Here is a 112660-nt window from a genome sequence, read left to right on the forward strand (position 1 = left end):
TGATCACCTGACCGAACTGCATCCGCTGATCTGGGCCCATGCGGCACAAGGGTTCAATAACTCGGTCCGCATCAACTCGCCCGAACGGTTTGCAGCCCGCGGGCACCGCGATGCGTTGCGGGCAATCGGTGACCTGTTTCGTGAGGAACTGCGCAGTGGCATGGATGTGACCTTTACTCCGACAGGGTTGCACCTGTCCGGACACTGATTCCCCCTTGCCCCTTTGGCGCGCCGGGCCTAATACGCAGGCTTAGACTTCTGCGGAAATGAGGCGCGCCATGCTCGACCTGACATACGAAATGCCTAAGCCCAAAACCATTGCCGGGGCCAAGCACGATTGGGAACTGGTAATCGGGATGGAGGTGCATGCGCAGGTCTCGTCCAATGCCAAGCTGTTCTCTGGCGCGTCGACCCAATTCGGGGCCGAGCCGAACTCGAACGTGGCCTTTGTGGACGCGGCAATGCCGGGAATGCTGCCGGTGATCAACGAATATTGCGTCGAACAGACCGTGCGCACCGGGTTGGGCCTGAAAGCCGATATCAACCTGAAATCGGCTTTTGACCGCAAGAATTATTTCTACCCCGACCTTCCGCAGGGTTATCAGATTTCCCAGCTTTATCAGCCTATTGTCGGCGAAGGTGAAGTTTTGGTCGAGATGGGCGACGGCACCGCGCGCATGGTGCGGATCGAACGCATCCATATGGAACAGGACGCGGGCAAATCAATCCACGACATGGACCCGCATATGTCCTTCGTCGACCTGAACCGAACCGGTGTTTGCCTGATGGAGATCGTCAGCCGCCCCGACATTCGCGGCCCGGAAGAGGCCGCCGCCTATATCGCCAAGTTGCGTCAGATCCTGCGCTATCTGGGCACCTGTGACGGCAACATGCAGAACGGCAATTTGCGGGCAGACGTGAACGTCTCGATCTGTTTGCCGGGGGCCTATGAAAAGTATCAGGAAACACAGGATTTCTCGCATCTGGGCACCCGTTGTGAGATCAAGAACATGAACTCGATGCGCTTCATCCAGCAAGCCATTGAGGTCGAAGCCCGCCGCCAGATCGCGATCGTCGAAGGTGGTGGCAAGGTCGATCAGGAAACCCGCCTGTATGACCCGGACAAGGGCGAGACGCGTTCGATGCGGTCCAAGGAAGAAGCGCATGACTATCGCTACTTCCCTGACCCTGACCTGCTGCCGCTAGAGATCGAGCAGGCCTGGGTTGACGACATCGCCGCCAACCTGCCCGAGCTGCCTGACGATAAAAAAGCGCGTTTTATCAGCACGTTCGGACTGACGGACTATGACGCATCGGTGCTGACTGCTGATGTTGAATCGGCTGCCTATTTCGAAGAGGTCGCGCAGGGTCGCAATGGCAAACTGGCTGCAAACTGGGTCATTAACGAACTGTTTGGCCGCCTGAAAAAGGAAGATCACGAGATCACCGACTCGCCGGTTTCACCTGCACAGCTTGGCGGCATCATCGACCTGATTTCCTCGGACGCGATCTCGGGCAAGATCGCCAAGGACCTGTTCGAAATCGTCTATACCGAAGGCGGAGATCCGGCGCAGATCGTCGAAGACCGCGGCATGAAGCAGGTGACGGACACGGGCGCGATCGAGGCCGCTTTGGACGAGATCATAGCCGCCAATCCGGCACAGGTCGAGAAGGCCAAGGTAAACCCGAAACTGGCCGGCTGGTTCGTTGGTCAGGTGATGAAGGCGACTGGTGGCAAGGCCAATCCCAAGGCCGTCAACGAGCTGATTGCCAAGAAACTGGGATCGTAGATCTTTCGGTTTTACTGATTTCGGCGGCGGGACTTTAGCCTTTGCGCAAAGTCCCGCCGCTTGTCATTTGTGGCACCAGGCCCGCACCAGCAGATGTGCCGGAATTCGCCCGCCGCGCTATGATGACTTTCCCATTGTGATCAACCTGCTAGATTACCCGGAACTTACAGGTAGGAATTCCGATGCCCCGCTACGAATACAAAGTTGTCCCTTCCCCCCAAAAGTCTGCCAAGACCAAGGGTGAAAAGTCAGCCGAGGGACGTTTCGCTGCTTCTATTGAACAAGTGCTAAACCAGATGGGGCAGGATGGCTGGGAATATCAACGCGCCGAGTTGTTGCCCAGCGAGGAACGCTCCGGCCTGACCGGCAGCACCGTGAACTGGCGCAATGTGCTGATATTCCGCCGTGAAATTGATGTGCCTGTTGCCCCGACACCTGGCCCGACCGAAACGAAGGATGGCGTTGCTCTTGCTCAACCTGTTCCTGGTCCCGATACCGTTCAGGCCCCGGCCCCCATTGCGGAACAGGCCAAAGAGCCGCCTTTGTCGCTGAAAGGTGCTGAAACAGAAAAACCGGAAGACGAAACTGCAGAGACTGAAGGTCAAAAAACCTGATTGCCCTAACCGGGTCTGTCAAAAACAGCTGTCAGGAGTAGCGTTTTGAATCTCAGCTCGTGACGTCGCGAATTAGCGTGTCCCATTGGGCAAAGACCTGATCCGGGGACAAATCGGCCTTTAGCGTAGGTGACACCTTGGACATCTGCGCCCTGAGGTCGGGTTCATGGATCAGCTTCAGCACTGCCTGTTCCAAACCACTGACATCGTTGACGGGAACCAGATATCCGTTCCGTCCGTTTTGAATAAACTCTGACGGACCGTAATCGCAATCGAAAGACACGACCGGTATCCCGCTGACCGCCGCCTCAGCGACGACATTGTGAAACCCTTCGAACCGCGAGGTCGCTACCAGAATGTCTGCGCGCTGCGCCCATTCCCCGACCTCGATCGTATTGCCGGGCAGCCGAGCAACCGACTGTAGCCCCAGATCATCGCGCAGTTTCTGCAGATTTTCCCGCTCGCTGCCCTCACCATAGATAATCAGCCTGGTATCTGGAGCTTGGGAATGAATGCGCTGCATCGCCTGCAGCAGCATGTCGAACCCTTTTTGCCGAACGAGGCGGCCAACCGCGACCAGTTGCACACCCCGCCTCGTGCCAGAGGTTTCAACTCGCTCAAAGGGGAGGATCGGGTTCGGAATAACCATCCCCTTCTTGCGCAAAGTGAAGGGAAGATCCGCCAATCCGCGATGTGTCAGCCCGACAACCTTTGCTGCCTTTATCCCCGCAATCCCCTGAAGCGGTGCCCAAAGGGGATGTGCGTCCTGTCGCAGCGGATTGTTGCGTTCAGAAATGATAACGGGAATCCCAGTTCCAACGCTTGCCAGAAGAGTCTGAACATTCACCTTGGTCAGGAATGAGATTACAACGTCCGGTCGAAATTTCTTTATGACAGAGCGGATATGCGTAATACGTGACGCCTGTCCCGTCGCCTTTTCTGCAACGCTGAGTTCAACATCGAGATGCATCGGGAAATAGGGACCATCGGTCGGCATCTGAAAACCGGTAACGTGAACAGCACAACCGCGCCGGGCAAAATGCCCTGAAACCATGGCGATTACTTTCTCTGCCCCCCCAGGCCCAAATCCAGCCTGCACAAAAAGAACTCTCAAAACCAAATACCTGAAAAACATCCCGTCAATGGAGGGTAGATTAGGGCCCGCGTTCGAGCAACTGTTATGCATGGAATGTTTTCACATTCAGGCTGAATTTCCTGATTTGTTGCAATCAGTGCAAGAAACCGGTCGAAATCACCAAAACACCGAAAAATTACCGGCCGGCTTTCACCTATCCAACCCGCGACCCTGTGCCAATCTCTGAACGATCACGGCAAAACCCGCGAATTGTCTTCGCTGCAGGGGTGCGACCGTTCCGGGCCGCGTTACAAAAGCCTGCCTAAACACCGATATCCAATGCCAAAGCATGGATCCGCGGCACGATATCTCCAAGCGCCCTGTGAACTGCGCGGTGGCGGGCAACGCGAGATTGCCCCTCGAATGCAGCCGCGCGGATTCGGATGTTGAAATGGCTTTCACCACCTTCTTGGAATCCGGCATGCCCGCGGTGGCTTTCGCTGTCGTCAACGATTTCAAGCTCATGTGGATCAAACGCCGATTGCAGGCGGCTTCGCATTTCTTCGGTCACGGTCATTTTTACGCTCAGCGGCAAAAATATTACCGCCCCCCTCTTCTACTTTCGGCTGCTTAGACTAAACTGCTGCCTCCGAGTCGAGAAGATGCGTTCTTAAGGATCATAGCATGACGAAATCAGACCCATTTGGATTCGATATGTCCGTCTCCAGCGCGAAGAAAAAAAACCCGCGTGGACGGCGTGGTATGTCTGGCGCGTCTGAAACTTCGGTGCGAATCTGTGACCATGAGGGCTGTGAAGAGCCTGGTAAATTTCGGGCCCCGAAAGCACCGGATGTTTTGGATGATTTCTTCTGGTTCTGCCAGCAGCATGTGCGCGAGTATAACCAGAAATGGAATTTCTTCGACGGCACGACCGAGGCCGAAATGAATGCTCAACAGTCTAAGGACAAAGTCTGGGAGCGTGAAACCAAACCCATGGGCGATCCCGAGGCACGTGCCTGGGCCCGTTTGGGAATCGAAGACCCGCACCAGGTGCTGGGCGCGAACAGTACCCAGAACAAAGGGCGCACTACAGGCGGAGGCGGCCGCCGCCTGCCCCCGACCGAACGTCGCGCTATCGAGATTCTGGAAGCCAATGACAGCTGGTCCAAGGCCGAAATCCGAAAGACCTATAAAAAGCTGATCAAGGTGTTGCACCCCGATATGAACGGCGGCGACCGCTCGCAGGAAGAGCAGCTGCAAGAAGTTGTCTGGGCCTGGGACCAGATCAAAGACAGCCGGAACTTTAAATAGGCGTTTTAATTGCTGGCCATACCCTGCAGCGCCAGCACTTCGGGGCGCTTCAAGCAACGTAACCGCGTTCGAGGAACCGACGCCTCAGCACACAGTTCAGGGAATAGCGCGCGCAATTCGTCGACGTCTTCGCGGTGAAAGGATTGCAGCGCCCTGTCGCCCAGAAACAGGCTTTCGCTGCGCACGCCATTGGATGTCAAAATCTCGTGCCGTTCGCAGGCAATGTGAAAATATTCTACCGGCTTATCGGGCGACACTTGATAGACCGTATCGCCATTGACCAAATGGATGGCAGCCGAAAAAACCTTTGCTTCGCCAAACAATAACTCGGCCCGCCAGCCTTCCAGCACGATCCGATGCTGAGGCGACACGTACAAATCCTGATCCGGCATCCCTTTGCCCAGAGCATTTCTCCGGATGCAGACAGGTCTGAACTTTGGCCTGCTGTGCAAAGCCATAGTGCTAAGAGCCCTTTTGCCGGTCCAGACAATAGGCAGTGCCCCGCCATTCGAGACGAGCACCCTGTCGCCAACAACCAATTTCTCGACCGGGACCGGTCCGTTGTCGGTATCAATCAAAGTCCCGGAAACAAAACAGGGCGGGTCTGTTGGATCAAGATCCGAGGTCGTGATCTTCCAGTTCCCCAATGTCATCGGGCCCGTCGGGTTCGCCGTGTCCCAGGCATAAACCTGGCCGCCCACCCGAATGAACTCGCCAGATTCCCCTGTGCCACGGTAATTGCCTTGGCCAAGATATGTGTAGGTCTGGAACGTTGCCCCACCATCGAACGAGATCGTAGAGCCGGAGATAATGGCAGGAACGGTCGTGTCCTGAACGATCAGGTCTCCGCGGCCAGTGCTGTTGACAGTATGGAGAAGGGCATCAAAAGCCATTGGTCAGGCCCAGGATGCTGACGACCGAATGCGCCAACAAATGACCATGGAAAGTACAGAACTAAAAGCAGCCTTAACCAAGCTTCTCATAAACTACCTCACTCGGAACCCATCAAAACTCACCAATATGTTCAGTCTAAAACACAGTTACCCCCAAACTAAGTGATATTTTCATATTTGAATGCATATTGTTGCCTGCTGGCCAACAATATCGCCTGATGTAAAAGTGCAATTTCACCAAGACCATCTCCTTATGTGTAATCCGATTGGGCACTGTGCCTTTATCTGAAACGAACGGAGGCGGTATGCCGAGCGCGTCAATACGAATGAAACTGCGCCTCAGTCTTTTAGCCTCGCCGCTTCCCCTTGCCCTTACCCGCAATATGTTGCACCACACACGGGTTCAGAAGCCCGCGCGGGGGCCGCGGTATCAGGATAAGGACGACAGGCATGGATTGGCCGATTGACGCAAACGCAAAACCAACAGAAGAGATTTCGGTCCGAGATGTGTTCGGCATCGATTCTGACATGCAGGTCAAACGCTTTTACGAACAGACAGAACGGGTTCCCGAGATCGACCCGACATATAAGTTCGACCCAGATACGACGCTGGCAATCCTCGCAGGGTTTACCCATAACCGCCGCGTGATGATTCAGGGTTATCACGGCACCGGTAAATCGACCCATATCGAACAGGTTGCCGCACGCCTGAATTGGCCGGCTGTGCGTGTGAACCTCGACAGCCATATCAGCCGGATCGACCTGATCGGCAAGGACGCGATCAAACTGCGCGACGGCAAGCAGGTTACGGATTTCCACGAAGGAATTCTGCCCTGGGCTCTGCGTAACCCTGTTGCGATCGTCTTTGACGAATACGACGCCGGGCGCGCAGACGTGATGTTTGTGATCCAGCGCGTTCTGGAAACCAATGGCAGCCTGACCCTGCTGGACCAGAACGAGATTCTGACCCCGCACAAGTATTTCCGCCTGTTTGCCACCGCCAATACTGTTGGCCTGGGTGACACAACCGGCCTGTATCACGGCACACAACAGATCAACCAAGCCCAGATGGACCGTTGGTCTCTGGTCGCGACGCTGAACTACCTTAGCCATGACGCAGAAACGATGATCGTTCTGTCCAAAGCGCCGCACTACAACACGGCCGAGGGCCGCAAGATCGTCGCTCAGATGGTCACCGTTGCCGATCTGACTCGGACCGCGTTCATGAACGGTGATCTTTCGACCGTGATGAGCCCCCGAACGGTAATCAACTGGGCCCAAAACGCCGAGATTTTCCGCAATGTCGGCTATGCTTTCCGCCTATCCTTTCTGAACAAATGCGACGAGCTGGAGCGCCAGACAGTGGCCGAGTTCTATCAGCGGTGTTTTGACGAGGAACTCCCGGAAAGCGCTGCAAGCACCAGCTTGGGATAACAAAATATACGGAATTTCCGGGGGCTTGTGCGTGGCATAGGCTTTCGGAAGCTCTGGCAGGGCCACATCATCAAAAGCTACGAAAGCTAGCCTTTATGCATTATTGGCCAAATGTGCCTGTGCAACTTCTCGAGCCGCATCTGGAGCCAACAATCCGTCGTCGTCAAGTTTCCAGATTCCAATGTGATTGTCACAGAATTCGCGAAGATGACCGCGTTTACTGACGTCTTCCGCCAATTTGGTTAAACTATCCGCCGCCTCTGTGAAGTTATGCATGGCATAATCATCAAAGTCCTGGGTTTTCCACGGCCGATCATCGCCGAAATGAAACGTCAGACTGACATTCTTGAGCATCAGCATTCGTTTCGAGTGCGCAGCGAGGTTGAATAGCATTGGCTGTATGACCCCAGACATCCCGAGGCAGGAATCTGTGCGGACAAATTGATCGAAAACTTCTTTGGAAAAAACAAAGCAGTCGAAACCCGGATGCTGCATACCAACCTCGCCCATAGACAGGGGGTCATGGGAAAACCCATGCGCATCGCCAAATGTCCGGCGATTGATCGTGATGGCATCGAAACCACCCGCAATAAGTTGACGTACCGCGCCATAAAAATAGGGCTGAAGACAAATATCTGCATTAGTGTAGATTACAAAATCTCCGGGTTTAGCAACGGATGCACCCTTTTCCAGAATATCAAACAAAAGTGGCAAAGGCCGAGGAATTCGAAACGTTCCGACATCCAGAACCGTGCGTTCCAGTTTTGTCGCAACTTGCAGGCCGTAATGGGCCTGAATCAGATCTTCGTCCCCATGCACCGGAACCTGCACCAAAGTTGTTTCACCTTCACCAGCCAACGGATCTGATTTGGCAATCACCATGCTATCCAACGTAGCGCGCTGGACATCATTCATCGCTCCGTCGACAGAAAAGAAATTGACGATATGCACTAGGTTGATTGGGTCAGGATCTTTGTATTTGGGATCGAAAACGTGAACTATCTCACTCAGCGGCGTTGAGGGTGACTGACAGAAAACATTCTCGGCTAGCCAGCCGGAGGGCTGTAATTCTACGGTCTGTCTTTTGATCCCGAACAATTTTCGAAATTGTCTTCTGAGTCCCATAAAACCGTCCCAAACAAATAACTATATCACGCGTTCGTGTACCGTTCGTTTTGCATTGTACTGACGGAAAAGTCACCCCCAGTTAGAATCACAGGCCACGCAGAAGCCGGGCGTTGCCCCTTTTCTACAGGTCCGGCGTTTATGCAATTCGGGCGTGCCGCTGATTACCCGGAAAACAAGGCCGACCCTATGGTCAAGACCTATGTTTGGCTCTAGGTTGCCCGAGTAGAACAAGACCGGACCTGCCACCGATGAGCAAACCCAAAGACAACCCCGCTGATCCGTTCAAGAAAGCTCTGGCCGAAGCCACCAAAGTGATGGCCGACGATCCGGAACTTACGGTGAGTTATACGGTCGACCCGTCGGGCCTGTCGGGTGAGTCGATGCGGTTGCCTCAGGTCTCGCGGCGCATGACGCGGGAAGAGGTTCTGTTGGCGCGCGGGACCGCGGATGCTTTGGCTTTGCAGCGACGCTATCACGATGATGCTACTCATAATCGCTATGCGCCTCCGGGTGACATGGCCCGCGATCTGTACGAGGCGATGGAGGTGGCCCGGTGCGAAGCGATGGGTGCGCGGGACATGCCAGGCACTGCGTCTAACATCGACGTCAAGATCGGGCACGAAGCGATCCGGCGTGGGTATGATCAGTGCAAACAGCCAGCTGACGCGCCTCTTTCGGTGGCCGCCGGCTATCTGATCCGGCATCTGGCCACTGGTCGCGACCTGCCGCCTGCGGCTGACAATGTCATGAACCTGTGGCGCGGGTTTATCGAAGATCAGGCAGGGGGCGTACTGGAGAACCTTGACGAGGTGCTTTCGGACCAGGCCGAATTCGCCAAGTTTGCACGCCAGATGATCAAGGATCTGGGCTATGGCGATCAGCTGGGCGATGACCCGGATGATCTGGACGAAGATCAGGAAGATCAGGCCGAAGACGACGCCGAAGAACAGCCCGACCCCGACAGCACTGGTCAGGATGATCAGGACGAACAGGACGCGGATGCGACCCCTGAGCAGTCACAGGAAGAACAGCAGGATCAGTCTCAGGCCCAAGTCTCCATGGATGAGATGGCCGAGGATGAAATGGGAGAAGAGGCCGAGATGCCCGAGGGCGAGGCCCCGCTGGAGCCGCCTGCCCCTCCGCCTGCATCCGATGCTGATCCCGACTATAAGGTCTACCTGAGCACCCATGACGAAGAGATCGCCGCCGAGGATCTGGCGGAGCCCGCTGAGCTGGAACGCCTTCGGGCCTATCTGGATCAACAGCTAGAACCGCTGAAAGGTGCCGTCAGCCGTTTGGCCAACAAATTGCAGCGCCGGTTGCAGGCGCAACAGAACCGCAGCTGGGAGTTCGACCGCGAAGAAGGCATTCTGGACGCGGGCCGTCTGGCGCGTGTTGTTGCAAGCCCAACCACACCGCTGAGCTTTAAGGTCGAGAAGGACACTGAGTTCCGCGATACGGTGGTGACGCTGCTGTTGGATAATTCGGGCTCGATGCGCGGGCGACCTATTTCGATCGCGGCGATCTGCGCGGATGTTCTGGCACGCACGCTGGAACGCTGCAACGTCAAGGTCGAGATTCTGGGCTTTACCACGCGAGCGTGGAAAGGCGGGCTGGCGCGCGAAGCCTGGCTGAACGATGGCCGCCCACAGCAGCCCGGTCGTCTGAACGATCTACGCCATATCATCTACAAAGGCGCGGATGCCCCGTGGCGACGCGCCCGGCCCAATCTGGGGCTGATGATGAAAGAAGGTCTGCTGAAGGAAAATATCGACGGCGAGGCGCTGGAATGGGCGCATCGCCGGATGACGGCACGGCGCGAGCAGCGCAAGATTTTGATGGTAATCTCGGACGGGGCGCCGGTCGATGATTCAACGCTCAGCGTGAACCCAGCAAACTATCTGGAAAAGCACCTGCGCGATGTGATCGGAATGGTCGAAAAGCGCAAGATGGTGGAATTGCTTGCCATCGGCATCGGCCATGACGTGACCCGGTATTACGACCGCGCCGTGACCATCACGGATGTCGAGCAACTGGCCGGAGCCATGACTGAGCAACTGGCCGCTCTGTTTGACAGTGATCCGCGCGCACGAGCACGGGTGATGGGAATGAAGAGAGTAGGCTGAATCGCCTTTTCCATAACATGGCGTCGCGCGCTCCAAACTGATAGAGGTATGACATGTTTCAGTCCTTCGCCGTGACCGCACGGCCGGAACAGGGCCCGCCCCGGCTGGCCGATCTGCGGACCGAATTGGCACGCGACGGGTTGGACGGTTTCTTGGTCCCGCGCGCGGATGTGCATCAAGGCGAGTATGTGGCCCCGCGCGACGAACGGCTTGCCTGGCTGACCGGGTTCACAGGTTCGGCCGGGTTTTGCGTGGTTTTGGCAGATAAGGCCGGCGTCTTCATTGACGGACGCTATCGCACGCAGGTCAAAGCGCAGGTCGCCGCCGATTACACACCTGTTCCATGGCCCGAGGTCAGCCTTGCCGCGTGGCTAAAGGAACAACTCCCGCAGGGTGGTCGGGTTGGCTTTGATCCGTGGCTGCATTCGGCGGGTCAGATCGCGAAAACGCAGACCGACCTTGAAGGCCGAGATATTACACTGGAGCGCAGCGAGAATCTGGTGGACCGGGTTTGGCGGGATCAACCCGATCCACCACTGAACCCGGTAAAGCTGCACCCGATCGAATTCGCGGGCGAAAGCGCAGACAGCAAAATCGCGCGTCTGGCGCAGTCCCTGCAGGACGCGGGCTGTGGCGCAGCGGTGATTACCCTGCCCGACTCGATCATGTGGTTGTTGAATATTCGGGGCTCCGATATCGGGTACAACCCGGTGGCGCATGGGTTTGCTATACTGCATGCGGATGGCCGCGTGGATCTGTTCATGGCGCACCAAAAGCTGAACGTGGCGATGGCCGATTCAGTCACAGTTCATGCGCCGGACACGTTTTTGACGGCTGTCGCAGCGCTTGACGGTAAGGTTCAGGTTGATCTTGGTACGCTGCCACAGGCAGTGGCCGATGTGCTAGAGGGGCAGATGGTCGATGGCGGCGACCCTTGTGCGCGGCCCAAAGCCTGCAAGAACCCTGCCGAAATCGCAGGCAGTGCCGAGGCACATCTGCGCGATGCTGTCGCTGTGGTCGAAACGCTATGCTGGCTGGATGCGCAAGCCGCTGGCAATGTTACGGAAACGCAGGTGGTCACTCGGCTTGAGGAGAACCGGCGCAAGGATAATGCCCTGCAGGATATCTCGTTCGATACGATTGCAGGGACAGGACCCAATGGCGCGATCATGCATTACCGGGTGACCGAGGAAACCGACAGCCTGCTGCAAGACGGTCATATCTTGGTGCTGGACAGCGGCGGACAATATTTGGATGGCACGACTGATATTACCCGGACCATTGCTATCGGCAATGTGGGTGAAGAAGAAAAAGCCTGCTTTACTCGCGTGCTGAAAGGCATGATCGCCATGTCTATGCTGCGCTGGCCTGCCGGGTTGGCTGGACGTGATATCGAATCCGTGGCGCGTATGCCCCTATGGGCAGCGGGTCAGGACTTTAATCACGGTGTCGGGCACGGCGTCGGTGCCTATCTGAGTGTGCATGAGGGCCCTCAGCGTCTGTCCAAAGCCAGCCATGAGCCCTTGCTGCCGGGCATGATCTTGTCGAATGAGCCGGGTTATTACCGCGAAGGTGCCTTTGGAATCCGGATTGAAAACCTTTTGGTGGTGCAATCTGCCCCTACCCTGCCCAGTGGTGACGCGGAACGTCCCATGTTGGAATGGCGCACATTGACCTATGTCCCTATCGACCGACGCTTGGTTCTGACCGATATGCTGACGGCAGTCGAACGCGACTGGCTGAACGCATATCACCGCGAAGTTGCCGAAAAAGTTCGACCAAGGCTGGGAGATGACGCCCAACTGTGGTTGGATGCCGCAACCGCACCGATCTGACACCGCATCGTTACATATACCGGGCAGTGGACAAGCGGAAAACCGGACCAGAGGAAAGAGCAAAGATGACCGAGATCACCATTCGCAAGACACCAGGCAAATGGAGCGTCCGTTCAGGAGGCGCCATTCTGGGTGAAACCACAAATGCTCTGGAATTGCTCGAGGGCGATCTTGATCCGGTCATCTATTTCCCTCGTACCGATATCGCGATGGCATTTCTGGATGTTACCGACAAGGTCACGCAGTGCAAACACAAGGGCCAAGCCACGCATTTTTCGATCGTCAACAAATCCTCGGTCACTGAAAACGCTGCTTGGAGCTATGAAGACCCGATCCATTCTGCCTTAGACATCAAAGGCCATGTCGCCTTCTACCCGCTTGATTCCGTGAAGGTCGAACAAATCTGACGTATGTCCCAGATGCGCAATACCTCGACTCAATCTAGTTGTTGCACAATATGAAAGGCCAGATCGCTTTGGCCTTCACGTCAAAATCTGGCTCGAAGTAAGTGAACGATCCTTTACGCTGGATACCACGAAAGTATCAAACGAGCCCGACCTGCACCTTGGGATTTCTCGCTGCGCCTACACTAATAACTGCTTTTTCCGGTATTCATGGCGCAGTTTCTTGGCAAAACCCACGCCCAAAATGGTCTGTTTTTCTGGCACCAAATAGATTTGTTTTTGGTCGATCTAATGCCGCAAACAAGGTGAGTTTAGAGAGTTAAACTGAAGCCTGCTCAAGATCTAAAACTCATCAAATTCCGGAACATTTCCAAGCCTAATGATGAAGCTTGGCGCCCCGACCTCGCCACTGTTCGGGTCCTCACTGACCATGTAGGCATCAGCGCCAGCGCAATCGTCGGATAGCGCTTCCCTTTCTGCTCTGTTTTGTGCTTCCGCCGCCGTGGAGTATTCAAATTGCTTGCCAATTTTCAAGTTTCCTTGCCCTCCGCGACCGGGCTTATTTTCCACATATGTCTGGCAGATATAGTGAATTTTTTCTGAGCTCTCATCTGAGATTGTCATGGCAGTATCCGTAAAATGAGTATGGGTGCGAGTGATGCATGGGAAAAACAATGCTCGCTAGCCGCTTTGTTCGTGTTTCGATCATTCAAGTCGGGCAAAAAGAAGGGGCGACAATCCTGTCACCGCTTTTTGACGGGCTTCGGCGGACAGGCTTCAGATAATGTATTCGCATCCCTTTCGAGCCGAGTTTTGCGGAGCCGGGCATTCTTGATCTGTCTTTGCTCTGCTTCTTCATTGACCATTTCTCTAACGATCCGCGTTGTTTTGTCCATCGGTGTTTCCGCCCTGGGAACGTGTGCATTGAAGACAGTTTTTTTTGTCAGCTTTGCCAATGGTTATTCTCCTAACCGTTTTCAACGGTGCATTTATCAGTTGAGTGTTCAAATCGATGCCAGGTGATTGCCTGATCCTTGAGAGACATGCGCGTGTCGTGAATGACTGCCACGGAGCAGCTTTGTCTTAACGTCAGGAGCGGACATAGCATTCATCAATGCACTATAGTTCATTTGGAACTTCATTTCCGATCCTACGCTTTGCGTCGAATGGTAAGTGCCAACGACAAGATGATCGCTTGTTGCACCAATAAGCCTATATCCAGGGGGCATCGAAAGCCCCAAAATGTTCGTATCTTGCTGACCAACGGCCAGAATTATTTGTGTGCTCTGTCCGCTTTTCGGGACGAGGTGAAGTCTTTTGAATACCGGATCGCAGATACTCTGAGGGTGAGATGCAGGTTTGGACCCTGTTTCAATTACCTCAGCGACAAGCGTGAAGGCATCCGTATACATCCCGCCTATTTGATCTCCGGAAACTGGATCAACGCCCAGAAGTATTGCTTCCCCCAGCCTTAGATCATTGATGCGACAAGCTGGGTGTCCGCCGAGGGCCCAAGGAAGGTTGGCCGAGTTTCCGCCAGATACCGTGTGAAGGAAGGGACCACACTGCCCCTCTGTTTCATTCGCCAGGTCAGATAGGGCCTCCATATCTGCAGCATTCGGGGCAATTCCCCCCAGACATGCAAAGTTCGCTCCGATGCCTTTCAGCGTAACACCGGGCATGTCCACCACTTGCTGTGCAACTGAGCCGAGGTCTTTTGGCACGATCCCTTCGCGCAGATCGCCCATCTCAACCATCAGGATAATGCCGTGAATGCAGTCTTTCCGGATCGCGGCGGCGGCCAGAGCGGTAATCACGAGGATTTCTGTATTGTAGCTCGCCTCACAGTATTGGATGACCTGATCGACCTGACTCAGCATTGGTGTACGGATCAATGTGATCGGGCATGTCATGCCCGCGTTGCGTAACCTTCGCACGTTACTAAGCCGCGCTTCCGCAAGCCCCACAGCGCCGCCGTCGAGCATAGCCTGAGCGATGGCTGGATGCCCGCACACCGCCTTGGTCACACCGGTGACACCGATGCCGCGTGTCTTGAGGCGCTCGACAACAGTCTTCGCATTGTGACGTATCTTGCTCAGATGCACCTCAATGCGAGGGGTACTCATATCGCAGCCACGGGTGTGGAGTGATGTAACCCAGGGTAAGCGGCAACAACCATTGCAAGCAAATGCGAAGCCGGCCGGCTGAGTACATCCGTTACCGGCAGCCCGAGTATTTGTGACTGTGCGGCGATCGTGTCGGTTACTTCGGCCCCGGACATCCCCTCATGATTGAGCGTGACACCAATGACCTTTGTGTCAGCAAATGCTTCGATAAGGGCAATCTCACTTTCAGGCTTGGGCATCGGCATATTGGGAAAGTCACAGCGATGCGCGCGCTTTGGAGCGTGCTGGAGGATTACGGCGTCCGGCTGGCTGCCCCGCAGGATAAAGGCGGATGTGCAGAATGCCGGATGGCTCAACGCTCCTTGACCTTCGATCAATATGACATCGGGTCGTTCAGCCTCGGAAGCGTCAACGATCGCGCCTTCAAGTTCGCCGCAACAGAACTGCGGTGGTACGGCATCCATTGCCACCCCATATTTTGCACCCTGCATCAAACCTGTCTGGCCGGTACCAACAAGGACAGTCTTGATGCCTCTTGCGTTCAAAGCACGGGCTAAAACAGTCGCTGTTGTCCGCTTTCCGATGGCGCAGTCGGTTCCAAGAACCGCTATGCGCAGTGCTTTCACACCTGCAATACTTCCATCGAACAGGCGCATATCCTTGCTGGGTTTAGGTTTGCGAATATCTCGGATGGTGACTTTGCGTTCGGCCGCAAAAGAGGCGATTTCTGGATCATCGCCCAGATACTCATGCAATCCACTGACGATGTTCATACCAAGTGATATCGCGTCGAGAACAACGTCACGATCTGTCGATGAGAGCCTGCCCGTAGATGGTGCCATCCCGTAAATGAGGGTATCTGGGATTACGGCTTCATGGACAACAGCAGCGTCCAGACTTCTGAAGACCGGAATGTGGTTTACAGTATCGTCAAGAACCAACCCGCTGTCTTTGCCGTCGTGATCGCTATCTATGACAGACAGGATCCTGTAGGCCTGTGAATGACGAACAAGGCCATTTGCAGTTTTGCCATCCGCCTTGGCAAAGTTACCTTGGCAATAGACAATCGCAGTTGGCGGCAAGATGATCTGAGTGGCAGAAGTTGATCTTATGGGTTCGTCGCTGGTCAATGGCGGCGCCTGCGCCCCGCTAACAGGACGACGGATCGTGTTTGCCACGTTAAAGTCGGTTTTCATGATGTTTCCTTTGTGTGGTCGACACCCAAGGCAACACGGTCGTCACCATCGGATACCAAAGTCGAAATAGTCGCGCCGCGCGCTCAGTTATCGAGAACGCACAGGCCTTTAGATGACTTGAAATTCTTGTTGCAGTTCCAACGGTTTCCGGACCTGTCAAGATGGGCATTCGCAGGAAGCTCTATTGTTTCGCAATTCACACCTGAGGTCGCGTATCCCCGCTCGCACTTCCATCCCGTGCCGTACGTTGCATCGTCCAAGTAGGCATGTTCAGGGACCACGACGGCCGCGCACGTGCCATCCTGTACAAAATATCCACGTTCACATGTCCAGGGTTGACCGTATCCTGATGAATTCAAATACGCGTTGGCCGGGACCACAATGGCAACGCAACGGTCGTCCAATGCTTCGAACCCACGTTTGCATTCCCACGCGGGTCCATAGGTCGTATCAGCCAGATAAGCGTTTGCGGGTACGACAATTTCTTGGCACGTATCGTCGATTTTGAGAAAACCGCGAGAGCAATGCCAACGTTCACCTGATGAATCAAGGAATCCGCCATCGGGTACAATCACCGCAACACAGGTCGCTTCATCGTTCTCGCGAAAACCATGAAGACATTCCCAACCCAAACCATAGGTACGGTTGGTCGGATAGGCATTTTCTGGCACTACGACAGCTGCGCAGACGTCGCCACTCAACCTATACCCGGCGTTGCATTTCCAACCGTCACCGTAACTCGTTGCGGTGGCATTTTCTGGCACCGATTGCGATGTAGATTGAGCGAATGCAGGCATCGAAATTAAAAGCAAAGCACCGAGTGTAAACCCAATCAGCGCCGCACTCATCTGAATGCCTAGTGACAGATTTGCGCGCCAAGTCGTCCGAAAGAGTTGCGGCATTGCCTTTGCCTTATGATCCATCCAGCTCAAGCCCCGCGATACAGGCATCTGCGAGGTCGCGGCTTGGCGAATCTGACCCCGGCAGTGTTGCCCAACCTGTATCCATCATGGCCTTGCGGCGGTTGAAGCCCGAAGCCTCTTGCAGTGTTTCGATTATTTCTTCGCGCTTGGGGTCAGCGGTTGACCTGTTCAGGCAGACCGGCACCATCGCAAGCGTTACTTCTTCGCTAGCATGGTCTTTCGCCAACTCTTGAGCGCTGCCGCTGGTTGTCCATCCGCCCCAGGTAAAGCCAAGGATTGAGACCGCAACCGCACCACACAAAGCACCGTAGATGCCTGGTTTCGTCCATTCTGGAAATGTCATTTTAGATCCTCTGGCGGAGAAAGCGCCGCCTCGCTGTTTTATGTCTTTCTGCGCAATCTTGATCTTGCGCCCAGGCCATTCCCAGGACGCGATGGTCGATAGGCGCAGTTCTTGCCTATCGGAAGCTCATTTGATCAACGGTTGCGTTGTGGTTTATTGGCAAGCCATCGGTGCGTCTGATCACCACAAACGGATCAACTAACGTCACAAGCGATGTGGTCGTGCGCGATAACATCGGCAACTTTCCCAAACATCATATCCAAGTAGAGGACGTGACAGCTGAATTTTCATGATGGAAGAACTTAGTTCACTCTAGCAGGCGATACGCCTGGGCTGCAGAAAACCAGAACTTTAGTGGTCTCTATATAACCACTTGGAGACGCAATTACAACGCTCGTGGCCTTACCGCTGTTCCCAAGGCCCCGATACCGATCAAAAAAATGGTTTCAACCTGGCATTTGCTTTGTGTATCGGCAAATCCGTGACCACTTATGTAGCCTTTTTAGTATGTCACTCTGAAACTGGCATTCGCTGCATCAAGGAAAACATGTGGTGAGGGCAGATAATGCTTGGACGTTTTGCCGAAAAGTATGGGTTTGTCTCTGATCTCACATGCTGTTTTGAGTGTGCCTCGCCAAATATTTATGAGCAATATTTTGGATGATGACAGGTTGGACTGACGCGCAGGGAAAAATCGGAATTTGGCGAGAAAACGGGCGTGGGTAACGCCTGAGACGCGCCGTCAAACGGATCGACTGGGCGCCTCACCGACCTAGCCACGACCGATTTCGTCAAGCAATTCGGCTGTCGTCACCTGACGGCAGTAGCCTTTGATCGTTTGCAGGGAATTGTCGTGACGCTCTTGCGTGTAGGTCATGCAGGCATCCGTCACTTGGGTGACCAGATAGCCCAGATCACAGGCATCGCGAATTGCGCTTTCGACGCATTGGTCGGTCACGATCCCTGCCAGCACCAATTGCTTTATGCCGAGATTGCGCAGCACGTAATCTATGTGGGTCGAGACAAAGACTGAGGACGAAGATTTTGGAAACACGATCTCATCATCGGCTGGTGCCAGTTCGTCGATCACCTTGCCGTCCCAGGATCCTTTGGGCACGTTGAAGCCCGTGATTTTGTAATCCAGAGATCTGTCGCGCCCGTCTTTGGTCAGACTTTCAATCGTTGTGTAAAGAACCTCGATTCCCGCCGCGCGAAATCCCTTTTGCAAGGCTTGCATATTAGGTACGATACGGGATTTCAGCTGCTCAAAAAACCAGCCAAACTTTGCGTCAAACTCGGCATTTGTCAGCCCTTCGAATTCGGCACCATCCCTGTGGGCTGCAAAGTTCTGCACGTCAATAAACAGCAATCCCGATTGGTCATGTTCTAGTGGAAGATCGCGGGTCAATTCCATGTCTGTCTCTGCTTTCAAATGTATGCCCAAGAGGTCTAATTTTATGAATGAGGGGGATCATGACGTCCATACTAAAAGAAAATAAAATTCCAAAGTCAATTCAATTTAGATTGACAGAAAATATTTTTCCACCACCATATAGCGCATGTTGATCAGAGACCGCATCGAAAACGCAGCCGATATGCTAACCAGCGGAGAGCGCAAACTTGCTGCAGCTATCCTGTCGGATTACCCATTTGCTGGCCTTTCCTCGATCCAGGAGCTGGCAAAACACGCCGAGGTGTCACCGCCTTCAATCTCACGGTTTGTTACCAAGATTGGACTTGATGGATATCAGGATTTCCAACGTGATCTTATCGCGGAATTGAAAGAAGGGCACCGCTCGCCGGTTCAACTCCACCAGGCGGAACGGCCCGTTCATGGGGGATATCTGAAGGACTTTATTTCCAAATCGGCCAGCCAGATGGCCATGGCGGCTGATGCGATCACCGAAGATCAGTTTAACCAGATCTGCGCCCTTCTGACCGACCCGAAACGCAGCGTTTACGTGCTGGGTGGCCGGATCAGCGATACGATCGCCAAGCATCTTTCGTTCCACCTGCGTCAGATCCGCAAGGATGTGTTTCATCTGCCTGATACGCCTGAAGGCTGGCCAGAATATCTGTTGCGGATGCGGCCCGGGGATATCCTTTATGCTGTTGATTTTCGCCGCTACCAACCGGCGCTGGAGCAGCTGTCGCTTGTTGCCTCACGCGATCGGAATGCCCGTGTGATCCTGATGACGGACAAATGGATTTCACCGATTGCCAAACACGCCCATGAGGTCATGCCGGTGCCAATTGATAGCGGCACCTTGTGGGATACTTACTCGGCGGCACTCTCGGTGACCGAGGCCATCGTGACGCGGATTGCCGAGGACAACTGGGAACAGACCCGAGACCGCATCAAGGCCTGGGATGCTTTGCGCTTTACTCAAGAGGAAAATGAAAAATGACCCTGCCGCTAATTTTTGCTGCCATATCCGATGTTGCCGGAAAGGTGCGCGGCAAAGCCTTTCCCGCTGATCAGTTGGAAAAACGGCTGGTGCGGGGGGTCGGCTGGACCCCTACCAATGTGCAGATCACCTGTTTCGACATAATCGCTGACAGCCCGTTCGGCGCACTAGGTGATTTGCTTTTGATTCCCGATGCAAACGCAGAGGCCCGGGCGACATTTGGAGATGTGACCGAGCATTTCCTGATGGGCGATGTCGTCACGCTTGACGGGGATCCTTGGGCCTTTTGTACGCGCGCTATCCTCAAATCCGCGCTGAAGCGCCTGCATGATGTGGCGGGCGTTCATCTGATCTCGGCGTTCGAGCACGAGTTTCAACTGAAAAGCCCACCGGCGGTGGAAAACCAGGGATACGGACGCGAAGGGTTCGAGATTCAGCGGAAGCTTTGCGAAGTGCTGATGGCGACACTCGCCGAAAACGGGCTCGAGCCAGACAGTATCATGAAGGAATTCGGCCCCAATCAATACGAGGTCGTTATCGGCCCTGCCAAAGGTGTGCGCTCGGCAGATGCGGCAGTAATCCTGCGCGAGCTTACTCGCTCGGCAGCGCGTCACCTGGGTGAGGCTGCAACCTTTACGCCAATCCGCGATGTGGCGAGCGTCGGCAATGGCGTTCATATCCACATGAGCTTTGTCGACGATGCCGGTGAGCCGGTCACATTTGATGCAAGCGGCCCCTGCGGGATGTCCAGACTTACTGATGGGTTCGCTGCTGGCGTGCTAAAATACCTACCTAACATTTTAGCGCTGACAGCACCGTCTGTCGTGTCATACGAACGCCTTACTCCGCACCGGTGGTCGGCTGCGTATAACAATCTCGGGTTCCGAGACCGCGAGGCCTCGTTAAGGGTCTGCCCTGTGACGGCAAAGGACCCCGCTTCAATCGCCAGACAATTCAACATTGAATACCGCGCGGCGGATGCAGCGGCGTCGCCTTACCTGGCTTTGGCCGCTGTTGTACATGCTGGTGTTCAGGGGATCGAAGATGGGCTGAAAGCGCCTGCGCCGACCGAGGAAGACCTGTCACTTCTGTCAGCGGACGATCTCACGGCGCGTGGTTTTGTGCGCCTGCCCGAAACGCTTGAGGCCGCCCTTGAGGCGTTTCAGGCGGATACGACAGTCACCGGTTGGTTCGGACCAGATTTCGCGAGCGTCTACGCCGCCCATAAGGCTGCAGAAATCGACGCGGTAAAAGACCTGGACACAGCACAGAAATGCGCCGCGTATGAAGGAACATACTGATGAGTGCGCCCTCTGACAGAGCATTAGTTCCATTTGTCAGCGTCGAAAACATGCGGGACCTGGTCCACAAGCATGGCCTACGGGACTGCCTTGCGGAATTGGCCAATATGATCGAAGCCGATTTCAAACGCTGGCCGGTATTTGACAAAACACCGCGCGTTGCGTCCCATTCTAAGGTCGGTGTGATTGAACTGATGCCAACCTCTGATGGTGTGGATCACACCTTCAAATCCGTGAACGGGCACCCATCGAACACCAAGGTCGGCCTGCAAACCCTAACCGCCGTTGGTGTGCTGGACTCTGTTAATACCGGCTATCGACGACTCATTTCTGAAATGACCCTTCTGACGGCGCTTCGCACGGTGGCAACATCGGCGATGGTGACGCGTATACTGGCCCCCAAATCAGCTAAAACCGCTGCGAGTATCGGCAACGGGATATTCTGATGCGCAATGACATTTCTGTAGAGTACGCAAAACAGGCGCGCATCGAGGGCGATATCCAGCAACTCGACCCGGATCACGCGGTCAACGAACTGTGGCAGGTTCTAACCGGTTCTAATAAGGGACGAACCTCCGAAGATCAGATTACGGTTTTTGATGGTGTTGGCTTTGTGGTCGAGGATTTCTCAGCCACACGCTGGCTGCATCAAAAAGCGACTGACGGCGCCCCAAGCGAAATGCTGGATCTGATTGCCGACCCGCACGATCCCAAGGATCTGCTCGGTATGATAAGACGATACACACACCGTGCGGTCCAAGCTGCATGAATTTGTGTACTCATACCTTATTGGGGCCGAACGATCCTGCGCCGATTGACGTCGTTAATGCGGATAGCACGTCGGAGATCGTGCTGCTGTGTGAGCATGCAGGCAATGCGGTCCCCGAGATGCTTGGAGATTTGGGCGTCCACCGCGACGTCATTGAAAGCCACCGCGGCTGGGACATTGGTGCTCAGAATGTAGCGCGCCAGTTGGCTGAACAGTTGAACGCGCCTCTCGTCGTCCAAAATTACTCACGGCTGGTATTTGACTGTAACCGTCCCCCTGACAGCCCCTTGGCGGTCCCTGCGATCAGCGACCAGGTTGAGGTGCCGGGGAACAGCGCGATCACCGAATTGAGCCGGGCCATGCGTGTCGATGAAATCTTCCGACCTATGGATGCAGAGTTGAATCGGCTCTTTGCCAACCGTCCGCGTCGTGCCGCGTTTTCGATCCATTCCTTTACACCGCATCTCGATGGCAAGGACCGGCCTTGGCAGGCAGGCTTTTTAAGCCGCGGTACAGGCGGTGCTGCCAAAGCATTGATGGCACATATCGCGCAGCACCGCCCTGACATGACCTTTGCGTTGAACAAGCCCTATCAGATCGAAACTGAGGGCGATTGGTTTATTCCAGCGCATGCAGAACCCCGTGAGCTTGTGCATTGCCTGATTGAAATTCGAAACGATCAAATCCGCGAACAATCGCAAGTCGGGCTGTGGGCGGATCTGCTGGCAGACGCAATCCTTACAGCAGTAGGGGACATTCCCTCATGAGCATCGCCCCCCTTCATACACATCCCGGACGCTTGCGGGCGTCCAACTTGCTCCGGACGGCGGCGGCGGTTGCTGTGCTGCTGGCTGTGGTGCTTGGGCTGACGTTGATTTTTGGACGCACTGGCGAGCGGATTGCTGTACAGATGTGTGTCAATGTGGTCGCCGTAGTGGCCCTTGCGATTTATTGCGGCAACACGGGCATTGTGTCTTTCGGGCATGGCGCGTTTTTGGCGCTAGGCGCTTATCTGTCAGGCATTCTCACCATGCCTGCTGCTCTTCAACGTTCTGCCCTACCGGATCTACCGTCATTTCTGGCAGGCCATGAAGTAACGATCTGGGTGTCGCTGCCGGTGGTCGCCCTTGCGGGACTTGCCTTTGCAGCTTTAACCGGAAGCGCCATCGCTCGGCTTCTGGGTGCGTCTGCCACGATTGCCACGCTTGGCCTGCTGATCATCGCCCATGGCGTGGCCATCGCCGCACGCGAAATCACACGCGGCAGCCAGACGTTTTACGGTGTGCCAAGGGTGACAGATCTGGTTCTGGCCCTCGGCGCGGCCACGGTCGCAATCCTGCTGGCCCGTTGGTATCGCGAAAGCCGTTTGGGCCTGTTTTCCCGCGCGGCCCGTGACGATGAGGATGCCGCAACAGCACTTGGCATCAATGCCCGACGCACAAGATTCATCGCTTGGTGTGCCTCTGGTACCATGGCGACAGTCGCAGGTGCACTTTACGGGCATATGCTAGGGGCATTTTCACCCGCATCCTTCTACCTTGGGCTCGTCTTTGCGCAGGTGGTCATGATGATTGTCGGCGGAATGTCATCGGTTGGCGGCGCAGTGGTCGGGGTGATCGCGGTGACGCTGCTGCAGGACACTGTGCGCCAGTTCGAAGGCGGCTCAACTGTGCTTGGCGTCACCTTGCCCGAGGTCTTTGGCCTGACGACGATTGTCCTGGGGCTTGCCATCCTGCTGGTGATCTGGGCGCGACCTCAGGGTCTGGTCGGAGGCTTTGAACTTGGCCCTGGCTCCGATGCAAATCTGCTCGGGCGCCTGAAGTCCCGAGTAACTCCTGCGCGCACGCCCGAGCCCGTCGTCCCAGCCACGCTGAAAGCATCAAACCTGTCAAAAAGTTTCGCAGGCGTCAAAGCCGTAAGAGACGTCAGTTTCGAAGCTCCGACTGGGCGCATCACTGGCCTGATTGGCCCCAACGGTGCTGGCAAGTCCACGCTTGTTAACTTGCTGACACGCGCCTATCAGGCGGACACCGGTTCTGCGCATATGGGCGAGGTTGATCTGACCCGTGTCTCGCATCACAAAGTGCCAGGCTTTGGTGTCTCGCGTAGCTTCCAGAACTTGCGCCTGTTCAGCGGTCTGACAGCCTATGAAAATGTTCTTGTTGCCGCTTTGGCCGCAGGTCACGACCGCAAGACTGCCGCGGCTATCACCCTGCGTGAACTAGATGCCTTTGATCTTGAGGAAGTCGCCGGGTATCGCGCCGACAGCCTGCCATATGGTGCCCGCAAGCGCCTGGAAATCGCCCGCGCTTTGGCACAAGACCCGAAGATTCTTTTACTGGATGAACCGGCCGCTGGCATGAATCCCGGCGAAACAGATGACCTGGCTGATCGGCTGATTAAGGTCGGCAAAACACGCGGCCTCGGTGTCCTTCTGATCGATCATGACCTGAGGTTCGTGAACCGCCTGTCGGACTGGATCGTGGTGATGCACCAAGGTGGCGTCATCGCGCAAGGCACGCCTGAAGACGTGCGCGCAAATCCCAAAGTCATCGAGGCTTACATCGGCAAAGGGCGCACAGCCCAAAAAGCAGAAATTAGCGAAACCAACCGAAGTCAACCAACAGAGGTAGCAATAAAATGATACGTAATGCCCTTCTTCTTTCAACAGCAGTTATCACCGGCCTGGCTGGAACAGCGATGGCTGAGAGTTATAAAATCGGCGTAATGTCCGCGCAATCGGGCTATCTGGCCCCCTATGACGGACCCGCCTATGCCGGGTTCCAGTTCTGCATTGACGAAATGAACGCCAAGGGGGGCCTGAACGGCACAACACCGGTTGAGTTGATTGTGCGCGACACCCGGTCTGACATCGCCGAAGGCGTTAAAGTTGTACAGGAAATGATCGATGACGGCGCGCAGTTCATCGTGGCGTCAGCCGATGCCGATCCGACAATCGCCGCGGCCCAGATCACAGCGGCTGACAGCATCCCAACAATGACCTTTGCCGGAACAGCCCCGGTTCTGACGCAAGTCGGTGAACATGTCTTTGGCAGTTACCCTGCGGACAACCAGCAGGCGGCCGTACTAGCAGGCCACGCACGCGAGCAAGGGTTCGAACGTGTCTGGCTCGTGAAATCCCCAGACAGTGCCTACACATTGGGTGGGCCCGAGTACTTTGGCGAGGCCTTCACATCGCTTGGTGGTGCCGTTGTCGGGGAAAGCAACTATTCGCTGAACCAGCCCGACTTTTCTGCCATCGTGACGACCATCAAGAATGCGGATACCACCCCGGATGTGATCGTCACATGGGCTTGGGAGCCTGATTTCCCGGCCTTCATCCGTGCGCTGCGCGGTGCCGGGGTTGATACCCAGGTGATGGGAGGTGACGTACTCGATTCACCAACCGTACGCGGCCTTGGTGATGTCGTCACAGGCGTAGCGCATACATCTGGTGGCTTTCCAGACGAAGGCTCTGCCTATGCCGATTTCATCGCGCGGTTCTCTGCTGCAAAGGGGATCACGCCTGACAACAATTACTACGTCAATGGCTGCGATATTGCGCATATGATCGAGGATGCTGTCGCAGCGGCTGGCACGACAGACCCTGCTGCCGTGACTGCCGCGATGGCCGGCATTGAGAATGGTGAGGGTATCATGTCCAATTTCACTTTCGCGGGGACCGACCGGATGCCTCTGCGTGATGTTGTGGTCGCACGGATTACCGATGCAGGCGAAAAAGAGTTTGTCCTGCGCACCTCAGCTGATCCCGCAATCCTGCCACAGCCGTAAGGTCTGAACCCAATGGAAACAGCACTCGATATCCAAGGCTTGCACGTCCGCTATGGCCCAATCCGCGCGGTTCAGGGCATTGACCTGATCGTCCCCAAAGGCGGCATAACAGCGCTTTTAGGGGCCAATGGCGCAGGCAAGACAACGACGGTCATGGCCATCGCAGGTGCTTTGCCCGTGGTATCGGGCGCTGTTTCCCTTTTTGGCAAGGATATGACAGGAGCCGCACCCGACGCCATTGTGCGGGCGGGTGTGGCCATCTCACCGGAAGGACGCCGCGTGTTTGCGCAGCTGACGGTCGAAGAAAATCTTATGCTGGCCGGATCAATTCTGGGCGACGAGACGCTCAGCGCCAAACGTTTGGCCGAGATGAAAGAGCGTTTCCCGATCCTGGGCGAACGCCGCCGTCAGATGGCGGGGCTTTTGTCGGGGGGCGAACAACAGATGCTGGCGGTGGGACGTGCCTTGATGAGCGGACCGCGCTTGCTGTTGCTGGACGAACCGTCGCTTGGCCTTGCGCCGCAGGTCGTGGATCAGATTTTCGACATCGTAGAAGAATTGAAAGCCGACGGTATTTCAGTGCTTCTGGTCGAGCAAAACGCGGCTCTTGCCCTGGACATTGCCGATCATGCTGTCGTGCTGGCGAATGGCGCTGTTGCCGCTGCCGGTGCACCGTCGGAACTAGCAAATGACGCGGTCTTGCAATCCGCATATCTGGCGGCTTGAGCGATGGATGTTCTTCTTCAACAAATGATCAACGCGCTTAGCCTTGGGGGAATTTATGCGATGCTGGCCCTGGGGCTGGCGATTGTGTTCTCTATTGTGCGATTGATCAATTTCGCGCATGGCGAAATCATGACGTTCGGGGGCTATGGCATCTTTCTAACCATGAGCTTTGGCCTGCCGCCGATCGCCGCTCTTGTTGTCGGGCTTGGCGCTTCTGTGTTCATGGCCATGGCAATGGAGCGTACAGCGTTTCGCGCCATGCGCGGCGCGGATGTCGTTGCACTTTTGATCACATCTTTCGCGGTGTCCGAGATCCTCAAAGTTCTGTTCCAGAACGGAATTTCCGCCAGACCCGTCCCGATCTCTTTTCCAGCGTCATGGTCTGGCACGTATCATATCGGCCAGACGACATTTGGCATTATCCCGACCGTATCAATCATCGTAACATTTTCAGCCCTTGCAGGCCTGACATTCGTGTTGCGGCGCACAACGATTGGCATGGCCATGCGCGCCGCTGCCGAAGATATCGAGATGCTCAAACTGCTGGGTATCAAGGCCAACCGGGTCGTTGCTGTGGCTTTTGCCCTGTCAGGGCTACTTGCGGGTATTGCCGCTGTCATCTGGACGGCACAACGCGGGTCAGTGGATCCACTGATGGGATTTTTCCCCGTTCTCAAGGCCTTCATTGCGACCGTACTTGGGGGTTTGGGCAGCTTGGGCGGCGCTGTCCTTGGTGGGTTCATCGTCGGCGGGCTGGAGGTTCTGCTACAGGCTTTCCTGGCAGACAGTCTGGCCCCATACCGGGACGCAATGGTTCTGGCCTCAGTCATCTTGCTGCTGCTGTTACGCCCGGATGGCCTCCTTCCAGCGGCGAATGCCAACAGATCGTAAGGAGCGGTGTTGGCGCAAAGTTCATCACTCGCTCGGATTGTTGCCCTCAGAGCGCGATGACAGACAAAGAGTGAGCAAATCGGATTCTGCGGAAATTGAATCTAACTTCCAAAATCAGACATTGGCGCAGCCGCCGCGGAATTGGGCTGTACCACACTGCCGTTCTTTGACCAGATACCGACAAAAGTCCGCAATAGATCAGAATTCCTCGATGTTACGGCCAATATTGCATGACCCGCTGGCTCCAAAAGATTCTGGGAAGCTGTCGACGGCTCAAAGTTGCGCGTCGTTCCACAAATTCCAGAGCGTCAGTGAGGTAAAGTTAGTCCTTCACCAGCGCTCCAAGGCCTAATGTTTTTCAGCTAGAAAGCTCAGTTCTGCACAGCTTGTCAGATCGAACACATGAGCCTCTGGATTTCGACTGGCCACGCCCGGTAGGTGCAGATCCAAAGATCGTATCGCTTCAATGCCTCGCCTGTTTCAAGGAACAAGATGGACAAAGACCAATGTTCCAGGGGCCTCTGTTATGAATGTTCTTCTGCAGCCGTGGCTGCCAACGCGCGGTTATAGGCCTTTAGCGCATCAATATGGTAGAGCGTACCGACTGGCGTCTCAGCTCCGTCATTACCGCTCACCACCACCGGTATGCAGAGGATTTCGTCTCGGTCGAAGAACGGCATCGCCGCCTCAAGTGTAGCGCTTGCTTGAACAAAAAGACCCTGATCAATCAAAACCTGTGCTTCTTCCCGGGTGATTGAACGTGCATCGCCAAGCGGTCGCATCACTGCGCCTGTGCGCAACATCGCCAGAAGATAGGCCTGTGGCCCCGCGGCCAGATGCACATTGCGCCGTTCCAGTTGGGTCAGGAAGAAGGATCGATCCACGAGGCGCGAAGCCAGCGCCGTGGACATTGAAACCGACACCATCACCGCCAGACCGATCTGCCAATCTCCGGTCAGTTCAAAGACAATCATCGTGGTCGAAATCGGGGCACCAAGCACGGCAGCGGCCACCGCGCCCATCCCGGCAAATGCGTAGAGGGTATGGGTACCCGATACATCGGGCAGCAAACCCGTTGCAATCAACCCGAATGCCAACCCGGTTAACGCACCTATCATCAGCGAGGGTGAAAACACACCGCCACCCATACGTCCCCCCATCGTGATCGCAACAGCCACAGTTTTGATGATTGCGAACAGGATGGCGGTTGTCAGAACCAAATCTCCGGCCAGAGCCCGGATCGTGGTTTCGTATCCAACGCCGATGATGTGGGGAAACCAGATCGCGATCAGTCCCAACATTGCGCCTGATACAGCAGGACGCAGCCATCCGGGCAAGGACAGCCGGCTTTGAATGTGATTGCCAATTTCTTCTGCAAAAAAGATCGACCGCATCAGAAGCAAGGCCACCAACCCGCAGATCAACCCAAGGATCAGAAACGCGGGCAGCTCGACATAGAATTGCAGTGATCCGGGCGTATCCAGAGTGAATTCGGTCACGTCGCCGTATTCCAGCCGGTTAATCACCGTCCCGGCGACCGAAGCGATAACGATGGGCGCAAAAGCATGCACCGCGAAATGGCGCAACACCACCTCAAGTGCGAACAAAGCACCGGCAATGGGTGAGTTGAAACTGGCCGAAACTGCCGCCGCCACCGCACATCCCAGCAAATCACGCCCGGTAATTCCGTCGGCATGGATACGATTACTGACCCAGGTCGAGATCACGCCTGCCATATGCACAACCGGCCCTTCTCGACCCGTGGACCCACCTGTGCTGAGCGTAATCAGCGAGGAGAAAAAAGACGCGATACCCGCCTTGCCTTCGACCCGACCATCGGTGAGGGCAGCGCCTTCGATTACGTCGGCAACTGAACGCACGCGCCCGTCATCGGTATACCGGTGCAGGATGATGCCAACGATAAGACCGCCGATGATCGGTGTGATCAGGATCAGGAACCAGGGTAGCTTTTCCACATGGCTGTGCAGTAACGAGATATCCCCGGTGTCGTAGACATAGGCCTGCAATGCCTGAATTGCCTTACGAAATCCCAATGCCATAAAGCCTGCGGCAATCCCAATCGCCAGCGCGATGAACCAGAACTGGATTTGGCTGGGCCCGCGCCTGCGCATCACCCGCCATGCGTCCTTCATCGCGGCCAGAGCCTGGTTGAGCTGGTTGCGCAGAACGGTGCGGGTTGACTGGGTCATTTGCCCTCGGGGGATCAGAATACACCCCTTACTAAGCCACGGAGGGCACGGTTAAAAGCCGGATCGCGTGTCTGTGAGGGCCTATGCGTCCAGAAGAGCACGGGCAGCGGCGCGCGCTTCGTCCGTGATCGTGTCTCCGGCGACCATCCTGGCGATCTCGTCCACCCGGTCGGCCTGGGCCAAGGGCACCACGGTCGACAGAGTTTGCCCATCGGTCACATGTTTCTGAACACGCCAGTGATAGGCGGCACGTGCGGCGACCTGCGGGGAATGCGTCACGACCAATACCTGCCCGCCCTGCGCGAGCGCAGCCAGACGCCTACCAACAGCATCCGCGGTCGCGCCGCCAACACCCCTGTCGATCTCATCAAAGATCATCGTGCGCGCGCTGTCATCGCCGGACAGACAGACCTTGAGCGCCAGCAAGAAGCGGCTCAGTTCACCGCCCGAGGCGATTTTGTTCAACGGTCCAGACGGTGCACCGGGGTTGGTGGCAACGGTGAACGCCACAGCATCCGCACCTTCGGGGCCGGGATCGGACGGGGTGATCTCGGTCTGGAACACAGCGCGTTCCATTTTCAGCGGTGCAAGCTCGGCCATCACAGCGGTGTCAAGTTCACCCGCTGCCCGTTGGCGCAGGCTACTGAGTGCTTCCGCAGCCTTGTGATAAACTGCCTGCGCAGTCTCAACCGCAAAGCGCCTGTCGGCCAGATCAGCGTCACCAGCATCCAAACGGTTCAGCCGCTCACGCAGGGTCTCCGCGAACCCACCCAAGTCGTCCGGGGCAACGTCATGCTTTCGGGCCAACGCACGAATGGCGAAAAGCCGTTCCTCGACTGCCTCCAGTTCAGCCGGATTGAAGTCCAGCACCTGAAGACTGGCATTAACGCCATCTTGCGCCTCGCCCAATTCGACCAGTGCACGCCCCAGTGCGGCAACAGGCTCTTCCAACTGCCCGCCCGCATTATCGGACACGCCTTCCAACCAGCGCAGAGCATCAGACATCGCGCCCTCGGCCCCATCGCTGCCAAGCAAGTCATAGGCACGGGCGACGTCATCGCGAATCCGCTCTGCCCCCTGCATCATGCGGCGCCTTGCATCCAGTTCGGCATCCTCGCCGGGCTGCGGATCAAGCTTATCAAGCTCAGTGACCGCATGGCGCAGAAATTCTTCCTCTGCCCGCATGGCAGCCAAGGCAGATTCGACCTCAGACAAAAGCTTGCGCGCGCGCGACATCTCGGACCATGCAGAGCGCACAGTGGCCAGTTGCCCCCCTGCCCCGGCAAAATCATCCAGCATCGCGCGGTGGCCACGTGGGTTCAGCAGGCCGCGATCATCGTGCTGGCCATGCAGTTCCACCAGGGTTTCCGACAAGGCCCGCAGCACCTCGCCCGAGCAACGCCGGTCATTGACCCATGCGGTTTTCCGGCCCTCGGCTGTGTTCACGCGGCGCAGGATCAGCTCTTCGCCTCCGGGCAATCCGGCTTCGGCCAAAATCGCATGTGCGGGGTGGTTTTCGTGCAGCACGAACTCGGCCACAACTTCGCCCTGAGCGGCCCCCTGACGCACCAGCTCTGCCCGCCCGCGCCAGCCCAGAACGAACCCAAGCGAATCCAGTAGGATCGACTTGCCCGCGCCGGTTTCGCCGGTCAACGCGTTCAATCCCGGCTGGAACGTCAGTTCCAACCGGTCGATGATCAGCATATCGCGGATATCAAGGGCGCGCAGCATCGGGTCTCAGCGTCCCACGCCTTTAGCCATGGCGATTACAACCACTGACCTTTGACGGTCTGGCGATAAATCGTGCTGAGCCAGTTGTTGCCGCGGCTTTTGAGTTTCAGCCCGCGAGAGGTCAGCAGCTTATAGCCAGCGTCATACCATTCCGAGGATTGGTAGTTGTAACCCAGAATTGCACCGGCCGATTGCGCCTCATCCACCAGACCCAACGAGAGATAGGCCTCGATCAGGCGATAGAGCGCTTCAGCGGTATGCGAAGTTGTCTGAAAATCCTCTACCACAACGCGGAACCGGTTGATCGCGGCAGTATAGTGATCCTGACGCAGATAATAACGTCCGATCTCCATTTCTTTGCCAGCCAGATGGTCAAAGGCCAGATCGAATTTCAACACGGCGGAGGTGGCATATTCGCTGTCCGGATAGACCTCGATCACCGTGCGCAATGACTGAAGCGCCTGGAACGTCAGGCCCTGATCGCGGCCCACCTCGTCAATCTGGTCATAATAGCTGAGTGCCAACAGATATTGGGCATAGGCCGCATCTTCGTCGGTTGGATAGAAATCTATATAGCGCTGTGCCGCTGCACGGCTTTCTTCGTAATTCTCATCTGCATGGTACGAAAACGCCTGCATGATCAGCGCGCGCTTTGCCCAGTCAGAGTAAGGGTAAAGACGTTCAACCTCTGAGAAGTACCACGCCGCATCGTCGGAACGATTCTCCGACAGCTCAAATTCCCCACGCGTGAAAATCTGTTCGGGGGTGAACCCTTCTAGGTTCTGATTGCGGTCAGCGCCCCCGCTGTTGCACGCTGTCAAAACTGCTGTCAGAAGTACCGCCCCTGCGAATCTGACCGCCGCTTTGGTGCCTATCATTCCGCCAATCCTTGTCGTCTTGCTTAATGGGAATACCCCGGTTTGGGCCTTGGTCTAGCACATAAAATTCCAGTGCAAAACGCCTTAGTAGGCCCTTTGGCGGATTTGTCAGCAGAGTGGAACCAATCAGGCGACTTCGGGGATTTCGTCCCAGACCAGACCCTGTCCGGGCAGACGCGCGGCCTGTTCGGGGGTACACAGGATCGGACGCACAGCACCGGGTGTTTCAAACAGCTTGCGCAGCAGCGTGTTTGTCATTGCATGACCAGACTTGTCGCCGGTGAAATGACCCAGAATCGGTCCACCCGCCAAATACAAATCACCCAGAGCATCTAGCATCTTGTGACGCACCGCCTCGTCCGCGTGGCGAAGGCCACCCGGGGTCAGAACTTCGTCGCCCTGAACGACCACAGCATTTTCAAGCGTGCCGCCAAGAGCCAAGCCGTTCTCGCGCATCGCTTCGACGTCGGTACGACGGCAGAATGTCCGGCAATCACTAAGCTCGCGTGCAAAAGAGCCATTGCACATATCCAGCGTCTTAGTCTGACGACCAATGGCGCTGTCTTCAAAATCGATATGAAAATCGATAATCAAACCGTCCGCAGGCGCAATCGAAGCACTGGCACCCTCTCGGGTTGCGGTCACAGGTTTAAGAACCTCATAGGCCAGGACCGGGCTTGCCTGACGACGCACGCCTTTCAACATGATGCCACGAACGAATTCAATCGAAGACCCGTCCATGATCGGCACCTCGGGGCCATCAATCTCGATCAGCGCATTGTGGACACCGCATCCAGCCAAAGCTGCCATGATATGCTCGACGGTGGAAACCGTAACGCCCGCTTCATTGACCAGTCGGGTACAAAGCGGGGTACGATCGACCACATCGTAGATTGCAGGGATCAACGCATTGCCCAGCTCGATATCCGTCCGTTTGAACCAGATGCCGTGGCCAGCAGCAGCCGGCTTCAGGATCATCGTCGCAGGCTTACCGCTGTGCAGCCCGAGGCCTGTAAACGTGATCGGAGATTTGAGCGTATGTTGCAAGTGTGACCTCGGTGAGTGGCGTCCGACCTGTGATGGCCGTGTTGGCATTCAACTAAGGAAGCAGGTCAAAAGGCTCAACTCACTCTTTGCAACCGAATGAAACATGAATGTGACAGGTCGGCAAAACCCTGCTCACATAGGGATAATGCACTGTTTTAAAATAAGAAAGGGCCGCCAAATGGCAGCCCCTCTTTAGTATATTGTTACCGCGATCAGTTGGCTTGACGGCGAAGGAAGGCCGGTATTTCGATCCGATCCTGCTCCGGGTCGTCCTCGACATGTGCAGGTGCCGTAGCGTCAGATTGGCGCAATACCGGCTGCTGGCGGGCCGGTTGCTGCGCCGGAGTATCGGCTGCGTGGCCGGTCATGCGATCAATCAGGCGGTTAAAACCAAATCGCGGGCGGTCGGCATCCCCATGATTATCGGAGACCTCCTGCGGTCGAGGCGCAGGATGACCTCTTTCAGCCGGAGGTACATTCTGGACGGCTGCCTGCAAGCGCCTCAGCGCTTCAGGTGATGGCGATCCTGCGGGTGCTTGCGGCTGAGGTGCGACAAAGCTTTCTGGGGCGTATTCGACCGGCTCGGGAGTCGGCTCGAATTCGGCCACGCGCGGCTGATAAGCCGGGGGTGGCAGGCCGTCATCATCCTGTTCTGCGCGCGGTTGGAACTGCGGTTCCATCGGCTCTTCAGTTGCCTCAAACAGCGAAGGTTCACGCGTTGGTTCGGGCTGAGGTTCAGGTTCGGCGCTTGCCGCCACTGACATTTCTTCCAGGGCCGCTTCCTCTGCAGAAACCGAACGGGTCAGCGGTGCCGACATCGAACGACGCGCGACAGGCACATCATCCTGCTTTTCGCTGGCGTCGATACCTGTTGCCACAACCGAAACGCGCATGCCGCCTTCCATTGCGGTATCCAGCGTGGAGCCGACGATGATATTCGCCTCAGGATCCACTTCCTCACGGATACGGTTTGCGGCTTCGTCCAGTTCGAACAGGGTCAGGTCGTGGCTGCCGGTGATGTTGATCAGAACGCCCTTGGCGCCCTTGAGGCTGATTTCATCCAACAGCGGGTTCGCGATGGCCTTCTCGGCGGCCTGAACCGCGCGATCTTCGCCGGTGGCTTCGCCCGTGCCCATCATCGCCTTGCCCATCTCGTCCATAACGGCGCGAACATCCGCGAAGTCGAGGTTGATCAGGCCCGGACGCACCATCAGGTCGGTCACGCCTTTGACACCCTGATACAGAACGTCATCCGCCATCGAAAACGCCTCGGTAAACGTGGTCTTTTCGTTGGCCAGACGGAACAGGTTCTGGTTTGGAATGATGATTAGCGTGTCGACTACGCGCTGCAAGGCTTCAACACCGTCTTCGGCCTGACGCATCCGCTTGGCGCCTTCGAACTGGAAAGGCTTGGTCACAACACCGACGGTCAAAACACCCAATTCACGCGCTGCCTGCGCGATGATCGGTGCGGCACCCGTGCCGGTGCCACCACCCATACCGGCCGTGATGAAGCACATATGCGCGCCTGCCAGATGATCTACAATCTGCTCGATGCTTTCTTCGGCCGCTGCCGCACCCACTGTCGGACGCGCGCCCGCACCCAGACCTTCGGTGACTTTCACGCCGAGTTGAACTCGTGACGAAGATTGGCTTTGCTGCAGCGCCTGGGCATCGGTGTTGGCAACGACAAAATCGACACCGTCCAACTGTTTTTCAATCATGTTGTTGACGGCGTTACCGCCCGCTCCGCCAACGCCAAAAACTGTAATCCGAGGCTTCAGCTCGTCGTGCCCGGGCATCGAAAGATTCAATGTCATGCTTCTGTCCGCCTGTTTATATAACCCGCCAACGCGGTGTTTTTCTTACCTATCCACTAACAATCCTACCGATCCAAACGGCAAACGTCACGCCAAAAATCGCGAAAATCCACAAAATATGGAGGAAATAAGGCACTTGAAAACAGTATTTGGCAGAGATTGCCAGATGTTGCGGAATTATCTCAAAGCACCACAAAACATGCGACGCTCGCGCCACCGCTGACGGGCGCGTCACTTGCAATTCATTCACATGTGTTTGCGGAAAACTGCTCAAGCCCTCTCGCAAGGCCTCTGACGGGCCCTGTGGATATCTTGCGGGATTTTGACAGCCCCTGCAAGATATTTCTTTAGCTAATTGGGGCACTTGGGCAGTTAAGACCTTTCTCAGAAATGTCCCTGACCTCTTGAATTTCTGTCCTGGAGAAACCGACCATTCGCACCATCAACTGGTTTTCATACAAAAACGGCCACCAGCAAACTGGCAGACCATCCTCGTCATCGTCGTACAGAAAGCAAATCTGCCCATTAGGAGTTGTAATTTTCCCGTACACACAACCCTTGCCCTCCATACGCCAGACCGAGAGAGTCGGGCTCAGGAACTCTTCGGTGCCGACCAGCATACCGCTGTCATAGACGTGAAACTTTACGGTCTTTCCTTGAACGGCCCCCAGGAAGGCTTCGGGTGTGATACGGGTCTGAGCCTCTATCGCTGACGGCACAGCCATGACCAGCGCCGCGATCGCGGCCTTACCAGTTGTCACGGAACCACCGCACAGCGCGCTTGAACGGGCGTGCGGAATAGGTGTCTACGGGGATTTCAAAATCCCACCATTCATCCTGTGGGTTGGCTGCAAACAGGCTTAGCCCCACAACCGAAGAGAACCCCGGCCCCGTGGCCGATTGCGGCAACCCATGGACCCGCAGCGGGCGACCAAGGCGAACACGCTGCCCCAGAATACGAGAGGCCAACCCGTCCAGCCCCATGATTTGGCTGCCGCCTCCGGTCAGGACGATCTGCTGACTGGGCATGTGCTCAAAGCCAGCCGCATCCAGCCGTACACGCACTTCTTCCAGGATTTCTTCGACACGTGGACGCATGATACCGATCAACTCTGCCCGGCTGACGGTACGGCGGTCATGTTCCCAATCGCCGGTATCACCACCAATGTCGATCAAGTCGCGGTCATCCGCGCCCGTCGCGTGAACGCCGCCATTGAAGGTCTTGATCCGCTCGGCCACAGAGGCCGGAACGCCCAGCCCCATCGAGATGTCACTGGTCACGTGATCCCCACCCATGCGCACGCAATCGGCATAGATCATGTGTTTCTTCATGAAGATTGACACGCTGGTGGTGCCACCGCCCATGTCGATACAGGCCGCACCCAGTTCCTGCTCATCCTCGACCAGCGCCGAGATGCCCGAGACATAGGCCGAGTTGGCAATCCCCGCCAGTTCCAGATCACACCGTTTGATACAGCGCACGATGTTTTGGATCGAGACCGCGTCCACGGTCAGCATGTGCATATCGACGGCCAGCGATTGCCCCATCTGACCCCTTGGGTCAATCAGGCCCGATCGGTTATCCAGCGCAAAATTCACCGGCTGAGCATGTAGGACTTCGCGGCCCGCACCATAGTCGGGCACGTCACAGGCATTGAGAACCCGGCCGACTTCGGCCTCGGTTACCAGCTGACCTTCCAGATCCACCTGGGCATCCAAACCATAGGACCGCGGGTTTGCCCCCGAGAAACAGGCGATCACATGGTCGACCCGGATATCTGCCATTTTCTGCGCGGCCTGAAGCGCGGTTCGAATGGCGCGCTCGGTCTCCTGCATCGCAGTGACTTCGCCAAATTGCACACCACGGGAACGCGTGGTCGCGGCACCGATCACCCGAAACCCGGATTGTCCGGCCAGAGACCCGATGCCACTGTCCTCGTGCAAACGCCCGGCGCCGTCGAACCGCAGCACAAGGCAGGAAATCTTTGAGCTCCCGACATCCAGAATAGCGACAACGCCGCGTTGCATCGCCTGCCTGCGCATTTGCCGCATGGCCCGTTGGGACTGATAAAGATCGGTCATCATTGTCGTTACTGCCCACTACTCACATCTACTTTTGTATTCCACCAGTCTTCGCTGGCGGCTTTGGTCATTCGGATTGTCGGTCGCTGACCCAGGCGCATATCCACCACGGCCACATCGCGTTCCAGAAGATCCTGAACCTCGTTCACGGCCAACACGCGTTCCAATGCGCGCACTGGCCGTTCTGTCGGCAACATGATGCGCTGACCGCGATCCAGAACCAGATCCCAGCGACGTTCGCCAATTCGCACCAAACCGCGCACCCGATTGCCAAGACTGCTGGCTGTGGCCGTCAGTTGCAGCGCTTCGGGTACATAGGAATCCGCGCCCTCACCCGCGATCAGTGGCAGATTGGAGTGATCCTGCCGCGATGCGATGATTTCAACATGCGCGCCAGTTTCATCCAGCAATTCGACCCCTCGGCGGGTACGCCAGACAATGGCGGGCTGCCGTTCGACAACATCCACCTGCAGGATACCTCCTGGACGGATGCGCACAGAGGCTGATTTAACCGGATCCAATCCTGTGATCGTTTCGCGCATCTGTTCGACATCCAGGTCCCAGGAACTGATTGGGAAGTCCAGCGGCACCACTTCACGAATGTCTTCCGAAAGGTTGGTTCCCGCCCCATCAATCGCCATCAGGTTGACCATGAATTCTGGTCGCTGCTGGATCGAGATTTTCACATCATGGACATGAGCCACAATCGCTTCGCGCCGGTCCTGAGAGCTGAAATACCCGCCAAGCGCAGCACACACAGCGAAGACCGGCAGCCCGTATTTCAGGCCACGGCGAACACCAGGCGTCAACATCCAGCGCTGCAACCGATAGCTTAGGCGGGACGGCGCCGGATCAAACGCCGATGACTTACGCCCCCAAAGCCGCCGCAGGCGGAACTTGGGTTCTACATTGTTGCGGTCCCCCGAAGCGAAATCGGCATCCGGACCAGCAAGTGGCTTTGACCGGTGGATAACCGGCGCACGGGTGGCTGTCAGCGGTCGCATGATGCGTCCTCCACCATCCATGCGCAAAACTGGCCAAAGGTTATCCCGCAATGCGCGCCCTGTTCCGGAGCCAGTGACGTCGGCGTCATTCCTGGCTGGGTGTTGGTTTCCAGCAGGAACAAGCCCTCTGCGCCCTTGCTGTCATCCCACCGAAAATCTGTGCGGCTGACGCCTTTGCACCCCAACAGATCATGCGCCTGTTTGGCAAAGCCCATACACAGGTCAAAAATGTCCTGCGGGATTTCAGCAGGCAGCACATGCCACGACCCGCCCGGCTTGTACTTGGCATCGTAATCGTACCAGCCATCCGTCATGATTTCTGTCACGGTCAGGGCGCGGTCGCCCATGACTGTGACGGTCAACTCGCGGCCAGCCACATATTGTTCGACCATTACCAGTTCGGGCATGTCGTCTGCCAGTTTCGGTGGAGTGTTGGCGCCCTCATGCACCAGATAAATGCCGACGCTGGAACCCTCGTTGTTGGGCTTGACCACATAGGGCGGTTCCATCGTGTGACGCGCGGCAACTTCGGATTTGGCCTCGATCACACTTTCGGCGACTGGCAGACCCGCGATACGGAACGCCGCTTTGCTGCGCTGCTTGTCCATGGCCAACGCCGAAGCCAGCACACCCGAATGGGTATAGGGAATACGCAACCACTCCAGCAGACCCTGCACGCAGCCATCCTCGCCCCAGCGACCATGCAGAGCGTTGAAGACCACATCCGGCTTGATATCCAAAAGGCGCGCATAGAGGTCCGGACCCGCGTCCAGTTCGACCACTTCAAAGCCTTCTCCCCTTAGGGCGGCTGCGCATTCGCGCCCAGAGCTGAGAGACACCTCACGTTCCGCCGAGGGTCCACCCATCAATACCGCCACTTTGGGGTTTGTCCTGCTCGAACTACCCACGTCGTGCGCCTCAAATCCTGCGGACCTTATGTGGTGGTCCGTCCTGCTTTATGCCTTTGATCCGTCGCCCTATTTTGCCTGTTTTGGGTCTGACGGTCGGAGCTTTAATCTGTCAGCGGATCACCGACCCGCATGATTTCCCACTCTAGCGTGATGCCGCTTGTTTCGTAAACCTTTTTTCGCACATCTTCGCCCAACCCTTCGAGGTCGGCAGCGGTGGCAGAGCCGGTGTTGATCAGAAAATTGGGATGCTTGGGGCTCATCTGCGCTCCGCCCCGCATCACGCCCCGCATTCCCGCGTCGTCGATCACCTTCCAGGCCTTGAGGTCATGCACATCATCTGCGCGGCCCGTCGAGGAAAACCCGGCCGGATTGCGGAAGGTCGAGCCCGCGCTGCGATCTTTGGTCGGCTGGGTCTCATCCCGCTTTTTCAACTGCGAGTCCATGCGGGCATGCAGTTCATCAGGATCATCTAGGGGGCCTTCGAACGTGGCCGAGATCAGCACTGCCCCCTCAGGCAGATCCGACTGACGATAGCGAAAATTCAGTTCTTCGGGCGTCAGATCGACGACCTGCCCTTGCCGCGTGATGATCGTCGCCTTGCACAGAACATCCGCCGTATAGCTGCCATAACATCCCGCATTCATCCGCACAGCGCCGCCAATCGACCCCGGAATGGTTCGCAAAAACGTCAGGTCCACGCCCGCATCAGCTGCCTTGCGCGCCACATGCCCATCCAGCGCCGCCGCGCCTGCGGTGACAATGTTGCCCTCAATCGAGATGCCATTAAATCCCCGGCCCAACCGGATCACTACGGCGCGCAGCCCTCCGTCCCGGACGATCAGGTTCGAGCCGACGCCCATCGGGAAAACCGTGATATCGTCAGGTAAGTCGCGCAGAAACTGCTGCAGGTCTTCCTGGTCGGCGGGTTGAAAGAGGTAATCCGCCGGTCCTCCGACCCGCAACCAGGTCAGATCATTCAGCGGGCGGTTCTGGGTGAGCTTGCCGCGTGGCGAGGGAACAGAAGTCATGGCCGCTAATTCGCGGATTTGAACCGCCAAAGCAAGCTGTATCCGCTATTGCGCGGCACCCAGGATCCGACGCAACCACCGGCCCAGATAAATCACGGGCCAACGCAGTACCGAGATCCCAGCAACCAGAACAATCAACCCGATCCATGGGCCGTTCTGCAGCGTGACATAGCCAACGATAGGAATACCCGCAGCAATCAAGAAATAGGCGCGGGTCCAGTGATTATCCTTGCTGGGGATCATCGCCAGCACATTCGCAACAACTCCCCACAGGGCGGCAAGGGCAATGGACCAATTCATTCGTCGTCCCCTCGGCCTGTCCAACGTTGCCAATAGTGGCGAATTGGGTTGCGGAACATGGATGCAAAAGCCGCAAAGCCCAGGACCGAAAAGAACCAGCCGAAATCGTAACCCAGCCAGACAATCAGCGCCGGCGCAACGATAACCAACACAATCCCCGGTGGAAATTGCAGGCGCATCGGTAGCATGGCCACGATAGTCGACGCTATGACCCACAACCCTGCAAATAATACCGAGTACGCCAAATCTTGCCTCCGAGACCGCTTTTTCTGCGGTTGCACGATCACTCTTTAGGGTTGCACCACAAAAGAGTCCATTACGTCACATCGCCTGTTATTTCTGCAAGCGCGAAGGCAGGCCATTGGCCCAGGCGCTGATCGTACCGGCTCCAAGGCAGACAACCATGTCTCCGGGGCGGGCCTGTTCACGAACCAGACGTTCAAGATCGGATTCGTCCATCAAAGCGCGGGCATGTCGATGCCCATGCCGGATGAGCCCCTGAACCAGGTCATCGCGGGACGCCCCTTCGATCGGGTCCTCTCCGGCAGCGAAAATATCGGCGATGGCAACAACGTCGGCGTCATTGAAACAGGTACAGAAATCATCGAACAGATTAGACAAACGCGAATACCTGTGGGGTTGATGGACCGCGATCACACGGCCTTCGGTGGCCTGGCGTGCGGCTTTCAGAACCGCTGCGATTTCAACCGGGTGGTGACCGTAATCGTCGATGATCGTGACACCATCGACCTCACCCACTTTGGTAAAGCGACGATTGACGCCACCGAAATTAGCCAACGCTTCGCGGATTTCGGCGGCTTTCATGCCCAGATGGCGGGCAACAGCAACCGCAGACAACGCGTTCGAGACGTTGTGGTCGCCTGGCATCGGCAGGGTGCAGCCCTCGATCCTCTTGTCTTCGTATTGCAGGTGAATGTCGAAATGTGCGACGCCGCCCTTATAGGTCAGGTTCTCGGCCCGCACATCCGCCTGCGCGTTGAAACCATAAGTCCGCACGCGCCGGTCTGTGATGCGACCCACCAGTGTTTGCACTTCGGCGTGGTCGGTGCAGCAGACGGCAAGCCCGTAAAACGGCAGGTTCGAGACAAATTCGTAGAACCCGTCGCGCAGCTGGTCGAAATCGCCCCAATGCTCCATATGCTCGGGGTCGATATTGGTGACAATGGCAATGGTCGCAGGCAGACGGTTGAACGAGCCGTCGGATTCGTCCGCCTCGACCACCATCCATTCGCCCTGCCCCATTCGCGCATTCGAGCCATAAGCGTGAATGATACCGCCATTGATCACGGTCGGGTCAAATTCCCCTGCCACCATCAGTTCAGCCATCATCGTGGTGGTGGTGGTCTTGCCGTGGGTTCCGGCAATGGCAATGTTGGATTTCAAGCGCATCAACTCGGCCAGCATATCGGCCCGACGCACCACTGGCAGGCCCCGCGCACGGGCACCGTCCAGCTCCGGGTTGCCCGGTTTGATCGCGGTCGACACCACAACCACGGCGGCGTTCTCAAGGTTTTCAGCGCTTTGACCGACAAAGATCTCGGCGCCCAGACCAGCAAGGCGGTCGGTGATTTTCGACGCTTTCAGGTCCGAGCCCTGCACCCGGTAGCCCAGATTCAAAAGCACCTCGGCAATGCCCGACATCCCGATCCCGCCGATACCCACGAAATGGATCGGCCCGACATCCTGCGGCAGTTTGGTTGCTGGGGTCATGCGGTCTCCTTCTGGGCCAACTGTTCGACCTGGGCGACCAAACGCTCGGTCGCGTCCGGTGCGCCGGTCGATAAGGCGGCATGGGCCATCTTTTGCGCGGCTTCGGGGTTTGTCAGAACTGCGGTGATTTGCTGTGTCAGCGAAGGAACGTCAAGCAGGTTCTCTGGGATCATGATTGCCCCTCCGGCCTGAACCAGCCCGCGTGCATTGGCGGTCTGATGATCGCCCGCTGCGGCGGCATACGGGATCAGGATCGAGGGCCGTCCGATGACGGAAATATCCGCAACACTTGACGCACCTGAGCGTGATATCACCAGCTGCGCATCGGACATACGACGGGGCACATCCTGAAAGAACGGTTTCACTTCGGCACGGATACCGTGGTCGTCATAAAACGCGGAAACACGGGCGCCGTCTTCGTCACGGGCCTGATGTGCGACACGAATATGGCGGCGCATCTCATCAGGCAGCGCGGCAATCGCTTCGGGCACAATCTGACTAAGGATGCGCGCACCTTGCGAGCCACCCATCACCAGGATCGACATCGGGTAATCGCCCGGTGGGATATAGCCCGCCGCAGCCCGGTCCAGCACGGCGGCCCGAACCGGGTTGCCGGTATGTATGCCCTTTGCACCGTCCGGCAGATCAGTCGGCCAGACACCACAAGCCACCTGCGCCACGCGGGTCGCAAACAGCTGATTCACGCGGCCCAAAACGCCGTTCTGTTCATGGATCATGCGCGGGATCTTCAACATCGTCGCAGCACCCAGCGCTGGGATCGAGGGGTAACCGCCAAAGCCGACCACGACGTCCGGTCGGTCGCGCAGCATCTGAAACGCCATACCGGCGACACCACCTGCGATCTTGGGACCGACCATCAGTTTGGCGGGCAGTCCGCCACGAGCGAAGGTTGCCGAGGACGCCTCGACAATTTCAGTCGAATGCGGAAAGCCACCCGTATATCGTGCGCCGCGCGTATCGGTGGACAAGCGCACACGCCAGCCCCTGTGCAGCATCGCCTCGGCTAGCGCCTGAGCCGGGAACATGTGGCCCCCGGTCCCGCCAGCCGCAATCAGAAGGTAGGGTTTGCCCATCAGCCTCGTCCGCGTAGAATATCACCAAGTTCGCCCTGTGGGCGGGTGCGGGTAAACGCCAGAAGCATGCCGATTGCAATACCACCTGCAATCAGCGAGGACCCACCATAGCTGACGAACGGCAAAGTCATGCCTTTGGCAGGCAAAAGGCGCACGGCGACGCCCATATTGATCATCGCCTGAACCCCGAACATGCAGGCCAGACCGGTGCCCGCCAGACGGATGAACATGTCGCGCTCGCGCATCAGCCGCAGCAATGACCGCACAACGATCAGCGAATACAGTGCGATGATGATCAGCACCAGGATCAGGCCATATTCCTCGGCCGCGACAGCGATGATGAAATCCGTATGGGCATCGGGCAGCGACCATTTCACCTGCCCTTCACCCACGCCGACACCGAAAAGCCCGCCCTCGCGGATCGCATTGGTGGCATAGCCCAGCTGAGTGGTCGGATCGACCTCTTGGTTCAGGAACCCGTCAATGCGTCGGGCGAAATGTTCCGAGTTGGAATAGGCGAACATACCGCCAAGCACGACAAACCCCGCCATACCAACCAGCAACAACATCGGCGCACCGGCAACGAAATACATCACGCCCCAGCCAAACAGGATCAGGCAGGCCTGACCAAAATCGGGCTGCATAACCAACATGGCGACAATCGCCATGCACAGCGCAAAAGACCATAGCCGACCGGGCGGGCCGTTGATCTGTTGTGACGCGGCCAGCAACCAGGCCGCCACAACGATAAACCCGGGTTTCAGAAATTCAGACGGCTGCAGCGAGGCAAAGCCAAGCGAATACCAGCGCACCGCACCTTTGCCAAAATCTGTGCCAAAGACGGGAAGGAAGACCAGCGCGACAAAAGCAGCAAGAAACCCCAACACCGCCAGACGTCGAACCAGTGTGGGCGACATCATCGAGGTCAGCAGCATCGCAACAAGCGCCAATCCGCCGAACAGCGCCTGGCGTTCGACGTAATGGAACGGGTCGAACCCGTTGCGACCAGCCAGCGGCGGCGATGAGGCCAGCCCCAGCAACAGCCCGATGACAAACAGGATCAGTACGCAGGACATCGTCCAACGATCAATCGTCCGCCACCACTTTGGTAGAATCGGTTCTCCGCGCTGGTCCTGAACCGCGCCATACACCATCTCAGTCATGAGATACCGCCACTATCTGCCTCGTCAACGCCCCGTTTTCGGGGTCTACGAGCGAGTCTACAGGGGTTTTAGTGTTTGGGCTAGTGGAATGACGCCGCAACAGAGGGAAATTGGCGCCTTCAAGCCAGTGATCCGCTTCAGGGCTTCCCGTCCCGGGCGTTCGGAACACCTAGGGAACAAGATCGTAGTGCTTTATCCTCCTGGATTCGACCAATTCAGCCTTTTTTCCCAGTTGAACTGTGACTTGGGAAATGCGCGTGATCACTGAACCGCCCTCCTGTGCAGTGCGTCATATTGAGCTTCCTTGTCGGGCGTATTCTGGCACATGGTATTCCGGCCAATATCACAAATGTTCCAACTGCCAATTTCATTCCATTTTCCCAAACCAATCAGAGGACGGATCCACAGTCACGGACGGACGATTGCAGCGCGTGTTTACGTCTCCCCCTTGCCATCCCAGCCATTCCACGCCATCCCCCGCGCATGACTTATGATACGATCATCCTGGGCGCCGGTGCTGCTGGCTTGATGTGTGCCGCCCATTGCGTTGGGCGCGTTCTGGTGATCGACCACGCGAAGGCGCCGGGTGAGAAAATCCGCATCTCGGGCGGCGGGCGGTGTAATTTCACCAATATGCACGCGGGGCCGGGCAACTTCCTGTCTCAGAACCCGCATTTCTGTAAGTCCGCATTGGCGCGCTACACGCAGTGGGATTTCATTGAAATGGTCGGGCGTCATGACATCGCTTGGCACGAGAAAACACTGGGACAGCTGTTCTGCGACGGCTCCTCGAAACAGATCATCCAAATGTTGCTGGATGAAATAGAGCGCGCCGGGGCCGAGCTGTGGGTAAGGACCGAGATGAAGGACCTGTGCAAAACCGACACTGGTTTCGCGCTGACGGTTGAACGCGAGGGACAGCGTCATGCCCTGACCTGCACCAATCTGGTTCTGGCCACGGGTGGCAAGTCGATCCCTAAAATGGGGGCGACGGGTCTGGCTTATGACATCGCACACCAGTTTGGATTGCGGATGACCGAGACACGCGCGGCTCTGGTGCCGTTCACCTTTACCGACGGCAGATTCAAGGACCTGTCCGGTGTCTCGCTGCCGACGCGGCTGTCGAACGACCGGACCAGCTTTGACGAGGCTTTGCTTTTCACCCATCGCGGCCTCAGCGGACCAGCTGCGCTGCAACTATCCTCATACTGGCGCGAGGGTGAGGCGATCCGGGTCAACCTGATCCAGGATATGCCACTGTTCGACCTGCTGCGAGATCAGCGCCAAAACAGCGGACGCAAAGCCCTGACTACTGAACTTTCCCGGCAGTTACCCGCGCGATTGGTCGATTTCCTGAGCCAACACATTCCCATGCAAGGCAATTTGGCCGACCAATCGGACACCGCCCTTTCGGACCTGGTCGAGGCCCTGTCGAACTGGCATCTGACCCCGTCCGGGACCGAAGGCTATCGCACCGCCGAGGTCACGCTGGGCGGCATCGACACCGATGATCTGTCGTCAAAAACGATGGAGGCCAGGGATGTCCCCGGCCTCTATGCGATAGGTGAAGCGGTGGATGTCACCGGTTGGCTGGGCGGGTACAATTTCCAATGGGCATGGTCCTCAGGCCATGCCGCTGGAACTGCAATCGCCAGTCGTGGTTAGCCGACACGGTATTTGCGCGGCACTAGCCGACGACGTTGTACCCACGGCCACGCATGCAGTTACGCACCAACACTTCTTTGTTCTGGTTCTTGTTGATCACATCCGCACCGGCGCCAACCAACGCACCTGCAACTGCAGCACGGCCCAGATTATCGCTGCTGTCCTGTACGATCCCGGTCACTGCGGCTGCGCCAACGGCGCCGATGGCTGCATTCCCGGCCGTGGTGCCATCAACAGATGCCTGCGATGCCGCAAGCTGTTGGCACTGCTGCAGATCAACGTTGTAATTAGGGCCAACCGGACCATCGATGATCGGCTGGTAGTTTGCGCCAGTGTTGGTGCAGGCACCCGCAATCAGAATGGCAGGCAGGATCAGGGAAAACTTACGATATGGCATAGTCATAACCTCGTGTTGAATTTGACGGGTAGCAAAACCAAAAAATATGGCGCGTCAAGCTGATAGCATCTCAGCTTGGCCCAACCGGCGATCTATTGCAAATGGCGTGTCCTAAAGCCGTTTACGAACCTGTTCTGCAAAATCCTCACCGCGTTGTTCGAAATTGTCATATTGATCAAAACTGGCTGCGGCAGGGGCCAGCAAAATCGTCTCGCCCGACTGCGCGTCGTTCATTGCCTGTTCAACGGCTTCTGCCATTGTGGTGCAAACCAGGGTATCTGCATGTAACTGCATTGCAAATCCGGCAGCTTCGCGCCCGATCACATAAGCCTTGAGCACATGTTCACTGGCTGAGTTGAGTGCAGACAACCCGCCCTCTTTCTCAAGCCCGCCACAGATCCAGCGGACCTTCTTGAACGCGTTCAACGCCTTTACTGCGCTGTCGACATTGGTCGCCTTTGAATCGTTTACATAGGTGACCCCATCCGCTTCGGCGATGATCTGACTGCGATGCGGCAGGCCCGGATAGCTGTGCAACGCATCCTGAATGATCCGTGGGGCCAACCCCAACGCGCGGCACGTGGCGTAGGCGGCACAGGCATTCTGGTGATTATGTGCACCGGGCAGACCTTTGATCTCGCGCAGGTCAATCGACCCCGCCTGTCGCCCCTTGCGATATTCCGACAGGAACCCTTTGCGCGCAAATACTTGCCATCCGGGTCCGGTCAACTTGCGGGCAACCGAAATACGGATCACCCGGTCATCCGTTGGCGCTTCGGCCAGCTGACCAGCCAGAAAGGCGCCTTCGTCTTCATCCACGCCGATCACGGCACGGTCAGGGCCACCTTCGGCAAACAGACGGCGCTTGGCGGCGAAATAGCCCCCCAAGCCACCGTGACGATCCAGATGATCCGGTGACAGATTGGTGAAAACGGCCACATCAGGTGTCAGCGACCGCGCAAGCTCTGTCTGATAACTCGACAACTCCAACACCACGACCGAGCCATTGCCCCCTGGATCAATGTCCAATACGCCTCGGCCGATATTCCCCGCCAGCTGTGCCTCACGGCCAGCTTCGGTCAGGATATGATGGATAAGTGCGGCGGTGGTTGATTTCCCGTTCGACCCGGTCACCGCGACCACGCGGGGCGGAGTATCGAGATTGTCCCATTCTGGCCCGGCGAACGAGCGGAAAAACAAACCGATATCGTTATCCACCGGTACCCCGGCCTCAAGCGCGGCCGCCACAACCGGGTTAGGCTCTGGGTACAGATGGGGGATCCCCGGCGACACGATCAGAGTGGCGACATCATCAAACGCCCCGTGACGGCCTAGATCGCAGCATGTGAACCCTTCGGCTTCGGCCGCCGCGCGTGCAGCCGGATTATCATCCCAGCAGACGGGTTCGGCCTTACCGGCCCGCAAGGCGCGCGCCGTGGTCAGGCCAGACCGACCCAGCCCCAGAACCGCAACTTTCTGTCCTGAAAACCCTTTGACCGGGATCATATTTCCCACCTTCTTTCGACTTCAAATGCGCCGACACACTGCACAGATGAACCTGCCATTGGCAAGATCGACAGCAGGTTCGTGCGCAGCGCGAGCCCGGCCCAACAGGAGGCGGCGGGCCGGCTGTCCTCCGAACCTGGCGGGAGCCTACCGGACCTTCAGCGTCGCAAGCCCAATCATCGCCAGGATCAGTGAGATGATCCAGAACCGGATCACGATGGTGGGCTCGGCCCAGCCCTTCTTCTCATAGTGATGATGGATCGGGGCCATCAGAAACACGCGACGACCTGTGCGTTTGAAATACAGCACTTGGATGATCACGCTCAGCGCTTCGACCACGAACAGACCTCCGACGACAGCCAACACCAATTCGTGTTTGGTGGCCACCGCAATCGCTCCCAAAGCGCCGCCCAAGGCAAGCGATCCAGTATCGCCCATGAACACGGCCGCAGGCGGCGCGTTATACCATAGAAACCCAAGGCCAGCACCGAACAGGGCCGAGGTGAAAATAAAGATTTCGCCGGTTCCGGGCACGTAATGCACATCCAGATACTCAGTGAAGTCGACCCGGCCCACTGCATAGGCGATAATCCCCAGGGTCGATGCGGCGATCATTGCGGGCATGATCGCCAGCCCGTCCAGCCCATCGGTCAGGTTCACCGCATTTGCTGACCCAACGATCACGACAATCGCGAAGGGAATGTAGAATATCCCCAGATTGAGCAGCGTGTCTTTGAATACCGGCACAGCAAGCTGATTCTGCAGCGCCTCAGGGTGGTGCATCGTGGCCCAAATAGACGCAAGAACTGCGATAACCACACCAAGTCCTAACCGCATTTTCCCCGAAACACCTTTGGTGTTTTGCTTGGAGACCTTGGCATAGTCATCTGCAAACCCAATGGCGGCATAGGCCAGCGTCACGAATAAGACCATCCAGACATAGGGGTTGTCCCACCGTGCCCAAACCAGTGTCGATGTGACAAGCGCGCCTACGATCAGCAAGCCGCCCATGGTCGGCGTGCCCGCTTTGGAGAAGTGCCCCTCGGGGCCATCATCCCGGATCGGTTGCCCTTTGCCCTGCTTGCGGCGCAGAACATTGATCAGCGGTTTGCCAAAGATAAACCCGAAAATCAGCGCTGTCATAAAGGCACCGCCCGCCCGGAACGTGATGTACCGGAAGAGATTGAAAAAATCCCCTCCGTCCGACAGGCCGGTCAACCAATAGAGCATATCAATACCTTTCCCGTGCGGCGATCATGGCTCAAGCGCGTCCCCTTGCCCCATTTCCCGCAAACCGTCAACAATTCGCGCCAGCGCCATGCTGAGTGATCCTTTGGCAAGAACAGTGTCGCCTGCGCAGATCAGCTCTGGCAGCCGTTCAGCCATCTCAACGCTGGTCTCAAACCAAAGTCCGCGCTTTTCCGCTGGCAACGCATCGTAAAGCGCTTTCATAAGCGGGCCAATGCAGTGAACCTGATCCATCTGCGTCATAGCCGCGACATTTGCCATCGCTGCATGCATGGGGATCTCTTGTGCGCCCAGCTCTTTCATATCACCCAGAAATGCGATCCGGCGCCTGCCCTGTGAGGCGGCCAAAACTTCCAAGGCAGCCTCCATCGAAGTTGGATTGGCGTTATAGCTGTCGTCCAGCAATTCGACCTGACCACCATCCGCCAGTGAAATCTGCTCGCGAAAGCCGCGACCTTTTACCGGCAACCAGTTGCCCAAGCCTGCGATGGCTTCGTTCAGGTCGACACCAAGTTCAACGCAGGCCGCCAATGCCCCAAGTGCATTCATGGCAAAATGAGTGCCTGCTGATTGCACATCAAAGGAGATGGCTTTTCCGTCGACCCTGGCCGTTGCATGGACCGAGTCCGGTTTCTGCACAACTCCGGTCAGCACGTAATCTGACGCAGCGCGTCCAAAGTCGACAATCCCTGCCCCAGCCTGAGTTGCGTATTGGCGCAGGATGTCGGCATGTTCGATATCCGCATTTACGATGGCCGCGCCGCCTGGGAGTAACCCTTCAAATATCGCTGCTTTCTCTTGGGCTATACCTGCGACGGACTCGAATGCTTCCAGATGGACTGCCGCGACGGTGGTAACCAAGGCCACATGCGGGCGGGCCTGACGCGCCAGCGGAGCAATCTCTCCGGGGTGGTTCATCCCGATTTCTATCACGGCAAATTCAGTGTCGCGCGGCATCCGGGCAAGCGTCAGCGGCACACCCCAATGGTTGTTGTAACTGGCAACGCTGGCATGGGTCTTCCCCTGCGTTTCCAGAATATTGGCCAGCATTTCCTTGGTCGATGTCTTGCCGACACTCCCGGTCACGCCAATCACGCGCGCCTCTGTCCGCGCGCGGGCCGCCTGCCCCAGCGCCTCAAGCCCGGTCTGCACGTCCTCGACGATCAGTAACGGCGCGTCCGGGGAAACGCCTTCGGGTATCTGCGAGACCAGCGCTGCGCCTGCGCCCTTCTCAAGCGCTTGCGCCACAAAATCGTGGCCGTCGCGCGCCGCCTTCAGCGCAACAAACAGATCTCCGGGCTGCAATGTGCGGGTGTCGATGGATACGCCATTGACCTGCCAATCGGCGGTGGCACGCCCGCCAGTGGCCGCAACAGCCTCAGCCGCAGTCCAGAGCGTCATGCCACCCTCCCATCGAGGGCGGCCACGCTGATGCTGGCCTGTTCTACGTCGTCGAAAGGTAAAACCTGATCGCCCACGATCTGTCCTGTCTCGTGCCCTTTACCGGCGATCAGCAGCGCATCACCCGGTTGCAGGGCATCTATGCCGCGCAGGATGGCTTCGGCACGATCACCCACCTCGGTCGCCTCGGGCGCGCCCAGCATCACCGCAGTACGAATGGTGGCCGGGTCTTCGGTGCGGGGATTGTCGTCGGTGACAAATACCACATCAGCGTTATTGGTCGCAGCCTTGCCCATCAGCGGGCGCTTGGTCGCATCACGATCTCCGCCGGCACCGATGACGGCAATCAGCCGGCCCATAACATGAGGGCGCAAAGCCTTGAGTGCCGTGGCCACAGCATCTGGCGTATGGGCGTAATCGACAAACACAGCAGCCCCGTTTTCACGCGTCGCAGCCAGTTGCATCCGTCCCCGGACCGTCGTCAGATGCGGCAGGGTCTCGAAAACACGCGTGGGATCTTCGCCACCAGCGATCACCAGCCCACATGCCAGCAGGATGTTTTCAGCCTGGAACCCACCGATCAGGTTCAATCGGGTCTGATAAACCTTACCCTGCCACGAAAACCGCAGATCCTGCCCGGTTGCATCAAAGCGCTGATTGAGCAGACACAGATCTGCATCACCCAATCCAACGGTCAGCACATTTTGTCCACGGGTTTCAGCGATACGACGAACCTGCCCACCCTTTGGATCGCTCATGTTGACCACAACCGTGCCGTCCTGAGGCAACACGCGGTCGAAAAGTCCTGCTTTGGCGGCAAAATACGCCTCGAAGGTTTCGTGATAATCCAGATGATCCTGGGTGAAATTCGAGAAACCCGCTGCCGCCAACTGTACCCCATCGAGGCGGCGCTGCTCGAGACCATGCGAGGATGCCTCCATCGCCACATGCGTCACGCCATTCTCAGCCGCCTCGGCCAAACACCGATGCAGGGTGATCGGTTCGGGCGTTGTATGCGCCAAAGGGGCCGTCCATGCGCCTTCGACCCCGGTTGTGCCCAGGTTGACGGCGGCATGACCCAGTTCCATCCAGATTTGGCGGACAAAGGTCGCGACAGAAGTTTTACCATTGGTCCCCGTCACAGCCACGATGGTCTGAGGCTGCTTTCCGAACCACAGTGCTGCGCATCCTGCCAGCGCCTGCCTTGGGTCTTCAACCACCACCAGCGCGGCATCCGTCCCCGCAAGCACGCCCGCTGCGACCTCGGCCCCTTCGGCATCGGTGAGGATTGCGGCGGCCCCCATGCGCAGAGCATATTGAATGAACTCTGCGCCATGGACCCGCGTTCCCGGAAGTGCCGCAAACAGATAACCGTCTTTGACCTCGCGGCTATCAACGGCCAACCCGGTGATGTCGGGGTTCGCACCTGCGCGCGCAGTCAGGGCCAGTTGGCTGAGTTTCTTAGTCCTAGTGCCCATGACCCACCTTTCGCCGGACGCCTAATTCGAGGTCAGCGTTATAGCAGCGCGCGCCTCAGGCTCAAGCCGGGGACGCAGGCCCAGCAGTGGGGCAATCCGTCCGATCAATTCCGCGGCCACAGGGACGGCTGTCCACCCCGCCGTCCGGCGCTTTTCGCCATAGGCCACGATGGACGGTTCATCCAGCGTGACGATCAGCACGTATTTCGGATCATAAGCCGGGAAGATCGTGGCGAATGTGGCAATGACCTTGTCATCATAATACCCGCCGCGCGGCTTGGGTTTGTCTGCGGTACCGGTTTTGCCCGCCACGTCATACCCGGCGACATCGCCAAAGCTGGCCGTGCCATCGGTGACAACCTTGCGCAGCATCTTCTGTGCCTGCGTCGCAGCCCCCAGAGACATCACGCGCGGGCCATATTGTGACCCGCTCCGGCGCAAAATGGTCGGGCTGACATAGTATCCGCCATTGGCAATCGCCGCATACCCCGCAGCCAGATGCATCGGGCTGGTCGACAAGCCATGGCCATAAGAAATGGTCACGGTGCTCAGCTCACCCCATTTCTTGGGCTTGAGCGGTTCGCCACCTTTTGCTTCGACAATCTCGAACGGGGTGGGTTCGAACATGCCCAGCGAACGCAGGAATTCCTGTTGCCGCTGCGCGCCAATTTGCAGCGCCAGACGCCCAGTACCCCGGTTCGAGCTGTGGACGATCACATCCGCCACGCTGATCTTGCCGTAATTCTTGCCGTTGAACTCACCAATCGGAAAACGCCCGATTTTCATCGGACCCGAGGTGTCGATGATCGTTTCAGAGTTCACCAGACCAAGCTGAATTGCCTGCGCGGCGGTGAATATCTTGAACACCGATCCCAGCTCGTAAACGCCCTGCACATAGCGGTTGAACAAAGGGCTGTCCGATGGATCGAACCCCGACGTCGGGGGGCGCGGGCGATCATTGGGATCAAAGGATGGCAGCGACGCCGCCGAGATGACCTCGCCCGTATGCGCATCCATCAAAACGGCTGAGGCGCCTTTGGCGTTCATGATCTTCATGCCACCAAAAAGCACCTGTTCGACAGCGGCCTGTACAGTCAGATCCAGCGAGAGTTGCAGCGGCTTGTTTCCGTTGGCAGGGTCCCGCAGATAATCGTCAAACTGCTTTTCAATCCCGGCCACGCCTATCACCTCGGCAGCGCTCACGCCTTCACGCCCAAAACCTGACCCGCCAAGGATATGTGCTGCCAGCTTGCCATTCGGGTAAAGGCGCATTTCGCGGGGGCCAAACAGAATACCTGGATCACCGATGTCATGCACGGCTTGCTTCTGCTCGGGCGAGATACGCTTTTTGATCCACAGGAACTTGCGGTTGCCAGTGAAATCCTTGATCAGACGGTCTTTTTCCAAATCCGGGAAGATTGCCACCAGTTGATCCGCGGCGGCAATCGGATCGATCATCAACGGCGGCTGGGCATAGACGGAATAGGTGTCCAGGTTGGTCGCCAGAATGCGCCCTTCGCGGTCAACAATATTGGCGCGCTGCATCGCGATTGTGGCACCGGGGGCGTTGGCCAAGGGTTCTTGCGCCTCGGATGTCGCAAGCATCCCCATCCGAACGCCAACCACCGAGAAGGCGCAAAAGAAGAAAAGACCCAGCACCAGCAAACGGCCTTCGGCCCGAGCGCGGGCCCTGTCCTTCATATCTTCATGGCGCTTCTGGATGTTTTCGCGCTCGATAACCTTGGGGTTTTCACCGCGTGCACGCGCATCCAGGACACGGGCCAGAGGGCGGAGGGGCGTGCGCGTCATGGGAACTGCACCTCTCCCAACGCCTTAATGTTGGTTATCGCCTGCAATTCGATGGGATCGACAATCGGAAGATCCGGATCCTCGGCATAGGCAACCTGATCCGCGCGTCCAAACTGCTCAGCTCGCAAGGGCAGCAGGCCGAGACGTTCAAAATTCAGATCCGCCAGCTCTCGAAGACGATCAGGACGGTTCAAATAAGCCCATTCCGCATTCAGAACGGCCAGTCGGACCTGTGCCACGCCGATCTCTCGTTGCAGTGTTTGCGTTTCTTTCACAACTTGCTGGGTGCGGTAGTTCTCTTGATACGCCCAAAGGGCCACCCCGAACACGGCCAAGGCAGTCAACACATACAATACACTCTTCATTTTGCCCTTCCCCCTAGTTGCGGCATCCCAATGGCGCGAGCTTCAATTTCCCCCGCCGGAGCCTCGGTGCGCACAGCGACACGCAGCTTGGCTGAGCGCGAACGCGGATTTTCTTGTAATTCCTGCTCGTCCGGCCCCACTGCCTTACGGGTTTTGAGCGTAAATTGCGGCTGGTCCTGCGCAATTTCGGGCGCATAGCGATTTGCCCGACCTGTTTTGCCAGCCCGCGACTGAAAGAACCGCTTGACCATGCGGTCTTCGATCGAATGAAACGTCACAACAGCCAGCTGCCCGCCAGGTTTCAGCGCGCGCTCAGCGGCCATCAGGCCCTGGAACAATTCTTCATATTCTGCATTTACCGCGATGCGCAGCCCCTGAAAGCTGCGTGTCGCGGGATGCGATTGACCGGGTTTGGGCCTGGGCAGACAGGATTCGATAAGCCCCACCAACCGCAAGGTGGTTGTGATCGGCTCTTCCGCCCGCGCCTTGACGATAGCCCTGGCAATTCGCCTGCTGGCGCGTTCTTCACCATAGTGAAACAGGATGTCGGCCAGCTGCGCTTCGCTTGCGGTGTTGACCAGATCAGCCGCGCTTTCGCCGTCCTGGCTCATGCGCATGTCCAGCGGGCCGTCCTTCATAAAGGAAAAGCCACGCTCGGCCAAATCCAGCTGCATCGAGGAAACCCCAAGGTCCAGCACCACCCCGTCCAAGTTCTGCGCGTATTCGTCCAGACGCGAAAAGACGCCGGGCTGCATCACCAGCCGATCACTATAGCCCTTGGCCCAGTCCGCAGCCATTTCAAAGGCCAGCGGATCACGATCAACGCCGACGACCTTGTCCGCGCCTGCCTCGAGCAGGCCACGGGTATATCCTCCGGCACCAAAGGTTCCGTCCAACCAAACGCCCGACACCGGAGAGACCGCAGCCAGCAAAGGGCGCAATAATACCGGAATATGTGGTTTGTCAGAAGAGGTTTGCGCACCGGCCATGCCGTCACGCGTCCCCGACGCCATCTAGGAACACCAAAGGATCGAAATCCTCGGGTTGATCATCCAGCCATTCCTCGGCGGCCGCCAATTCATCAGACTCGTAGGTTTCAGGCTTCCAGATCTGGAACGTGTCGCCAGCGGCAATAAAGAAGGCTTCACCCTCTAGGTCAATCTTGCTGCGCAGCTTGGCGGGTAGAACCAGACGCCCGGTCTCATCCACGTTTGTCGGAAAGGATTGCCCGTGGAACATGCGCTGCAATGTCTTCCGCTGCATTGAACCCCGTGGAAGCGCATCAATCTTGGCGTCAACTTCGTCAATCGCCTGCATAGTATAGCATTCAAGGAATTTGCGCCGGTGGTCGCCATAAACAATTACAAGTTCGGGATTGTCACCGGGCTGCCAGTTGGGATCAGAAGCTTCAAGCACACGGCGAAACGAGGCCGGGATCGAGACCCTGCCCTTCGTGTCCACCTTATGGTGGCTTTCACCTCTAAACCTGCGCGCCAAGACGACTGTCCCTTTCGCTTGCGCCCCACTTGAAATTCTCACTCCCCCCAGAATTAAAACGGCGGGTTGATCTGCTGCCACTGATCAACCCGCCGCATTGACCCGCTTTGCGGGATGTCCAGCTGCGCGCGCCACCTGGGGGGATGTCTGCTCGCCCGCGCGCCGGATCTCTTGATTGATGAAAGCGAGATGCCTGTATGAAACCTGATTTTATTGGTTCGGGGTCATTTAGCGCCCCATGTGCCTCGTCCTCATCGGATAACTAAGGGATGGCATGGGAATTCATGGAAATCAATAGAAAATTTCTCACACTCACGTCTCAACTCACAATGTAATCGATAAGAAAATGAATGGAAACTCTATTTATACACCAGAATTAGAATACTACCACCTCAAAGCAACCATATATAGACAAGTCAGAGAGATTATGAACGTCCCATGAATTCCCAACATTTTTTCACTTTCATCGATTCCCCGTAGATAGAGCCAGCAAATCCTCCATTCCAAACTACGAATCAACAAAGGTGGCTCGGTTCCCACGCATTCCCAAGTTACTAAAAACCACCTGAACCCACGATTTCCCATATACGCACGACCACAGCCATTCGGCTTCTTCGATAACCGTACCGAAGCAATCGGACCTTACGTCACGATCCTATGGTTTTCAGTGGAACCGCATTAGAAGCGACACCCTTGGCGCAACTCAAACCCATATTTTTAAGGCATATTCGATTGCCAACATTCAACTCTTTGATATCCATGCATTTGCTGCATAGCAGCATTGACGACGTCAACTATTGTGCAATCGCAGCATTTGCTTATTTTCATCCTCAAGCAAACGCCGAAACACTTCGGCACCAACATACGAAACGGGTTACGCAGATGGGTGTAGCAACACAACAAACCGCTCTGAAAAGCGCTCCGGCATTCGGCCTGGCCTCGATGATCGAAACCGCAAAGACCCGGTTTGCACGCTATCGGGCCTACCGCCAGACGGTTAACGAACTGTCCGAGCTGTCCGATCGCGAGTTGGCCGACCTGGGCCTGCACCGCTCAATGATCCGTCGGCTGGCAATGCAGGCCGCAGAAGAACAATTCGCGCGTTAAGCGCACAGCAATACAGAGATCAGACCCTACTCCTCCCTTGGGTCTGTAATCTGCGGCAACGTCTCTCCTCCTCCCTGACGTTGCCGCCTTTTATACCGGCCCTGAACGCCGGAAGCAGATACATCGGGGCTCTCCTCCTCCCTGCCTTGGTGTTGAAAAGAACGGCGGTTTCCTTCCTCCTCCCTGGGAACCGCCGTTTTTCGTTTCCCCCAAAGAAAAAGGCGCCCACCCAGGCGCCTTTCAAAACATTGAGCATGCGCCGTCAGGCGCATTCCTTTTGGTTAAAACGGAACGTCGTCCTTCGGAAAAAGATACTGGGCAACAACCTTCTTGGTGCCCGCCTTGTCGAACGCGACCTCAACCTTGTCGCCCTCGATGCCCTCCACTGCGCCATAGCCGAATTTCTTGTGAAACACCCGTTCACCCAGTGTGAAACTTGCCACCGCGGTTGCGTCGATCACCGTGTTGCGTGTTTCGCGCGGTTGCGACATGCCATATTGTCCCTGCCGCGCCTGCAGCCGTTTCCAGCCGGGTGAGTTATAGACATTTGCCTCAGCCGCGCGGGTTTCGATCCCGGCCGACGGCTGCCCCCCGCCATAGAGCCCCGGAGGCGTCAGAACCTCGACATGCTCCTCGGGCAGTTCGTCAATAAACCGTGATGGCATCGAATTCTGCCATTGCCCGAACACCCGGCGGTTGGCGGCAAAGGAAATCGTACAGACCTCTTCGGCACGGGTGATGCCCACATAGGCTAGACGCCGTTCCTCTTCGAGCCCCTTGATTCCGGTCTCGTCCATCGACCGCTGCGACGGGAACAACCCGTCCTCCCAACCCGGCAGGAACACGGCGGGAAACTCCAGCCCCTTGGCCGCATGCAGAGTCATGATCGAGACCTTTGCCCCATCCGTTTCCTTTTCATTGTCCATGACCAGGCTGACATGTTCCAAAAACCCTTGCAGGTTCTCGAAATTGTCCAGTTGGTTGACCAGTTCCTTGAGGTTTTCCAGCCGGCCCGGCGCCTCGGGCGTTTTCTCATTCTGCCAATGGGCGGTATAGCCGGACTCGTCCAGCACGATCTGCGCCAGTTCGATATGCGTGTGCTCGGGCGCGCCATAGCGGATCGGAGACACCCCGTCATCAATAAGGGTGTCATCATCCACTTCAATCCGTGGTCCACGTGTCATCGCATTCCACCGAGCCAGCCCGTCGATCAACTCGCGCAGCGCCTTGCCGCCCTTGCCCTTGATCAACCCCTGCTCGACCACGATCCGCGCGCCTTCGACCAGGGACACCCCGTTTTCACGCGCCATCACCTGAATGGTCTGCTGCGCCTTGTCCCCAAGGCCGCGCTTGGGCGTGTTCACGATCCTCTCGAACGCCAGATCATCCTCGGGGCTGACCACCAACCGGAAATAGGCCATGGCATCGCGAATCTCCATCCGCTCATAAAACCGTGGCCCGCCGATCACCTTATAGGGCATCCCGATAGTCAGGAACCGATCCTCAAACGCGCGCATCTGGTGCGACGCACGCACGAGGATGGCTATTTCGTCCAAGTTCATCGGGCGCACGCCACGCGTCCCGACCTGCATCGCGTCGATCTCTTCTCCGATCCAACGCGCCTCTTCCTCACCATCCCAATGGCCGATCAGGCGAACCTTTTCGCCCTCTTCCCGGTCGGTCCAAAGCTCTTTACCCAGTCGTTTTTCATTGCCACGGATCACATTCGAGGCGGCGGCCAGAATATGCGGGGTCGAGCGATAGTTCTGCTCCAACCGCACCACGAAAGCGCCGGGGAAATCCTTTTCAAACCGCAGGATGTTACCCACCTCAGCCCCGCGCCAGCCATAGATCGACTGATCGTCATCGCCAACACAGCAGATATTCTTATGCCCCCCGGCCAGCAGACGCAGCCAGAGATATTGGGCGACATTGGTATCCTGATACTCGTCGACAAGGATGTAGCGGAACCAGCGTTGGTATTGCTCCAGCACATCCGGGTGGGTTTGAAAGATCGTCACCACGTGCAACAGCAGATCGCCGAAATCCACCGCATTCAGCTCACGCAGGCGGGTCTGGTATTGGGCATAAAGCTCAATGCCTTTGTTATTATAAGCTCCGGCATCCGCAGCAGGCACTCTATCTGGTGTTAGCGCGCGGTTTTTCCAGTCATCAATGATCCCGGCCAGCATCCGCGCAGGCCAGCGTTTGTCGTCGATATTGGCTGCCTGAGTCAGTTGCTTGAGCAAGCGCTTTTGGTCATCCGTATCCAAAATGGTAAAATTCGACTTGAGGCCCGCCAGTTCGGCATGGCGGCGCAACAGTTTGACGCAGATCGCGTGGAACGTTCCCAGCCACGGCATCCCTTCGGCAGGTCGGCCCAGCATGCGCCCGACCCGTTCTTTCATCTCGCGCGCGGCCTTGTTGGTGAAGGTCACGGCCAAAATCTCGTTCTCGCGTACCCGATGCGATCTGAGCAGATGGGTGATCCGCGCGGTCAGTGCCTTGGTCTTGCCCGTGCCGGCACCTGCCAGCATCAAAACCGGACCGTCCAGCCGCTCGACCGCTTCGCGCTGTGCCGGGTTGAGGTCGTTCAAATAGTCGGCAGCCACCGCAGGCATCGCCCGCGCCGACAGCGATGCGCCCTCGAAGGCGTCCATTTCGTCAAAACTGCTCATACTCTCAAACTACGCCGGATGGGCGCAAAGGGAAAGGCTTTGTTCACGGCTTGTTCACAAGCTTTTAAGATTTTCCTTGCGTTCAATTCTAACCAAATGAAGCGGTGTTCGACTGATGCCATTAACTCTCTGTAAAGCCTTAGGTCAGATGCTTGGCTCAAAGGTTTGGGAGCATATGGATATGGCATTGGCTGAGCGGGGGACGATCAATCATCGACTCAAATGGACCGGGATCACCCTATTGCTGATCAGCCTCGCCATTGGTGCGGGTTGGGGTGTCTATCGGCTTCCTGCGCCCTTGGTGGAACGGATGCTGCGGACAGATATCCTCAAACAGTCAGAATTGTGGAAACGCAGGGTTGTTTTGCACCTTGAAGACCCCGAAACAACGCTGCGAACCGGCCATATAGATGGGCATGATGCAGAGTTTCTGACGTCGATGCCCGAAGCATCGGATGTCTACCGGTTCAGGTTGTTCGACACGAGTGGACGCGTGGTCTGGTCCACTCGTCAAGGTGAGGTCGGCCTGCGCGAAGACAGCGCGTTCTTTCGCGCCGATGTTGCCCGGGGAATGGTGTACTATTTACAAGAGGTTGTGCCCCTATCCGAGATTGACGGCCTGGACTTGCACACAGGCAACATTCAGAACTCCAGTGCGCATCACATAGTCAAAGTCTTTATGCCGGTTACAAAAAACGGTCGCTTCATCGGTGCGATAGAGTTTTTTACCGATATCTCGGATTTGCGGGCGACCTTCATAACCCGGCTGAGAATTTCGCTGATCGTTCTAAGCGGTGTGGCCCTGTTGGCGCTGGCGATGGTGTCATTGGTGACCTACAGGACCAACCGGGCGCAACTGCGCTCTTTGCACAAACAATCCGAGAAAGAGCGTGATCTGATGGCTGACCAGTTGCGGCTGGCGCGTGAGGTGCGGCTGCTAGGGGAGCTGAACGAGTGGCTGCAATCCAGCCGTTCTCTGGATGAGCTGTTCGACATGGTCTCACGTTTTATGACCCATATCCTGCCCGAAGCAGAGGGCAGCGTTTACGTCTACTCGAACTCGCGCGATGTGCTTGATGGCTGCGCCAGTTGGAACGGCGGCACCCATAAGGCACATATCCACCCTGAGGGGTGTTGGGGCTTGCGACGGGGTCGCACCTATGAATTCGGCGCCTCCGAGATTGATTTCATCTGCGAACACGCAGAGCCGCATGACGGGCGTCCGTATTTCTGCTTTCCGATTCTGGCACATGGCGAAACGGTGGGCTTGCTGCATCTGCGCGCGCTTGAAGATCGCGAAGAAGAGTTCCATGTCAGCAGGAAGCTGGCGCAACTCTGTGCCGAACAGATCAGCATGGCCATCGCGAATGTCAGGATGCGCGATCAACTGCACGACCAATCCGTGCGCGATCCGCTAACCGGGCTGTTCAACCGTCGCCATATGACAGAAACCCTACGCAAATCCATTTCGCGCAGTCAGCAGACCGGTGTACCGCTTAGCCTGATCGCCGTTGATGTGGACCACTTCAAAAAGTTCAACGATACCCATGGCCATGATGCAGGCGACATGGTCTTGCGCGCGGTCGGTGCCGCATTGGAGCAGGGCTGTGATCGGGATGAAATTGCCTGCCGCATCGGTGGTGAGGAATTCATGCTGATCTTGCCGGATAACACCCCGGATGACGCGATCAGCCGTGCCGAGAAATTGCGGCAGTCGGTTGGGGCGGTTTCAGTTCGATATGGCGACAAGTCGCTGCCTCGAATTACGATTTCCGTCGGCGTTTCACATTATCCGGCCCATGGCACCATTCCACAAGAATTGATGCGCGCCGCAGATGATGCGCTGTATGCGGCAAAAGATAAGGGTCGCAATCAGGTGCAAGTCGCCAAGGGAACGCCAACCGAAACCGGGTCCGCTGATAGCAACGGCCAAAAGGTTCGGACTTCAGGCCCAGTCGCGGCGGCGTGAAGCTCTAGCTAATACTTAGCAAAAACTCCAGTTACCCGGCGCCTGACTGCGCGGGCAAAGTAGCCACTTCTATACTTGTTAGCTTTCTCCAAGATCTTGGCCACATCGCGATCTTGCCAACCGTCCTAGCCAGCCCTATCGCTTTTGAGCGGCACAATCCCTAGACTCATAAACGGTCGGTGATCTTTCAGAGGATCGGATAAAGAAGTGACGCAATGATTTGAGGCAAGCGGTACGCAAACGATCTGCCCAAAACCTCTCGGGGCTGCACATCCACGATAACCGGACACAGTCAGGCCTTTCATTCCCAACGTGCTTGAAGTCAATCGGCTCGGCACCCGGCACGACCATGCGCGCAACTTGCCTGCTATGTCGAAACTTGGCAAAGCATCTGCCGACCGTGGCCAAAAAGTCCATAATGAACACGCCAAATCACGCCGCAATTCACCAGTCTTGATGCCGCAGCGCAGCAAGGCTATCAAGCATTCACCAACAGGAGGCGTTTGCGAGCGTTAACATGCCGGTTCTACCCAAATCACCGATATACCTGCGCGTATTGTTCGCCTAGAAGTTCGCCAAACAAACAGGACCGGGACCTGATATGACACATTTCGACAAGATCCTGATCGCCAACCGCGGCGAGATTGCCATTCGCGTGATGCGCGCAGCGAATGAGATGGGCAAACGCACAGTCGCCGTATATGCGGAAGAGGACAAGCTTGGCTTGCACCGTTTCAAGGCGGACGAGGCCTATCGCATCGGCGAGGGGATGGGGCCGGTTGCCGCTTACCTCAGCATTGACGAGATTATTCGCGTGGCCAAGGAATGTGGTGCGGATGCCATCCACCCGGGCTATGGCTTGTTGTCGGAAAACCCAGATTTCGTGGATGCCTGCGTCCAGAACGGGATCACCTTCATTGGACCAAAGGCCGAAACCATGCGCGCCTTGGGCGACAAGGCCAGCGCCCGCCGCGTGGCCATCGCCGCCGGAGTTCCGGTGATACCTGCGACCGAAGTGCTGGGCGACGATATGGACGCGATCCGGTCACAAGCCAAAGAGATCGGATATCCCCTGATGCTCAAAGCATCCTGGGGCGGAGGTGGCCGCGGCATGCGCCCAATCGAATCCGAGGACGAACTGGAAGAAAAGGTCCTGGAAGGCCGCCGCGAAGCCGAGGCTGCCTTTGGCAATGGCGAGGGCTATTTGGAAAAAATGATTATCCGCGCCCGCCATGTCGAGGTGCAGATTCTGGGCGACAAACATGGCGAAATTTACCACCTGTATGAGCGCGACTGCTCGGTCCAGCGCCGTAATCAGAAAGTCGTGGAACGCGCGCCTGCCCCGTATCTCAGCGAAGAACAACGCGCGGAAATCTGCGAACTGGGCCGCAAGATTTGCGCCCATGTAAATTATGAATGCGCAGGCACCGTCGAGTTCCTGATGGATATGGAAACCAGCAAGTTCTACTTCATCGAGGTGAACCCGCGCGTTCAGGTGGAACATACCGTCACCGAAGAAGTCACAGGTATCGACATTGTGCAGGCACAGATCCTGATCGCCGAGGGCAAATCGTTGGCCGAAGCCACCGGCGCCGCCAGCCAAGCGGATGTGCACCTGAACGGTCATGCCCTTCAGACCCGGATCACAACCGAAGACCCGCAGAACAACTTCATTCCCGACTACGGTCGCATCACCGCATACCGCTCAGCTACTGGCATGGGTATTCGCCTAGATGGCGGCACGGCCTATGCGGGTGGTGTAATCACGCGGTACTACGACTCGCTGCTGACCAAGGTCACGGCCTGGGCCCCGACGCCACAGGCCGCGATTTCGCGAATGGACCGAGCGCTGCGCGAGTTCCGTATTCGTGGCGTCAGCACCAATATCGACTTTGTCATCAACCTGCTGAAACACCCGACCTTCCTGTCGAATGAATACACCACCAAGTTCATTGACACGACGCCCGAGCTGTTCACCTTTAAACGACGCCGTGACAGGGGCACCAAGGTTCTGACCTATATTGCGGATATCACCGTGAATGGGCATCCCGAAACCAAGGATCGTCCCGAACCGCGTACCGATCTGAAAGAGGCCAAGGCCCCGGCTCTGAAAAGTGAACCGCAGATGGGCACCCGCAATCTGCTAGAACAAAAGGGCCCGCAGGCGGTGGCCGATTGGATGAAGGCTCAGCGCCAGTTGCTGATCACCGACACCACGATGCGCGACGGGCACCAGTCGCTGCTGGCGACGCGGATGCGGTCGATCGACATGATCAAAGTGGCCCCGAGCTATGCGGCCAACCTGCCGCAGCTGTTCAGCGTCGAATGCTGGGGCGGCGCCACTTTCGATGTGGCTTATCGGTTCTTGCAGGAATGTCCGTGGCAACGTCTGCGTGACCTGCGCGAGGTGATGCCGAACCTGATGACCCAGATGCTTTTGCGCGGCGCAAACGGGGTTGGATACACCAATTACCCCGACAACGTGGTGCAGGAATTCGTTCGTCAGGCGTCGGAAAATATCGACGTGTTCCGCGTCTTCGACTCTCTCAACTGGGTCGAAAATATGCGTGTCGCGATGGATGCGGTGGTCGAGAACGGTAAAATCTGTGAAGGCACCGTTTGCTATACTGGCGATATTCTGGACCCGAACCGTGCCAAATATGACCTAAAATACTATGTTGGCATGGCGAAAGAGCTGCGCGATGCCGGGGCTCATATTCTGGGCCTGAAAGACATGGCCGGCCTGCTGAAACCAGCCTCGGCCAAGATTTTGATCCGTGCGCTGAAAGAAGAGGTCGGGTTGCCAATCCACTTCCACACGCACGACACTGCCGGTATCGCCAGCGCCACCATTCTGGCCGCCTCCGAGGCGGGTGTGGACGCAGTGGATTGCGCGATGGACAGCTTCAGTGGCAACACTTCTCAGGCGACATTGGGCACTGTGGTCGAAGCGCTGCGCCATACGGAACGCGACACCGGTCTGGACATCAAGGCCATCCGCGAAATCAGCGACTATTTCGAGGTGGTCCGAGGCCAGTATGCGGCCTTTGAATCCAGCCTGCAGGCCCCTGCATCCGAGGTATATCTGCACGAGATGCCCGGTGGCCAGTTCACTAACCTCAAGGCTCAGGCGCGCAGCCTTGGCCTGGAAGAGCGTTGGCATGAAGTGGCGCAGATGTATGCGGACGTGAACCAGATGTTCGGCGATATCGTCAAAGTCACGCCTTCGTCAAAAGTGGTTGGCGACATGGCGCTGATGATGGTCAGCCAAGGGCTGACGCGCGCCGATGTCGAAAACCCGGACTCGGACGTGGCCTTCCCGGATTCGGTCATCGACATGATGCGCGGCAATCTGGGGCAGCCTCCGGGCGGGTTCCCTGATGCGATCATCAGCAAGGCGCTTAAGGGCGAAAGCCCCAACACTGACCGCCCCGGCAAAGACGTACCCCCGGTCGATCTGGAGGAAACGCGCGCCGAACTGTCCAAACAACTTGACGGCAAAGAGGTCGACGACGAGGATCTGAACGGATACCTGATGTATCCCAAGGTGTTCCTTGATTACATGGGTCGCCACCGGATTTATGGCCCCGTCCGCACCCTGCCCACGCGCACATTCTTCTATGGAATGGAGCCCGGCGAAGAGATCGCCGCGGAAATCGATCCCGGGAAGACTCTGGAAATTCGCTGTCAGGCCATCGGTGAAACCGATGAAAATGGTGAGGTCAAAGTGTTCTTTGAACTGAACGGTCAGCCCCGTGTGATCCGGGTGCCAAACCGTCTGGTGACGTCAACCACGCAGGCCCGACCCAAAGCGGAAATCGGCAACCTCGCACATATCGGCGCACCGATGCCGGGTGTCGTGGCAACCGTTGCGGTTACTGCGGGACAAGAGGTCAAAGAAGGCGATATGCTTTTGACCATCGAGGCCATGAAGATGGAGACTGGCATTCACGCCGAAAGGGACGCCGTAGTCAAAGCCATCCACGTTCAGCCAGGCGGTCAAATTGACGCCAAGGACCTGCTGATCGAGCTGGAATAGCAAAAAAAGGCGCGCCTCTGGGGCGCGCCTTTTCCATTTCATTGGGTTAAGGTTCAGCCGTCTACGGTTTCTTCTTCAACCTCATCTTCGACCAATGCCTTTTCTGTTTCATCATCAGAAACATCATAATCCGCAAGCGCCGGCAGACCCAGCAGGTCGTGCAGCTCGTTCAGGGCGTCGTCAGACAACTCGCGACCGCCGGTCAGAGTATCCAGAGCCTCTTGCGGGTCAGAAGATCCGGCCAGGTTTGTCTCGGCCTCCTCTACAGCCAGCTCAGCCGCTTCGACCGCGTCGTCGTACTTGTCCTGAGCGGTGATGCCCTCGGCAAGCTCGTCCTCGGTCGGCTCATAGGCCTCTTCGATCTCTTCTGCGGTCAGTTCCTGCAGGTCTTCCAGTTCGTCGTTCTTATCCTGCAGATCTGTCGTCGCGTCGGTATGACCAAGGATGTTCTGCTGATAAGAGTACAGCTTTCCTGGCATACTGTTCGGGGACGCATTCATGAGAGCCGTTTGGCTGGCATGGGCCGCGTTCAGACCTTTAAGCTCCGATGCAATTTGCCGTGCTTGTTGGGGTGAACCGGCTTCTCATCAACGACAGCAGTGGTAACTTTGGTCATCTTGGCAGGTTTCTTATTGCCCTTGACCAGATTACCAATCGAAGCGACCAGCCCGTTTTTCTTTTGAGTCGTAGCGCCCGTTTTGGCAGTTTTTTGCTTTTTTAGGCCAAGACTGGCGAGCAACCCTTTGCCCGTCCCCTTTTTACCCGAGGACTTGCCACCTTTCACCTGTGAGGACTTGTCGCCAGACTTATCCGCGCCGTTCCCATTTCCACCACCATTGCCTTTGCCAGCGCCATTGCCTTTGCCGCCACCATTTTTGGCGATGGCCATATCAGGTGCGGCAACAACTGCCACAAAGCTTACAGCGCCAAGCAGCAGAAATGAGGTGCAACTACACGCGAAAGTAACAAGAACCGCTTCATATTATTCACCTGTCCTTCTTGAGCAGTGGCAGCAGATACCACAAAATCAAGCACCTGAGACAACGTTGACAGTTAGTTAATAATTGAATCTGGGTAAAACGGTGGCCTTTTTCGGCGTGAGCGACCCACCGCGCTCACACCGCCAACACAATATTGGCTATTGCAGCTACGAGGATTGAACCAAATGTCAGCAGCATTCCGATTTGCCTGAGGATAACGATCTGCGGAGACCTGCCAAACCCATATGCATGAAGCAGGCGACCACCCAGCAAGGCCAATCCCAACAGGTTCAACAGCAACCCGCTGGCGCCCTGCAATTCAACCATTGCCATCAATAACAGCGCAAACGGCGCGTATTCGGCGAAATTGCCATGAGTCCGGATCGCCTTGATCATTTGCCCCTTGCCACCATCCCCGTAGGAAACCTTTTCGCCCCGTCGGTGGCCAATGACCCGAAGGCTCAGCGCCAGATACAAAAAGGCGGCTAATGCCGCATAAACCGGTGTAATTGTCAGCATGGGTGGCTCCGTCTATTAATATTCCTAAGCTCTGGGCAAAGCTTAACGCGGAATCTCGACCGGTCCAGTTGAACTGGGCTGCTGCTACGCAAGGTCAAGTCTGTCTGGATTTCCTCCGCACGAGAAGATTTTTTGCAAAAGTCGCGTTTTTCCCCTTGCAGCTTTCCGCCAGAATTAATACTTCACGCCTCACTCAACGGCGCGGGCGTAGCTCAGGGGTAGAGCATAACCTTGCCAAGGTTAGGGTCGGGCGTTCGAATCGCCTCGCCCGCTCCATTGAGAGGTCTCCGGACCAAATATGTATCTGATGCGGGCGTAGCTCAGGGGTAGAGCATAACCTTGCCAAGGTTAGGGTCGGGCGTTCGAATCGCCTCGCCCGCTCCAGATACAAACCCTCTCACTCAACGCTGTTTTCTTATGGCGCGGCCTGCTGAAAAAGCATGACCCGCGTATATGTTCATATGCCGCAACCGAACAAAGCCACCTTCACATTGGCCGCGCGGGCGGCGCGTAAGAACGTCTTTGACACCGCGCCGAAGCACTCCAATCACGACCCGGACCGAATCTTCCGCGTGACCACGTTTGAGCAGGGCTAGAAGGCCTTGAACGTCATTGTGGTCAGCGAGCGTTCTATACCCGAGATCACCAGCAGATTTTCATTGATGAAATGTCCCACATCCTCGGCCTCGGGGATGTAAAGCTTCAGCAGCAGGTCATATTCGCCGCTGGTAGAGTAGAGCTCCGAGTGGATTTCGCGCAACGCGATCTCTTCAGCCACCTTGTAAGTGGTGCCGGGTTTGCAGCGGATCTGGATGAAAACACAAGTGGACATGGGCCGAGCCTTGTTGGTTGAGTTGGCCGCAGGCTGACATGGGCTGCGCCCGGGCGCAATCCCCTGCAACAGTTTGCGGCGATTGCGACGGATGGTCTGGATCAACCCGCCCTACCCCGTCTATAAGCACGCCTGTAGTAAAAGGAATTCGCCCATGCGCAGCGCAAAGATCAGCCGTCAGACCGCCGAAACCGAGATCACGGTCGAGGTCAATCTGGATGGGACCGGCCAGTATGACAATCAGACCGGCGTCGGTTTCTTTGACCACATGCTGGATCAGTTAGCGCGCCATTCTCTGATCGACATGACGATCCGTGCCAAGGGCGATTACCACATCGACGACCACCACACGGTCGAGGACACCGGAATCGCACTGGGGCAAGCGTTGACACAGGCCTTGGGCGACAAAAAGGGCATCCGGCGGTATGGCGAATGTCACCTGCCGATGGACGATGCACAGGTGCGCTGTGCGCTGGATCTGTCAGGGCGACCGTTTCTGATCTGGAACGTAGACCTGCCGACTCCCAAGATTGGCACCTTCGACACTGAACTGGTGCGCGAGTTCTTTCAGGCGCTGGCCACTCATGGCGGCATCACTCTGCATATCGACCAGTTGCACGGGTTCAACAGCCACCACATCGCAGAAGCGGCGTTCAAAGCTGTCGCGCGCGCATTGCGCGACGCGGTTGAGACCGATGCGCGCAAAGCAGATGCGATTCCGTCGACCAAGGGCGCGTTGTAAATGCTCACCGCCATTGTCGACTATGAAAGCGGCAATCTGCATTCCGCTGAAAAGGCGTTTCAGCGCATGGCGCGTGAACTGGACGCCGGCGAGGTCGTAGTAACTTCAGACGCGGATGTCGTTGCACGAGCCGACCGGCTGGTACTGCCCGGTGACGGCGCTTTCCCTGCCTGCGCGGCCGAGCTGCGCGGGCACAAGGGTATCTATGACGCGATGGTCGAAGCGGTCGAGCAGAAAGCCCGCCCATTTCTGGGTATCTGCGTGGGTATGCAGCTGATGGCCTCGAAAGGTCATGAGTACACTGACACCGATGGGTTGGACTGGATTGCCGGGGATGTGGTGCAAATTGCGCCGTCAGACCGGTCGCTGAAAGTGCCGCATATGGGTTGGAACGATCTGGTGTTGGAAAGCGAACACCCTGTCTTTGCCGGGGTCACATCAGGCGATCACGCCTATTTCGTCCACTCATACCATTTCCGGGTCAGCGATCCCGCACAGCGTCTGGCATATGTGGATTACGGTCAGGACGTCACGGCCGTAATTGGCCGTGACACTATGGTCGGGATGCAGTTCCATCCTGAGAAAAGCCAGGATGTGGGCCTGCGCATGATCGGGAATTTCCTGACCTGGACGCCCTGAGCGGTTACTGAACCCGTGTCCAGTCCTGCCCGCGACACACCAATCCACCCGCAACACAACCTTTGACGGTCAGCTTGTTCTGGCTGTCCAGGGTCATTTTCGAGCTGTAGGTCTTGTCTCTGTCCGGAGCCCAGATCTTGCCCCCGCCATAGGTGCCGTCGCCATCGGACACCATATCCCAGATGATCTGCTTGCCGAGATTTTCATATTCCAGCTGTTCATTCCCGTCTTTGTCAAAAGCGGTATCGATGGTACCGCAAATCGCGCTGCCGCATTCGGCAATCGAAACATGCAGGTATCCGCCGGTGTCTCCGGGCTGGGTTTTCCAAAGACCGTCAACCGGGTCGGCCATCGCCGCTCCCGAAATCAGAGATGCCAGCCCCAAGGCTGCTGCAAAAGTTGTTTTCTTCATAAAATCCTCCCTATTTGACCAGCAGTCTGGCGCGCTGGTGGACGTGGGGCAAGATTGACTTTGCGTCGCGTTGCATCCCCTGCCCTGCCTGTGCGATATCCCGCCGGGAAAACAGCGATTCAAGGCCTGACAACATGATCCTCTATCCTGCCATCGACCTCAAAGACGGACAGGCCGTGCGCCTGCTGCGCGGTGAAATGGACAAAGCGACCGTGTTCAATGAAGACCCCGCCGCCCAGGCCCGTGCCTTTGTCGACGCGGGGTGCGAATGGCTACATCTGGTTGACCTGAACGGTGCCTTTGCCGGTGAGCCGGTCAACGCCGCCCCAGTCGAGGCAATTCTGAAGGAATGCAACGTTCCCGCCCAGCTTGGCGGCGGTATCCGCGACATGGCCACCATTGAAACCTGGATCGACAAAGGTCTGGCCCGAGTGATTCTGGGCACAATCGCGGTCGAGAACCCGGATCTGGTGCGCAAGGCGGCCAAAGCCTTTCCCGGCAAAGTTGCCGTTGGCATTGATGCCCGCAACGGCATGGTCGCGACCAAAGGCTGGGCTGAAGAGACGAATGTGCAGGTCACTGATCTGGCGCGCAGCTTCGAGGATGCCGGCGTTGCTGCAATCATCTATACTGATATCAACCGCGATGGCGCGATGCAGGGCCCTAACATTGAGGCCACCGCGGACTTGGCCCGTGCCGTATCGATCCCGGTGATCGCGTCAGGCGGCGTCAGCTCATTGGATGATCTGATTGCTCTGCGTGATTGCGGTGTGGAACTGAACGGCGCGATTTCCGGCCGGGCGCTGTATGACGGCGCGATTGACCTGGCAGAGGCCATTCGCGCCCTGACCTGATTTACTGCGCGGCAGCCGCAGTCAGCTTTGCCAGCGCCCCGCGCATTTTCTCGATGATGGGAGAGTTTTCGACCGCGTCGAACTCATCCATCGTCTCTTTTGGATCTTCATAGATCAGCCAAACCTGACCGTCGGCATCTTCATACGCTTGCACCTTGAGCGGCAGGAACAGTCCGGCACGGGGGTCGATCTGCATTGCAGGCGTACCCAGCGCAGGATTGCCGAAAATCAGCACCTGATTGGGCGGGATCGGCGTTCCGACCTTTTCAGCTCCGGCGGCGTGGTCGATCCGCGCAAAAACCGTTGCACCCGCGTTGCCAATCGCCGTCTCAAGCGCGTCCAGCGCCTGGGTCACCGATTTGTCGGTCTTCATCTTGATGATATCGTCAGCCATTGCGGCAGCTGCTCCTGCGAAAATGAAAGTGGTTGCTAAAAAGAGTCTACGCATCTCATTGATCTCCTGATGAATTGGGGACAGTTTTCACAGGTTCCAGAGTTGTGACAATCACAAGTCTGGCATCGGCGGGGCTTTGCCGTTAGAGGTGCGCCAACAAAGGACGAGAGATGCTGAAAACCCGTATCATACCCTGTCTGGATGTCGCCGATGGCCGCGTTGTCAAAGGTGTTAACTTTGTTGGCCTGCGCGATGCGGGTGACCCGGTGGAATCCGCCAAGGCCTATGACGCGGCAGGCGCTGACGAGATTTGCTTTCTGGACATCCATGCCACCCATGAAAACCGCGGGACCATGTTCGATGTGGTGCAGCGCACAGCGGAACAGTGCTTTGTACCCCTGACCGTTGGCGGCGGCGTGCGGACCAAGGAAGACGTGCGCGCTCTTTTGCTGGCGGGTGCAGACAAGGTCAGCTTCAACTCGGCGGCAGTGGCAAACCCGGATGTGATCGCCCAAGCCGCCGATCAATTCGGCAGCCAGTGCATCGTCTGTGCCATCGACGCCAAAACCGTCAGCCCCGGCAAGTGGGAAATTTTCACTCATGGCGGACGCAAGCCCACTGGCATCGACGCGGTCGAGTTCGCCAAAACCGTCGTCGCCAAGGGCGCGGGTGAAATTCTGCTGACCTCGATGGATCGCGATGGTACCAAAGCCGGGTTCAACTTGCCTCTGACACGCGCCATTTCGGATGCTGTCAATGTACCAGTGATCGCCTCGGGCGGGGTTGGAACTCTGGATCATCTGGTCGAAGGCGTCACCGAAGGCGGTGCCAGCGCTGTCCTTGCCGCATCGATCTTTCACTTCGGCGAATTCACCATCCGCGAGGCCAAGGAACACATGGCCGCCGCTGGCATCCCGATGAGGCTTACATGAGCATTCTGCACGAGCTGGCCCAAACGATTGAGGCCCGCAAAGGGACGGATCCTGAAGGCAGCTGGACCGCCAAGCTGTTGGCCAAAGGCCCCGAGAAATGCGCCGAAAAATTCGGCGAAGAGGCGGTTGAGGCCATCATTGAGGCGGTTAAGGGCGATCAGGCCAAGCTGACCTCAGAGGCGGCGGATGTACTGTATCACCTGCTGGTCATGCTGGCCGCGCGCGATGTGGCGCTGGATGATGTGTTGGCCGAACTGGCCCGGCGTCAGGGCACCAGCGGCATCGCGGAAAAGGCCGCGCGACCCAAGGGGTGACGCAGGTGTTGTCGATCCATTATTCTGATCCTGACAGGTTCGCAGGTCAAAGGGCGCGCAGATGATCAGAGCTTTGGTATTTGGGCTGGCGCTAGCCGTTCTGGGGTCCTGCGCAATTGCCCCGCCGTCCACCAGTGATGAAGTTCAGCGCCTGGCGTCTGAAATCCGCAACCTCGGGCCTGACATCGACCCTGAAGAGGCCAACCGCGCCGCGAGCATTGCCTATGCCTACACCGATCAACTGGCTCAGGAATATCAGATCACCGACCCGCCACTGATCCACAATGCCAAAGTCAACAAGGGCCTGAAGCCGCGCGGACTGTGTTGGCACTGGGCCGAGGATATCGAACGGCGGCTGGATCAGGAAAACTTCCAGACGCTGGAAATGCACCGCGCCATCGCTAATGCCGACAACCCGTTCCGGATCGACCACAGCACGGCAATCATCAGTCGCAAAGGCGAGACAATGTATGACGGTGTTGTGCTGGACCCCTGGCGCTATGGCGGCGTGCTGTACTGGACGCCCTTACCACAAGACACGCGCTATGACTGGGTTCCGCGCGAAGTGGTTCTGGAAAAGCGGCGTTTGGAACAATTCGGCGAACTGCAACCATATCTCGGTGAATAACCGCTCAGAGTTTCGACGAAATCATTCCGGTGGCAAAACCACCCATGCGCAACTCACCAAACAGGCGTTGATATTCGATCTTGGGACAGCGGTTCATTACCACATCCACCCCACGCGCCTGCACTGTGGCCGCGGCCGTGGCATGCTCAATCCCGATCTGCATCCAGATTGTGCGCAGATTGGGGAACGCCTCTAACGCCTCATCGACAATGGGCGGGACGGCTTCGGACCGGCGGAAGATATCGACCATGTCTACCGGTTCGGAAATCTCGGACAGTGACACACGGATTGTCTGACCAAACAACATCTTGCCCGCATGGCCGGGGTTCACAGGGATCACTTTGTATCCCTTAAGCGACAAATACCGCGCCACATAATAGCTGGGTCGCACCGGATTCATCGACACGCCCGCCACAGCAATGGTTTTGGAACGCTTTAGAATCTGGGTCAGTAAATCATCGGAATATTCAGTCATTTGGGCACCCTAGTCGCCCTTTCCAAAAGAAAAAAGCGCCCAGGAATACCTGAGCGCCAGTTGTTGGAACGAGGGACAGTGAAATGACCCGCGGCAGTTCCGTTCCGCGGTCACTGTGACATTTAAGCATGAGTTCAGAGAAAAAAAGAGGTAGCGCGCGATTTTGTGATGACAGATCAGAAAAAACGGCCGTCGCCCTGTTATTCATACAGAACGCTTGGCCAATGCGCCTCGGCCTCGCGGATATAGGCGGCGGTATCGGTCTGCCAGATGCGCTCGATTTCGGGCGAGTGGGTAAGATACAGCCGACCGTCAATCACCTGCCAAATAGTCGGATCGGTGCTGACAAGCTCTCCTTGCGCCATTGCGAAGGCGCAGTACCCGCCGAACTGAGGTGCATAGGCACGCGGATTCATCTCAAACGCATCCCGATTCTCAGCGGTGGCAAAGTGCCATTCAGCGCCTTTCCACATAACCGCGTATTCAGGCTGACCCCGAACAGGTGTTTCGCCATTGAAATAGGACACCGCATCATATCCCGCCATGGCTGCACCGTCCGTCCGATAGAAGACGGGCAGATCCTGCGCAAACGCAGGAAGAGCAATCACACAGGCGGCAATCGCGCCAAAAAGGAAACGTCTGTTCATGGTCATCGGATCACAAATAGAAACTCAGGGTATCAAGATGCAATTTATTATCGCAACTGAAACCCCTTTTAACGCGCTTGTGAACATTCGAACCGGCAACGCCAGCCTTTAGTCGAAAATGTCCTCGATCACATCCCAGGCTTCATCCAGCACCCGTGAGAAGACGCCTTTTTTCTTCTTCTTTTTGCCTTTGTAGGGACGATCCTGCTTGGCTGTTTGACGGTTCGCCTTGGCATCGTCCAGTTTGCGCTTTGGCATCATCTTGAGGTTATGCAGCGGGGCACCGCAGCTTGAACAACTGAGCTCTTGGCGCTGCGTGCCTTTTAGAACAAGCGCTGCCCGGGTCCCACAATAACAGCAGGTCGCAATTTTGGATGGCGTGGAAATGGCGTTCTCCTGTCGTTATCTTTGCCTAGAAGCATATAGGGCAATCGCCGCCGCATTTGAGACATTGAGAGAACCAAACCCGCCCACAGCGTCAATTTTGACCAACTTGTCGACGGTTTCTTTGGTTTTTTGCCTCAGGCCCGGCCCCTCTGCGCCCAACACCAATGCCACTGGCTGGTCCGGGTTACCTCTCAAGGCGGCCTCGATCGTGTCGTCCGCCTCGCCGTCCAGTCCTAGAACCAGAAACCCCATTCCCTGCAACTCGACAATGGCATCAGCCAGGTTACGCACCCGCAAATAGGGTTGACGTTCCAGTGCGCCGCTGGCGGTCTTGGCTAGCGCGCCAGTTTCCGGCGCCGCGTGATGGCGCATACCGACTACAGCGCTGGCTCCAAGAACCTCAGCTGACCGTAGAATCGCTCCGACATTATGGGGGTCGGTTACGCGGTCTAACAAAATGACGCGCGGGTGTTCGCGCCCGATGCAGTTTTCCGCCAGACCACCCCATTCCAAAGGCTTAACCTCAAGGGCCGCGCCCTGATGAACCGACCCCGGGTCAATCGGAGCGGTAAATTTGCGTGGATCAACCATCTCGGGCTCAATACCTGCAAATTCAATGGCTTCCACCAGCTTGTCCCGCGCATTCCGCGTCACAATCAGGTGCAATTTTGTGCGGTTTGGGTTCATCAGCGCATCCCGCACCGCATGCAGACCAAACAGCCAAACAGTTTCGGATGCGGCAGCTTTGCGCGCCTGTTCTTTTTCGACGACCCACTTGGGTTTCTTCATTTCTTTGGCCTCCGGGCCGCGAATTCGGTTTCCTGCGTCAAAGCAGTATTTTCCTGTTGACGCTCCTTTAGAGCGCTAGTAATCACGCCTCCACGTCAGGTGCAACGCCTGACAGTGGGCGACAGGCCGCAAGGTGTGGCAGGGGACTGTAACTCCCTCGCGGAGACGCACGCCTGGTTCGATTCCAGGGTCGCCCACCATTTTCTTCCAGACATCCAGCAAGCTTTGCCAGCGCGAGTGATGAATCGCTGATCACACCGTACCAAGCAGAAATTGGCAGGACCGATGGCCCCGCCTTATGACCGCTCTGTCAGGCGGCAGCTTCACGTTGCGCAGTGACCCGGTCAAACCAGGCCAAGATCGCCTCAAGGTCGGGCTCAATCTGCTCGGCACCGCCGCCCGTGAATTCTTCGAATTTAGCCGCGTTCAAGCCGTTCACCCCGACAAGAACCGGAATGTCCTGCGCCAGTGCTTCAGCGATGACCGGGCGAAAACCGCGCCCATCCGCCTCGTGCTTGCCGAACTTGTTAACGATCAGCAAATGGGGATTCTCTGCCAGCGATGCCGTCACGTATCCAACTGCCCGCTCAAGTGCCGCAGGGTCCAGACGGCAGCCGCGCGACTGTGTACCCAAAGATTGCGAAATCCGGATGGTCTCTCCCTCTGGCAGGACACGGACGTCCATGTCGCACTTGCTGCTGTCGGCGCATTCGGTGTTGGTTTGCACCACACCCGCCAACTGCGCATCTGCGGCCAAAAGGCGATCCGCAGCCGCGCTCAGCAGACGGTCGGTTGCACCACGGTCGGTGGTCGTAACATAGGCGAGGTACATGCAAATCCCCTTGTCGCAACAATTCGAAACATCAAATAGCACGCACGACCCGCCCCGACCACCACTCAGCTTATGGCAGCGGAGACAATCCGATCACCGGTTCGTGTAGGTGAAGCAGGATTGCAAATGCCGCCAGCGCTACAAACCCGATCCAAACAGGCGGCCAAGGGCGTGGCGCACGCAACGAAAACCTTGCAGTGTTGCGCGACAGCCGACCCCATTCAGCACCCATCTGACGGGACTTGCGTCGATCAATCAGCGGCAGCCCCATCGCAGCAAATACCGCAAACAAACCGAACAAAATCACGTGGGACAGGCTGCCATTGGCCAGCAGATGAGCGACAGCCCACACCAACAGCGCCACCAAAACCGGGTGGCGCGTGGTGCGCAGAATACCGGGCTTTTCTGGATCGAACGGGCGCTGGCTCAAGCCACCAAATGAAAACGGGTTCTGGATCGTCAAGCCCGCAACCGCGAGCCAGCACACTACGGGCATCATCAGAACGGGAATCCAGCGGAATATCCAAATGGGTGGGATCACCTCGACATACGGGGCTTGCGCTGCGGCGATGATCAACCAACCCAGAACCAGCAGAGACAAGATGGAATAAGCCACGAAATACCCGCGCCGTCCGAACGTAGTGATCAGGCGATCGCGCACAGCGGGGCGCGCTGGTATCGCATGGGTCGCCAGAAACGCTATCAGTGCAGCAAAGAATAGGGGCCAGCCTGCCATGGTAGTCTCCGATCATTTGCGCCAGGTTTAATCACCTGCGCCGGAACGTCCTTGCCCGAAATCAAATGAGGCAGAGAGGCGGTTGTTCCGCCTTTCTGCCGATGTTTACAGGCCCAGCGCCTTGCGACGTTCCTCGGCAAAGCCCTGCACGATGCGGTCAGCTATCAGCGCAAGGATAGCCATCGCCGCCCCTGCTGAAATCCCCAATCCCACATCCGCCTGCCCCAGCGCCAGATAGATCGACTGGCCCAGACCGGTGGTTCCGATCAGCGCAGCGATCACCAGCATGGCAAAGGCGTAAAGGATGGTCTGGTTCAGACCCAGTAAGATAGTCGGGGCAGCATAAGGCGCGCGCACGTCACGCATGATCTGCCACTCGGTCGCGCCACTAGAGATGGCGGCCTCCATCATCTCATCCGGTGTGTTGACCAGCCCGTGCCGTGTGTAGCGGATCATCGGAACAACGGCATAGGCGCAGATTGCCAGAAAGGCCGAAAACTCGCCGATCTGAAACACCATCAGCACAGGAATCAGGAACACGAACAGTGGGATCGTCTGCAACATGTCACAGACGGGGCGGACCACCTTCCAAACAGGCAACCAGACTGCACTGGCAAGACCAATCACACCACCGGCTACGGCACAAGAAAACACCGCAGCACCGCTCAGATACAGCGATAACAGCGCCCGTTCCCACAGGCCCGAGACAAGAATGGTACAGAGCAATCCGACCGAAAGCGCCGCCAATCGCCAGCCCCCTGCCACCCAACCCAACGCGGCGGCGGCAATCAGAACGAAAGGCCAGGGCAGATTGGCAATGCCGGTTTCCAGCATTCCGATCAGGATCAGCATCACCAGCCCGCCGGTCAGATGTCCGCGCCATGCCATTAGCACAGCAATCGCTGCGGCAGCGGCGAACAGGCCATAGCTCATCACGGGCGTCCACTGAAAACCCCATGTGAACGGCAGCACGGCCTGGTCCAAACCAATCCGAAGTGGCAGCAGCACATAGAACAAAGAGTTGTTCTTGAGCGCGTCAAGCCACGGCCCATTAGCCTGGGTAAACGCCGTCAGTCCGCCGTCAATCACCCCGGCCAGCGGGTCGAGAATGGTCAGTTCGGACGGGTTCGGAAGCCTGGTCCAAAAGGCAGCGGTGAACAGCACGGCAACGCCAATTACTGCCCAGGCGACACGCTGGTCATAGCGTTTACGTTCGGTCGCCAGCGTCCCGCTCATCCGGTCGATGACGACGGCAAAGACTACGATCACCAGACCGGCCATCAAGGCTTCGCCGAACTGTGCCTTGCGCATGGTCAGAAGAACCTCCCAACCGATATCGTTGAAGCCGCCAATGACGGCTGCGATGATAACCATCGACAGCGCAGCCATTAGGCACTGGTTCACACCGACCATGATCTGCGTGGCTGCAGCCGGGATCTCGACCTGAAACAGCTGTTGAAACCGCGTGCCGCCGGACATGATGGCAGCCTCTTTGATTTCCGGTTCGACCCGCTCCAGCCCCAACATCACGTTGCGCGCCATCGGAGGGGCCGCATATATGGCCGAGGCGATCAGCCCAACCACAGGACCGAAACCAAACAGCAGCAGCAGCGGCGTCAGATAAGCGAATGTCGGCACGGTCTGCATCACGTCCAGCACGGCCTGCACAAATGACTTCACGCGCGGAACTTCGTTGGCAAGGATGCCGATAGCTCCGCCCATGATCAGCGCAACCGGCACGGAAACGGCCACTAACGCCAGGGTGTTCATACTTTCGGCCCAATAGCCCGATGCCAACACAAAGCTAAGGCCCACAAAGCCCAGCGCCGCCATCGGCAAGCCGCCCAGATACCAACCCAGCGCAGTCACCAGACCGATCAGGATGGGCCATGGCGTATTGCCGAGCACAAAGTTGGCCCAGTTCATGGGATAGGCCATGAGATCGGAAAACAGCCGCGCCGCCGGTTTGATCCCGTTCAGGAACCAGTCCAGAAACGTGCCTACCCATTGCGTTGCAGGCAGTTCCCAGCCTGCGGGCCATTTGACCAGCCAGGGCGCGACGCCTTCCAGCGCCAGACACAGCGCACCGACGATCACTGTGATCAGTGCGGCGCGCGCGCCAATGCTCAGGCGCGCCTGCGGCACAGAAACTTCCGTCGCTACAGTCATGTTTCATCAACCTGCAGGGCGGCGGCCAGATCGGACGGATGAACCGTTCCGACGATGTTACCATCGGCATCCCTGACGGGCACCGGTTCGTATAACTCCATGCAATGCGCCAATGCAGCGTCCAATGTCATCGAGGTTGTTAGGCCAGGGTCATCTGGTCCCCGCTCTCCGTCTTGGCGCATGACCGATGCGACCTTGGCATGCTGACCCTTGGCGACATCCTTTGAAAACTCTCGCACGTAATCATCCACCGGGCGCAGTACGATATCGGTGGGTGTACCGATCTGGACTATCTTGCCGTCGCGCATGATGGCAATCCGGTCGGCCAGTTTCAGCGCCTCTTGAATATCGTGGGTGATGAAGACGATGGATTTCTGCAGCGTCGCCTGAATGCGCAGGAATTCATCCTGCAACTGACGGCGGATCAAGGGATCGAGGGCCGAGAATGGTTCGTCCAAAAACCAGATATCGGGGTTCACGGCCAGAGACCGGGCAATCCCGACGCGCTGCCGCTGACCACCCGAAAGCTGACGCGGGAAGCTGTCTTCGCGCCCTTCCAGCCCGACCAACGAGATCACCTCCTGCGCACGGGCCTGCCGCTCTTTGCGGCTAACACCCTGAACACGCAGCGGATAGGCGACGTTTTCGGCAACGGTCATATGCGGGAACAGGCCGAAATGCTGAAATACCATGCCCAGCTTTTTGCGGCGCAGCTCGGTCATGGCTTTCTTTGACGCGCCGATGACGTTCTCGCCATCCACACGGATTTCGCCACCTGTGCCCGGCAAAAGCTGAGAGATACAGCGGATCAAAGTGGACTTGCCCGATCCGGACAGGCCCATGATCACAAACAGCTCGCCCTCCTTGACCTCGAAATTGGCATCCTGAACGGCGGGGATGAACCCGTTTTCCCGCAGATCGGCAGCGGCTTTGTCAGCGTCATTCCCTGACCGAGACAGCGCGTCGGTCAGGGCTTTGTCAGCGCCGGGGCCAAACACCTGCCAGAGATTCTGGCAGGCGATGGCTGGCGAATTTACATCAGTCACTGATGTCAGCTCACTGCGTTGCCGCGTCAACAACAGGGCGCCATTTGCCTTCGTTTTCAGCCATCCAAGCGCCGACGACCTCTTCGACGGAACCACCTTCAACGTCGATCGCACCCATCATCGGCTGCTGATCTTCGACCGCCAGCTGATAGTTGGTCAGGATTTCATAGGCTGCGGGCCATTTGTCTTCCATGCCGCTCCAACCCGCCTTGAAGATGCGCGACGGCGAGAAATCGCAATCGTTCACAGCGTTCGGGTTCGGGCCCCAAGCGGGATCGGTGAAACAGGCGTCTTCCCCGGCTGGCAGTTCGACGAATTGCACATCATAGGCCGACATGGCCCAATGCGGTTGCCAGAAGGTGATCAGCAGCGGCGAGTTGCGCTCGGTCGAGGCCCGAAGCTCGGCAATCAAAGCCCCCTCGGAACCTGCGGGAACCGCTTTGAACGGCAGATCCAGGCCCACCATACGGTCAGCGCCGGGCGTACCCCAATCGGCCGGGTAATCGACCAGACGGCCCCCGGGCAGCGTTTCGGCCGTCGCAAACACCTGCGCGCAGTCCTTCAGCGCTTCCCATGCGGGCAGGCCGGGACACAGATCAGCCACATGCGCGGGATAGGCGATGCCTTCTTTGGCGTCGAGGCCCAGATCGCCGATTTCAACGACGGTGCCTTCGTCGATCTTCTTGGCATATTCATCCGATACGTTGGACGACCAGATTTCCAGGGTCGCGTCGATGTCACCATCGGCCAACGCTTGGAACTGATTCATCATGCCTGCAGTCACATATTCCACATTGTATCCGGCAGCTTTCAGCATCTCACCCGCGACATGGGTGGTCACGTGCTGGCCAGTCCATTCGTTGATCGCCAGTTTGATCGGCTGATCCACGGCCCCCATCTCGGCGGCATAGGCAGAGCCTGCAACGGTCAGCGCCATCAGGCTTACACTCAGTTTTTTCATTGATTTTCTCCCTGCAATATTCGTTTTGCCCGGTCCGGCGCGCTGTTACGCGCCAGTCGGCTTGTCATGTGACAAATCCATGTCGCAACATGCACAAAAACTGGCGAAGAAGGGAAGCAGACAGTTCGGCGCGGCACGGAATAACTCGCCCCTTTGCCCCAGTGTTTCCACTCTTTCAGCATCATGCTACGCGCCCGCGCACACTGCATTTCCCCAGCATTGCGATGCGGATATTGATTGACGAGTCAATCACAAACCAGAATCACCCACTTTGTCGAGCATTTCTTTTGGGCTTGGGATGTTTTTTTGCCTTGGCAGGCATGTGTCCCAGGCCACCTTGCAACACCGACCGCAAAACGCGACGCTAGGTTTGGAGGATTCTGCAGATGCGCCATTTCGACGAGATTTTCGCCATAGCCGCCAGCCGTTACGGCGGGACAGATGCCCTGAGCAACAAGCTTTCCAAACCCAAAAGCCCTGCGGAACTGGCCGAAATGCCCGAAGATCGCTGGCTGTCGATTATCACGAAATGCATCTTTCAGGCCGGGTTTAACTGGAAGGTCATCGAAAACAAATGGGACGGGTTCGAAACCGCTTTTGACGGGTTCGACATTGGACGCTGCGCCTTTATGGACGACGAAAAGTTCGATGCTCTGCTGCAGGACACTCGAATCGTGCGCAATGGCACCAAGATCGCCACGGTCCGCGACAATGCTGCCTTTTTGCTGGAACTGCGCCAAGAAGGTGGCGTCGGAAAGATTCTGGGTGGGTGGCCTTCGGATGACTATGTCGGTCTGCTGAATATGCTGGGCAAGCGCGGGTCGCGGCTGGGCGGTGCATCGGCGCAATATGCGATGCGATTTGCGGGGCGTGACAGTTTCATCCTGTCGCAGGATGTGACCGCACGGCTGGTGGCCGAGGGCGTGGTCGATAAGCCGCCGACATCGAAAAAGGCGATGGCCTCGGTTCAAGCGGCATTCAACACATGGATGGAACAGTCCGGGCGATCTCTGACGGAAATCAGCCGCGTCCTAGCAATGAGCCTGTAAAAAAACCATTTGCACACGTGTGCTGCCAGAATAGATTTTTTGTCATGTTACGCCTCATTTTGATGACGTCCCTTTTGGTATTCACCGCTTGCGGTCGCCCACTGACTGATCAGGAGGCTGCTTTTACCCGCACACTTCAGGGTGATACGCTGAAACTCAACAAAGTGCGGTTGGTCGAAGGCGCACCAGTTGCGCCAATAACTTTCTATCGTAAAGATCGGTCACGCCTTGCCTGCCGCGAGCGCATTTTTCCCGCCCCGCAGGAAGGTATCGTTACCGCAAAACCCGCGGCAGTGGCCCTGTTCAACAAGGTCTATTTCACCCGGGACTGGTATCTGGACGATTACATGTCCGAATTCCCGGATCGGATGAACCTGATCGCGGCGATGCTGCTGGGTCATGAACTGACCCATGTGTGGCAATGGCAAAACCGCAAGAAGACCGGCTATCATCCACTGCGCGCCGCAGCCGAGCATGGCGGGAATAACGACCCCTATCAATTCGATCTGGAGAACTCACCAGATTTCCTGTCCTACGGGTACGAACAGCAGGGGGCCATTGTCGAGGAATACATTTGTTGCCGGGCGCTGGATCCTTCGGCGCCCCGCACCAGGCGTCTGCACGAGATGCTGGGCGCACATTTCGATCTGGCTCCGCTACGTGGTGACAAGCGTGAAAGCACAGTGGTCATCCCCTGGGCCGATGCCGAGATCCAAGGAATCTGTCGGTAACGTTCAGTTGGCCTGCAGCGTCTGCAGATAAGCCACCAGATCCACGATCGGCTGGCTGGTCAGGATCGGCTGCCCATCTGGTGTTTTCATCGCCGTATCCTGCCCTTCGAAATACGGTCCATAGACTGGCATCGGGCTGCCATGGCTGACCAGCGGGTCTCGTCCATCTATGCGCGCCACAACACGAGCGGTCGGGAATACCCCTTCGCTGCTTGCAAGCCGCGTCAGGTCAGTTGGCTGAATAACAAGGACGCCTGCCATTGGACCATAGCCCGTCGCGTCGATCCCGTGGCAGGTTGCACAATAATGCTGGTACAGCTCGGCGCCGGTATCTGCATCCTGCGCGCTGACCTGAGACGCCGTCACAAACGCCGCTATCGATAGCGCCCCCATTGCCTGTCTGATCATCACATCCTCCTGTCAGATTTGACATTTTCAGGCTTGCCCGTGCCTGGGCTTGGCGCAATGATCCAGATCAACGAGGCAATAGGAAAACCGCATGACACAATATGCTGCTATTATGCTTGTGGCTGGATTTGGGGTTCCGATCCTTGCCGCGTTGAATGCCGCATTGGGCAAATTGATCGGGTCGCCAACAACAGCGGCTGTGGTCCTGTTTGCGATAGCCTTTGCATCAAGTGCAGCCTTGATGGTGGTTTTTCCCGGCTTTGGCGCCCTTTCAAAAATTGCCGATGCCCCCAAGCACCTGCTTCTGGCCGGTGTGCTTGTCGCCTTTTATGTTCTGTCAATCACCCATGTTGCACCACATTTCGGGGTCGGCAACGCGGTGTTCTTTGTCCTTCTTGGGCAACTCGTCAGCACTGCAGCCATCGACCACTTCGGCTTGTTTGGCGCGCAGGTCACCCCGCTGACATGGGTTCGCGCAAGCGGTATCGCAGTGATGGCTGCAGGCGTTGCAATCACTCAACTGGCCTAAGCGCGCCTCCGTCCAGCCTCAGTGTTCGGTCCATCCGGGCGGCAAGCTGCATGTTATGTGTGGCGATCAGAGCCGAGAGCCCCTCGTCCCGCACCAAAGCCATCAATGCGTCAAAAACCTGATCCGAGGTTTCAGGGTCCAAATTGCCGGTCGGCTCATCCGCAAGAAGAACCCGAGGTTTGTTGGCCAATGCGCGGCAGAAGGCCACGCGTTGCTGCTCACCACCAGACAGGGCGGCCGGCCGGTGATCGGCGCGCGCAGCGACGCCGACATGATCCAGAAGGGACATCGCCCGGTCCTGGGCCGCTCTCTCGGACACGCCATTGGCCAGCTGCGGGAGGGTAATATTCTCCAACGCGGTGAATTCTGGCAACAGATGGTGAAACTGGTAGACAAAGCCGACATCCTGCCGCCGCAACGCAGTTCGCGTGCGATCACCTTTCCCGGTCACGTTCTGGCCTGCAATCTCAACCGATCCTGTGTCGGGTGTGTCCAACAATCCGGCAATATGCAACAGCGTCGACTTACCGGCACCAGAGGGCGCCACAAGAGCCACGGCCTCGCCCGCACGCAGGTCCAAATCGACACCGCGCAACACCTGAACTTCGCCCGGCGTGCCTTTGAGGTAGGTCTTGGTCAGACCGGCCAATCGCATCATTACATCACTCATAGCGCAGCGCCTCAACAGGGTTCAGCCGCGCCGCGCGACGGGCGGGGAAATAGGTGACCAGGAAGGACAAGCCCAGAGATAGGCCAACGGCCTTGAGCACATCCGAAAGATGCAGCTCGGCAGGCAGCGCATAGATGCCGCGGATGGACGGATCCCAAACCCCGCCCCCCATCACAAAGTTCACAAAACTGAAGATTGGGTCGATATAGATTGCAAAGAGACAGCCCAGCACCACGCCCAACGCAGTGCCGATGATCCCGGTAAACGCGCCGCAGATAAAGAACACGCGCAGGATCGAGCCTTCGCTCAGCCCGATGGTGCGTAGGATGCCGATGTCTCGGCCCTTGTTTTTCACCAGCATGATCAGACCCGAGACGATGTTCATCGCCGCGATCAGAACCAGGATCGACAAGATGATGAACATGACGTTGTCTTCCACTTCAAGCGCGCGGAGGAACCCGCCCGAGGCATCCTGCCATGTCCAGATCTGACTGCGCTCGCCTGCGGCTTCAAGGATCGGGATCAGGATCGGCGTCAGTTCTTCGGGGCGGTCAACCATAACTTCGATCTCATCAGCCACACCCTCGCGGTTGAAAAAACCCTGCGCCTGTTCGAAGGGCATATAGACCCGCGTCCGGTCGATGTCATAACGCCCAGCAGAAAACACATAGACCACCTGATAGGCATTCACCCGGGGAGAGGTGCCAAACGCGGTCTTCACCCCATTGGGCGAGGTCAGCTTGATGGTATCGCCCACCGTCGCCCCGATGCTACGCGCGACGCCTGAACCTATGGCAATGACGTCCTGGCCGTTCTGAAACATCGACAGATCACCAACCGCCTGTTCGCTTTCGGCGACACCGGGCAGTTCCAGCAAATCTTCGGGCTGGATGCCAAATACCTCAACCCCGCTGCTGCGGTCGCGATTGGTGATCAGAACCTGACCTTTCACCAAAGGTGCTGCACGCTGAACGCCCGGAACCTGAGCGATCCGGTCGGCCATGTCCGTATAATCCGCAATGGTGCGATCGACCTGCCCCTGCGCAGTGAACTCACCCGATGAATACACGGTCACATGGGCGTTAGCCCCCAGAATGGTTCCGACAAATTCGGACCGGAAACCGGACCTGACGGCCAATGTGGCGATCAGCGCAAACACTGCCAGGGTAATCCCGATCAGCGAAATCCATGTCATCACGCTGACGCCACCTTCAGCACGGCGCGCACGCAGGTATCGCCAAGCGATTTTCCACTCAAAAAGCGCAAATGGCGGTGGTGTCTTGGCCATGTCTGCTCCGCTGGTTTTGTTTTGTGGCGACCCTCTCGGCAATTCGACCGGGGGTCAAGCCGGTTATCCGCCCACTTCGACTTGCCCCGTCAAAGCAGCGGTTCTGTTCAAGGCGGCCTCGGCGATGGAACGATCGCAGATACCGCGGCTTTCCAGCTCGTGAAACACCCGGTTTCGAATGTCGGCGGGCAGCTTGTAAAGCGCTCTGTTATGCAAGCCTAGGGTCAAAGTTTCCGGATCGTCCAGCCGGGAAAGCTCATCGGTCAGTTTCTGCGCCGAAAAGGATGGCCACAGCCCTATGCTGGTGTTTCCCGAGGGTTCGAACCAAGGCGCAAAACCGGCTTCGGATTTCAGACAAAATGCATTCAACAACATAAACTCAGACGGGCGCCTGCGAGAGGCAAATAGCGACTGAACCGATCCGTGGCGCGCATTTATCTCTTGCAGCAGATTCAGGATCAGCGACCGGCGCACAGGATACGGCGTTGCGAAATTTGTTGTCTGCAGGCCGTCCGTTTCCGGGATCGACGCGCCCAGCGCATCAAAGCTCTGTTCCAGCCAGCGTCTATGATAATCGCTGTTCACACCGATAAACGGAATCCGCGCCGCACCACTGTCCGAGAAAAACTCGGCCTCCTGAAAGGGGCGCAGAAACAGGTTCTTGGTGTCCAGTATTACAATGTTTTCTGTCGAGGCAGCCCGAGCAGATCCCAATTTCAAAACTTGCTGTGTCCGGTATCCGTTGTTGCCACGCCATCCACCCTTGCGCGCGCCCGGAATGCGGTATCGGTTTTCGACCAATATCCTGTCCGAGATCGACCGGCGCGCGCATTGCCCAGGAGCCAGCAAAACGTCATCGCCGCTCAGGACTTCAACTTTGGGTCGCAATGGACCGTAAGAAGCCAAAATCGGTTCCACCATCGCGCGCAGTGCCGGTTCGTCCACATCGTTCATGATCACCCGGATCGAGCCGACCTGATCAGGGTCAACAAATCGGGCGAAAGACAATGCCTGCAATTCAAGCAAGGGGAAATCTTTGGAATAGACGACGGTTGTGAAGCTCAGCAAACCGTGGATCCTTTTGTGATTTTCGGCCCGTGTATCAGCAAATTCCAGGTGATCCAATTCCGCAAGAAATTCAACCATCGGCGAATCAGGTCGGGGTTTTTCAAAATACGGATGATTTCCACATGCCGCATTATACCCTTGGTTGTGAAGCCCTTCACAGACAGCACCGCATTGTTTCAGCTATGAAGTCAATGTGAGCATTCAGGGTGAAACTGCACTCAAAATGCAACATTTTAGGCGCAATATTATTTCGCTTTTTGATTATTTAAAGAAACTTTGTCACCCTACTTTGAGGGGGAATTCATTTCCAGAGCGGGGGTCGCTCATGAATATTCGTACTGAAACAGAACAACCGGGCGCAATTTCGGCCCGGAAACTATCTACAGAAATTGATTGCGAGACCGCAGCACTGCTGCGCGCGGCGATACGCCCGATATTTTCCGGTGCCGCAAGCTGGGGCAATCTGACGGATATCCTGAAAGATAAAGGGTACCATTTGGCGTTTCGACAGGGGCGGTTATGTATCACCGATCGCATGACTGGCGACCGTGTTTGCGGAATACGCTTTTTGGGGTTCGAATTTAAGGACCTAGTCAATCGCTTGGGCCGTCCGATCGTTGTTCCACGCGGATCCGAGGCTGATGGCGATCTGCTATCCGTCCGACCGACTGCGGCAGGTCACTAATAGCGCCGCCAAAACTGTACGGATCGGCGGGCCGTTTTCCATAGGCTATGGCGTGCCGCCAGTTTGATCCCCTCCGGGGTATCTGGGCGCCGCAGTAATTCGATCATCAGATTGGCAGGCATGTGTCCGCGGCGGTAGAACCGGAAGAAATCCTGTTGGGTCAGGGTCCGCGCTGCATTGAAACCTGAATAGAATTGAACCCAGACGCGGGCATAATCCTCGGCGGTTTTGACAATGTCGCTGGTTACGCCCCTGCCCCAGAACATGGAAACAGGCTCATCCGTGCGCTCGCCCTGATATCCGGCAGCGACAAGCCTCAGCATCAGGTCATAATCCGCAGCCACCCGAAACTGCGTGTCATGCCCGCCAAGCGCCTGAAACACATCCCGCCGCAGCAACACCGAATTATGGCAGAACGGCATCCGCTGCAGGATCGCTTTGAGCGACATGCGCTTTTCCCGACTTTCCGAACCGTCCTCGTATTTGCGCAGGGTCGAGCCATACAGGAAATCCGGTCGAGATTCCGCAAGCCGGTCGGCAAGGGTGTTCAAAATGCCATCCGATGCCAACGAGTCATCCGAGTTCAGGAACAGAAGATATTCACCCTGTGCAGCCTCGGCGCCTTTGTTCATGGCATCATACAGGCCAGTATCAGGCGCGCTGATCACGCGCGTTCGTGGTGCACCTGCCATCAGCTCTTCCAGAAACGCCACCGTGCCGTCATCCGATGCGCCATCCTGAATGATATGTTCGGCCCGGTCGCAACTCTGCCGGGCCATACAGGCTATGACTTCGCGGAAACTGTCCTGCCGCCCTTGGGACAGAAGGTTATATGTCGCCGTGATGACCGAGATCAGCGGCGAGTCGGTTTCAGGCGATGCGCTCATAAATCTCGGCGATCTTGGTGACGGCGGCTTCGGGGCTCAACTCTTCGCTTTCGCCTGTGCGGCGGCAAGTCAGTTCCACCACACCGTTCTTCAGGCCGCGCGGGCCGACTGTGATCCGCCAAGGCAGGCCGATCAAATCCATCGTGGCGAATTTACCGCCTGCCCGTTCGTTACGGTCATCATAAAGTGGCTCCAACCCCAGCACGGTCAGCGCGGCATAGAGTTTTTCACAGGCTGCGTCCGCTTCGTCATCGCCTTGTTTCAGGTTCACGATACCGCAATGGAACGGGGTCACGCCCTCTGGCCAGATGATGCCCTTGTCGTCATGGCTGGCTTCAATGATCGCGCCAACCAAGCGGCTGACACCGATGCCGTGGCTACCCATATGGACCGGAACCGGTTTGCCATCGGGGCCTTGAACGGTTGCCCCAAGAGGTTCGGAATATTTTGTGCCAAAATAGAAGATCTGGCCAACTTCGATCCCGCGCGCCACGCGGCGCCGATCTTCGGGCACCTGATTGAACAGCGCCTCGTCATGCGTCTCGTCGGTGCGGGCGTATTTTGAAGTGAACTCTTCCAGAATGGACTGACATTGACCACGGTCGTCATAGTCAATCTGACGGTCGCCAAAAGTCAGGTCGGTGACGGCGCTGTCATAGAATACCTCAGACTCGCCGGTTTCAGCCAAAACCAGGAATTCATGCGTATCGTCGCCACCGATTGGGCCGGAATCGGCGCGCATCGGGATCGCCTGCAAGCCCATGCGCTCATAGGTGCGCAGATATGTAACCAGGTGGCGGTTATAGGCGTGCAGCGCATCCTCTTTGGTCAAGTCGAAATTATAACCGTCCTTCATATAGAACTCGCGGCCCCGCATCACGCCGAAACGCGGACGGATTTCATCGCGGAATTTCCACTGGATCTGATAGAGCGTCAACGGCAGGTCCTTGTAACTACTGACATGACCCCGAAAAATGTCGGTCACCAGTTCCTCGGCAGTCGGGGTAAAAAGCATGTCCCGGTCATGCCGGTCTTTCATGCGCAACATTTCCTGGCCGTAGTCGTCATAACGTCCGGATTCGCGCCACAGATCTGCCGATTGCATGACAGGCATCTGAATGGCGATGTGACCCGCCCGCGCCTGTTCTTCGTGCACGATGTTTTCCAGCTTGCGCAGAACTTTGAACCCCAGCGGGAGCCAGGAATAGATCCCAGCAGCGGCCTGCTTGATCATGCCCGCGCGCAGCATCAGCCGGTGGCTGACGATCTGAGCCTCGGAGGGGTTTTCCTTGAGAACGGGCAGAAAGTAACGGCTGAGGCGCATGGCTTGACCTTTAGAGGTAAAATTCGACTTCAAAGGTGATTATGCCAAAGCCCCGCCGGGGGCAATCACGCATTGGGGTTTTACGACCACGGGCCTGTCGGTTTTTTGATTGACCCGCCAGTTAGCTGCATCAAATGTGGCGGCAATGTAAAGTCACCGAGGCGCCCATGCAGACCATTCAAGAACCCGCCCGTCAGATCCCGGTTGTGCACAGCACAGATATTCTTGTCGTAGGCTCTGGCCCTGCAGGTCTGGCCGCAGCGCTGGCGGCCGCACGGGCCGGGGCCGAAGTGTCGCTGGTCGACCGCTTCGGCTGCATGGGCGGCAATATCACCGCTGTCGGCGTTGAAGGCTTTGCCTGGTATCGCCACGAACAAACGGTTGAGGCTGGCGGCATCGGCATGGAGTTCGAAACCCGCGCCAAGGAAATGGGTGCGGCGGTGCCAGAAAGTCAGTCGCTGAGTTATGAGTTGGACAGCGAAGGGTTCAAATTGGTCGCCGACAAACTGATCGAAGAGGCCGGTGTGCATCCGATGCTGCACCGGCAATTCGTGGCTCCGATCATGGACGGCGAGCGGATCACCGGCATCATCACCGAATCCAAAGCCGGGCGCGAGGCGATACTGGCGAAGGTTGTCATTGACGCTACCGGGGACGCAGATGTCGCCCATCGCGCCGGTGCGCCCACGCACAAGACCGCGCGCGAAGACATGATGGCGGCCTCGGTCATGTTCCATCTGGCGGGCGTCGACAAGCGCGCCTTTATCGAAGGCGTCAAGGCCGACCCCCAGACCTATAAGGACTGGGGCGGTGGTGGCGAATGGAACATTGAGACCAGCGGTAAAGAGGACGACATGTACTCGCCCTTTGTGCACAAACCGTTCCAGCAGGCGATTGATCAGGGGCTGATCCCAGCACATCTGAACACCATCGCGGGCACTTGGGGCGCGATGCATGACACCGGTGAGCTGACCTATATGAACCTTATTCATCTGGCCGAGATCGATGGCACCGATCCCGACAGCATGACCCGCGGTGAGATCGAAGGGCGACGTCAGTCAATGCTCGCCATCGAGGCGCTGCGCCGGTTCATGCCCGGGTGTGAGAACGCCCGGCTGCGGAATTTCGGGATGACCATCGGCATTCGCGACACCCGCAAGATCGACGCGGTGTACAACATGACCGAGGATGATGCCCGCCATCAGGGCCGGTTCGAAGACACAATCGGCATCTACCCCGAATTCATCGACGGCTATGGCATTTTGATCCTGCCCACGACTGGTCGGTACATGCATATCCCCTATCGGTCGATGTTGCCCAAAGGGATCAGAGGCTTGCTGGTCGCGGGCCGGTCACATGGGGCGGACCGGGTTGCCCATGCGGCAACGCGCAACATGGCTTGCTGTGCGGTCATGGGTCAGGGCGCGGGGATTGCTGCGGCGCTTTCACTCAAAAGCAACCAAGACCTCGATAAATTGAACCTTGCCCCGGTGCATAAAGAACTGGCACGGCAAGGCGTGAGGATACGCTGATGGACCACATTCCAACAATCGACATTGCTCCGCTGGGTGATGCCAGCCACACCGATTTCAACGCAACCGTTCAGGCAGTCATGGATGCCTGCACCCGGATTGGGTTCCTGTCGATTACCGGCACCGGCGTTTCGCGGGACACCGTCAACAACATGCGCACTTGCGTCCGGGCGATTTTCGACATCGACGATGATGCGAAATGGGATCAGGCGATCACACGCGAGAATTATCGCGGTTTTATCCCGATGGGGTTTTTCACCCCGAATGACGGGTCAGGCAAAGCGGATAAATACGAAGGCTACAAGCTGCATTATCAGGTGGACCTGGATGCGCCCATCCGCCGAGATTGTGCCCTCTATGGCCCCAATATCTGGCCCCGCCATATTCCATGGGCACAGGCAGTGATTCTGGATTACTGGTCAAAGCTGGATGGTGTCGCGCATATGCTGCTGGGCGCGCTGGAGATGGGATTGAAGCTACCTGCGAACCAGCTGCGAGACGCGTTTCATGAGCCTATGACCAATATGTCCCTGCTGCACTATCCCCCTCAGGCCCCGGACGATACCGGCTATGGCATCCACCCGCATAAGGACACAGATGCGCTGACCATCATCGCCCCTGACCCGGTCGGCGGGCTTGAAGTTCAGACCCGCGATGGCGGCTGGATCACACCCGACTGCCCGCCGGGTGGATTTGTCGTCAATATCGGCGACATGCTAGAGCTTTGGTCGGGTGGCCGGTTGAAATCCACCCCTCACAGAGTGGTCAACCGATCGGGTCAGGAACGCTATTCCTTCCCGTATTTCACGGTGCCGCGGCATGATGTGGTTGTCGAACCGCTTTTGACGCCTCTGCCCGGCTTTGACCGTCCATCCGTTCATTGCGGCCATTGGTCTGCCGAAATCTGGCGCACCAACTGGCCCGACGAAACAGCCCATGACGCCACCCCTGAACTGGGCACGTTAAGCGACTAGCCCCGCGCGATTCTGGCGGGTCATGAAGCGCTTGCATCGTGGGGCCGCATACGCCAAGAACGTTTGCACGTGCCGAAACAAGGGGACAGCCATGGCTTTGCCGGTAAGAGATCAACTCAGGTACTGGGGCATCGCCGCAGTGGTTATTGTACTGCTGTTGTGGGCACTTGGCGATGTATTGCTGCCCTTTGTAATCGGTGGCGCGATTGCCTATTTCCTTGATCCTGTTGCGGATAGGCTTGAAAAGCTGGGCCTGTCCCGTATGGCCGCTACGGGGGTTATCACGGTTGTCGGCGTTTTGGGTTTCGTACTGCTTATCCTGATGGTCGTTCCGGCGCTGATCACCCAGTTGATCGACCTGGTCGAGGTTATGCCCAGCCTTCTCAAGCAGCTAAGAGGGTTTATCGAACAGCAATTCCCGTCGCTTTTGGACCGCGAATCCAACACGCACCAGTTTCTGGTGTCCTTGGGTGAGACGCTTCAGTCCAAAACTGGTGATGTCCTGCAATCTGTCGCTGCGTCGCTTGGATCAGCCATCAACGTGGTGGTTTTGCTGGTGATTGTCCCAGTAGTCACCGTCTACATGCTGTTGGACTGGGACCGCATGATTGCTCGTATCGCAGAGCTTTTGCCCCGCGACCACGCCCCCACCATCAAGCGGCTGGCTGGTGAGATTGACAGCGTTCTGGCCTCATTTGTACGTGGAATGGGCACAGTCTGCCTGATCCTGGGCACCTATTACGCCGTCGCGCTGATGGCCGTCGGACTGCAGTTCGGGCTGGTCGTTGGATTTATCGCCGGCTTAGTCACGTTTATCCCTTATCTGGGCGCCCTGATCGGGGGCTCACTGGCCATTGGTTTGGCACTGTTCCAGTTCTGGGGAGACTGGACGCAAATTGGGCTGGTCGCAGCGGTCTTTGCATTGGGTCAGGTGGCCGAGGGCAATTTTCTGACGCCAAAGCTCGTCGGCAGCTCGGTCGGGTTGCACCCGGTCTGGCTGTTGCTGGCATTGTCGGTCTTTGGCGCCCTGTTCGGATTTGTCGGGATGCTGATCGCGGTGCCGGTTGCTGCAGCACTTGGCGTTCTGGCGCGCTTTGCCACGTCGATCTATTTGGATAGCCGTCTGTATACTGGCCTTGTGGGTATGGACCAGGAAGACGATTGAATGGCCCTACAGCTGAGCTTTGATCTACCGGCCAAGACTGCGCTGGGGCGCGAGGATTTTTTCGTCTCGCCCGCAAATGCTCTGGCCGTGGCCATGATCTCGGCCACCTCATGGCCGGGGAATAAACTGGTGCTCAGCGGACCTGCTGGCGCGGGCAAGACACATCTGGCCCATGTGTGGGCGGCAGAGACCGGTGGTCGAATTGTGCAGGCCTCGCAGATCAAGCACGACGAGGTTCCTGACCTTGCCCAAACACCGATCGCGGTGGAAGATGTCCCCATGATTGCTGGCGATATCGACCAGCAGAAAACCCTATTCCATTTGCACAATCTTGTGTTGGCAGAAGGCCACGCCCTGTTGATGACCGGGCGCCTTGCGCCAAATTTCTGGCAGTTGCCCTTGCCTGACCTGCAAAGCAGGATCGAAGGCGCACATCACGTTGCGCTGGACCCGCCCGATGACGCGCTACTGGGCGCCGTGCTGGCCAAACTGTTCGTAGACCGACAGCTGAACCCCGGACCCGAGGTCATCGCTTACCTCGTCAAACATATGGATCGCCGTTTCGAAACCGCCGCCAGCACTGTGGCGCTGCTGGATCAACTGGCGCTGTCTGAGAAACGAGACATCACGCGGGCTCTGGCCGTACGAGTACTGAGTGCGGAACTGGAAGATGCCGAAACCAGCGATTGACCCGTCCCCGGTGATTTCGCATCTTAAGCCTGGAATATCTGGACGAGATATGGATCAAGCCGTAGATACCAACATTCCCGACTGGGGACCTTTCGGAAAGCCGTTGTTTGACAACCCCGAGGCCCGCGCCCTGTCGCGCGTCGGCGTTGTTGATGTAGGGTCGAACTCGGTCAGGATGGTGATCTTTGATGGTGCGGCGCGATCGCCTGCCTATTTCTACAATGAAAAAGTCATGTGCGAGCTTGGCGCGGGCCTGTCCGAGACCGGCCGCCTGAACCCGCTTGGCAGGATACGTGCCCTGGCTGCGTTGAAGCGTTTTTCCCGGCTGTCAGACGATCTGGGTCTGCCGGGGCTGCACGTCGTGGCCACCGCCGCCGTGCGAGAGGCCAAGGATGGCCCGGATTTCTGCGCCGAAGTTCACGCGCTAACCGGGTTGACGGTCTCGGTCATCGACGGCGGGGAAGAGGCACGCCTGTCCGCTCAGGGCGTTTTACTGGGCTGGCCCGGTGCATATGGTCTGATCTGTGATATCGGCGGGTCCTCGATGGAGCTGGCCGAGATCGGTGGTGGAGACGTTGGTCGTCGCCTGTCATCGGCCCTGGGTCCGCTGAAGCTGCGGGATATCAAGGGCGGTCGTCGCGCGCGCAAGGCGCAAATCAAGGAGACGATGGAAAACCTGCGCGACCAGATGGGCCCTCAGCGCGATCGTCTGTTTCTGGTGGGCGGAAGCTGGCGGGCCTTTGCAAGGCTCGACATGCTGCGCCGGGGATATCCCCTGAACGTGCTGCATGAATATCGGATGACGACAAAGCAGGTGCATCAGACCATCAAATTCATCGAAAAGGGTGACCCGGAAAAACTGCGCAGTCTGGCAGGCGTCTCGGGTTCTCGGATGGCGCTGATCCCTTATGCGATGGATGTGCTTGCGCGACTGGTGCGAACGTTCAAACCCAAGGACATTGCCGTTTCCAGCTATGGCATCCGCGAAGGCCTGCTTTACGAACAGATGCCACAAATCCTGCGCGATCGTGACCCTCTGATCGAAGCCAGCTATTTTTCCGAAGCCAAAGATGCCCGCCTGCCCGGGTTTGGCAAACATCTGTTCGAATTCGTCATGCCTCTGTTCAAATCCGCGCCGCCCGCGCGGGTCAGGCTGATCAAGGCTGCGTGTCTTTTGCACGATGTCAGTTGGCGCGCCCATCCGGATTACCGGGCTGAAACCTGCTTTGATTACGTAACTCGCGCCAACTTGGGCGGTTTAAAGCATTCCGAACGGGTTTATATCGGGCTGGCCCTGCAGCACAGGTATCGCAACAAGCGTGAAGGCAACCGGTTTACCCCTCTCTATGACTTGTTGGGCGAAAAAGATCAGGAACAGGCCGAAATTCTGGGCAAAGCCATGCGCTTTGGTGCAATGCTGTGGATGCAGAACGAAGCCACGATGGGCACGCTTCGGCTGTACCCTAAAAAACGTCAGCTAGAGCTGATTTTGCCAGAAGCCGCAGCCCCTCTCTTTAGCGAAGTGGCCGAAGCACGACTGAACTCATTGGCAAGCACGCTGAAATCCGAACCCCGCTTGATCATCAAAGGCTGACCCTCAGATATCAATCTCGCCTTCGGGTTCATTTTCGGGTTTTTCCGGCTCAAGCTCGGGCTCGGGCGGCTTTTTGCGGATAATGATATCCCCGTTCGGCAGGATTTCCGGAGCCTCATAAACACTCCAGTCCTGTACTTCGGCGGCCAGTTCCGCCAGGGCCGGTCCCATTTCCTCAAAAAACGACTGCATCGCGGGGCCGAATTGATCTGCCAGCCCCAACAAATCTTCAAGCGCGGGCTCCATTTCCTGACGCAGCCCTTCAAAGAACAACTCAGCCCCTTGTTCCATCAAGGATTTGCCTGTGTCGTCCTCTGCCTGTGCCGGAACGCCCATGGCCGCTGTGACCACGCATATTGAAATGAACTTTTTCATGCTTCAGATATAAGTCGCCCACGCCGGTGATGAAAGGTCACAGATCAATATCCAGCGTGACAGGGAAATGATCCGAGGCTGTCAGCAGCGCCTCGTGCAGGTCCCGCGAGGCATAGCATGCAGGGTCCTGGAAAGGATGCCATATGCGCCATTTCGGGCGCTTAACACGCAGCCCTTCGCTGATCATGACATAATCCAACAGCGCCTCAAGATGATCAGCCCTGTCGCGGCGCACAAAGCGCGCGGACGAGGGTAAGATTTCGGATTCAGCCTCATTTGCCATCACCGCATGCGGATCGAACAGACCGGTCTGCAACAGGATTTCGACAGATGAGCGCCCGAACAGGTTTTCAAACTCATCCAAGCCCGGCCCATCGTTGAGATCGCCCAAAAGGATGACATGCTCGTCAGCCGCAATATGCGCCTGTACTCGCCGCCCCAACCAGACAGCCTGTGCAAGCTGTTTGCGTCGATTGGCGATGGATATCCGGATCGCCTCATCGCGGCTTTCTGCCCCATGCGGGGCTTTGGATTTCAGATGCGCTCCGATCAGGCGGAACGTCCCCCCGCCTGACGTCTGCGCTAACAACTCCATTGGCGGCTTGGAAAAGCGCACATGATCCTCGGTTGCATCAATATCCAGGTCGATCTTGAAAACGCCATCAAAACGAGGGGCAGCCCCTTTTCCTTCCTTGTTTCCTTTGGGATCATGGCGCAATGACAGGATCTGAGGATCAAAAAGAAACGCAAGTTCCTGATGGGTATCGTTCGGAAACCCCATGATCGCGTTTCCTATGCGGAGATCGAACGCTTCGGCAAACCCTTGCAGCGCACGCACCGTGTTCTGCGTCTTACCAGTATTCGGAGCTTCAACAATCAGCACGGCATCCGCATCAATCGCCGTCAGCACTTTTGCGATGGCCTCGATCTGTTCAGCTTTGGTGACATTGTATCTGCCGGACCAGCTGTCATCTACGATCAAACGGTCTTGCCGGTCGAAGAGATTGGCGAACCATTCAATATTGTAGGTTGCCAATCGCATCGGTTCAGGCCTGCGCGCCTTTGATTTCATCCCAGGCGCGATTGATGTCGATCATCTTTTTTTCGGCCAGACGAATGGCCTCTTCCGGAACGCCTCGTGACATCATGGCGTCGGGATGAGTGTCGCGTACAAGTTGTCGCCAGACCTTACGAATGTCGGGCAGAGGCATATTCCGCGGCACACCCAGCACCGTATAGGGATCCTTTGGTGCATCCGGTACAAACCGTGCGCGTAAGGCCAGAAACTGAGCATCGGTCTGACCGAATATCCGGCTGACATCTTCCAGAAACTTATTTTCGTTGGGATGATAAAACCCGTCAGCCATTGCGATATGAAACAGCCCCTCCATCAGGTCGCACAAGGTGGTGCTGTCTTCTGCGAACATATAGGCAATTTTGCTGGCATATTCCTGATACCCGGCGACATCGGTGCGCGCCATGTCAAAGACTCGAGCTGCACCGGCCTCATCTTCGCGCGCGATCTGGAATACATCCCGAAAGGCAGTAACCTCGTCTCGCGTGACCTGCCCGTCGGCCTTGGCCATCTTAGCCCCCAGGGCGATGACCGCAATCGCAAAGGCGACCGAGCGTTCCGGCGGCGTGCGCAGTTTCTCGAACACGGCCGTCAGGCTTTCGCCCTGTGCAAGCGCGCTTAGCGCATCGGATATACGGGTCCAAATCGACATGAGCGCACCCTAACCCGCTCTGTCGCGACTGTCAGGTGCGACAGATCACTGCGGGGCAAGAATTTTCTGCATCAGCACAAGATCTAACCACTGACCGCATTTAAACCCCACCTCGGGCATCAGGCCCACTTGTGTAAATCCGGCAGCCGTATGGAAAGCGATGGCCGCAGGGTTGGCCGAGGAAATGCCCGCAATCAGAACATGAACATTGTCCATCTGTGCGCGGGCTTCCAAGGCCTGCAACAATGCGCGGCCTATCCCCTGGCCCCGCGCCTGCGGTGCCAACAGGATCGAGTGTTCACGCGTATGGGCATAGCCCGGCCCTGACCGAAACGCACCATAGGTTGCGAAGCCCAGAACAACGCCGTCACGCTCGGCCACCAGAAACGCCGCCCCCCTGGAGACGATATCCAAGGCAACGGCGTCATCGTTGCGCAAGTCAGTGGTGAATGTGATCAGCGTATCGCGGATGATCGCATTCCAGATCGCCGCAACAGCGGGTGCATCTTCTGGCTGGGCTTGCCGGATGTTCATTCCAATACCCGTACCCCGTGCGGTGTGTCGATTTCGGCACGCAACGCCGCCGGACCGCTGTCGAACTCAACTTGCCCCAACGGCCCCACCGCTTTGGCGAGATCCAGCGCATCAGGGTGATAGACGACTAGGCGGCGCAGCTGGCAGCCACTGTCGTTCAGCATGTTTGCCGGGTGAAGGTCACCCTGCCACTGGATCAGCGCCGGGAAAAGATTATCAAACGGCAGGCGCCCATTGGGAGGCACCGCCATGCGCCAACGCAGCGCGCCACGGTTTAGGTCGATCGGTTGGCCGACTCCGTCAGGAAAGACCGTCAGCGAGGCCTCGATATCCGGAACCTGGCAAATCCAGTTGGTCAGGCGGGGAGCGCCCTGAAACCGATCTAGATCGAACCAGCGGGTTCTTTGCGGATTGGGTGCATCGGGGTCAATCGCGATGGCTTCCAGATACAAACCGTCCCGCAGGCCCAACAACCGGTTATGAGTTCCGAATTTCTCGTGCTTGCCGCCATCATGCAAGGGTACGCCCAGCGCCTGTTCGACATGAGCCGAAGCCTGTTCAAGCGTTTCGCCAGCAACCGCCAAGTGATCAAGTAACACGGATGAGCCCCCCAGATGACATACGGCCAGACCGCAAGGGTCTGGCCGTATGTTTTCCTCAAAGGCGCTGGATCACAAGATTTTTCGACGAAAAATCTTGGTGCCGGTTCAATCTTTGGCTTCGCCGATCAAACGCAGGATATCTTGTGCCGCCTCTGGGATGTTCGTACCCGGACCAAAGATCGCCTTAACCCCGTGATCATAGAGGAACTTATAATCCTGTTGCGGGATGACACCTCCGCAGATGACGATGATATCCTCAGCCCCGGCCTTTTTCAGTTCTTCGACCAGCTGCGGGGCCAGCGTCTTGTGCCCGGCTGCCTGAGACGAAATGCCGACGACATGGACGTCATTGTCCACCGCGTCTTGTGCTGCCTCGGCCGGCGTTTGGAACAGCGGGCCAACGTCCACGTCAAAGCCGATATCGGCAAAGGCTGTGGCGATCACCTTGGCTCCCCGGTCATGCCCGTCCTGCCCCATCTTGACAACCAGCAGGCGCGGGCGACGGCCTTCGGCCTCAGCAAAATCCTCAATGGACTTCTGGATGGCGGCAAAGCCTTCGTCGCCCTCATAGGCGGCCCCATAAACACCGGCCAGCGTTTTGACCTCGGCGCGGTGGCGACCAAATTCCTTTTCCATTGCCATGCTGATCTCTCCTACGGATGCGCGGGCACGGGCGGCTTCGACAGCAGCGGCCAGCAGGTTGCCGCCATCGCGGGCGGTGGTCGTCAGGGTGTCCAGCGCCATTTGGCAGGCAGCCTCATCGCGCGTGGCACGGATGCGTTCCAGACGTGCCACCTGCGCCTCGCGGACAGCCACGTTGTCGACATCCAGAATGTCTATCGGGTCTTCCCGTTCCTTGCGGTACTTGTTGACGCCGACGATTACCTCGTCACCCCGGTCGATCATCGCCTGCCGTCGGGCGGCGCTTTCTTCTATCCGAAGCTTTGGCATGCCGGATGCAACGGCCTTGGTCATGCCGCCCATTTCCTCGACCTCTTCCATAAGAGCCCAGGCTTTTTCGACCAGCTCATTGGTCAGGCTTTCGACATAGAAAGACCCGGCTAGCGGATCGACCACATCGGTCACCCCGGTTTCCTCTTGCAGCACCAGCTGCGTGTTCCGTGCAATGCGAGCAGAGAAATCGGTGGGCAGCGCAATCGCCTCGTCCAAGGCGTTAGTATGCAGCGATTGGGTGCCGCCCAGAACCGCACTCATCGCCTCATAGGCGGTGCGGATCACGTTGTTATAGGGGTCTTGTTCTTGCAGCGACACGCCCGAGGTCTGGCAATGGGTCCGCAGCATCTTAGAGCGCTCGGATTTCGCGCCGAAATCGGTCATCACCCGATGCCAAAGGGTACGGGCCGCACGCAGCTTGGCAATTTCCATGAAGAAATTCATGCCAATGGCAAAAAAGAACGACAAGCGACCAGCGAATTTGTCGACATCCATTCCGGCCTGTGTCGCTGCACGAACGTATTCGCGCCCATCAGCCAGCGTATAGGCCAGCTCCTGCACCAGGTTCGCCCCGGCCTCTTGCATGTGATAGCCCGAGATTGAGATCGAGTTGAATTTGGGCATATCATTCGACGTATATTCGATGATGTCCGAGATGATCTTCATCGAAGGCTCAGGCGGGTAGATATAGGTGTTACGCACCATGAATTCTTTCAGAATGTCATTCTGAATAGTGCCGGACAGGACGGATTTGTCGTGGCCCTGTTCCTCACCCGCTACAATGAAACTTGCCAGGATAGGAACCACGGCACCGTTCATGGTCATCGAGACCGAGACCTTGTCCAACGGGATGCCGTCGAACAGGATTTTCATGTCCTCTACGCTGTCGATGGCCACACCGGCCTTGCCCACATCGCCGACAACGCGTGGGTGGTCGCTGTCATATCCGCGGTGCGTGGCCAGATCGAAAGCCACCGAGACCCCCTGCTGACCCGCCGCCAGATTGCGACGGTAGAAGGCATTCGATTCTTCGGCGGTGGAAAACCCCGCATATTGGCGGATCGTCCAAGGACGACCGGCATACATTGTCGCCTTTACCCCGCGCGTGAACGGCCCAAACCCGGGCATGGAGTCCATATGCGGCAGATCAGCCGTATCTTCCTGTGTATAGAGTGGCTTGACGGCGATGCCTTCCAGCGTCTCTTTTGTCAGGTCGTCCAACGGGCGACCGCGCAGCTCTTTCTCGGCCAGCGCCTGCCAGTCTTTCCTATTGGTCATTGCGATATCCTTTTCTCAATTCGGGTCGCGCAAGGGCGTGGCCCGCGCGTTATCATCCGTGGTTGCGCCCATTGGAATTGGATGGGACGCAATATTTTATGGGCTGCGTGCATTTCGCTGGTCGCATTCGTGCGCACAGGGACTATATTCAATCCAACAGGAGGCCCAATGACACGAACGCTAGCCTTTGTTTTTTCGGCGCTATTTCCACTGGCGGCCCTTGCAGCTGACGGGGCAGCCCCGGCTGACGATGAATTTGTCCGCCCTGTGGGGGATAGCGAGCTCAGCGAATATCTGTGGATCAAGCGGCCCATTGTTGTCTTTGCCGATACACCTGCTGACCCGCGATTCCAGCAGCAGGTCGACATGCTTTTGGAAGGGGAGGACGTCATGCGCGACCGCGATGTGGTCGTTCTGATCGACACTGACCCTGACGCCCGCTCGCCCATCCGGTCAAAACTACGCCCGCGCGGGTTCCAGATGGTGTTTGTCGACAAGGACGGCGTGGTCAAACTGCGCAAACCTTCCCCTTGGAGCGTGCGTGAAATCGGTCGCTCCATCGACAAGACCCCCCTGCGCCAACGCGAAATCCGTGAACGGCGTGAGGGCGGCTGAACGGGTTTCCCATACCCGACGGCCCCGTCGGCGACCGCCGGTTCCCTTGCAGGATATGTCAAACGCGTGGTCATGATCATTCAAACTCGATGATCACATCATCCACGGCGAGGCTGTCGCCGGGGCCTGCGTTGATCTTGGCAACGGTGCCTTTTTTCTCGGCGCGCAGGATGTTTTCCATCTTCATCGCCTCGATGGTGCACAGCGCCTGACCTTCCTGCACTTCTTGGCCCACTTCGACATCGACCTTTACGATCAGGCCAGGCATCGGGCAGAGCAGCAGTTTCGACGTATCCGGCGGCAGTTTCTCGGGCATCAGCTTGGCCAGTTCCGCCTGACGCGGACGGCGCACATGCACCTTCATATCCGCGCCCCGGTTGCGGATCCGGAACCCGCCCGAGATTTTGTCGGCCTTCAGAACCAGCGGGCTACCGTCTATGTCCAGCACCGCCAGTTGGTCGCCCGGCGTCCACTCCGAGGCCACGCGCAATGTCGCGCCGTCTTCGAATTTGACCGTCGCGCCCTCTTTATCGGCATTCACCTGAACTGCGTATTCCTGGCCCTGCAGGGTCACGACCCAGCGTTTGCCGACCTTGCGTTCATGGTTGTCCATCCGGCCCGATACACGGGTGCGGCGAATCTCAGCCACCCGGTGCATGGCGGCGCAGGAAGCTGCGATCTGGCGCAGGTCAGCCTCGGGCAGCTCTACGCCCTGGAACCCATCGGGGTACTGTTCTTCGATGAACGCGGTAGTCATCTCGCCCTTGATGAAGATCGGGTGATCCATCACTGCCGACAGGAACGGCAGATTGTGCCCGATGCCTTCGACCTCGAAACTGTCCAGCGCCACTCGCATCGCCTCAATCGCTTGATCACGGGTCGGGGCCCAGGTGCAGAGCTTGGCGATCATCGGATCGTAATACATACTGATCTCGCCGCCTTCATAGACGCCAGTATCGTTGCGAACGGCGGCCTCTCCGCTGGGGGCCTCACCCTGCCATTTGTCATTTACCAACAGCGGACCAGCGGCAGTTTCCTGCGGCGGGCGGTAGCGCGTCAAACGACCAATGGACGGCAAGAAGCCACGATAAGGATCTTCGGCATACAAACGGTTTTCAATCGCCCAGCCGGTCAGTGTGACATCGTCCTGGGAGATCGACAACTTCTCACCGGCCGCGACGCGGATCATCTGTTCGACCAGATCGACACCGGTGATCAGTTCGGTCACCGGGTGTTCCACCTGCAGGCGTGTGTTCATTTCCAGAAAATAGAAGTTCTTGTCACCATCAACGATAAACTCGACCGTGCCAGCGCTCGCATAATCCACAGCCTTGGCCAAGGCCACCGCCTGTTCGCCCATCGCCTTGCGTGTCGCCTCGTCCAGGAAAGGCGATGGCGCCTCTTCCACAACCTTCTGGTTTCGGCGCTGAATCGAGCATTCGCGTTCGCCCAGATAGATGCCATTACCATGGCTGTCGCACAGAACCTGAATCTCGATGTGACGGGGTTGGGTCACGAATTTCTCGATGAAAATCCGGTCATCTCCAAAGGAATTCGCGGCCTCGTTCTTGGAGGACTGGAACCCTTCGCGCGCCTCGTCGTCGGTCCATGCGATCCGCATACCCTTGCCACCGCCGCCAGCACTGGCCTTGATCATGACCGGATATCCGATCTCATTCGAAATCTTGACGGCCTCGTCGGCGTCTTCGATCAGGCCCATATAGCCCGGAACCGTAGAGACGCCGGCCTCTTGCGCGATCTTTTTAGAGGTGATCTTGTCACCCATGCTTTCAATCGCACCGACCGGAGGGCCGATAAAGGCCACGCCTTCGGCATCCAGAGCTTGGGCGAATCTCGAGTTTTCCGACAGAAAACCATACCCCGGGTGAACCGCCTGCGCGCCGCTCTGACGGATTGCCTCCATCACCCGGTCGATGACGATATAGGACTGGTTTGCAGGCGGTGGGCCAATATGCACCGCCTCATCCGCCATCGATACATGCAGGGCGTTCTTGTCCGCGTCAGAATAGATGGCGACCGTGCCGATGCCCATCTTGCGGGCGGTTTTGATAACCCGGCAGGCGATCTCGCCCCGGTTGGCGATCAGGATCTTGTTGAACATGGAACGTCCTCTGTCTTGAAGTTCTGGAAACGCAAAACGCCGCCGCGGGGCAATGGCCCCACGACGGCGTGTCGCGCGATGACGGTCGGGGCGACGGGGGCCCCGAAGATTTCGTTATCTACAGTTGTTCTGGGTCTTGCAGTAAAGCACGTTGCCTGCCGCGCCGACCACGGCACCCAATAGCGGGTCGGCACTGACGACTGCCGCGCCAACGGCGCCGGCTCCGCCGCCAAGCAACGCCTGCTCGCCGGTCGAGTCTCCGCACGCCGCGAGCCCTGCACAGGTCGCCATTGCAAGAATGACTTTCGAGATTCGCATGATGTCTGCCCTTTTTGGTTTTTTAACAATTTCAGAGCCAGATGCGGGAAATCGCCACTGTTATTCAATAACGAGCGTACCGAAATGCCCATTTGCGCAGTTTTATGCCATCCAATGACTGAAATTTGCACAAAGAAAAACGCGGGCAGGACATTGTGAAAACCACAAGCCTGCCCGCGGAAGGAAGGGGTACGGAATAGTAGGTGCGCGTGCGACGCAGGCAAAGTAGAGCCGCACGACCCGCTCACCATGCACGGCCCGGTTGCACCTGCAAACCGGGATTGGCCAGTGGTGAAATTTCCGGCCAGAATCTGCCCATTCAGCGAAATATCGCGCAGAAACGCGCCGATTCCGCTCGCGTGAACTTTGGTTGAGCAGGGTGAAATTCGCGCCCCGACAGTTACGCAAACCTTTGTTTTATCAACACTACCTGAGATCACATGACCTGAAGAATTTGATCCTAAGTCGCCGCGGCCAACCCCCGCCGACTGGCCTTTTTCCTGCCCAAGCCTTGATGGTTCTCCCGCCACCAAGCCACGGGTGATACACGCCATAGAATCAGTAGTTTGCGCCCTTTCCCTCAGGTATTTTGCGCGATTGTCACGCGCCCGATCTGCACAGCGCACATATCCTTCTTGGCCCAACCGGGGCAAAGAAACCCTGTTGGAATTTTCAAGGCGTTTATGTGCGACGACGTCGATCACCTTCAGCTATCCCCGCCGAAAATGTCAGGAAACGAGGCTCTGGCCACGCTCGGATCAATGACCAGCAATGCATCATAGCTGGCGGGGTCAAACGGATCCTCCGCCGGAATGACCTCACGCCCGAAAAACCAGCTCAGGCGACCGGCATCCAGATTGCCACGTTCGAATGGCTGGTCGCCAAAATGCTCCCACAAGGCCTCGATAAACGCTGCATCCGCGCGACGATCAGCAGGTTTACGATCCCGGAACCGTTCACGCGTTGTCAGTGGGGTAACACCCTTTGGGTTGGCCCGTCTGATAGTGAATTGATAATCCGTCCCGGTCAGACGGCCGGGAAATCCGCGATGTTTCAACATTTCAGCGCCTCTTCGCTAAGGTCCTTTGAGGCGAAGGGGAATGCACAGAAATTGTGGTAATTGACAACCATTCTCAAATCCCTCCGTCCCAGACACATTGGGAATCCTGCAGAAGATACGCTTCGAAGAACTGCGTGGCATCCGGCGCGGTATGGCCAAAATCTATCGGCTTGTTCGACAGGGAAATCACAACCCTGGCTGGTTCCAGCTTGTGGTGCGCGACATAGGCCACGGCCAGCGTCTGACACAGGTGCTCCATGTCGATCGTGGCGACATCATATCCAATGCGTCCCACATCCGAGCCGATCTTTGGCGCGATGAACCGAAAGCGCAGCCATAACTCGCCCGGATTGTTGTCCAGCAGGACGTCGTTCAGATGTACAGGCTGCCCAGAGGGCACCGGCACCAATGCTTCAGCGAATGTAGGCGAACCAAGACAGAGAATTGCCAGACATAAGGCGCGATCCCAGACCCACCAAAGGCGAGCTCCTCTCTCCGGGATCGCGCGCGCATGCCTACTGGCTCGCGCTTTTCTATGTCCAATAAGGCATTTCATTTAGCAGCTTTGCTCTCAAAGTCAAATTCGCCGTTTGGTGGTCTTTACACCAACGTGCCGAGAGGCAGGCACACCAGAGCACCTGCCCCGCGACCTTCAGCTTACAGCGGAATGTTATCGTGCTTTTTCCAGGGGTTTTTCAGTTGCTTGTTACGCAAGCTTGCAAAAGCTCGCGATACGCGGCGGCGGGTCGAATGCGGCATGATCACCTCATCAATGAATCCACGTTCCGCAGCCACAAACGGATTGGCGAACCGGTCCTCATAGTCCTGAGCGTGCTGTGCGATTTTCTCGGCATCGCCCAGATCGGCACGGTGGATGATTTCGGTCGCGCCTTTGGCCCCCATCACCGCGATCTCGGCGGTGGGCCAGGCATAGTTGAAATCGCCACGCAGATGTTTGGATGCCATCACGTCATAGGCACCGCCATAGGCCTTTCGGGTGATCACTGTGACCTTCGGAACGGTCGCCTCGCCATAGGCAAACAGCAGTTTTGCGCCATGTTTGATCACACCGCCATATTCCTGCGAGGTTCCCGGCAAAAAGCCCGGCACGTCGACCAGTGTCAAAATCGGAATTTCAAAGCAATCACAGAACCGGACGAAGCGCGCGGCTTTTCGGCTGCTGTCGATATCCAGACAGCCGGCCAGCACCATCGGCTGGTTGGCTACAACACCTACGGTCTGACCTTCCAGACGGATAAAGCCCGTGATGATGTTCTTGGCGTAATCTTCTTGAATTTCGTAAAAATCACCCTCGTCCGCCACTTTGGCAATGAGTTCTTTCATGTCATAAGGCGTGTTCGGGTTGTCCGGAATCAACGTATCCAGCGAAGCCTCAATCCGGCCCGGCTCGTCAAAGAAGGGACGAACGGGCGGTTTTTCCTTGTTGTTCAACGGTAGGAAATCGACAAGACGGCGCACTTCGGCCAGTGCTTCGACATCATTTTCGAATGCACCGTCGGCAACCGAAGATTTCTTGGTATGGGTCGATGCACCGCCCAGCTCTTCGGCGGTTACAACCTCATTGGTGACTGTCTTGACGACATCGGGGCCCGTCACAAACATGTACGAGGTGTCTTTGACCATAAAGATAAAGTCGGTCATCGCCGGACTGTAGACGGCGCCACCGGCGCAGGGGCCCATGATCACACTGATCTGCGGAACCACGCCCGAGGCCATGATGTTACGCTGGAACACCTCGGCATAACCCGCAAGCGAGGCCACACCTTCCTGGATTCGCGCACCACCCGAATCGTTGATGCCGATCACCGGAGCACCATTCTGGATTGCCATGTCCATGATCTTGCAGATTTTCTGCGCGTGGGTTTCCGACAGAGACCCGCCGAAAACGGTGAAATCCTGGCTGAAGACATAGACCATACGACCATTGATTGTGCCCCATCCGGTGACGACACCATCGCCTGCAGGCTTTTGATTTTCCATCCCGAAATCCGTGCAGCGATGGCTGACAAACATGTCGAATTCTTCGAAACTGCCTTCATCCACCAACAGCTCTATGCGTTCGCGTGCGGTCAGCTTTCCCCGCGCATGCTGCGCATCAATACGTTTTTGCCCACCCCCCAGCCGTGCATCGTTGCGGCGGCCTTCAAGCTCGGAAAGGATGTCTTTCATAACGATGATCCCCTTTGAAATTTGGCGCGACACTATACTTAGTTTCGTTCAGACCAAAGCGTCATTCGGCAAATTTGCAAATCTTTGAAAAGATAGTTCCGGGTAATTGTAAACATGCAAAGTTTCGCACTGAGACACGGTCACGGATGGCAATCCCAAAAACCGTCACTATACATGTGAACCATGCAGTTTACTTTTTCGCCAGCGCGTCGTTCGCCCCCCACCATTGCCACACTTGTGATGCTATCCGGGCTGTCAGCACTGAGCTTGAATCTTTTCCTTCCCAGCCTGCCCAATATGGCCGCGTATTTTGACGCAGACTACAAAGTCATGCAGCTGTCGATCGCTCTGTATCTGATGATCAGCGCAGTAATCCAAATTCTGATCGGCCCCATCGCAGATAAGGTTGGCCGCAGGCCGGTTATTCTATGGGGATTGGTTCTGTTTCTGATTGCGACACTGGGTTGCATCTACTCCCCGAACGCCGAAGTATTTCTGGCCTTCAGGATGTTTCAAGCGGTCGTAGCAGTTGGAATGGTCCTTAGCCGCGCAGCGGTGCGAGACCTTTACGAAGCAGATCAAGCCGCTTCAATGATCGGCTATGTCACCATGGGAATGGCCATTGTTCCAATGATCGGCCCTGCCATCGGCGGCTTTCTGGAAGAGAGCTTTGGCTGGAAGGCAAATTTCTGGCTTCCTTTCGGGCTGGGCCTACTGGCGCTAATGCTGACCTATTCCGACTTCGGAGAAACATCCCGCAAAAGCGGGCTGACCTTGCTGCAGCAGTTTCGTGAATACCCGGAATTGCTCAGATCCCCTCGGTTCTGGGGCTATTCCATGGCCTCAGCCCTGTCGTCGGGCGCTTTTTTCGCCTATCTGGGCGGCGCGCCTTTCGTCGGGACTGAACTGTTCGGCCTAACAGCGTCAGAACTGGGCATTTACTTCGGCGCCCCTGCGGTGGGTTATTTCTTCGGCAACTTCTTCAGCGGCAGGTTCTCTGTCCGCTTTGGCGTGAACCGGATGGTTCTTTGGGGGTGCTGGATGAACGCAACCGGCGTTGCACTGTCGACTATCGTGTTCCTTACGGGCTTCGGCTCGGTTCTCAGCTTCTTTGGGTTCATGACCATTGTTGGTGTGGGCAATGGTATGACCATTCCAAACGCAACTTCAGGCGCACTGTCCGTCCGCCCGCACCTGGCCGCGACAGCATCTGGGCTGAGCGGGGCCATCATGCTGGGCGGCGGAGCTGGCCTGAGCGCGCTCACGGGCGCAATACTAACCCATGAAACAGGCGCGATGCCGCTGCTGTGGCTGATGTTGGCCTCTGCAACATTTGCCATCGTTGCTATTGCCATCGTGATCCGGCGCGAACGGTATTTGGGCCTGTAACACGCCTTGCGCAGGACGGTTTGCAAAGCTAGCGTTCAAGATTAGAAAAGTTGCAAAGGTACGCCATGGCGACCCAAAAGCTCTATGCTGGTGCAAAACTGCGTGAAATGCGCACGCGCCTGACGCTGACACAAAAGGAATTCGCAGCCAAACTGGGGGTTTCGCTTCCCTATCTGAACCAGATGGAGAATAACAACCGCCCGATCTCGACCACGGTTGTTCTGGCTCTGGCGCAGGAATTCGGCATGGACGTGACCGAACTTAGCACTGGCGACAGCGAACGTCTGGTCTCAGACCTGCGCGAGGCGCTGGCGGACCCCGTGTTTGATGACGCCATGCCACCGCTCGCTGATCTGCGCCTAACAGCTTCAAACGCCCCCGCAATGGCCCGAGCGTTTATCGCCCTGCACCGCACGTATCGCCAGACGCATGAAAGGCTGGCCTCGCTGGACGAAGCCCTGGGACGTGAAGACGCACAGATTCAGGCCAGCCCCTGGGAAGAAGTGCGAGACTTTTTCCATTATTGCGACAACTACATAGACGCGGTTGACCGGGCCGCAGAACGATTTTCTGGCCGCGCCCAGGACAAAGGCGGAATTCGCGCCGCCGCAATCGAAAGCTTGGGTGAAAACGGTATTCGCGTTCAGTTCCCGGATATCGAAGAAACCCGGAAATACGATGCGGATAGCAAAACATTGCTGCTGTCATCACGGATTGCACCGCAAACACAAGTGTTTCAGCTGCTCTTGCAGGTATCCCTAATCAATCAGGACAAGCTGCTTGAAGCGACACTGGATTTCGCCAAATTTCACAGTGATGAGGCGCGCGCGATTGCGAAGATCGGCCTGGCGAATTATTTCGCTGGCGCCTCTCTGATGCCTTATGGCGAATTTCTCAGTGCAGCCCAGCTTTACCGCCATGATTTGGAATTGCTCAGCAATCGTTTTGGAGCATCCATCGAACAGGTGGCCCACAGGCTTTCGACACTGCAGCGCCCCGGTGCAAAGGGGATACCATTTTTCTTTGTTCGGGTGGATCAGGCCGGAACGATCACAAAACGCCACTCCGCCACGCGCCTGCAATTTGCGCGCTTTGGCGGTGCGTGCCCGTTGTGGAATGTGCACCGCGCCTTTGAAACTCCGGGTCACTTCCTGCGGCAGCTTGCCGAAACCCCGGACGGGGTCCGCTATATCTCGCTGGCGCGGGATGTTTCGAAATCGGGCGGTTCGTACGGAGCGCCTGTCCGGCGCTATGCGATTGCGCTGGGATGCGAGGTCCGCCACGCTGAAGCGTTGGTTTATGCGGACAATCTGGATATCTCAAACGCCAGTGCCTACGAGCCCATAGGTATCTCGTGCCGGATCTGCGAACGCCAGAACTGCCACCAACGGTCAGTTCCTCCGCTGGAACGTCGCCTGTCCATCGACACTCATACCCGCGGAACCCTACCCTATGAGGTCACCTGAGCTTTACCCGGCCTAAAACCGCGGCCAGCCGAAACGGGGGCAATGCCCCCGCCCAACCCTTAAGCGCTCGACAAAATCGCCCAGATCTCATCCTTCAGTGCGGCGCGTTTCTTGCGCAGCTCGCCTTCGGCAAGGTCCTCCATCGGCTCGACGTTAGTTTCCGCGCGGTGCACGATACGATTGACCTCATGATACTCTTCAGCCAGACGAGAAAAATGCGCATCGGACTGTTTAAGCTGACTGATCAATTCGACCTTGTCGGGAAACTCTTCGGCCAATTCGTGCGGGGTGTGGGACATTCCTGTTCGCTCCTTAGAAAATGCGTTGCGATTCAAGTCTATATTGGTCCCACTCCCCCCGCTTTGACGCGGATCAAATCAGCGCTGCGCCGAGGACCATAGCGGATGAATCCAAGGCTGATCATTGGCTTTGGGCAACGGATCTTTGCCCAGCAGATGATCCGAGACTTTCTCGCCCACCATGATCGACGGCGCATTAAGGTTGCCGTTGGTGATTTGCGGAAAGATCGAACTGTCCGCCACACGCAGCCGATCCACGCCGATCACCCGGCCTTCGGAGTCGACAACCGCGTTCTGGTCATCCGCCCGTCCCATCCTGCAGGTGCCGCAGGGATGATAGGCACTTTCGGCATGCTCAGCGATAAAGGCGTTCAACTCTTCATCTGTTTGTACCGCAGCACCGGGCTGAATCTCTTTCCCGGCAAAGGGTCTGAACGCCTCTTGCCCGAAAATCTCTCGCGTCAGGCGGATACAGGTGCGGAACTCCTCCCAGTCTTTTTCCTGGCTCATGTAATTGAACCGGATGACAGGTGCGTCCTCGGGTCGAGCCGAGCGCAATGTCACAGCACCCCGTGATTCCGATCGCATCGGACCCACATGTGCTTGGAACCCGTGCCCCTCGGCCGCAGCCTGCCCGTCATAGCGCACCGCCATCGGCAGGAAGTGGTACTGGATGTCGGGGTATTCGACACCCGGCCTTGATCGGATGAAGGCCGCGCTTTCGAACTGGTTCGAGGCACCAAGGCCGGTCTTGGTGAACAGCCATTGCGCCCCGATCAGGCCTTTGCTGACCAGGTTCCAGTGTTTGTAGAGCGTGATCGGCTGAAGCGAGGCTTGCTGGATATACAGCTCCAAATGGTCCTGTAGATTTGCGCCAACCCCCGGACGGTCTGCAACAACTCCGATCCCCTGCTCAGCCAAATGCGCAGCCGGGCCGATTCCAGACAGCATCAAAAGTTTCGGCGAATTGATGGACGAGGCTGCGATGACCACTTCGCGGCGGGCGCGGATGACCTCTGTCTTGCCGCCACGGATCAGTTCAACACCAACAGCGCTTCCGTTTTCCAGAACAATCCGGGTCGCCAGACCGCGCACGATATCACAGTTCTCGCGCTTGAGCGCAGGCCGCAGATAAGCATTTGCCGCCGACCAGCGCCGCCCTTTCCAGACGGTCTGCTCCATCGGGCCGAAGCCTTCTTGCTTTTCACCGTTATAGTCGCCCGTGATTTCATACCCGGCTTGCTGGCCCGCATCGACAAAGGCCTGGAACAGCGGGTTCGCACGCGGGCCCCGCGACACATGCAGCGGCCCGTCAGTGCCCCGCCACGCGGAATCACCACCATGACCGCCGTCATGCCAGGTCTCCATCCGTTTGTAATACGGCAGAACATCCGCATAAGACCAACCATCCGCGCCCATCTCGGCCCAGGTATCGAAGTCCCGGGCGTGGCCGCGCACATAAACCATTCCGTTGATCGAAGAGGACCCACCAATCACCTTCCCTCGCGGGCAGGCCAGACGGCGGTTGTTCAGATGCGGCTCAGGCTCGGATTGATAGCCCCAGTCATAGCGCGACATGTTCATCGGATAGCTTAGCGCGGCGGGCATCTGGATAAACGGGCCCATGTCGGTACCGCCATGCTCGATCACCAGAACCGAGGCACCGGCCTCACTCAAACGATATGCCATCGCGCAGCCTGCGGAACCTGCGCCGACGATGACGAAATCTGCTTCCATTTTCGGGTCTCCATTCTCAACCGGAGCCAAGATTTTTCATCGAAAAATCTCTGCCTGACCGGAGAGGGTCTTGTTAATTCGGGTTGTTACTCTCCGCGTGGAAAGCGTTGGCTTTCCTCGACGATATTCAGATCCATGTGGTTACGCATGTACCGCTCAGATGCTTTCTGCAGGGGCTGGTAGTCCCACGGATAATACCCGCCCTGGCGCAACGCCTCGTACACGACCCAGCGACGCGCCTGGCTGGCGCGAACTTCGGCGTCGAACCGATCCAGATCCCAACGGGCATCGGACTTGGCACGCAAGGTCTGCAACGTTCCGGCGTGCTCTGGCCTGTCTGCGAGATTCTCCAACTCGGAAGGGTCCGCCTCGAGGTCGAACAGTTGATCAGGGTCTAGCGCACATCGGTTGTATTTCCATTTGCCATAGCGCAAGGACACCAGTGGCGCATAAGAGGCCTCGGCCGCATATTCCATTGCGACCGGCGCACTGCGTTCGTGACCCTTGGCCAGCGGCACAAGGTTTTCGCCATCTGTCCAGGGCGCGATCTCTTCCATATCGACACCGGCCAGAGCGCCCAAAGTCGGCGTCACATCTATGGTCGAAACCGGAGCGTCGATCCGGCCCGCTGGCAGATCGGGTGCACAGATCATCAGCGGGACGCGGGATGACCCTTCGTAGAAAGTCATCTTGAACCACAGCCCGCGCTCACCCAGCATATCGCCATGGTCCGAGACAAACAGGATGATCGCCTCTTGCCGCGTGGTTTCCAGCACCTCGAGTATCTCGCCGACCTTGTCGTCCAGATACGAGATATTGGCGAAATAGGCGCGGCGTGATTTGCGGGTATCTTCTTGAGTGATATCAAA

At 57.2% G+C, this 112660-nt stretch carries 109 protein-coding genes, 3 tRNA genes and 1 pseudogene (2 of these 113 only partly in view); 42 read left to right on the forward strand and 71 right to left on the reverse strand.

Annotated elements, in window-relative coordinates; all coding sequences use genetic code 11:
* The 3 genes from AC2FHX_RS10335 to AC2FHX_RS10345 all read left to right on the forward strand — a co-directional run.
* Nucleotides 1–208: the 3' end of a hypothetical protein gene (locus AC2FHX_RS10335; protein WP_496701698.1), read on the forward strand. 1052 nt of this gene lie to the left of the window's left edge; only the last 208 of its 1260 coding nucleotides appear in the window; the start codon falls outside the window, past its left edge; it ends in the stop codon at nt 206–208.
* Between the two features lie 70 nt (nt 209–278).
* A complete protein-coding gene (gene gatB, locus AC2FHX_RS10340; protein ID WP_496677547.1) occupies nt 279–1790 on the forward strand; it encodes an Asp-tRNA(Asn)/Glu-tRNA(Gln) amidotransferase subunit GatB in 1512 nt (503 codons plus the stop codon).
* Nucleotides 1791–1972: 182 nt separating this feature from the next.
* A complete protein-coding gene (locus tag AC2FHX_RS10345) occupies nt 1973–2404 on the forward strand; it encodes a DUF4177 domain-containing protein (RefSeq protein WP_496701695.1) in 432 nt (143 codons plus the stop codon).
* 52 nt (nt 2405–2456) lie between these two features.
* Here the strand turns inward: AC2FHX_RS10345 and AC2FHX_RS10350 are convergent, their stop codons facing one another.
* Both AC2FHX_RS10350 and AC2FHX_RS10355 read right to left on the reverse strand, forming a co-directional pair.
* The gene (locus tag AC2FHX_RS10350; RefSeq protein ID WP_496730704.1) at nt 2457–3590 is read right to left on the reverse strand and encodes a glycosyltransferase family 4 protein; all 1134 of its coding nucleotides are present in this window, start codon (nt 3588–3590) and stop codon (nt 2457–2459) included.
* A gap of 211 nt (nt 3591–3801) precedes the next feature.
* Complete coding sequence (locus AC2FHX_RS10355; RefSeq protein WP_282021442.1) at nt 3802–4056, reverse strand: BolA family protein; 255 nt, start codon at nt 4054–4056, stop codon at nt 3802–3804.
* 107 nt (nt 4057–4163) lie between these two features.
* Here AC2FHX_RS10355 and AC2FHX_RS10360 point away from each other — a divergent pair, with 107 nt between their 5' ends.
* The gene (locus AC2FHX_RS10360) at nt 4164–4790 is read left to right on the forward strand and encodes a J domain-containing protein (protein ID WP_496689725.1); all 627 of its coding nucleotides are present in this window, start codon (nt 4164–4166) and stop codon (nt 4788–4790) included.
* Between the two features lie 5 nt (nt 4791–4795).
* On the opposite strand, the gene AC2FHX_RS10365 is transcribed toward AC2FHX_RS10360, so the two are convergent.
* On the reverse strand, nt 4796–5683 hold the full coding sequence (locus AC2FHX_RS10365) for a Hint domain-containing protein (protein WP_496701691.1): 888 nt from the start codon (nt 5681–5683) through the stop codon (nt 4796–4798).
* Between the two features lie 450 nt (nt 5684–6133).
* On the opposite strand from AC2FHX_RS10365, the gene cobS reads away from it, so the two are divergent.
* On the forward strand, nt 6134–7117 hold the full coding sequence (cobS, locus tag AC2FHX_RS10370; RefSeq protein ID WP_496690879.1) for a cobaltochelatase subunit CobS: 984 nt from the start codon (nt 6134–6136) through the stop codon (nt 7115–7117).
* Between the two features lie 93 nt (nt 7118–7210).
* Here the strand turns inward: cobS and AC2FHX_RS10375 are convergent, their stop codons facing one another.
* Nucleotides 7211–8215: a hypothetical protein gene (locus AC2FHX_RS10375; protein WP_496701689.1), complete on the reverse strand. Its 1005-nt coding sequence runs from the start codon at nt 8213–8215 to the stop codon at nt 7211–7213.
* Nucleotides 8216–8493: 278 nt separating this feature from the next.
* Here AC2FHX_RS10375 and cobT point away from each other — a divergent pair, with 278 nt between their 5' ends.
* From cobT to AC2FHX_RS10390, 3 genes are all read left to right on the forward strand, one after another.
* Nucleotides 8494–10371: a cobaltochelatase subunit CobT gene (cobT, locus tag AC2FHX_RS10380; RefSeq protein WP_496701687.1), complete on the forward strand. Its 1878-nt coding sequence runs from the start codon at nt 8494–8496 to the stop codon at nt 10369–10371.
* A 53-nt stretch (nt 10372–10424) separates the two neighbouring features.
* On the forward strand, nt 10425–12206 hold the full coding sequence (locus AC2FHX_RS10385; RefSeq protein ID WP_496701685.1) for an aminopeptidase P family protein: 1782 nt from the start codon (nt 10425–10427) through the stop codon (nt 12204–12206).
* 65 nt (nt 12207–12271) lie between these two features.
* Nucleotides 12272–12613, forward strand: a complete 342-nt coding sequence (locus tag AC2FHX_RS10390) for a DUF427 domain-containing protein (RefSeq protein WP_142634990.1) — start codon at nt 12272–12274, stop codon at nt 12611–12613.
* 339 nt (nt 12614–12952) lie between these two features.
* Here AC2FHX_RS10390 and AC2FHX_RS10395 read toward each other — a convergent pair whose 3' ends face one another.
* From AC2FHX_RS10395 to AC2FHX_RS10425, 7 genes are all read right to left on the reverse strand, one after another.
* On the reverse strand, nt 12953–13234 hold the full coding sequence (locus tag AC2FHX_RS10395) for a hypothetical protein (protein WP_142634991.1): 282 nt from the start codon (nt 13232–13234) through the stop codon (nt 12953–12955).
* Nucleotides 13235–13353: 119 nt separating this feature from the next.
* The gene (locus tag AC2FHX_RS10400; RefSeq protein WP_496701683.1) at nt 13354–13566 is read right to left on the reverse strand and encodes a hypothetical protein; all 213 of its coding nucleotides are present in this window, start codon (nt 13564–13566) and stop codon (nt 13354–13356) included.
* A 48-nt stretch (nt 13567–13614) separates the two neighbouring features.
* Nucleotides 13615–14736: an alanine/ornithine racemase family PLP-dependent enzyme gene (locus AC2FHX_RS10405; RefSeq protein ID WP_496701681.1), complete on the reverse strand. Its 1122-nt coding sequence runs from the start codon at nt 14734–14736 to the stop codon at nt 13615–13617.
* Nucleotides 14733–15932 (reverse strand): N-acetyltransferase DgcN family protein, encoded by a 1200-nt coding sequence (locus AC2FHX_RS10410; RefSeq protein ID WP_496701679.1) that lies wholly within the window; start codon nt 15930–15932, stop codon nt 14733–14735. Before AC2FHX_RS10410 ends, AC2FHX_RS10405 begins: the two co-directional genes overlap by 4 nt.
* An 83-nt stretch (nt 15933–16015) precedes the next feature.
* Nucleotides 16016–16780: a hypothetical protein gene (locus tag AC2FHX_RS10415; RefSeq protein WP_496701677.1), complete on the reverse strand. Its 765-nt coding sequence runs from the start codon at nt 16778–16780 to the stop codon at nt 16016–16018.
* Between the two features lie 64 nt (nt 16781–16844).
* Entirely contained in the window at nt 16845–17198 is a 354-nt protein-coding gene (locus AC2FHX_RS10420; protein WP_142635000.1) for a hypothetical protein, read from the reverse strand.
* Nucleotides 17199–17970: 772 nt separating this feature from the next.
* Nucleotides 17971–18612: a cysteine hydrolase family protein gene (locus tag AC2FHX_RS10425; protein WP_496701675.1), complete on the reverse strand. Its 642-nt coding sequence runs from the start codon at nt 18610–18612 to the stop codon at nt 17971–17973.
* A gap of 145 nt (nt 18613–18757) precedes the next feature.
* Here AC2FHX_RS10425 and AC2FHX_RS10430 point away from each other — a divergent pair, with 145 nt between their 5' ends.
* The 8 genes and pseudogenes from AC2FHX_RS10430 (at nt 18758) to AC2FHX_RS10465 (ending at nt 27085) form a co-directional block, all read left to right on the forward strand.
* Nucleotides 18758–19606 carry a MurR/RpiR family transcriptional regulator gene (locus AC2FHX_RS10430; RefSeq protein ID WP_142635004.1) on the forward strand — a complete coding sequence of 283 codons (849 nt, stop codon included), beginning with the start codon at nt 18758–18760 and terminating at the stop codon, nt 19604–19606.
* Nucleotides 19603–20907, forward strand: coding sequence for a glutamine synthetase family protein (locus tag AC2FHX_RS10435; RefSeq protein ID WP_496701673.1), 1305 nt, complete (start codon nt 19603–19605; stop codon nt 20905–20907). Before AC2FHX_RS10430 ends, AC2FHX_RS10435 begins: the two co-directional genes overlap by 4 nt.
* Nucleotides 20907–21676 (forward strand): annotated as a pseudogene (locus AC2FHX_RS10440) (Rossmann-fold NAD(P)-binding domain-containing protein). Before AC2FHX_RS10435 ends, AC2FHX_RS10440 begins: the two are co-directional and overlap by 1 nt.
* Nucleotides 21673–22443: an N-formylglutamate amidohydrolase gene (locus AC2FHX_RS10445; RefSeq protein ID WP_496701671.1), complete on the forward strand. Its 771-nt coding sequence runs from the start codon at nt 21673–21675 to the stop codon at nt 22441–22443. Before AC2FHX_RS10440 ends, AC2FHX_RS10445 begins: the two are co-directional and overlap by 4 nt.
* Nucleotides 22440–24320 (forward strand): branched-chain amino acid ABC transporter ATP-binding protein/permease, encoded by a 1881-nt coding sequence (locus AC2FHX_RS10450; protein ID WP_496701669.1) that lies wholly within the window; start codon nt 22440–22442, stop codon nt 24318–24320. The genes AC2FHX_RS10445 and AC2FHX_RS10450 overlap by 4 nt, the downstream gene beginning before the upstream one ends.
* On the forward strand, nt 24317–25468 hold the full coding sequence (locus AC2FHX_RS10455) for an ABC transporter substrate-binding protein (RefSeq protein ID WP_142635012.1): 1152 nt from the start codon (nt 24317–24319) through the stop codon (nt 25466–25468). Before AC2FHX_RS10450 ends, AC2FHX_RS10455 begins: the two co-directional genes overlap by 4 nt.
* A gap of 12 nt (nt 25469–25480) precedes the next feature.
* Nucleotides 25481–26194 (forward strand): ABC transporter ATP-binding protein, encoded by a 714-nt coding sequence (locus AC2FHX_RS10460; protein ID WP_496690890.1) that lies wholly within the window; start codon nt 25481–25483, stop codon nt 26192–26194.
* A gap of 3 nt (nt 26195–26197) precedes the next feature.
* On the forward strand, nt 26198–27085 hold the full coding sequence (locus AC2FHX_RS10465; protein ID WP_496701666.1) for a branched-chain amino acid ABC transporter permease: 888 nt from the start codon (nt 26198–26200) through the stop codon (nt 27083–27085).
* Between the two features lie 524 nt (nt 27086–27609).
* On the opposite strand, the gene AC2FHX_RS10470 is transcribed toward AC2FHX_RS10465, so the two are convergent.
* From AC2FHX_RS10470 to ftsW, 15 genes are all read right to left on the reverse strand, one after another.
* The gene (locus tag AC2FHX_RS10470; RefSeq protein WP_496701664.1) at nt 27610–29295 is read right to left on the reverse strand and encodes a chloride channel protein; all 1686 of its coding nucleotides are present in this window, start codon (nt 29293–29295) and stop codon (nt 27610–27612) included.
* An 81-nt stretch (nt 29296–29376) separates the two neighbouring features.
* Complete coding sequence (gene recN, locus AC2FHX_RS10475; protein WP_496701662.1) at nt 29377–31026, reverse strand: DNA repair protein RecN; 1650 nt, start codon at nt 31024–31026, stop codon at nt 29377–29379.
* A 35-nt stretch (nt 31027–31061) separates the two neighbouring features.
* Nucleotides 31062–31904, reverse strand: coding sequence for an outer membrane protein assembly factor BamD (locus AC2FHX_RS10480; RefSeq protein WP_142635022.1), 843 nt, complete (start codon nt 31902–31904; stop codon nt 31062–31064).
* Between the two features lie 126 nt (nt 31905–32030).
* Nucleotides 32031–32951: a UDP-3-O-acyl-N-acetylglucosamine deacetylase gene (gene lpxC / locus AC2FHX_RS10485; RefSeq protein ID WP_185956629.1), complete on the reverse strand. Its 921-nt coding sequence runs from the start codon at nt 32949–32951 to the stop codon at nt 32031–32033.
* 212 nt (nt 32952–33163) lie between these two features.
* Nucleotides 33164–34771: a cell division protein FtsZ gene (gene ftsZ / locus AC2FHX_RS10490; protein ID WP_496677586.1), complete on the reverse strand. Its 1608-nt coding sequence runs from the start codon at nt 34769–34771 to the stop codon at nt 33164–33166.
* Nucleotides 34772–35118: 347 nt separating this feature from the next.
* Nucleotides 35119–35532, reverse strand: coding sequence for a hypothetical protein (locus AC2FHX_RS10495; protein ID WP_496690895.1), 414 nt, complete (start codon nt 35530–35532; stop codon nt 35119–35121).
* Entirely contained in the window at nt 35519–36853 is a 1335-nt protein-coding gene (ftsA, locus tag AC2FHX_RS10500) for a cell division protein FtsA (protein ID WP_496696066.1), read from the reverse strand. Before ftsA ends, AC2FHX_RS10495 begins: the two co-directional genes overlap by 14 nt.
* A gap of 8 nt (nt 36854–36861) precedes the next feature.
* A complete protein-coding gene (locus tag AC2FHX_RS10505; protein ID WP_142635027.1) occupies nt 36862–37857 on the reverse strand; it encodes a cell division protein FtsQ/DivIB in 996 nt (331 codons plus the stop codon).
* Nucleotides 37845–38723 carry a D-alanine--D-alanine ligase gene (locus AC2FHX_RS10510; RefSeq protein WP_496690896.1) on the reverse strand — a complete coding sequence of 293 codons (879 nt, stop codon included), beginning with the start codon at nt 38721–38723 and terminating at the stop codon, nt 37845–37847. The genes AC2FHX_RS10505 and AC2FHX_RS10510 overlap by 13 nt, the downstream gene beginning before the upstream one ends.
* A gap of 146 nt (nt 38724–38869) precedes the next feature.
* Nucleotides 38870–39796 carry a UDP-N-acetylmuramate dehydrogenase gene (murB, locus tag AC2FHX_RS10515; protein WP_496690897.1) on the reverse strand — a complete coding sequence of 309 codons (927 nt, stop codon included), beginning with the start codon at nt 39794–39796 and terminating at the stop codon, nt 38870–38872.
* 45 nt (nt 39797–39841) lie between these two features.
* A complete protein-coding gene (locus tag AC2FHX_RS10520; protein WP_142635031.1) occupies nt 39842–40096 on the reverse strand; it encodes a DUF2484 family protein in 255 nt (84 codons plus the stop codon).
* Nucleotides 40093–40341, reverse strand: coding sequence for a DUF2484 family protein (locus tag AC2FHX_RS10525; RefSeq protein ID WP_142635033.1), 249 nt, complete (start codon nt 40339–40341; stop codon nt 40093–40095). Before AC2FHX_RS10525 ends, AC2FHX_RS10520 begins: the two co-directional genes overlap by 4 nt.
* Nucleotides 40342–40429: 88 nt before the next feature.
* Complete coding sequence (gene murC / locus AC2FHX_RS10530) at nt 40430–41827, reverse strand: UDP-N-acetylmuramate--L-alanine ligase (protein WP_282021454.1); 1398 nt, start codon at nt 41825–41827, stop codon at nt 40430–40432.
* Nucleotides 41824–42921 carry a UDP-N-acetylglucosamine--N-acetylmuramyl-(pentapeptide) pyrophosphoryl-undecaprenol N-acetylglucosamine transferase gene (locus tag AC2FHX_RS10535; RefSeq protein WP_142635037.1) on the reverse strand — a complete coding sequence of 366 codons (1098 nt, stop codon included), beginning with the start codon at nt 42919–42921 and terminating at the stop codon, nt 41824–41826. Before AC2FHX_RS10535 ends, murC begins: the two co-directional genes overlap by 4 nt.
* Nucleotides 42921–44084, reverse strand: coding sequence for a putative lipid II flippase FtsW (gene ftsW / locus AC2FHX_RS10540; protein ID WP_142635039.1), 1164 nt, complete (start codon nt 44082–44084; stop codon nt 42921–42923). The genes AC2FHX_RS10535 and ftsW overlap by 1 nt, the downstream gene beginning before the upstream one ends.
* A 483-nt stretch (nt 44085–44567) precedes the next feature.
* On the opposite strand from ftsW, the gene AC2FHX_RS10545 reads away from it, so the two are divergent.
* A complete protein-coding gene (locus AC2FHX_RS10545) occupies nt 44568–45749 on the forward strand; it encodes a BaiN/RdsA family NAD(P)/FAD-dependent oxidoreductase (RefSeq protein ID WP_496701658.1) in 1182 nt (393 codons plus the stop codon).
* A 22-nt stretch (nt 45750–45771) separates the two neighbouring features.
* Here AC2FHX_RS10545 and AC2FHX_RS10550 read toward each other — a convergent pair whose 3' ends face one another.
* From AC2FHX_RS10550 to mraZ, 9 genes are all read right to left on the reverse strand, one after another.
* The gene (locus tag AC2FHX_RS10550) at nt 45772–46146 is read right to left on the reverse strand and encodes a glycine zipper family protein (protein WP_246097157.1); all 375 of its coding nucleotides are present in this window, start codon (nt 46144–46146) and stop codon (nt 45772–45774) included.
* Nucleotides 46147–46257: 111 nt separating this feature from the next.
* A complete protein-coding gene (gene murD / locus AC2FHX_RS10555) occupies nt 46258–47652 on the reverse strand; it encodes a UDP-N-acetylmuramoyl-L-alanine--D-glutamate ligase (RefSeq protein WP_496701656.1) in 1395 nt (464 codons plus the stop codon).
* A gap of 147 nt (nt 47653–47799) precedes the next feature.
* Nucleotides 47800–48882: a phospho-N-acetylmuramoyl-pentapeptide-transferase gene (mraY, locus tag AC2FHX_RS10560; protein WP_282021459.1), complete on the reverse strand. Its 1083-nt coding sequence runs from the start codon at nt 48880–48882 to the stop codon at nt 47800–47802.
* A 24-nt stretch (nt 48883–48906) separates the two neighbouring features.
* A complete protein-coding gene (locus AC2FHX_RS10565; protein WP_496701654.1) occupies nt 48907–50301 on the reverse strand; it encodes a UDP-N-acetylmuramoyl-tripeptide--D-alanyl-D-alanine ligase in 1395 nt (464 codons plus the stop codon).
* Complete coding sequence (locus AC2FHX_RS10570; RefSeq protein WP_496701652.1) at nt 50298–51779, reverse strand: UDP-N-acetylmuramoyl-L-alanyl-D-glutamate--2,6-diaminopimelate ligase; 1482 nt, start codon at nt 51777–51779, stop codon at nt 50298–50300. The genes AC2FHX_RS10565 and AC2FHX_RS10570 overlap by 4 nt, the downstream gene beginning before the upstream one ends.
* A gap of 21 nt (nt 51780–51800) precedes the next feature.
* Complete coding sequence (locus tag AC2FHX_RS10575) at nt 51801–53588, reverse strand: peptidoglycan D,D-transpeptidase FtsI family protein (protein ID WP_496694811.1); 1788 nt, start codon at nt 53586–53588, stop codon at nt 51801–51803.
* Nucleotides 53585–53953 carry a cell division protein FtsL gene (ftsL, locus tag AC2FHX_RS10580; RefSeq protein WP_142635053.1) on the reverse strand — a complete coding sequence of 123 codons (369 nt, stop codon included), beginning with the start codon at nt 53951–53953 and terminating at the stop codon, nt 53585–53587. The genes AC2FHX_RS10575 and ftsL overlap by 4 nt, the downstream gene beginning before the upstream one ends.
* Entirely contained in the window at nt 53950–54942 is a 993-nt protein-coding gene (gene rsmH, locus AC2FHX_RS10585) for a 16S rRNA (cytosine(1402)-N(4))-methyltransferase RsmH (protein WP_142635189.1), read from the reverse strand. Before rsmH ends, ftsL begins: the two co-directional genes overlap by 4 nt.
* Before the next feature lie 4 nt (nt 54943–54946).
* On the reverse strand, nt 54947–55414 hold the full coding sequence (gene mraZ / locus AC2FHX_RS10590) for a division/cell wall cluster transcriptional repressor MraZ (protein ID WP_246097158.1): 468 nt from the start codon (nt 55412–55414) through the stop codon (nt 54947–54949).
* A gap of 918 nt (nt 55415–56332) precedes the next feature.
* Here mraZ and AC2FHX_RS10595 point away from each other — a divergent pair.
* Nucleotides 56333–56557: a DUF1127 domain-containing protein gene (locus tag AC2FHX_RS10595; protein WP_496701814.1), complete on the forward strand. Its 225-nt coding sequence runs from the start codon at nt 56333–56335 to the stop codon at nt 56555–56557.
* 281 nt (nt 56558–56838) lie between these two features.
* On the opposite strand, the gene AC2FHX_RS10600 is transcribed toward AC2FHX_RS10595, so the two are convergent.
* Entirely contained in the window at nt 56839–59235 is a 2397-nt protein-coding gene (locus AC2FHX_RS10600) for an ATP-dependent helicase (protein ID WP_496701650.1), read from the reverse strand.
* 148 nt (nt 59236–59383) lie between these two features.
* Between AC2FHX_RS10600 and AC2FHX_RS10605 the strand changes: the two genes are divergently transcribed.
* Together AC2FHX_RS10605 and AC2FHX_RS10610 are read left to right on the forward strand one after the other, a co-directional pair.
* Nucleotides 59384–61204, forward strand: coding sequence for a sensor domain-containing diguanylate cyclase (locus tag AC2FHX_RS10605; RefSeq protein WP_496701648.1), 1821 nt, complete (start codon nt 59384–59386; stop codon nt 61202–61204).
* Nucleotides 61205–61805: 601 nt separating this feature from the next.
* A complete protein-coding gene (locus tag AC2FHX_RS10610; protein ID WP_281994913.1) occupies nt 61806–65243 on the forward strand; it encodes a pyruvate carboxylase in 3438 nt (1145 codons plus the stop codon).
* 53 nt (nt 65244–65296) lie between these two features.
* On the opposite strand, the gene AC2FHX_RS10615 is transcribed toward AC2FHX_RS10610, so the two are convergent.
* From AC2FHX_RS10615 to AC2FHX_RS10625, 3 genes are all read right to left on the reverse strand, one after another.
* A complete protein-coding gene (locus tag AC2FHX_RS10615) occupies nt 65297–65743 on the reverse strand; it encodes a hypothetical protein (RefSeq protein ID WP_496701646.1) in 447 nt (148 codons plus the stop codon).
* Nucleotides 65744–65772: 29 nt separating this feature from the next.
* Nucleotides 65773–66132: a hypothetical protein gene (locus tag AC2FHX_RS10620; protein ID WP_496701644.1), complete on the reverse strand. Its 360-nt coding sequence runs from the start codon at nt 66130–66132 to the stop codon at nt 65773–65775.
* Nucleotides 66133–66358: 226 nt separating this feature from the next.
* Nucleotides 66359–66742: an MAPEG family protein gene (locus AC2FHX_RS10625; RefSeq protein WP_496690910.1), complete on the reverse strand. Its 384-nt coding sequence runs from the start codon at nt 66740–66742 to the stop codon at nt 66359–66361.
* Between the two features lie 201 nt (nt 66743–66943).
* On the opposite strand from AC2FHX_RS10625, the gene AC2FHX_RS10630 reads away from it, so the two are divergent.
* From AC2FHX_RS10630 to AC2FHX_RS10640, 3 genes are all read left to right on the forward strand, one after another.
* A tRNA-Gly gene (locus tag AC2FHX_RS10630) sits at nt 66944–67018 on the forward strand.
* A 33-nt stretch (nt 67019–67051) separates the two neighbouring features.
* Nucleotides 67052–67126, forward strand: a tRNA-Gly gene (locus AC2FHX_RS10635).
* A 56-nt stretch (nt 67127–67182) separates the two neighbouring features.
* A complete protein-coding gene (locus tag AC2FHX_RS10640) occupies nt 67183–67338 on the forward strand; it encodes a hypothetical protein (protein WP_496701642.1) in 156 nt (51 codons plus the stop codon).
* Here the strand turns inward: AC2FHX_RS10640 and AC2FHX_RS10645 are convergent.
* On the reverse strand, nt 67335–67574 hold the full coding sequence (locus AC2FHX_RS10645; protein ID WP_142636899.1) for an Lrp/AsnC family transcriptional regulator: 240 nt from the start codon (nt 67572–67574) through the stop codon (nt 67335–67337). The genes AC2FHX_RS10640 and AC2FHX_RS10645 overlap by 4 nt on opposite strands.
* Nucleotides 67575–67728: 154 nt before the next feature.
* Between AC2FHX_RS10645 and hisB the strand changes: the two genes are divergently transcribed.
* Both hisB and hisH read left to right on the forward strand, forming a co-directional pair.
* A complete protein-coding gene (gene hisB / locus AC2FHX_RS10650) occupies nt 67729–68316 on the forward strand; it encodes an imidazoleglycerol-phosphate dehydratase HisB (RefSeq protein ID WP_142636880.1) in 588 nt (195 codons plus the stop codon).
* A complete protein-coding gene (gene hisH / locus AC2FHX_RS10655) occupies nt 68317–68955 on the forward strand; it encodes an imidazole glycerol phosphate synthase subunit HisH (RefSeq protein WP_496701640.1) in 639 nt (212 codons plus the stop codon).
* A 4-nt stretch (nt 68956–68959) separates the two neighbouring features.
* Here hisH and AC2FHX_RS10660 read toward each other — a convergent pair whose 3' ends face one another.
* Nucleotides 68960–69367 (reverse strand): DUF2147 domain-containing protein, encoded by a 408-nt coding sequence (locus tag AC2FHX_RS10660; protein ID WP_496701638.1) that lies wholly within the window; start codon nt 69365–69367, stop codon nt 68960–68962.
* A 134-nt stretch (nt 69368–69501) separates the two neighbouring features.
* Between AC2FHX_RS10660 and hisA the strand changes: the two genes are divergently transcribed.
* The gene (gene hisA, locus AC2FHX_RS10665; protein WP_496690915.1) at nt 69502–70221 is read left to right on the forward strand and encodes a 1-(5-phosphoribosyl)-5-[(5-phosphoribosylamino)methylideneamino]imidazole-4-carboxamide isomerase; all 720 of its coding nucleotides are present in this window, start codon (nt 69502–69504) and stop codon (nt 70219–70221) included.
* 1 nt (nt 70222) lies between these two features.
* Here hisA and AC2FHX_RS10670 read toward each other — a convergent pair whose 3' ends face one another.
* Nucleotides 70223–70615, reverse strand: coding sequence for a DUF302 domain-containing protein (locus AC2FHX_RS10670; protein WP_496690916.1), 393 nt, complete (start codon nt 70613–70615; stop codon nt 70223–70225).
* A 170-nt stretch (nt 70616–70785) separates the two neighbouring features.
* Here AC2FHX_RS10670 and hisF point away from each other — a divergent pair, with 170 nt between their 5' ends.
* The 3 genes from hisF to AC2FHX_RS10685 all read left to right on the forward strand — a co-directional run bounded on the left by hisF (nt 70786) and on the right by AC2FHX_RS10685 (nt 72489).
* On the forward strand, nt 70786–71547 hold the full coding sequence (hisF, locus tag AC2FHX_RS10675) for an imidazole glycerol phosphate synthase subunit HisF (RefSeq protein ID WP_271949509.1): 762 nt from the start codon (nt 70786–70788) through the stop codon (nt 71545–71547).
* On the forward strand, nt 71544–71861 hold the full coding sequence (locus tag AC2FHX_RS10680; RefSeq protein ID WP_142636868.1) for a phosphoribosyl-ATP diphosphatase: 318 nt from the start codon (nt 71544–71546) through the stop codon (nt 71859–71861). The genes hisF and AC2FHX_RS10680 overlap by 4 nt, the downstream gene beginning before the upstream one ends.
* A 61-nt stretch (nt 71862–71922) precedes the next feature.
* Nucleotides 71923–72489: a hypothetical protein gene (locus AC2FHX_RS10685; protein WP_496701635.1), complete on the forward strand. Its 567-nt coding sequence runs from the start codon at nt 71923–71925 to the stop codon at nt 72487–72489.
* A 4-nt stretch (nt 72490–72493) separates the two neighbouring features.
* Here AC2FHX_RS10685 and AC2FHX_RS10690 read toward each other — a convergent pair whose 3' ends face one another.
* From AC2FHX_RS10690 to rlmB, 4 genes are all read right to left on the reverse strand, one after another.
* Complete coding sequence (locus tag AC2FHX_RS10690) at nt 72494–72964, reverse strand: CoA-binding protein (RefSeq protein ID WP_142636864.1); 471 nt, start codon at nt 72962–72964, stop codon at nt 72494–72496.
* A gap of 200 nt (nt 72965–73164) precedes the next feature.
* Entirely contained in the window at nt 73165–73611 is a 447-nt protein-coding gene (locus AC2FHX_RS10695; RefSeq protein WP_246097228.1) for a YHS domain-containing (seleno)protein, read from the reverse strand.
* Nucleotides 73612–73719: 108 nt separating this feature from the next.
* On the reverse strand, nt 73720–73998 hold the full coding sequence (locus AC2FHX_RS10700) for a hypothetical protein (protein ID WP_142636860.1): 279 nt from the start codon (nt 73996–73998) through the stop codon (nt 73720–73722).
* Between the two features lie 15 nt (nt 73999–74013).
* Entirely contained in the window at nt 74014–74787 is a 774-nt protein-coding gene (gene rlmB / locus AC2FHX_RS10705; protein WP_271949501.1) for a 23S rRNA (guanosine(2251)-2'-O)-methyltransferase RlmB, read from the reverse strand.
* A gap of 116 nt (nt 74788–74903) precedes the next feature.
* Here rlmB and AC2FHX_RS10710 point away from each other — a divergent pair.
* Nucleotides 74904–74987 (forward strand) — tRNA-Tyr (locus AC2FHX_RS10710).
* 110 nt (nt 74988–75097) lie between these two features.
* Here AC2FHX_RS10710 and AC2FHX_RS10715 read toward each other — a convergent pair.
* The 5 genes from AC2FHX_RS10715 to AC2FHX_RS10735 all read right to left on the reverse strand — a co-directional run bounded on the left by AC2FHX_RS10715 (nt 75098) and on the right by AC2FHX_RS10735 (nt 80531).
* Nucleotides 75098–75619, reverse strand: coding sequence for a DUF2478 domain-containing protein (locus AC2FHX_RS10715; protein ID WP_142636856.1), 522 nt, complete (start codon nt 75617–75619; stop codon nt 75098–75100).
* Between the two features lie 70 nt (nt 75620–75689).
* Entirely contained in the window at nt 75690–76355 is a 666-nt protein-coding gene (locus AC2FHX_RS10720) for an NnrU family protein (protein WP_496701633.1), read from the reverse strand.
* A 105-nt stretch (nt 76356–76460) separates the two neighbouring features.
* Nucleotides 76461–78524, reverse strand: coding sequence for an ABC transporter permease (locus AC2FHX_RS10725; protein WP_496701631.1), 2064 nt, complete (start codon nt 78522–78524; stop codon nt 76461–76463).
* Nucleotides 78521–79570 carry a quaternary amine ABC transporter ATP-binding protein gene (locus tag AC2FHX_RS10730; RefSeq protein ID WP_271949493.1) on the reverse strand — a complete coding sequence of 350 codons (1050 nt, stop codon included), beginning with the start codon at nt 79568–79570 and terminating at the stop codon, nt 78521–78523. The genes AC2FHX_RS10725 and AC2FHX_RS10730 overlap by 4 nt, the downstream gene beginning before the upstream one ends.
* Before the next feature lie 10 nt (nt 79571–79580).
* Nucleotides 79581–80531, reverse strand: coding sequence for an ABC transporter substrate-binding protein (locus AC2FHX_RS10735; RefSeq protein ID WP_271949491.1), 951 nt, complete (start codon nt 80529–80531; stop codon nt 79581–79583).
* 386 nt (nt 80532–80917) lie between these two features.
* On the opposite strand from AC2FHX_RS10735, the gene AC2FHX_RS10740 reads away from it, so the two are divergent.
* Both AC2FHX_RS10740 and AC2FHX_RS10745 read left to right on the forward strand, forming a co-directional pair.
* Entirely contained in the window at nt 80918–81580 is a 663-nt protein-coding gene (locus tag AC2FHX_RS10740) for a DNA-3-methyladenine glycosylase I (RefSeq protein ID WP_271949489.1), read from the forward strand.
* Nucleotides 81581–81624: 44 nt separating this feature from the next.
* Nucleotides 81625–82311 carry a hypothetical protein gene (locus tag AC2FHX_RS10745; RefSeq protein ID WP_496701628.1) on the forward strand — a complete coding sequence of 229 codons (687 nt, stop codon included), beginning with the start codon at nt 81625–81627 and terminating at the stop codon, nt 82309–82311.
* Between the two features lie 3 nt (nt 82312–82314).
* On the opposite strand, the gene AC2FHX_RS10750 is transcribed toward AC2FHX_RS10745, so the two are convergent.
* Nucleotides 82315–82719: a c-type cytochrome gene (locus AC2FHX_RS10750; RefSeq protein ID WP_496690926.1), complete on the reverse strand. Its 405-nt coding sequence runs from the start codon at nt 82717–82719 to the stop codon at nt 82315–82317.
* Between the two features lie 91 nt (nt 82720–82810).
* Between AC2FHX_RS10750 and AC2FHX_RS10755 the strand changes: the two genes are divergently transcribed.
* Entirely contained in the window at nt 82811–83248 is a 438-nt protein-coding gene (locus tag AC2FHX_RS10755) for a DMT family transporter (protein WP_496701626.1), read from the forward strand.
* On the opposite strand, the gene AC2FHX_RS10760 is transcribed toward AC2FHX_RS10755, so the two are convergent.
* The 3 genes from AC2FHX_RS10760 to AC2FHX_RS10770 form a co-directional block, all read right to left on the reverse strand.
* Nucleotides 83232–83918 carry an ABC transporter ATP-binding protein gene (locus AC2FHX_RS10760; protein ID WP_496701624.1) on the reverse strand — a complete coding sequence of 229 codons (687 nt, stop codon included), beginning with the start codon at nt 83916–83918 and terminating at the stop codon, nt 83232–83234. The genes AC2FHX_RS10755 and AC2FHX_RS10760 overlap by 17 nt on opposite strands.
* Nucleotides 83911–85206: a lipoprotein-releasing ABC transporter permease subunit gene (locus AC2FHX_RS10765; RefSeq protein WP_271949481.1), complete on the reverse strand. Its 1296-nt coding sequence runs from the start codon at nt 85204–85206 to the stop codon at nt 83911–83913. Before AC2FHX_RS10765 ends, AC2FHX_RS10760 begins: the two co-directional genes overlap by 8 nt.
* 63 nt (nt 85207–85269) lie before the next feature.
* Nucleotides 85270–86352, reverse strand: coding sequence for a DUF6492 family protein (locus tag AC2FHX_RS10770; RefSeq protein WP_496701622.1), 1083 nt, complete (start codon nt 86350–86352; stop codon nt 85270–85272).
* A 247-nt stretch (nt 86353–86599) separates the two neighbouring features.
* Between AC2FHX_RS10770 and AC2FHX_RS10775 the strand changes: the two genes are divergently transcribed.
* Nucleotides 86600–86959: a hypothetical protein gene (locus AC2FHX_RS10775; protein ID WP_281972745.1), complete on the forward strand. Its 360-nt coding sequence runs from the start codon at nt 86600–86602 to the stop codon at nt 86957–86959.
* On the opposite strand, the gene AC2FHX_RS10780 is transcribed toward AC2FHX_RS10775, so the two are convergent.
* Both AC2FHX_RS10780 and proS read right to left on the reverse strand, forming a co-directional pair.
* Nucleotides 86956–87846: a glycosyltransferase family 2 protein gene (locus tag AC2FHX_RS10780; RefSeq protein WP_496701620.1), complete on the reverse strand. Its 891-nt coding sequence runs from the start codon at nt 87844–87846 to the stop codon at nt 86956–86958. The two genes, AC2FHX_RS10775 and AC2FHX_RS10780, sit on opposite strands and share 4 nt — an antisense overlap.
* Nucleotides 87830–89170 carry a proline--tRNA ligase gene (proS, locus tag AC2FHX_RS10785; RefSeq protein ID WP_271949474.1) on the reverse strand — a complete coding sequence of 447 codons (1341 nt, stop codon included), beginning with the start codon at nt 89168–89170 and terminating at the stop codon, nt 87830–87832. The genes AC2FHX_RS10780 and proS overlap by 17 nt, the downstream gene beginning before the upstream one ends.
* 167 nt (nt 89171–89337) lie before the next feature.
* On the opposite strand from proS, the gene AC2FHX_RS10790 reads away from it, so the two are divergent.
* The 5 genes from AC2FHX_RS10790 to AC2FHX_RS10810 all read left to right on the forward strand — a co-directional run bounded on the left by AC2FHX_RS10790 (nt 89338) and on the right by AC2FHX_RS10810 (nt 95125).
* Nucleotides 89338–90702 (forward strand): FAD-dependent oxidoreductase, encoded by a 1365-nt coding sequence (locus AC2FHX_RS10790; protein ID WP_496701618.1) that lies wholly within the window; start codon nt 89338–89340, stop codon nt 90700–90702.
* Nucleotides 90702–91676, forward strand: a complete 975-nt coding sequence (locus AC2FHX_RS10795; RefSeq protein WP_496701617.1) for an isopenicillin N synthase family dioxygenase — start codon at nt 90702–90704, stop codon at nt 91674–91676. The genes AC2FHX_RS10790 and AC2FHX_RS10795 overlap by 1 nt, the downstream gene beginning before the upstream one ends.
* Before the next feature lie 91 nt (nt 91677–91767).
* The gene (locus AC2FHX_RS10800) at nt 91768–92841 is read left to right on the forward strand and encodes an AI-2E family transporter (RefSeq protein ID WP_496690933.1); all 1074 of its coding nucleotides are present in this window, start codon (nt 91768–91770) and stop codon (nt 92839–92841) included.
* The gene (locus tag AC2FHX_RS10805; RefSeq protein WP_281972741.1) at nt 92842–93531 is read left to right on the forward strand and encodes a P-loop NTPase family protein; all 690 of its coding nucleotides are present in this window, start codon (nt 92842–92844) and stop codon (nt 93529–93531) included.
* Between the two features lie 49 nt (nt 93532–93580).
* Nucleotides 93581–95125 (forward strand): Ppx/GppA family phosphatase, encoded by a 1545-nt coding sequence (locus AC2FHX_RS10810; RefSeq protein ID WP_271949467.1) that lies wholly within the window; start codon nt 93581–93583, stop codon nt 95123–95125.
* A 3-nt stretch (nt 95126–95128) separates the two neighbouring features.
* On the opposite strand, the gene AC2FHX_RS10815 is transcribed toward AC2FHX_RS10810, so the two are convergent.
* From AC2FHX_RS10815 to scpA, 6 genes are all read right to left on the reverse strand, one after another.
* Nucleotides 95129–95500 carry a hypothetical protein gene (locus AC2FHX_RS10815; RefSeq protein ID WP_271949466.1) on the reverse strand — a complete coding sequence of 124 codons (372 nt, stop codon included), beginning with the start codon at nt 95498–95500 and terminating at the stop codon, nt 95129–95131.
* 37 nt (nt 95501–95537) lie between these two features.
* On the reverse strand, nt 95538–96542 hold the full coding sequence (locus tag AC2FHX_RS10820; protein ID WP_496701615.1) for an endonuclease/exonuclease/phosphatase family protein: 1005 nt from the start codon (nt 96540–96542) through the stop codon (nt 95538–95540).
* 4 nt (nt 96543–96546) lie between these two features.
* A complete protein-coding gene (locus AC2FHX_RS10825; RefSeq protein ID WP_142636813.1) occupies nt 96547–97227 on the reverse strand; it encodes a molecular chaperone DjiA in 681 nt (226 codons plus the stop codon).
* A 45-nt stretch (nt 97228–97272) separates the two neighbouring features.
* A complete protein-coding gene (locus AC2FHX_RS10830; RefSeq protein ID WP_271949461.1) occupies nt 97273–97761 on the reverse strand; it encodes a GNAT family N-acetyltransferase in 489 nt (162 codons plus the stop codon).
* Nucleotides 97758–98360 (reverse strand): VOC family protein, encoded by a 603-nt coding sequence (locus AC2FHX_RS10835; RefSeq protein WP_271949459.1) that lies wholly within the window; start codon nt 98358–98360, stop codon nt 97758–97760. Before AC2FHX_RS10835 ends, AC2FHX_RS10830 begins: the two co-directional genes overlap by 4 nt.
* Before the next feature lie 108 nt (nt 98361–98468).
* The gene (scpA, locus tag AC2FHX_RS10840; RefSeq protein WP_496690936.1) at nt 98469–100595 is read right to left on the reverse strand and encodes a methylmalonyl-CoA mutase; all 2127 of its coding nucleotides are present in this window, start codon (nt 100593–100595) and stop codon (nt 98469–98471) included.
* 168 nt (nt 100596–100763) lie between these two features.
* Between scpA and AC2FHX_RS10845 the strand changes: the two genes are divergently transcribed.
* Nucleotides 100764–101210: a DUF4174 domain-containing protein gene (locus AC2FHX_RS10845; protein ID WP_496690937.1), complete on the forward strand. Its 447-nt coding sequence runs from the start codon at nt 100764–100766 to the stop codon at nt 101208–101210.
* A gap of 76 nt (nt 101211–101286) precedes the next feature.
* Here the strand turns inward: AC2FHX_RS10845 and AC2FHX_RS10850 are convergent, their stop codons facing one another.
* The 5 genes from AC2FHX_RS10850 to AC2FHX_RS10870 all read right to left on the reverse strand — a co-directional run bounded on the left by AC2FHX_RS10850 (nt 101287) and on the right by AC2FHX_RS10870 (nt 106900).
* Nucleotides 101287–103332 carry an ATP-binding protein gene (locus AC2FHX_RS10850; protein ID WP_496690938.1) on the reverse strand — a complete coding sequence of 682 codons (2046 nt, stop codon included), beginning with the start codon at nt 103330–103332 and terminating at the stop codon, nt 101287–101289.
* A gap of 114 nt (nt 103333–103446) precedes the next feature.
* Nucleotides 103447–103650 (reverse strand): hypothetical protein, encoded by a 204-nt coding sequence (locus AC2FHX_RS10855; protein WP_142636801.1) that lies wholly within the window; start codon nt 103648–103650, stop codon nt 103447–103449.
* Between the two features lie 706 nt (nt 103651–104356).
* Complete coding sequence (locus tag AC2FHX_RS10860) at nt 104357–104710, reverse strand: hypothetical protein (RefSeq protein ID WP_142636799.1); 354 nt, start codon at nt 104708–104710, stop codon at nt 104357–104359.
* A gap of 73 nt (nt 104711–104783) precedes the next feature.
* On the reverse strand, nt 104784–105110 hold the full coding sequence (locus tag AC2FHX_RS10865) for a DUF6497 family protein (RefSeq protein ID WP_271949451.1): 327 nt from the start codon (nt 105108–105110) through the stop codon (nt 104784–104786).
* Nucleotides 105111–105367: 257 nt separating this feature from the next.
* Entirely contained in the window at nt 105368–106900 is a 1533-nt protein-coding gene (locus AC2FHX_RS10870; protein ID WP_142636795.1) for an acyl-CoA carboxylase subunit beta, read from the reverse strand.
* Between the two features lie 183 nt (nt 106901–107083).
* Between AC2FHX_RS10870 and AC2FHX_RS10875 the strand changes: the two genes are divergently transcribed.
* A complete protein-coding gene (locus tag AC2FHX_RS10875) occupies nt 107084–108289 on the forward strand; it encodes a multidrug effflux MFS transporter (protein WP_281972733.1) in 1206 nt (401 codons plus the stop codon).
* Between the two features lie 65 nt (nt 108290–108354).
* Nucleotides 108355–109755, forward strand: a complete 1401-nt coding sequence (locus AC2FHX_RS10880; protein WP_142636792.1) for a helix-turn-helix domain-containing protein — start codon at nt 108355–108357, stop codon at nt 109753–109755.
* A gap of 59 nt (nt 109756–109814) precedes the next feature.
* Here the strand turns inward: AC2FHX_RS10880 and AC2FHX_RS10885 are convergent, their stop codons facing one another.
* From AC2FHX_RS10885 to betC, 3 genes are all read right to left on the reverse strand, one after another.
* Complete coding sequence (locus AC2FHX_RS10885) at nt 109815–110054, reverse strand: HP1242/YdcH family protein (RefSeq protein ID WP_496701611.1); 240 nt, start codon at nt 110052–110054, stop codon at nt 109815–109817.
* Between the two features lie 78 nt (nt 110055–110132).
* Nucleotides 110133–111791, reverse strand: coding sequence for a choline dehydrogenase (gene betA, locus AC2FHX_RS10890; RefSeq protein ID WP_496690940.1), 1659 nt, complete (start codon nt 111789–111791; stop codon nt 110133–110135).
* 86 nt (nt 111792–111877) lie between these two features.
* Nucleotides 111878–112660, reverse strand: the 3' portion of a protein-coding gene (gene betC, locus AC2FHX_RS10895; RefSeq protein ID WP_496701609.1) for a choline-sulfatase. It continues 726 nt past the right edge of the window; only the last 783 of its 1509 coding nucleotides appear in the window; its start codon lies off the right edge, out of view; the stop codon is at nt 111878–111880.

The organism is Ruegeria sp. CDSC042 (assembly GCF_059610745.1).

Bases quoted from the DNA above. Each gene is read 5' to 3' on its own strand.
- gatB (WP_496677547.1), top strand. From the start codon at position 279: ATGCTCGACCTGACATACGAAATGCCTAAGCCCAAAACCATTGCCGGG.
- AC2FHX_RS10345 (WP_496701695.1), top strand. From the start codon at position 1,973: ATGCCCCGCTACGAATACAAAGTTGTCCCTTCCCCCCAAAAGTCTGCC.
- AC2FHX_RS10350 (WP_496730704.1), bottom strand. From the start codon at position 3,590: ATGCATAACAGTTGCTCGAACGCGGGCCCTAATCTACCCTCCATTGAC.
- AC2FHX_RS10355 (WP_282021442.1), bottom strand. From the start codon at position 4,056: ATGACCGTGACCGAAGAAATGCGAAGCCGCCTGCAATCGGCGTTTGAT.
- AC2FHX_RS10360 (WP_496689725.1), top strand. From the start codon at position 4,164: ATGACGAAATCAGACCCATTTGGATTCGATATGTCCGTCTCCAGCGCG.
- AC2FHX_RS10365 (WP_496701691.1), bottom strand. From the start codon at position 5,683: ATGGCTTTTGATGCCCTTCTCCATACTGTCAACAGCACTGGCCGCGGA.
- cobS (WP_496690879.1), top strand. From the start codon at position 6,134: ATGGATTGGCCGATTGACGCAAACGCAAAACCAACAGAAGAGATTTCG.
- cobT (WP_496701687.1), top strand. From the start codon at position 8,494: ATGAGCAAACCCAAAGACAACCCCGCTGATCCGTTCAAGAAAGCTCTG.
- AC2FHX_RS10385 (WP_496701685.1), top strand. From the start codon at position 10,425: ATGTTTCAGTCCTTCGCCGTGACCGCACGGCCGGAACAGGGCCCGCCC.
- AC2FHX_RS10390 (WP_142634990.1), top strand. From the start codon at position 12,272: ATGACCGAGATCACCATTCGCAAGACACCAGGCAAATGGAGCGTCCGT.
- AC2FHX_RS10395 (WP_142634991.1), bottom strand. From the start codon at position 13,234: ATGACAATCTCAGATGAGAGCTCAGAAAAAATTCACTATATCTGCCAG.
- AC2FHX_RS10405 (WP_496701681.1), bottom strand. From the start codon at position 14,736: ATGAGTACCCCTCGCATTGAGGTGCATCTGAGCAAGATACGTCACAAT.
- AC2FHX_RS10410 (WP_496701679.1), bottom strand. From the start codon at position 15,932: ATGAAAACCGACTTTAACGTGGCAAACACGATCCGTCGTCCTGTTAGC.
- AC2FHX_RS10415 (WP_496701677.1), bottom strand. From the start codon at position 16,780: ATGAGTGCGGCGCTGATTGGGTTTACACTCGGTGCTTTGCTTTTAATT.
- AC2FHX_RS10420 (WP_142635000.1), bottom strand. From the start codon at position 17,198: ATGACATTTCCAGAATGGACGAAACCAGGCATCTACGGTGCTTTGTGT.
- AC2FHX_RS10425 (WP_496701675.1), bottom strand. From the start codon at position 18,612: ATGGAATTGACCCGCGATCTTCCACTAGAACATGACCAATCGGGATTG.
- AC2FHX_RS10430 (WP_142635004.1), top strand. From the start codon at position 18,758: ATGTTGATCAGAGACCGCATCGAAAACGCAGCCGATATGCTAACCAGC.
- AC2FHX_RS10435 (WP_496701673.1), top strand. From the start codon at position 19,603: ATGACCCTGCCGCTAATTTTTGCTGCCATATCCGATGTTGCCGGAAAG.
- AC2FHX_RS10445 (WP_496701671.1), top strand. From the start codon at position 21,673: ATGAATTTGTGTACTCATACCTTATTGGGGCCGAACGATCCTGCGCCG.
- AC2FHX_RS10450 (WP_496701669.1), top strand. From the start codon at position 22,440: ATGAGCATCGCCCCCCTTCATACACATCCCGGACGCTTGCGGGCGTCC.
- AC2FHX_RS10455 (WP_142635012.1), top strand. From the start codon at position 24,317: ATGATACGTAATGCCCTTCTTCTTTCAACAGCAGTTATCACCGGCCTG.
- AC2FHX_RS10460 (WP_496690890.1), top strand. From the start codon at position 25,481: ATGGAAACAGCACTCGATATCCAAGGCTTGCACGTCCGCTATGGCCCA.
- AC2FHX_RS10465 (WP_496701666.1), top strand. From the start codon at position 26,198: ATGGATGTTCTTCTTCAACAAATGATCAACGCGCTTAGCCTTGGGGGA.
- AC2FHX_RS10470 (WP_496701664.1), bottom strand. From the start codon at position 29,295: ATGACCCAGTCAACCCGCACCGTTCTGCGCAACCAGCTCAACCAGGCT.
- recN (WP_496701662.1), bottom strand. From the start codon at position 31,026: ATGCTGCGCGCCCTTGATATCCGCGATATGCTGATCATCGACCGGTTG.
- AC2FHX_RS10480 (WP_142635022.1), bottom strand. From the start codon at position 31,904: ATGATAGGCACCAAAGCGGCGGTCAGATTCGCAGGGGCGGTACTTCTG.
- ftsZ (WP_496677586.1), bottom strand. From the start codon at position 34,771: ATGACATTGAATCTTTCGATGCCCGGGCACGACGAGCTGAAGCCTCGG.
- ftsA (WP_496696066.1), bottom strand. From the start codon at position 36,853: ATGACCGATCTTTATCAGTCCCAACGGGCCATGCGGCAAATGCGCAGG.
- AC2FHX_RS10505 (WP_142635027.1), bottom strand. From the start codon at position 37,857: ATGCGACCGCTGACAGCCACCCGTGCGCCGGTTATCCACCGGTCAAAG.
- AC2FHX_RS10510 (WP_496690896.1), bottom strand. From the start codon at position 38,723: ATGGGTGGACCCTCGGCGGAACGTGAGGTGTCTCTCAGCTCTGGGCGC.
- murB (WP_496690897.1), bottom strand. From the start codon at position 39,796: ATGACTTCTGTTCCCTCGCCACGCGGCAAGCTCACCCAGAACCGCCCG.
- AC2FHX_RS10520 (WP_142635031.1), bottom strand. From the start codon at position 40,096: ATGAATTGGTCCATTGCCCTTGCCGCCCTGTGGGGAGTTGTTGCGAAT.
- murC (WP_282021454.1), bottom strand. From the start codon at position 41,827: ATGACCCCAGCAACCAAACTGCCGCAGGATGTCGGGCCGATCCATTTC.
- AC2FHX_RS10535 (WP_142635037.1), bottom strand. From the start codon at position 42,921: ATGGGCAAACCCTACCTTCTGATTGCGGCTGGCGGGACCGGGGGCCAC.
- ftsW (WP_142635039.1), bottom strand. From the start codon at position 44,084: ATGACTGAGATGGTGTATGGCGCGGTTCAGGACCAGCGCGGAGAACCG.
- AC2FHX_RS10545 (WP_496701658.1), top strand. From the start codon at position 44,568: ATGACTTATGATACGATCATCCTGGGCGCCGGTGCTGCTGGCTTGATG.
- AC2FHX_RS10550 (WP_246097157.1), bottom strand. From the start codon at position 46,146: ATGCCATATCGTAAGTTTTCCCTGATCCTGCCTGCCATTCTGATTGCG.
- murD (WP_496701656.1), bottom strand. From the start codon at position 47,652: ATGATCCCGGTCAAAGGGTTTTCAGGACAGAAAGTTGCGGTTCTGGGG.
- mraY (WP_282021459.1), bottom strand. From the start codon at position 48,882: ATGCTCTATTGGTTGACCGGCCTGTCGGACGGAGGGGATTTTTTCAAT.
- AC2FHX_RS10565 (WP_496701654.1), bottom strand. From the start codon at position 50,301: ATGACGCTCTGGACTGCGGCTGAGGCTGTTGCGGCCACTGGCGGGCGT.
- AC2FHX_RS10570 (WP_496701652.1), bottom strand. From the start codon at position 51,779: ATGGGCACTAGGACTAAGAAACTCAGCCAACTGGCCCTGACTGCGCGC.
- AC2FHX_RS10575 (WP_496694811.1), bottom strand. From the start codon at position 53,588: ATGACGCGCACGCCCCTCCGCCCTCTGGCCCGTGTCCTGGATGCGCGT.
- ftsL (WP_142635053.1), bottom strand. From the start codon at position 53,953: ATGAAGAGTGTATTGTATGTGTTGACTGCCTTGGCCGTGTTCGGGGTG.
- rsmH (WP_142635189.1), bottom strand. From the start codon at position 54,942: ATGGCCGGTGCGCAAACCTCTTCTGACAAACCACATATTCCGGTATTA.
- AC2FHX_RS10595 (WP_496701814.1), top strand. From the start codon at position 56,333: ATGGGTGTAGCAACACAACAAACCGCTCTGAAAAGCGCTCCGGCATTC.
- AC2FHX_RS10600 (WP_496701650.1), bottom strand. From the start codon at position 59,235: ATGAGCAGTTTTGACGAAATGGACGCCTTCGAGGGCGCATCGCTGTCG.
- AC2FHX_RS10605 (WP_496701648.1), top strand. From the start codon at position 59,384: ATGCTTGGCTCAAAGGTTTGGGAGCATATGGATATGGCATTGGCTGAG.
- AC2FHX_RS10610 (WP_281994913.1), top strand. From the start codon at position 61,806: ATGACACATTTCGACAAGATCCTGATCGCCAACCGCGGCGAGATTGCC.
- AC2FHX_RS10615 (WP_496701646.1), bottom strand. From the start codon at position 65,743: ATGAATGCGTCCCCGAACAGTATGCCAGGAAAGCTGTACTCTTATCAG.
- AC2FHX_RS10620 (WP_496701644.1), bottom strand. From the start codon at position 66,132: ATGGCCATCGCCAAAAATGGTGGCGGCAAAGGCAATGGCGCTGGCAAA.
- AC2FHX_RS10625 (WP_496690910.1), bottom strand. From the start codon at position 66,742: ATGCTGACAATTACACCGGTTTATGCGGCATTAGCCGCCTTTTTGTAT.
- AC2FHX_RS10640 (WP_496701642.1), top strand. From the start codon at position 67,183: ATGACCCGCGTATATGTTCATATGCCGCAACCGAACAAAGCCACCTTC.
- AC2FHX_RS10645 (WP_142636899.1), bottom strand. From the start codon at position 67,574: ATGTCCACTTGTGTTTTCATCCAGATCCGCTGCAAACCCGGCACCACT.
- hisB (WP_142636880.1), top strand. From the start codon at position 67,729: ATGCGCAGCGCAAAGATCAGCCGTCAGACCGCCGAAACCGAGATCACG.
- hisH (WP_496701640.1), top strand. From the start codon at position 68,317: ATGCTCACCGCCATTGTCGACTATGAAAGCGGCAATCTGCATTCCGCT.
- AC2FHX_RS10660 (WP_496701638.1), bottom strand. From the start codon at position 69,367: ATGAAGAAAACAACTTTTGCAGCAGCCTTGGGGCTGGCATCTCTGATT.
- hisA (WP_496690915.1), top strand. From the start codon at position 69,502: ATGATCCTCTATCCTGCCATCGACCTCAAAGACGGACAGGCCGTGCGC.
- AC2FHX_RS10670 (WP_496690916.1), bottom strand. From the start codon at position 70,615: ATGGCTGACGATATCATCAAGATGAAGACCGACAAATCGGTGACCCAG.
- hisF (WP_271949509.1), top strand. From the start codon at position 70,786: ATGCTGAAAACCCGTATCATACCCTGTCTGGATGTCGCCGATGGCCGC.
- AC2FHX_RS10680 (WP_142636868.1), top strand. From the start codon at position 71,544: ATGAGCATTCTGCACGAGCTGGCCCAAACGATTGAGGCCCGCAAAGGG.
- AC2FHX_RS10685 (WP_496701635.1), top strand. From the start codon at position 71,923: ATGATCAGAGCTTTGGTATTTGGGCTGGCGCTAGCCGTTCTGGGGTCC.
- AC2FHX_RS10690 (WP_142636864.1), bottom strand. From the start codon at position 72,964: ATGACTGAATATTCCGATGATTTACTGACCCAGATTCTAAAGCGTTCC.
- AC2FHX_RS10695 (WP_246097228.1), bottom strand. From the start codon at position 73,611: ATGAACAGACGTTTCCTTTTTGGCGCGATTGCCGCCTGTGTGATTGCT.
- rlmB (WP_271949501.1), bottom strand. From the start codon at position 74,787: ATGAAGAAACCCAAGTGGGTCGTCGAAAAAGAACAGGCGCGCAAAGCT.
- AC2FHX_RS10715 (WP_142636856.1), bottom strand. From the start codon at position 75,619: ATGTACCTCGCCTATGTTACGACCACCGACCGTGGTGCAACCGACCGT.
- AC2FHX_RS10720 (WP_496701633.1), bottom strand. From the start codon at position 76,355: ATGGCAGGCTGGCCCCTATTCTTTGCTGCACTGATAGCGTTTCTGGCG.
- AC2FHX_RS10725 (WP_496701631.1), bottom strand. From the start codon at position 78,524: ATGACTGTAGCGACGGAAGTTTCTGTGCCGCAGGCGCGCCTGAGCATT.
- AC2FHX_RS10735 (WP_271949491.1), bottom strand. From the start codon at position 80,531: ATGAAAAAACTGAGTGTAAGCCTGATGGCGCTGACCGTTGCAGGCTCT.
- AC2FHX_RS10740 (WP_271949489.1), top strand. From the start codon at position 80,918: ATGCGCCATTTCGACGAGATTTTCGCCATAGCCGCCAGCCGTTACGGC.
- AC2FHX_RS10745 (WP_496701628.1), top strand. From the start codon at position 81,625: ATGTTACGCCTCATTTTGATGACGTCCCTTTTGGTATTCACCGCTTGC.
- AC2FHX_RS10750 (WP_496690926.1), bottom strand. From the start codon at position 82,719: ATGATCAGACAGGCAATGGGGGCGCTATCGATAGCGGCGTTTGTGACG.
- AC2FHX_RS10755 (WP_496701626.1), top strand. From the start codon at position 82,811: ATGACACAATATGCTGCTATTATGCTTGTGGCTGGATTTGGGGTTCCG.
- AC2FHX_RS10760 (WP_496701624.1), bottom strand. From the start codon at position 83,918: ATGAGTGATGTAATGATGCGATTGGCCGGTCTGACCAAGACCTACCTC.
- AC2FHX_RS10765 (WP_271949481.1), bottom strand. From the start codon at position 85,206: ATGGCCAAGACACCACCGCCATTTGCGCTTTTTGAGTGGAAAATCGCT.
- AC2FHX_RS10770 (WP_496701622.1), bottom strand. From the start codon at position 86,352: ATGGTTGAATTTCTTGCGGAATTGGATCACCTGGAATTTGCTGATACA.
- AC2FHX_RS10775 (WP_281972745.1), top strand. From the start codon at position 86,600: ATGAATATTCGTACTGAAACAGAACAACCGGGCGCAATTTCGGCCCGG.
- AC2FHX_RS10780 (WP_496701620.1), bottom strand. From the start codon at position 87,846: ATGAGCGCATCGCCTGAAACCGACTCGCCGCTGATCTCGGTCATCACG.
- proS (WP_271949474.1), bottom strand. From the start codon at position 89,170: ATGCGCCTCAGCCGTTACTTTCTGCCCGTTCTCAAGGAAAACCCCTCC.
- AC2FHX_RS10790 (WP_496701618.1), top strand. From the start codon at position 89,338: ATGCAGACCATTCAAGAACCCGCCCGTCAGATCCCGGTTGTGCACAGC.
- AC2FHX_RS10795 (WP_496701617.1), top strand. From the start codon at position 90,702: ATGGACCACATTCCAACAATCGACATTGCTCCGCTGGGTGATGCCAGC.
- AC2FHX_RS10800 (WP_496690933.1), top strand. From the start codon at position 91,768: ATGGCTTTGCCGGTAAGAGATCAACTCAGGTACTGGGGCATCGCCGCA.
- AC2FHX_RS10805 (WP_281972741.1), top strand. From the start codon at position 92,842: ATGGCCCTACAGCTGAGCTTTGATCTACCGGCCAAGACTGCGCTGGGG.
- AC2FHX_RS10810 (WP_271949467.1), top strand. From the start codon at position 93,581: ATGGATCAAGCCGTAGATACCAACATTCCCGACTGGGGACCTTTCGGA.
- AC2FHX_RS10815 (WP_271949466.1), bottom strand. From the start codon at position 95,500: ATGAAAAAGTTCATTTCAATATGCGTGGTCACAGCGGCCATGGGCGTT.
- AC2FHX_RS10820 (WP_496701615.1), bottom strand. From the start codon at position 96,542: ATGCGATTGGCAACCTACAATATTGAATGGTTCGCCAATCTCTTCGAC.
- AC2FHX_RS10825 (WP_142636813.1), bottom strand. From the start codon at position 97,227: ATGTCGATTTGGACCCGTATATCCGATGCGCTAAGCGCGCTTGCACAG.
- AC2FHX_RS10830 (WP_271949461.1), bottom strand. From the start codon at position 97,761: ATGAACATCCGGCAAGCCCAGCCAGAAGATGCACCCGCTGTTGCGGCG.
- scpA (WP_496690936.1), bottom strand. From the start codon at position 100,595: ATGACCAATAGGAAAGACTGGCAGGCGCTGGCCGAGAAAGAGCTGCGC.
- AC2FHX_RS10845 (WP_496690937.1), top strand. From the start codon at position 100,764: ATGACACGAACGCTAGCCTTTGTTTTTTCGGCGCTATTTCCACTGGCG.
- AC2FHX_RS10850 (WP_496690938.1), bottom strand. From the start codon at position 103,332: ATGTTCAACAAGATCCTGATCGCCAACCGGGGCGAGATCGCCTGCCGG.
- AC2FHX_RS10855 (WP_142636801.1), bottom strand. From the start codon at position 103,650: ATGCGAATCTCGAAAGTCATTCTTGCAATGGCGACCTGTGCAGGGCTC.
- AC2FHX_RS10860 (WP_142636799.1), bottom strand. From the start codon at position 104,710: ATGTTGAAACATCGCGGATTTCCCGGCCGTCTGACCGGGACGGATTAT.
- AC2FHX_RS10870 (WP_142636795.1), bottom strand. From the start codon at position 106,900: ATGAAAGACATCCTTTCCGAGCTTGAAGGCCGCCGCAACGATGCACGG.
- AC2FHX_RS10875 (WP_281972733.1), top strand. From the start codon at position 107,084: ATGCAGTTTACTTTTTCGCCAGCGCGTCGTTCGCCCCCCACCATTGCC.
- AC2FHX_RS10880 (WP_142636792.1), top strand. From the start codon at position 108,355: ATGGCGACCCAAAAGCTCTATGCTGGTGCAAAACTGCGTGAAATGCGC.
- AC2FHX_RS10885 (WP_496701611.1), bottom strand. From the start codon at position 110,054: ATGTCCCACACCCCGCACGAATTGGCCGAAGAGTTTCCCGACAAGGTC.
- betA (WP_496690940.1), bottom strand. From the start codon at position 111,791: ATGGAAGCAGATTTCGTCATCGTCGGCGCAGGTTCCGCAGGCTGCGCG.